At 59.6% G+C, this 113,404-nt stretch carries 102 protein-coding genes, 2 tRNA genes, 1 other RNA gene and 1 riboswitch (1 of these 106 running past the window's edge); of the genes, 53 read left to right on the top strand and 52 right to left on the bottom strand.

Going from position 1 to position 113,404, the window contains the following annotated elements; translation table 11 throughout:
* Positions 1-46: 46 nt before the first annotated feature.
* Positions 47-123 (top strand) — tRNA-Met (locus ACIK7D_RS07840).
* 203 nt (positions 124-326) lie between these two features.
* Positions 327-2,135 (top strand): DNA helicase RecQ, encoded by a 1,809-nt coding sequence (recQ, locus tag ACIK7D_RS07835; RefSeq protein ID WP_400155993.1) that lies wholly within the window; start codon positions 327-329, stop codon positions 2,133-2,135.
* Positions 2,136-2,191: 56 nt separating this feature from the next.
* On the opposite strand, the gene ACIK7D_RS07830 is transcribed toward recQ, so the two are convergent.
* On the bottom strand, positions 2,192-3,424 hold the full coding sequence (locus tag ACIK7D_RS07830; protein ID WP_127756627.1) for an ROK family transcriptional regulator: 1,233 nt from the start codon (positions 3,422-3,424) through the stop codon (positions 2,192-2,194).
* Positions 3,425-3,688: 264 nt separating this feature from the next.
* Between ACIK7D_RS07830 and ACIK7D_RS07825 the strand changes: the two genes are divergently transcribed.
* The 8 genes from ACIK7D_RS07825 to nrdF all read left to right on the top strand — a co-directional run bounded on the left by ACIK7D_RS07825 (position 3,689) and on the right by nrdF (position 11,851).
* Complete coding sequence (locus ACIK7D_RS07825) at positions 3,689-4,711, top strand: sugar ABC transporter substrate-binding protein (RefSeq protein WP_080818485.1); 1,023 nt, start codon at positions 3,689-3,691, stop codon at positions 4,709-4,711.
* 239 nt (positions 4,712-4,950) lie between these two features.
* Complete coding sequence (locus ACIK7D_RS07820; RefSeq protein WP_003524280.1) at positions 4,951-6,033, top strand: ABC transporter permease; 1,083 nt, start codon at positions 4,951-4,953, stop codon at positions 6,031-6,033.
* The gene (locus ACIK7D_RS07815; protein WP_003524281.1) at positions 6,033-6,815 is read left to right on the top strand and encodes an ATP-binding cassette domain-containing protein; all 783 of its coding nucleotides are present in this window, start codon (positions 6,033-6,035) and stop codon (positions 6,813-6,815) included. The genes ACIK7D_RS07820 and ACIK7D_RS07815 overlap by 1 nt, the downstream gene beginning before the upstream one ends.
* The gene (locus ACIK7D_RS07810) at positions 6,812-7,441 is read left to right on the top strand and encodes a nucleoside triphosphate hydrolase (protein WP_400155992.1); all 630 of its coding nucleotides are present in this window, start codon (positions 6,812-6,814) and stop codon (positions 7,439-7,441) included. Before ACIK7D_RS07815 ends, ACIK7D_RS07810 begins: the two co-directional genes overlap by 4 nt.
* 132 nt (positions 7,442-7,573) lie before the next feature.
* Positions 7,574-7,798, top strand: a riboswitch (cobalamin riboswitch).
* A 255-nt stretch (positions 7,799-8,053) separates the two neighbouring features.
* Entirely contained in the window at positions 8,054-8,275 is a 222-nt protein-coding gene (gene nrdH, locus ACIK7D_RS07805; RefSeq protein ID WP_003514250.1) for a glutaredoxin-like protein NrdH, read from the top strand.
* Between the two features lie 12 nt (positions 8,276-8,287).
* Positions 8,288-8,686 (top strand): class Ib ribonucleoside-diphosphate reductase assembly flavoprotein NrdI, encoded by a 399-nt coding sequence (nrdI, locus tag ACIK7D_RS07800; protein WP_020812691.1) that lies wholly within the window; start codon positions 8,288-8,290, stop codon positions 8,684-8,686.
* 11 nt (positions 8,687-8,697) lie between these two features.
* Positions 8,698-10,860: a class 1b ribonucleoside-diphosphate reductase subunit alpha gene (gene nrdE, locus ACIK7D_RS07795; RefSeq protein WP_400156023.1), complete on the top strand. Its 2,163-nt coding sequence runs from the start codon at positions 8,698-8,700 to the stop codon at positions 10,858-10,860.
* A gap of 16 nt (positions 10,861-10,876) precedes the next feature.
* Positions 10,877-11,851, top strand: coding sequence for a class 1b ribonucleoside-diphosphate reductase subunit beta (nrdF, locus tag ACIK7D_RS07790; protein ID WP_059758892.1), 975 nt, complete (start codon positions 10,877-10,879; stop codon positions 11,849-11,851).
* Positions 11,852-11,881: 30 nt separating this feature from the next.
* On the opposite strand, the gene ACIK7D_RS07785 is transcribed toward nrdF, so the two are convergent.
* Positions 11,882-12,985, bottom strand: coding sequence for an alpha/beta hydrolase (locus ACIK7D_RS07785; RefSeq protein WP_080818474.1), 1,104 nt, complete (start codon positions 12,983-12,985; stop codon positions 11,882-11,884).
* 153 nt (positions 12,986-13,138) lie between these two features.
* Between ACIK7D_RS07785 and recF the strand changes: the two genes are divergently transcribed.
* From recF to ACIK7D_RS07770, 3 genes are read left to right on the top strand one after another with little or no spacing between them, the layout of a single operon-like run.
* Positions 13,139-14,266, top strand: a complete 1,128-nt coding sequence (recF, locus tag ACIK7D_RS07780) for a DNA replication/repair protein RecF (protein ID WP_059758899.1) — start codon at positions 13,139-13,141, stop codon at positions 14,264-14,266.
* Between the two features lie 22 nt (positions 14,267-14,288).
* Complete coding sequence (locus tag ACIK7D_RS07775) at positions 14,289-15,056, top strand: molybdopterin-synthase adenylyltransferase MoeB (protein WP_400155991.1); 768 nt, start codon at positions 14,289-14,291, stop codon at positions 15,054-15,056.
* Positions 15,053-15,529, top strand: coding sequence for a GNAT family N-acetyltransferase (locus ACIK7D_RS07770; protein WP_400155990.1), 477 nt, complete (start codon positions 15,053-15,055; stop codon positions 15,527-15,529). Before ACIK7D_RS07775 ends, ACIK7D_RS07770 begins: the two co-directional genes overlap by 4 nt.
* A gap of 6 nt (positions 15,530-15,535) precedes the next feature.
* Here the strand turns inward: ACIK7D_RS07770 and ACIK7D_RS07765 are convergent, their stop codons facing one another.
* Entirely contained in the window at positions 15,536-16,540 is a 1,005-nt protein-coding gene (locus tag ACIK7D_RS07765; protein WP_080818465.1) for a D-glycerate dehydrogenase, read from the bottom strand.
* A gap of 180 nt (positions 16,541-16,720) precedes the next feature.
* On the opposite strand from ACIK7D_RS07765, the gene ACIK7D_RS07760 reads away from it, so the two are divergent.
* The gene (locus tag ACIK7D_RS07760) at positions 16,721-17,254 is read left to right on the top strand and encodes an SH3 domain-containing protein (protein ID WP_026363850.1); all 534 of its coding nucleotides are present in this window, start codon (positions 16,721-16,723) and stop codon (positions 17,252-17,254) included.
* Here the strand turns inward: ACIK7D_RS07760 and ACIK7D_RS07755 are convergent.
* Entirely contained in the window at positions 17,247-18,239 is a 993-nt protein-coding gene (locus tag ACIK7D_RS07755) for an adenosine kinase (protein WP_080818462.1), read from the bottom strand. The genes ACIK7D_RS07760 and ACIK7D_RS07755 overlap by 8 nt on opposite strands.
* A 478-nt stretch (positions 18,240-18,717) precedes the next feature.
* Here ACIK7D_RS07755 and ACIK7D_RS07750 point away from each other — a divergent pair, with 478 nt between their 5' ends.
* Entirely contained in the window at positions 18,718-19,662 is a 945-nt protein-coding gene (locus tag ACIK7D_RS07750; RefSeq protein ID WP_080818459.1) for an AEC family transporter, read from the top strand.
* A gap of 17 nt (positions 19,663-19,679) precedes the next feature.
* Here ACIK7D_RS07750 and ACIK7D_RS07745 read toward each other — a convergent pair whose 3' ends face one another.
* From ACIK7D_RS07745 to rimP, 9 genes are all read right to left on the bottom strand, one after another.
* Entirely contained in the window at positions 19,680-20,696 is a 1,017-nt protein-coding gene (locus ACIK7D_RS07745; protein ID WP_400155989.1) for a class I SAM-dependent methyltransferase, read from the bottom strand.
* A gap of 75 nt (positions 20,697-20,771) precedes the next feature.
* Positions 20,772-22,919: a polyribonucleotide nucleotidyltransferase gene (pnp, locus tag ACIK7D_RS07740; protein WP_065656375.1), complete on the bottom strand. Its 2,148-nt coding sequence runs from the start codon at positions 22,917-22,919 to the stop codon at positions 20,772-20,774.
* Between the two features lie 275 nt (positions 22,920-23,194).
* Positions 23,195-23,464, bottom strand: coding sequence for a 30S ribosomal protein S15 (gene rpsO / locus ACIK7D_RS07735; RefSeq protein ID WP_003492949.1), 270 nt, complete (start codon positions 23,462-23,464; stop codon positions 23,195-23,197).
* 163 nt (positions 23,465-23,627) lie between these two features.
* Entirely contained in the window at positions 23,628-24,575 is a 948-nt protein-coding gene (gene truB / locus ACIK7D_RS07730; protein WP_400155988.1) for a tRNA pseudouridine(55) synthase TruB, read from the bottom strand.
* A 3-nt stretch (positions 24,576-24,578) separates the two neighbouring features.
* Entirely contained in the window at positions 24,579-24,995 is a 417-nt protein-coding gene (rbfA, locus tag ACIK7D_RS07725) for a 30S ribosome-binding factor RbfA (protein WP_004439055.1), read from the bottom strand.
* Positions 24,996-25,128: 133 nt separating this feature from the next.
* The gene (infB, locus tag ACIK7D_RS07720; RefSeq protein WP_400155987.1) at positions 25,129-27,867 is read right to left on the bottom strand and encodes a translation initiation factor IF-2; all 2,739 of its coding nucleotides are present in this window, start codon (positions 27,865-27,867) and stop codon (positions 25,129-25,131) included.
* A gap of 102 nt (positions 27,868-27,969) precedes the next feature.
* Positions 27,970-28,671, bottom strand: a complete 702-nt coding sequence (locus tag ACIK7D_RS07715; protein WP_080818445.1) for an RNA-binding protein — start codon at positions 28,669-28,671, stop codon at positions 27,970-27,972.
* A complete protein-coding gene (nusA, locus tag ACIK7D_RS07710; protein ID WP_127756640.1) occupies positions 28,668-30,284 on the bottom strand; it encodes a transcription termination factor NusA in 1,617 nt (538 codons plus the stop codon). Before nusA ends, ACIK7D_RS07715 begins: the two co-directional genes overlap by 4 nt.
* Positions 30,285-30,348: 64 nt before the next feature.
* The gene (rimP, locus tag ACIK7D_RS07705; RefSeq protein ID WP_400155986.1) at positions 30,349-30,945 is read right to left on the bottom strand and encodes a ribosome maturation factor RimP; all 597 of its coding nucleotides are present in this window, start codon (positions 30,943-30,945) and stop codon (positions 30,349-30,351) included.
* Positions 30,946-31,231: 286 nt separating this feature from the next.
* Between rimP and ACIK7D_RS07700 the strand changes: the two genes are divergently transcribed.
* Positions 31,232-32,860, top strand: coding sequence for an MFS transporter (locus ACIK7D_RS07700; RefSeq protein WP_400155985.1), 1,629 nt, complete (start codon positions 31,232-31,234; stop codon positions 32,858-32,860).
* Between the two features lie 164 nt (positions 32,861-33,024).
* Here ACIK7D_RS07700 and ACIK7D_RS07695 read toward each other — a convergent pair whose 3' ends face one another.
* Both ACIK7D_RS07695 and recR read right to left on the bottom strand, forming a co-directional pair.
* A complete protein-coding gene (locus ACIK7D_RS07695) occupies positions 33,025-34,290 on the bottom strand; it encodes a lytic murein transglycosylase (protein ID WP_127756641.1) in 1,266 nt (421 codons plus the stop codon).
* Between the two features lie 37 nt (positions 34,291-34,327).
* Complete coding sequence (gene recR / locus ACIK7D_RS07690) at positions 34,328-34,933, bottom strand: recombination mediator RecR (RefSeq protein ID WP_003507177.1); 606 nt, start codon at positions 34,931-34,933, stop codon at positions 34,328-34,330.
* 37 nt (positions 34,934-34,970) lie between these two features.
* On the opposite strand from recR, the gene ACIK7D_RS07685 reads away from it, so the two are divergent.
* The gene (locus ACIK7D_RS07685; RefSeq protein ID WP_400155984.1) at positions 34,971-35,606 is read left to right on the top strand and encodes an MOSC domain-containing protein; all 636 of its coding nucleotides are present in this window, start codon (positions 34,971-34,973) and stop codon (positions 35,604-35,606) included.
* 57 nt (positions 35,607-35,663) lie between these two features.
* Here ACIK7D_RS07685 and ACIK7D_RS07680 read toward each other — a convergent pair whose 3' ends face one another.
* The 3 genes from ACIK7D_RS07680 to ffs all read right to left on the bottom strand — a co-directional run bounded on the left by ACIK7D_RS07680 (position 35,664) and on the right by ffs (position 38,063).
* Positions 35,664-35,987, bottom strand: a complete 324-nt coding sequence (locus ACIK7D_RS07680) for a YbaB/EbfC family nucleoid-associated protein (RefSeq protein ID WP_003507179.1) — start codon at positions 35,985-35,987, stop codon at positions 35,664-35,666.
* 24 nt (positions 35,988-36,011) lie between these two features.
* Positions 36,012-37,886: a DNA polymerase III subunit gamma/tau gene (locus tag ACIK7D_RS07675; protein ID WP_400155983.1), complete on the bottom strand. Its 1,875-nt coding sequence runs from the start codon at positions 37,884-37,886 to the stop codon at positions 36,012-36,014.
* Positions 37,887-37,966: 80 nt separating this feature from the next.
* An RNA gene (gene ffs / locus ACIK7D_RS07670) (signal recognition particle sRNA small type) lies at positions 37,967-38,063 on the bottom strand.
* A 65-nt stretch (positions 38,064-38,128) separates the two neighbouring features.
* Between ffs and ACIK7D_RS07665 the strand changes: the two genes are divergently transcribed.
* Positions 38,129-38,557: an HIT domain-containing protein gene (locus tag ACIK7D_RS07665; RefSeq protein WP_059758936.1), complete on the top strand. Its 429-nt coding sequence runs from the start codon at positions 38,129-38,131 to the stop codon at positions 38,555-38,557.
* On the top strand, positions 38,557-39,519 hold the full coding sequence (gene nudC / locus ACIK7D_RS07660) for an NAD(+) diphosphatase (protein WP_080818435.1): 963 nt from the start codon (positions 38,557-38,559) through the stop codon (positions 39,517-39,519). The genes ACIK7D_RS07665 and nudC overlap by 1 nt, the downstream gene beginning before the upstream one ends.
* 15 nt (positions 39,520-39,534) lie before the next feature.
* Here nudC and ACIK7D_RS07655 read toward each other — a convergent pair whose 3' ends face one another.
* Positions 39,535-40,398 (bottom strand): prephenate dehydratase, encoded by an 864-nt coding sequence (locus ACIK7D_RS07655; protein ID WP_400155982.1) that lies wholly within the window; start codon positions 40,396-40,398, stop codon positions 39,535-39,537.
* A gap of 11 nt (positions 40,399-40,409) precedes the next feature.
* Positions 40,410-41,165, bottom strand: coding sequence for a 3-deoxy-manno-octulosonate cytidylyltransferase (locus ACIK7D_RS07650; protein WP_059758939.1), 756 nt, complete (start codon positions 41,163-41,165; stop codon positions 40,410-40,412).
* 149 nt (positions 41,166-41,314) lie between these two features.
* Here ACIK7D_RS07650 and ACIK7D_RS07645 point away from each other — a divergent pair, with 149 nt between their 5' ends.
* Positions 41,315-41,890: a cytochrome c family protein gene (locus ACIK7D_RS07645; protein WP_080818431.1), complete on the top strand. Its 576-nt coding sequence runs from the start codon at positions 41,315-41,317 to the stop codon at positions 41,888-41,890.
* A 96-nt stretch (positions 41,891-41,986) separates the two neighbouring features.
* Here ACIK7D_RS07645 and ACIK7D_RS07640 read toward each other — a convergent pair whose 3' ends face one another.
* From ACIK7D_RS07640 to ACIK7D_RS07630, 3 genes are all read right to left on the bottom strand, one after another.
* Positions 41,987-42,715 carry a sugar transferase gene (locus tag ACIK7D_RS07640; protein ID WP_269314161.1) on the bottom strand — a complete coding sequence of 243 codons (729 nt, stop codon included), beginning with the start codon at positions 42,713-42,715 and terminating at the stop codon, positions 41,987-41,989.
* A 290-nt stretch (positions 42,716-43,005) separates the two neighbouring features.
* Positions 43,006-45,300 (bottom strand): transglycosylase domain-containing protein, encoded by a 2,295-nt coding sequence (locus ACIK7D_RS07635; RefSeq protein WP_400155981.1) that lies wholly within the window; start codon positions 45,298-45,300, stop codon positions 43,006-43,008.
* Between the two features lie 147 nt (positions 45,301-45,447).
* Positions 45,448-45,906 (bottom strand): YbaK/EbsC family protein, encoded by a 459-nt coding sequence (locus ACIK7D_RS07630; protein WP_400155980.1) that lies wholly within the window; start codon positions 45,904-45,906, stop codon positions 45,448-45,450.
* 470 nt (positions 45,907-46,376) lie between these two features.
* On the opposite strand from ACIK7D_RS07630, the gene ACIK7D_RS07625 reads away from it, so the two are divergent.
* Positions 46,377-46,586, top strand: a complete 210-nt coding sequence (locus ACIK7D_RS07625; RefSeq protein WP_003492998.1) for a cold-shock protein — start codon at positions 46,377-46,379, stop codon at positions 46,584-46,586.
* A 402-nt stretch (positions 46,587-46,988) separates the two neighbouring features.
* Here ACIK7D_RS07625 and ACIK7D_RS07620 read toward each other — a convergent pair whose 3' ends face one another.
* Together ACIK7D_RS07620 and ACIK7D_RS07615 are read right to left on the bottom strand one after the other, a co-directional pair.
* On the bottom strand, positions 46,989-48,380 hold the full coding sequence (locus ACIK7D_RS07620) for a dipeptidase (RefSeq protein ID WP_400155979.1): 1,392 nt from the start codon (positions 48,378-48,380) through the stop codon (positions 46,989-46,991).
* 166 nt (positions 48,381-48,546) lie between these two features.
* Positions 48,547-48,981: a MarR family winged helix-turn-helix transcriptional regulator gene (locus tag ACIK7D_RS07615; RefSeq protein ID WP_035259662.1), complete on the bottom strand. Its 435-nt coding sequence runs from the start codon at positions 48,979-48,981 to the stop codon at positions 48,547-48,549.
* Between the two features lie 415 nt (positions 48,982-49,396).
* On the opposite strand from ACIK7D_RS07615, the gene polA reads away from it, so the two are divergent.
* From polA to ACIK7D_RS07570, 9 genes are all read left to right on the top strand, one after another.
* Positions 49,397-52,396: a DNA polymerase I gene (polA, locus tag ACIK7D_RS07610; RefSeq protein WP_400155978.1), complete on the top strand. Its 3,000-nt coding sequence runs from the start codon at positions 49,397-49,399 to the stop codon at positions 52,394-52,396.
* 266 nt (positions 52,397-52,662) lie between these two features.
* Entirely contained in the window at positions 52,663-52,848 is a 186-nt protein-coding gene (rpmF, locus tag ACIK7D_RS07605) for a 50S ribosomal protein L32 (protein ID WP_003507205.1), read from the top strand.
* Positions 52,849-53,035: 187 nt separating this feature from the next.
* Complete coding sequence (locus ACIK7D_RS07600; RefSeq protein ID WP_400155977.1) at positions 53,036-54,838, top strand: ATP-binding protein; 1,803 nt, start codon at positions 53,036-53,038, stop codon at positions 54,836-54,838.
* On the top strand, positions 54,835-56,181 hold the full coding sequence (locus tag ACIK7D_RS07595; RefSeq protein ID WP_059758958.1) for a sigma-54 dependent transcriptional regulator: 1,347 nt from the start codon (positions 54,835-54,837) through the stop codon (positions 56,179-56,181). Before ACIK7D_RS07600 ends, ACIK7D_RS07595 begins: the two co-directional genes overlap by 4 nt.
* Positions 56,182-56,379: 198 nt before the next feature.
* Positions 56,380-57,363, top strand: coding sequence for a tripartite tricarboxylate transporter substrate-binding protein (locus tag ACIK7D_RS07590; RefSeq protein ID WP_003524332.1), 984 nt, complete (start codon positions 56,380-56,382; stop codon positions 57,361-57,363).
* A 201-nt stretch (positions 57,364-57,564) separates the two neighbouring features.
* The gene (locus ACIK7D_RS07585; protein ID WP_400155976.1) at positions 57,565-58,026 is read left to right on the top strand and encodes a tripartite tricarboxylate transporter TctB family protein; all 462 of its coding nucleotides are present in this window, start codon (positions 57,565-57,567) and stop codon (positions 58,024-58,026) included.
* Positions 58,027-58,035: 9 nt separating this feature from the next.
* Positions 58,036-59,541 carry a tripartite tricarboxylate transporter permease gene (locus tag ACIK7D_RS07580; RefSeq protein WP_059758961.1) on the top strand — a complete coding sequence of 502 codons (1,506 nt, stop codon included), beginning with the start codon at positions 58,036-58,038 and terminating at the stop codon, positions 59,539-59,541.
* Between the two features lie 148 nt (positions 59,542-59,689).
* A complete protein-coding gene (locus tag ACIK7D_RS07575; RefSeq protein ID WP_059759493.1) occupies positions 59,690-59,902 on the top strand; it encodes a SlyX family protein in 213 nt (70 codons plus the stop codon).
* A gap of 13 nt (positions 59,903-59,915) precedes the next feature.
* Entirely contained in the window at positions 59,916-60,467 is a 552-nt protein-coding gene (locus ACIK7D_RS07570) for a DUF924 family protein (RefSeq protein ID WP_400155975.1), read from the top strand.
* Between the two features lie 68 nt (positions 60,468-60,535).
* Here the strand turns inward: ACIK7D_RS07570 and dnaJ are convergent, their stop codons facing one another.
* The 3 genes from dnaJ to ACIK7D_RS07555 all read right to left on the bottom strand — a co-directional run bounded on the left by dnaJ (position 60,536) and on the right by ACIK7D_RS07555 (position 64,063).
* Positions 60,536-61,672: a molecular chaperone DnaJ gene (gene dnaJ / locus ACIK7D_RS07565; protein WP_004439156.1), complete on the bottom strand. Its 1,137-nt coding sequence runs from the start codon at positions 61,670-61,672 to the stop codon at positions 60,536-60,538.
* Between the two features lie 90 nt (positions 61,673-61,762).
* Positions 61,763-63,664 (bottom strand): molecular chaperone DnaK, encoded by a 1,902-nt coding sequence (gene dnaK, locus ACIK7D_RS07560; protein ID WP_003524342.1) that lies wholly within the window; start codon positions 63,662-63,664, stop codon positions 61,763-61,765.
* A gap of 309 nt (positions 63,665-63,973) precedes the next feature.
* Positions 63,974-64,063 (bottom strand) — tRNA-Ser (locus tag ACIK7D_RS07555).
* 220 nt (positions 64,064-64,283) lie between these two features.
* On the opposite strand from ACIK7D_RS07555, the gene ACIK7D_RS07550 reads away from it, so the two are divergent.
* The 10 genes from ACIK7D_RS07550 to deoA all read left to right on the top strand — a co-directional run bounded on the left by ACIK7D_RS07550 (position 64,284) and on the right by deoA (position 73,508).
* The gene (locus ACIK7D_RS07550) at positions 64,284-64,601 is read left to right on the top strand and encodes a hypothetical protein (RefSeq protein WP_059758969.1); all 318 of its coding nucleotides are present in this window, start codon (positions 64,284-64,286) and stop codon (positions 64,599-64,601) included.
* A gap of 74 nt (positions 64,602-64,675) precedes the next feature.
* Positions 64,676-65,326: a peptide-methionine (S)-S-oxide reductase MsrA gene (gene msrA / locus ACIK7D_RS07545; protein WP_020812546.1), complete on the top strand. Its 651-nt coding sequence runs from the start codon at positions 64,676-64,678 to the stop codon at positions 65,324-65,326.
* Positions 65,327-65,540: 214 nt separating this feature from the next.
* Positions 65,541-66,533: a BMP family protein gene (locus ACIK7D_RS07540; RefSeq protein WP_003524348.1), complete on the top strand. Its 993-nt coding sequence runs from the start codon at positions 65,541-65,543 to the stop codon at positions 66,531-66,533.
* Between the two features lie 82 nt (positions 66,534-66,615).
* Positions 66,616-68,121 carry an ABC transporter ATP-binding protein gene (locus ACIK7D_RS07535; RefSeq protein WP_137004407.1) on the top strand — a complete coding sequence of 502 codons (1,506 nt, stop codon included), beginning with the start codon at positions 66,616-66,618 and terminating at the stop codon, positions 68,119-68,121.
* A 7-nt stretch (positions 68,122-68,128) separates the two neighbouring features.
* A complete protein-coding gene (locus ACIK7D_RS07530) occupies positions 68,129-69,232 on the top strand; it encodes an ABC transporter permease (RefSeq protein ID WP_127756657.1) in 1,104 nt (367 codons plus the stop codon).
* Positions 69,233-69,238: 6 nt separating this feature from the next.
* On the top strand, positions 69,239-70,210 hold the full coding sequence (locus ACIK7D_RS07525; protein WP_080818395.1) for an ABC transporter permease: 972 nt from the start codon (positions 69,239-69,241) through the stop codon (positions 70,208-70,210).
* A gap of 19 nt (positions 70,211-70,229) precedes the next feature.
* Positions 70,230-70,619 carry a cytidine deaminase gene (locus tag ACIK7D_RS07520; protein ID WP_162936796.1) on the top strand — a complete coding sequence of 130 codons (390 nt, stop codon included), beginning with the start codon at positions 70,230-70,232 and terminating at the stop codon, positions 70,617-70,619.
* Positions 70,619-71,419 (top strand): purine-nucleoside phosphorylase, encoded by an 801-nt coding sequence (locus tag ACIK7D_RS07515; protein WP_127756659.1) that lies wholly within the window; start codon positions 70,619-70,621, stop codon positions 71,417-71,419. The genes ACIK7D_RS07520 and ACIK7D_RS07515 overlap by 1 nt, the downstream gene beginning before the upstream one ends.
* Positions 71,420-71,421: 2 nt before the next feature.
* Positions 71,422-72,195, top strand: coding sequence for a deoxyribose-phosphate aldolase (deoC, locus tag ACIK7D_RS07510; protein ID WP_003524355.1), 774 nt, complete (start codon positions 71,422-71,424; stop codon positions 72,193-72,195).
* A complete protein-coding gene (gene deoA / locus ACIK7D_RS07505; RefSeq protein WP_400155974.1) occupies positions 72,192-73,508 on the top strand; it encodes a thymidine phosphorylase in 1,317 nt (438 codons plus the stop codon). The genes deoC and deoA overlap by 4 nt, the downstream gene beginning before the upstream one ends.
* Here deoA and ACIK7D_RS07500 read toward each other — a convergent pair.
* The 9 genes from ACIK7D_RS07500 to cyoA form a co-directional block, all read right to left on the bottom strand.
* Positions 73,501-74,022, bottom strand: a complete 522-nt coding sequence (locus ACIK7D_RS07500) for a TIGR02281 family clan AA aspartic protease (RefSeq protein ID WP_137452527.1) — start codon at positions 74,020-74,022, stop codon at positions 73,501-73,503. The two genes, deoA and ACIK7D_RS07500, sit on opposite strands and share 8 nt — an antisense overlap.
* Before the next feature lie 134 nt (positions 74,023-74,156).
* Positions 74,157-74,786 carry a uracil phosphoribosyltransferase gene (gene upp / locus ACIK7D_RS07495; RefSeq protein ID WP_003524359.1) on the bottom strand — a complete coding sequence of 210 codons (630 nt, stop codon included), beginning with the start codon at positions 74,784-74,786 and terminating at the stop codon, positions 74,157-74,159.
* A 95-nt stretch (positions 74,787-74,881) separates the two neighbouring features.
* Positions 74,882-75,859 (bottom strand): adenosine deaminase, encoded by a 978-nt coding sequence (locus ACIK7D_RS07490; RefSeq protein ID WP_400155973.1) that lies wholly within the window; start codon positions 75,857-75,859, stop codon positions 74,882-74,884.
* Positions 75,856-77,076, bottom strand: a complete 1,221-nt coding sequence (locus tag ACIK7D_RS07485; RefSeq protein ID WP_400155972.1) for a phosphopentomutase — start codon at positions 77,074-77,076, stop codon at positions 75,856-75,858. Before ACIK7D_RS07485 ends, ACIK7D_RS07490 begins: the two co-directional genes overlap by 4 nt.
* A gap of 113 nt (positions 77,077-77,189) precedes the next feature.
* On the bottom strand, positions 77,190-77,951 hold the full coding sequence (locus ACIK7D_RS07480) for an SURF1 family protein (RefSeq protein ID WP_400155971.1): 762 nt from the start codon (positions 77,949-77,951) through the stop codon (positions 77,190-77,192).
* 278 nt (positions 77,952-78,229) lie between these two features.
* The gene (gene cyoD / locus ACIK7D_RS07475; protein ID WP_003514416.1) at positions 78,230-78,625 is read right to left on the bottom strand and encodes a cytochrome o ubiquinol oxidase subunit IV; all 396 of its coding nucleotides are present in this window, start codon (positions 78,623-78,625) and stop codon (positions 78,230-78,232) included.
* A complete protein-coding gene (gene cyoC / locus ACIK7D_RS07470; protein WP_135398050.1) occupies positions 78,625-79,248 on the bottom strand; it encodes a cytochrome o ubiquinol oxidase subunit III in 624 nt (207 codons plus the stop codon). Before cyoC ends, cyoD begins: the two co-directional genes overlap by 1 nt.
* Positions 79,249-79,253: 5 nt before the next feature.
* Positions 79,254-81,257 carry a cytochrome o ubiquinol oxidase subunit I gene (gene cyoB, locus ACIK7D_RS07465; protein ID WP_400155970.1) on the bottom strand — a complete coding sequence of 668 codons (2,004 nt, stop codon included), beginning with the start codon at positions 81,255-81,257 and terminating at the stop codon, positions 79,254-79,256.
* A gap of 76 nt (positions 81,258-81,333) precedes the next feature.
* Positions 81,334-82,407: a ubiquinol oxidase subunit II gene (gene cyoA / locus ACIK7D_RS07460; RefSeq protein WP_080818860.1), complete on the bottom strand. Its 1,074-nt coding sequence runs from the start codon at positions 82,405-82,407 to the stop codon at positions 81,334-81,336.
* A gap of 305 nt (positions 82,408-82,712) precedes the next feature.
* Here cyoA and ACIK7D_RS07455 point away from each other — a divergent pair, with 305 nt between their 5' ends.
* The 3 genes from ACIK7D_RS07455 (at position 82,713) to ACIK7D_RS07445 (ending at position 91,715) form a co-directional block, all read left to right on the top strand.
* Positions 82,713-84,041: an MFS transporter gene (locus tag ACIK7D_RS07455; RefSeq protein WP_080818377.1), complete on the top strand. Its 1,329-nt coding sequence runs from the start codon at positions 82,713-82,715 to the stop codon at positions 84,039-84,041.
* A gap of 406 nt (positions 84,042-84,447) precedes the next feature.
* Positions 84,448-89,949 (top strand): glutamate synthase-related protein, encoded by a 5,502-nt coding sequence (locus tag ACIK7D_RS07450; protein WP_400155969.1) that lies wholly within the window; start codon positions 84,448-84,450, stop codon positions 89,947-89,949.
* The gene (locus tag ACIK7D_RS07445) at positions 89,946-91,715 is read left to right on the top strand and encodes a sulfite reductase subunit alpha (RefSeq protein WP_400155968.1); all 1,770 of its coding nucleotides are present in this window, start codon (positions 89,946-89,948) and stop codon (positions 91,713-91,715) included. Before ACIK7D_RS07450 ends, ACIK7D_RS07445 begins: the two co-directional genes overlap by 4 nt.
* Before the next feature lie 40 nt (positions 91,716-91,755).
* On the opposite strand, the gene ACIK7D_RS07440 is transcribed toward ACIK7D_RS07445, so the two are convergent.
* The 5 genes from ACIK7D_RS07440 to fabA all read right to left on the bottom strand — a co-directional run bounded on the left by ACIK7D_RS07440 (position 91,756) and on the right by fabA (position 95,760).
* The gene (locus ACIK7D_RS07440) at positions 91,756-92,349 is read right to left on the bottom strand and encodes a TadE/TadG family type IV pilus assembly protein (RefSeq protein ID WP_127756670.1); all 594 of its coding nucleotides are present in this window, start codon (positions 92,347-92,349) and stop codon (positions 91,756-91,758) included.
* Positions 92,346-92,942 (bottom strand): TadE/TadG family type IV pilus assembly protein, encoded by a 597-nt coding sequence (locus ACIK7D_RS07435; RefSeq protein ID WP_003524373.1) that lies wholly within the window; start codon positions 92,940-92,942, stop codon positions 92,346-92,348. Before ACIK7D_RS07435 ends, ACIK7D_RS07440 begins: the two co-directional genes overlap by 4 nt.
* Positions 92,943-93,132: 190 nt before the next feature.
* Positions 93,133-93,939, bottom strand: coding sequence for an enoyl-ACP reductase FabI (gene fabI / locus ACIK7D_RS07430; RefSeq protein WP_003524375.1), 807 nt, complete (start codon positions 93,937-93,939; stop codon positions 93,133-93,135).
* Between the two features lie 6 nt (positions 93,940-93,945).
* Entirely contained in the window at positions 93,946-95,169 is a 1,224-nt protein-coding gene (fabB, locus tag ACIK7D_RS07425) for a beta-ketoacyl-ACP synthase I (protein WP_400155967.1), read from the bottom strand.
* Positions 95,170-95,244: 75 nt separating this feature from the next.
* The gene (gene fabA, locus ACIK7D_RS07420) at positions 95,245-95,760 is read right to left on the bottom strand and encodes a 3-hydroxyacyl-[acyl-carrier-protein] dehydratase FabA (protein WP_003507274.1); all 516 of its coding nucleotides are present in this window, start codon (positions 95,758-95,760) and stop codon (positions 95,245-95,247) included.
* A 317-nt stretch (positions 95,761-96,077) separates the two neighbouring features.
* On the opposite strand from fabA, the gene irrA reads away from it, so the two are divergent.
* The gene (irrA, locus tag ACIK7D_RS07415; protein ID WP_003507276.1) at positions 96,078-96,497 is read left to right on the top strand and encodes an iron response transcriptional regulator IrrA; all 420 of its coding nucleotides are present in this window, start codon (positions 96,078-96,080) and stop codon (positions 96,495-96,497) included.
* 75 nt (positions 96,498-96,572) lie between these two features.
* Here irrA and ACIK7D_RS07410 read toward each other — a convergent pair whose 3' ends face one another.
* A complete protein-coding gene (locus ACIK7D_RS07410; protein ID WP_080818366.1) occupies positions 96,573-97,211 on the bottom strand; it encodes a trimeric intracellular cation channel family protein in 639 nt (212 codons plus the stop codon).
* A gap of 78 nt (positions 97,212-97,289) precedes the next feature.
* Between ACIK7D_RS07410 and ACIK7D_RS07405 the strand changes: the two genes are divergently transcribed.
* Positions 97,290-97,808, top strand: coding sequence for a hypothetical protein (locus ACIK7D_RS07405; RefSeq protein ID WP_003524381.1), 519 nt, complete (start codon positions 97,290-97,292; stop codon positions 97,806-97,808).
* 12 nt (positions 97,809-97,820) lie between these two features.
* Here the strand turns inward: ACIK7D_RS07405 and ACIK7D_RS07400 are convergent, their stop codons facing one another.
* Complete coding sequence (locus ACIK7D_RS07400) at positions 97,821-98,531, bottom strand: YoaK family protein (RefSeq protein ID WP_003524382.1); 711 nt, start codon at positions 98,529-98,531, stop codon at positions 97,821-97,823.
* Positions 98,532-98,738: 207 nt separating this feature from the next.
* Here ACIK7D_RS07400 and ACIK7D_RS07395 point away from each other — a divergent pair, with 207 nt between their 5' ends.
* From ACIK7D_RS07395 to ACIK7D_RS07360, 8 genes are all read left to right on the top strand, one after another.
* Positions 98,739-99,680, top strand: a complete 942-nt coding sequence (locus ACIK7D_RS07395) for an ABC transporter substrate-binding protein (protein WP_400155966.1) — start codon at positions 98,739-98,741, stop codon at positions 99,678-99,680.
* Positions 99,681-99,817: 137 nt separating this feature from the next.
* The gene (locus ACIK7D_RS07390) at positions 99,818-100,591 is read left to right on the top strand and encodes an ABC transporter permease (protein ID WP_020809179.1); all 774 of its coding nucleotides are present in this window, start codon (positions 99,818-99,820) and stop codon (positions 100,589-100,591) included.
* Complete coding sequence (locus ACIK7D_RS07385; RefSeq protein WP_003524386.1) at positions 100,591-101,376, top strand: ABC transporter ATP-binding protein; 786 nt, start codon at positions 100,591-100,593, stop codon at positions 101,374-101,376. Before ACIK7D_RS07390 ends, ACIK7D_RS07385 begins: the two co-directional genes overlap by 1 nt.
* Positions 101,377-101,410: 34 nt before the next feature.
* On the top strand, positions 101,411-102,148 hold the full coding sequence (gene hutC / locus ACIK7D_RS07380) for a histidine utilization repressor (protein WP_127756673.1): 738 nt from the start codon (positions 101,411-101,413) through the stop codon (positions 102,146-102,148).
* 193 nt (positions 102,149-102,341) lie between these two features.
* Positions 102,342-103,550, top strand: a complete 1,209-nt coding sequence (exbB, locus tag ACIK7D_RS07375; RefSeq protein WP_400155965.1) for a tonB-system energizer ExbB — start codon at positions 102,342-102,344, stop codon at positions 103,548-103,550.
* Between the two features lie 6 nt (positions 103,551-103,556).
* Positions 103,557-104,033: a TonB system transport protein ExbD gene (gene exbD / locus ACIK7D_RS07370; protein WP_080818355.1), complete on the top strand. Its 477-nt coding sequence runs from the start codon at positions 103,557-103,559 to the stop codon at positions 104,031-104,033.
* Entirely contained in the window at positions 104,030-104,959 is a 930-nt protein-coding gene (locus ACIK7D_RS07365) for an energy transducer TonB (protein WP_127756674.1), read from the top strand. Before exbD ends, ACIK7D_RS07365 begins: the two co-directional genes overlap by 4 nt.
* Before the next feature lie 150 nt (positions 104,960-105,109).
* Positions 105,110-106,099 carry an Ldh family oxidoreductase gene (locus ACIK7D_RS07360; RefSeq protein ID WP_400155964.1) on the top strand — a complete coding sequence of 330 codons (990 nt, stop codon included), beginning with the start codon at positions 105,110-105,112 and terminating at the stop codon, positions 106,097-106,099.
* Positions 106,100-106,320: 221 nt separating this feature from the next.
* Here the strand turns inward: ACIK7D_RS07360 and ACIK7D_RS07355 are convergent, their stop codons facing one another.
* The 8 genes from ACIK7D_RS07355 to phnD all read right to left on the bottom strand — a co-directional run.
* Positions 106,321-106,566 (bottom strand): LuxR C-terminal-related transcriptional regulator, encoded by a 246-nt coding sequence (locus tag ACIK7D_RS07355; protein ID WP_137004198.1) that lies wholly within the window; start codon positions 106,564-106,566, stop codon positions 106,321-106,323.
* Between the two features lie 464 nt (positions 106,567-107,030).
* A complete protein-coding gene (locus tag ACIK7D_RS07350) occupies positions 107,031-108,071 on the bottom strand; it encodes an AraC family transcriptional regulator (RefSeq protein ID WP_003524402.1) in 1,041 nt (346 codons plus the stop codon).
* Positions 108,072-108,158: 87 nt separating this feature from the next.
* Positions 108,159-108,758 carry a phosphonate metabolism protein/1,5-bisphosphokinase (PRPP-forming) PhnN gene (gene phnN / locus ACIK7D_RS07345; protein ID WP_170985795.1) on the bottom strand — a complete coding sequence of 200 codons (600 nt, stop codon included), beginning with the start codon at positions 108,756-108,758 and terminating at the stop codon, positions 108,159-108,161.
* On the bottom strand, positions 108,755-109,891 hold the full coding sequence (locus ACIK7D_RS07340) for an alpha-D-ribose 1-methylphosphonate 5-triphosphate diphosphatase (protein ID WP_400155963.1): 1,137 nt from the start codon (positions 109,889-109,891) through the stop codon (positions 108,755-108,757). The genes phnN and ACIK7D_RS07340 overlap by 4 nt, the downstream gene beginning before the upstream one ends.
* Positions 109,888-110,586 carry a DUF1045 domain-containing protein gene (locus ACIK7D_RS07335; protein ID WP_400155962.1) on the bottom strand — a complete coding sequence of 233 codons (699 nt, stop codon included), beginning with the start codon at positions 110,584-110,586 and terminating at the stop codon, positions 109,888-109,890. Before ACIK7D_RS07335 ends, ACIK7D_RS07340 begins: the two co-directional genes overlap by 4 nt.
* 271 nt (positions 110,587-110,857) lie before the next feature.
* On the bottom strand, positions 110,858-112,207 hold the full coding sequence (gene phnE, locus ACIK7D_RS07330) for a phosphonate ABC transporter, permease protein PhnE (RefSeq protein WP_080818344.1): 1,350 nt from the start codon (positions 112,205-112,207) through the stop codon (positions 110,858-110,860).
* Complete coding sequence (phnE, locus tag ACIK7D_RS07325) at positions 112,207-113,193, bottom strand: phosphonate ABC transporter, permease protein PhnE (RefSeq protein ID WP_400155961.1); 987 nt, start codon at positions 113,191-113,193, stop codon at positions 112,207-112,209. Before phnE (ACIK7D_RS07325) ends, phnE (ACIK7D_RS07330) begins: the two co-directional genes overlap by 1 nt.
* A 70-nt stretch (positions 113,194-113,263) precedes the next feature.
* Positions 113,264-113,404, bottom strand: the 3' end of a protein-coding gene (gene phnD / locus ACIK7D_RS07320; protein WP_065114564.1) for a phosphonate ABC transporter substrate-binding protein. The gene runs 765 nt beyond the window's last position; the window shows 141 of its 906 coding nt (coding positions 766-906); its start codon lies beyond the right edge, outside the window — the gene reads right to left on this strand; it ends in the stop codon at positions 113,264-113,266.

Below are 113,404 nucleotides of genomic sequence, written 5' to 3'. Positions count from 1 at the left end.
AAAAGGCCGCATCAAGCGGCCTTTATGCTATAATAAAACCAGTCAACGCGGGGTGGAGCAGCCCGGTAGCTCGTCAGGCTCATAACCTGAAGGCCGCAGGTTCAAATCCTGCCCCCGCAACCAAATCTCAAAACCCCGTCGCACTAGCGACGGGGTTTTTGTGTTTCTGGACTTATGAAATCCGGACCGCCGTCAGGGAGAAACCAGGCCGCTGATCACAAAATCAATCGCGCAATTTACTTCCATGAACAAAGCCATCTTCGGCATTGCCATCGATCAGAAAACGGTGATGATGCGCCATCATTCCTGTTCGGATAAAAGCTGCCGTGACCGCTGATCCCTTGCATATCCTCAAGACCGTCTATGGCTACGATGCGTTTCGCGGAAGGCAGGCCGACATCATTCGGCATGTAATGGCGGGAAACAATGCCTTCGTTTTGATGCCGACGGGCGGTGGAAAGTCGCTTTGTTACCAGATTCCGGCGCTTGCGCGTGACGGCATGGGGTTGATCGTCTCGCCGCTCATCGCACTGATGGTCGATCAGGTCGCCGCCCTGCGTCAGGCCGGCGTGCGGGCCGAAGCTCTCAATTCCGATCTTTCCCCGGAAGAGCGACGCGTGCTTTGGCGGGATATGCGAGCCGGGAAAGTCGATATTCTTTACGCCGCGCCGGAAACCCTGCTCAAGCCCGATGTCCTCGATGCGTTGCAATCCATCGACCTGTCGCTGATCGCGGTCGATGAGGCCCATTGCCTGTCTCAATGGGGCCATGATTTCCGGCCGCCCTACCGCCAGCTAGACACGCTGATCGAGCGTTTTCCCGATACGCCGCGCATGGCGCTGACGGCGACGGCCGACGAGCCCACGCGCGCTGAAATTCTCGGTCATCTGGGGATTGAAGAGCACGATGCCTTCATTGCCGGGTTCGACCGGCCCAATATCCGCTATGCGATCATGGAAAAGGATAATCCGCGCGCGCAGCTGAAGCGCTTTCTGAAGGATCGCGACGGTGAGAGCGGTATCGTCTATTGCCTTTCCAAACGCAAGGTGGACGAAACGGCCGCATGGCTGCGGGAGGAGGGTCGCGATGCGCTGCCCTATCACGCCGGCATGGACAAGGCCGCCCGTGAGGAGAATCAGACCCGTTTCCAGCACGGCGAGGCGGTCATCATTGTCGCGACCGTCGCCTTCGGCATGGGGATAGACAAGCCGGATGTGCGCTTCGTGGTTCATATCGACCTGCCCGGCAGCATCGAGGCCTATTATCAGGAAACGGGCCGAGCCGGCCGCGATGGTCTGCCGTCGGACGTGCTCATGCTTTATGGCTATGAAGATATTGCCCTGCGCAATCGTTTCATCGAAGAATCTGATGCCGCGGACCAGCGTAAATATATGGAGCGCCAGAAACTCGATGCGCTGCTCGGTCTCGCAGAAACGGCCAGTTGCCGCCGACAGGTTCTGCTCTCCTATTTCGGCGACCGGTGTGAGCCCTGCGGCAATTGCGATACCTGCGCCGAGCCGCCGGACCTGTTTGATGGCGCCATCGCCGCGCAGAAACTTCTGTCCTGTATTTATCGCACGGGTGAACGTTTCGGCCAGGCCTATGTCATCCGCGTATTGCTGGGTGTCGAGGACGAGCGGATTTCCCGTTTCGGACATGACCGCATCACCACCTACGGGATAGGCAAGGAGCACGACAACCGCACATGGCGCGCCATCCTGCGTCAGCTGGTTGCGTTACGCATGATTGAGGTGGAACTGTCGGGACATGGCGGCCTGTCCATCTCCGAGGATGGACGGCGGTTCCTGCGCGAAAAACCGGCATTGATGCTGAGGATACCATCCGCTCCCCGTTCCGCACGGCAACAGACGTCCCGTAACACGGTATCGGCGGTCTTGCCGGAATCCGATCGCAGTCTTTTTGAGGCGCTGCGTGCGAAGCGTATGGAAATTGCCCGGGCACAGAATGTTCCGCCCTATGTGATTTTCCACGACAAGACCCTCATAGAACTTGCGACGGCAAAACCGGCCTCGGTAAAGGAAATGGCTGGGATTCCCGGCGTTGGAGATACCAAGCTCGAGCGCTATGGGCCTGCCTTTCTGGCGGCGATCATGCAGCACGCCGCTGGCGAATGACCGGCAGGTATTCAAATTAACAGCCGGGTAATAAAACCGCAGAGCGTTGCGAAGGCTCAGCCGGTCGTATCCTTGAACAGAACGTTCTGATCGATGAGATAGCGCGAAAACAGCGGCAAGCTCGCGCCGCCGATCGCCCGCGCCTGGCTGCCGACCGCGCCTTCGATGATGTCAGGCATCGTGACACCCTGAAGATCGTGGTGCTTAAGGGCCAGCCGGGTGGCGGCGACAATCCTTGTTCTGACCCAGTCGGGAAAACCGCCATCGATGATGACGCTCGAAAAATCGATGATGGAGGCGGCGGCAATGACGGCCTGCGCCAGCGCCGCTGCGGTTTTCCTGATCCAGCTTTCCAGCGGCTCGCCGAAATCGATCCACTCGTCGGGAGAAAACCACAGGGGGCGCGGATCGATACCCTTTTCGCGCAGCATGTTTTCCAGAACGAAGATCGATGCGATTTTCAGAAGCTGGACGGTATTGCCATCCTGCCCCTGCACCGGCAGGGGGCCGATGGCGCCGGCCGTTCCCGTCTTTCCGGAAAATAACGCTGAATTCAAAACGACGCCGCCGCCTATGAAGGAGCCGATGAAGACGTAAAGAAAATCCGGATGGTGCTGGCCTGCGCCAAAAACCAGTTCGGCGCCGCAGGCGCTGGTCGCGTCGTTCTGCAGAAAAACCGGATAGCTGACGTTTTCAGCAATTTCCGAGCGGATATCGACGCCCCGCCATCTCTCCATTTCAATCTGTGGAGCGCCCACTTCCTGCGCCCAGTTCCACAATTCAAATGGAGCGGCGATGCCGACGCCGGCAATTTTTTCCCGCTCGGCAGGGGAAAGCTTCGATTCGAGTTCCGTTATGCCGTCGATTACGAAGGGTAGTATCCATTCCGGAAGAGGGTAGGGGTAGGTTCTGCGCAGCTTGAGCCTGATCCGGCCGACAAAATCCATCAGCACGAGATCGACGCTGCGTCGGCCGATCTTCACACCGAAAGAAAAGACGGCGTCGGGATTAAGCCGCATCGGCGTCGATGGCTGGCCGACTTTGCCGCGCAGCCTTTCACCGCGAATGAGAAGCCCGTCCTTTTCAAGCGAGCGCATGATGACCGAGACGGTCTGTGCTGAAAGGCCGCAAAGTCTTGATATCTCGGCTTTTGACAGTCCGCCGTGACGGCGAACGAGAGACAGCACGAGCCGCTCATTATAAGCGCGCACTCCGATCTGGTTGGCGCCGCCGCTTATATCCATGGTGGTGGGCGGCGCCGGCGGCGCCGTCTCGACAGATTGTCTCATAGTGTCATCCTCCCGCCCGCCCTATCCGCCGCGACCGATACAGCAGGCTTTATGGCAATCTTGCTATCGCAACGTTAAACGACGTGGCGATATTCCTCCCTGCCGCATATTAGAATGCCATAGGGAATTAATAATTCAATCGGATTTATTTATTGACAGGCGTTTCCTTTGGTGGTTCCATCTGAGCCAACGGTCGTCGATCTCGGAGGAGACGGGATCGTCGGGCAACCGTCACGGTGCTCAAATATCCATTGGGAGGATCTCATGAAGACCACTGTTTCCGCTCTTCTGGGCGCGCTTGCGCTTGGCGTTTCTTTCGCTTCCGTTGCGTCTGCGGCCGATACCTCGGTTTGCCTCATCACCAAAACCGATACCAATCCCTTTTTCGTCAAGATGAAAGAAGGCGCGACCGCCAAGGCTAAAGAACTTGGTGTGACGCTGAAATCCTATGCCGGCAAGATCGACGGCGATTCCGAAAGCCAGGTAGCCGCCATCGAGACGTGCATTGCCGATGGCGCCAAGGGTATTCTGATCACCGCATCGGACACCAAGGGCATCGTTCCGGCCGTTCAGAAGGCGCGTGACGCCGGTCTTCTGGTCATCGCCCTCGACACACCGCTCGAGCCTGTCGATGCCGCTGATTCCACCTTCGCCACCGACAACCTTCTGGCTGGTGAGCTGATCGGCAAATGGGCCGCCGGCAGCCTCGGCGACAAGGCCAAGGATGCGAAGATCGCCTTCCTCAACCTCACCCCTTCCCAGCCGACGGTGGATGTGCTGCGCAACCAGGGCTTCATGAAGGGCTTTGGCATCGACGTGAAGGACATCAACAAGATCGGCGATGAAAACGATCCACGCATCGTTGGCCATGATATCACCAATGGTAACGAAGAAGGCGGTCGCGCGGCGATGGAAAATCTGCTGCAGAAAGACCCGACCATCAATGTCGTCCACACCATCAACGAGCCTGCGGCAGCCGGCGCTTATGAGGCGCTGAAGGCGGTTGGCCGTGAAAAGGATGTTCTGATCGTTTCCGTCGACGGCGGTTGCCCGGGCGTCAAGAACGTTGCGGAAGGCGTGATTGGCGCGACCTCGCAGCAATATCCGCTGCTGATGGCGGCTCTCGGCGTCGAAGCCGTCAAGAAGTTTGCCGACACGGGTGAAAAGCCGAAGCCGACCGAGGGCAAAAACTTCGTCGATACCGGCGTGACGCTGGTAACCGACAAGCCGGTCAAGGGCCTCGACTCCATCGATACGAAGGAAGGTCTCAACAAGTGCTGGGGCTGATGCCTCACCGTTGAAACCCGCGGGGGCATTCGTGCCCCCGCCCTTGGACCAGAATGAATATCAGGCACGATCCGGGGGATCGGACAAAGGAACAAACGAGCGCGTCACGCGTCCTGCGGGGATGATAGGCCGCTTCACAACACTTTGAAATCTACGCATCATTCTCTTCGGAAATAGACCCCGGTGTCCTAGACTCCGGTGTCAGGGCTGGTGCGATAGAGCGATCGGGAGGAAAATCCATGAGCGATCAGCCGGTGCGGGCTCAGCCGCATAATGAATTTGAAAAAGTGCTTTCGGGAAGTTCGACCCAGGTCGCTGCTTTCGATACGCACGACAAGAGTGTGCTGGAAAAACTGCAGCACTTTCTCCACTCCAGCCCGGCGGCCGTTCCGCTTATCGTTCTGGTGCTGTCGCTGATTGTTTTCGGCCTGCTTCTCGGCGGCAAGTTTTTCTCGGCCTTCACGCTGACCCTTATTTTGCAGCAGGTCGCCATCGTCGGTATTGTCGGCGCAGCGCAGTCGCTGGTCATCCTGACGGCGGGCATCGATCTTTCGGTTGGCGCGATCATGGTCCTGTCCTCCGTCATCATGGGACAGTTCACCTTCCGTTACGGCTTGCCGGCGGAACTCTCCATTCTCTGTGGCCTGGCCGTCGGCGCATTTTGCGGCTTCATCAACGGTATTCTGGTCTCGCGCATGCGCCTGCCGCCCTTCATCGTCACGCTCGGCATGTGGCAGATCGTACTGGCGACCAACTTCCTCTATTCCGCAAACGAGACGATCCGCGCCCAGGATATCGCCCAGCAGGCGCCGATCCTGCAATTCTTCGGCGCCAATATCCGTGTCGGCAGCGCGGTCTTCACCTATGGCGTCATCGCCATGGTCCTGCTCGTCGCCCTGCTCTGGTATGTGCTGAACCGCACCGCCTGGGGCCGCCATCTTTATGCGGTGGGTGACGATCCGGATGCCGCCGAACTTGCCGGTGTCAACGTCAAGCGCATGCTGACCACCGTTTACACGCTGTCCGGCCTCATCTGCGCCTTCGCCGGCTGGGCCTTGATCGGCCGCATCGGCTCGGTTTCGCCGACCGCCGGTCAATTCGCCAATATCGAATCCATCACGGCGGTGGTTATCGGCGGGCTGTCGCTGTTCGGCGGGCGCGGTTCCATCATGGGCATGATTTTCGGCGCCCTGATCGTCGGCGTCTTTTCGCTCGGCCTCCGGCTTATCGGAACAGACCCGCAATGGACCTATCTGTTGATCGGCGTCCTCATCATCATGGCTGTCGCAATCGACCAGTGGATCAGAAAGGTAGCAGGCTGATGGCAAAAGAACCCATTCTCACAGCACGCAATCTCGTCAAGCGCTATGGTCGCGTGACCGCCCTCGACCATGCCGATTTCGATCTCTATCCGGGCGAAATCCTGGCGGTGATCGGCGATAACGGCGCCGGTAAATCCTCTCTCATCAAGGCGATTTCCGGTGCGGTGACGCCCGATGAAGGGGAGATCCGGCTGGAAGGCCAGCCCGTCCAGTTCCGCTCGCCGATAGAGGCACGTAAGGCTGGCATCGAGACGGTCTATCAGAACCTGGCGCTCTCACCGGCACTTTCCATAGCCGACAATATGTTTCTCGGCCGCGAAATCCGTAAACCCGGTATTCAGGGTAGCCTGTTCCGGGCGCTGGACCGTCCGGCCATGGAAAAATTCGCCCGGGAGAAACTGTCGGAACTCGGCCTGATGACGATCCAGAACATCAATCAGGCAGTGGAAACCCTCTCCGGCGGTCAGCGTCAGGGCGTGGCGGTGGCGCGTGCAGCCGCCTTCGGCTCCAAGGTCGTCATTCTTGACGAGCCGACGGCAGCACTTGGTGTCAAGGAAAGCCGGCGTGTTTTGGAGCTTATTCTGGACGTGCGCTCGCGCGGCCTGCCGATCGTCCTCATCTCGCATAACATGCCGCATGTTTTCGAGGTTGCGGATCGCATCCATATCCACCGGCTCGGCAAGCGTCTGTGCGTTATCAATCCTAAGGACTACTCCATGTCCGATGCCGTCGCCTTCATGACCGGCGCCAAGGAAGCGCCGAAGGAAACGCTTGCCGCATGATGCTGAAGCTTGAAACGATCGCCGAGGATGTTCTTCGGCGGGCAGAAGGTAAATCCCGTTTTATCGTCGCTATTGCCGGTCCCCCTGGGGCCGGCAAATCCACGCTGGCGGATGCCCTTTGCGACGCTCTGCTGGCGCGGGGCGAAACGGCCGCCGTGCTGCCGATGGATGGCTTCCATATGGACAACGGCATTCTTGCAGAGCGCGGGCTGCTGCCGCGAAAGGGCGCACCCGAAACCTTCGACGTGCGCGGTTTCCTCGATATCGTCTCCGCCGTCCGCAAGGGCGGGCAGGAGGTGCTTGTTCCGGTTTTCGACCGTTCCCGTGAAATCGCCATAGCGTCTGCTCGTGCGGTTGCGCCGGAAACACGCTTTGTCCTCGCTGAAGGCAATTATCTGCTGCTGGACGAGGCGCCGTGGACAACTCTTTCCAAAAGCTTCGACCTCACCATTTTTGTAGGGCCGTCCGTCGCGGTGCTGGAGGAGAGGCTGCGAAAACGGTGGCAGGGCTATGGTCTCCACGAGGCTGAGATCCACGCCAAACTTTTCGAAAACGATCTTCCGAACGGAAAAAGGGTGATCGAAAACGCCCGTCCCGCCGATATCCGCATCGATATCTGGGAATAGATTAACGCTTTTCTCTGTTTGAGCGACGGCGCGCTTGAGCCGTTAAGCCTTTGTTGACCATGTGTTGAATCTTTTTGATCCACAGGGTGGGGCTTTGTGTGTCTATTCATTGACGAGAAAATTTCCTCATATACTATATGTGGTGTTCGAGGTTCTTCCGATTCGCAAGGGTTGGGAGCTAAGACGGGAATTCGGTGCGTAACGCCATTATGGCGGAACAAGGCCGAAACTGCCCCCGCAACTGTAAGCGGTGAGCATCGTTCCGATTTGGGTCACTGGGGTTGAAAGCTCCGGGAAGGCCGGAATAGATGTTGTGACCCGCAAGTCAGGAGACCTGCCTTGAGCGCAAACGTCCACGGGCGGGGTGTCCGGAGGAAGGTGTATGACGCAAATGATTTGCGTGCGCCCTTTTCTGCCCCCTCCAGAACAAGCTTCGGGGTGAAGTCATGCCAGTGCATTTGTTTGAGTTGCTGCGCTCGTCGGCGTAGAGAGTGATTTTACGCGGCTAAAAGCCGCGCACGCCCACCCTAATGACAGATCCATCGCCGCCCGATTGCGATTGCAATCGGCAATGTTGAGCCGTGTCCGAAACCGGCTTCGAAAGAGGAAATCATGACCGTCACCGTTTACAGCAAGCCCGCCTGCGTCCAATGCACTGCCACCTATCGCGCACTCGACCGCATCGGCGTCAGCTATGAGATCGTCGATATTTCCGAAGATGCGGATGCGCTCGATCACGTCCGCGGCCTCGGTTACATGCAGGTTCCCGTGGTCGTTGCCGGCGAACGCCATTGGGCGGGTTTCCGGCCGGATATGATCGGCTCGATCAGCTGAGGCGGCAGGGCGATGGGCCTGATCGTCTATTATTCCAGCCGTTCTGAAAACACCCATCGTTTCCTTCTGAAACTGGGACGGCGTCTGTTTCGCCTGCCGCTTGGCGTTGAGGAAGATGTTCCCCATGTGTCCGAGCCCTATGTGCTCGTCACCCCCACCTATGGGGGCGGCGGCACCAAAGGGGCCGTGCCGAAACCGGTCATCCGGTTTTTGAACGAGCCCTCCAACCGAAATCTCATTCGCGGCGTCATCGCGGCGGGAAACACGAATTTTGGCGCAGCTTTCGCATCCGCCGGAGATATCGTCTCGCGCAAATGCGCGGTGCCGTTTCTCTATCGCTTCGAGCTTCTCGGCACGGAAGAAGATGTCGCCAACGTCAAACATGGATTGGAACGATTTTGGACACGCTGACCTCGAGCGCCATGCGCAAGGACGCCAAACAGCCGGCAGCCGCAACCCAGAAACCGCTCGATGCGGCTCTGGACTACCATGCGCTGAACGCGATGCTGAACCTTTACGACGAGAACGGGAAGATCCAGCTCGACAAGGATCGCCTGGCCGCCCGGCAATATTTCCTCCAGCACGTCAACCAGAATACCGTCTTTTTCCATAACCTCAGGGAAAAGCTCGATTATCTGGTGACGGAGGGATATTACGAGCAGGAGGTGCTGGACCAGTACTCCTTCAATTTCGTTCGCGATCTCTATGACGAGGCCTATGCCCGGAAATTCCGCTTCCCGACCTTTCTCGGCGCCTTCAAATATTACACCTCCTACACGCTGAAGACCTTCGACGGAAAACGTTATCTGGAGCGTTACGAGGATCGCGTCTGCATGGTGGCACTGGCTTTGGCGCGTGGCGATGAGCAGCTTGCCCGCAATCTGGTCGATGAAATTATTTCAGGCCGCTTCCAGCCGGCAACGCCGACCTTCCTCAACGCCGGCAAGAAGAGCCGCGGCGAGCTGGTCTCGTGTTTTCTGCTGCGTGTGGAAGACAATATGGAAAGCATCGGCCGCTCGATCAATTCGGCGCTACAGCTTTCCAAGCGCGGCGGCGGCGTGGCGCTCTCCTTGACCAATATTCGCGAGTTCGGAGCGCCGATCAAACAGATCGAAAACCAGTCGTCCGGCGTTATTCCCGTCATGAAGCTGCTGGAAGACAGCTTTTCTTACGCCAACCAGCTTGGCGCGCGCCAGGGTGCGGGCGCGGTCTATCTGCATGCCCACCACCCGGATATCATGCGCTTCCTAGATACCAAGCGCGAAAATGCCGACGAAAAAATCCGCATCAAGACCCTGTCGCTCGGCGTGGTGATCCCCGACATCACCTTCGAGCTCGCCCGCAACAACGAGGATATGTATCTGTTCTCGCCCTATGATGTGGAGCGGGTCTATGGCGTGCCGTTGACCGAAATTTCGGTCACCGAAAAATACCAGGAAATGGTTGCCGATAGCCGTATCCGCAAGAAGAAGATCAAGGCGCGCGAATTCTTCCAGGTGATCGCCGAAATCCAGTTCGAGAGCGGTTATCCCTATATCATGTTCGAGGATACGGTGAACCGCGCCAATCCGGTTGCCGGCCGTATCAGCATGAGCAATCTCTGCTCGGAAATCCTGCAGGTCAGCGAAGCGAGCGAGTTCAATGCCGATCTGTCCTATAGCCATATGGGCAAGGATATTTCCTGCAATCTCGGCTCGCTGAACATCGCCTCGGCGATGGATTCGGCCGATTTCGGCAAGACGATCGAGACCTCCATCCGGGCGCTGACGGCGGTATCGGACATGAGCCACATCTCCTCCGTTCCTTCGGTGGAAAAGGGCAATGATGCCAGCCACGCCATCGGGTTGGGCCAGATGAACCTGCACGGTTATCTGGCGCGCGAGCGCATCTTTTACGGTTCCGAAGAAGGCGTCGATTTCACCAATATCTATTTCTACACCGTGACCTATCATGCCATCCGCGCCAGCAACCGGCTGGCCGTGGAACGGGGCCAGAGCTTCAAGGGCTTTGAAAACTCCAAATACGCTTCCGGCGAATATTTCGACAAGTATACCGACCGGGAATGGCTGCCTGCGACCGAAAAGGTGAAGGCGCTGTTTGAAAAGGCCGGCATCGCCATTCCGACTCAGGAGGACTGGGCGGTTTTGAAGAAGGACGTCATGGCGTCTGGTCTCTATAATCAGAACCTTCAGGCCGTGCCGCCTACCGGTTCGATCTCCTATATCAACCACTCCACCTCCTCCATTCATCCGATCGTTTCGAAGATCGAAATCCGCAAAGAGGGCAAGATCGGCCGCGTTTATTACCCGGCTTCCTATCTCTCGAACGACAATCTCGAATATTATCAGGATGCCTACGAGATCGGCCCGGAAAAGATCATAGACACCTATGCGGCCGCGACCCAGCATGTCGACCAGGGCCTGTCGCTGACGCTGTTCTTCCGCGATACGGCAACGACGCGCGATATCAACCGGGCGCAGATCTACGCCTGGAAGAAGGGCATCAAGACCATCTATTACATCCGTTTGCGCCAGATGGCGCTGGAAGGCACGCAGGTTCAGGGCTGCGTTTCCTGCACGCTCTGAATTGAGGGACAAGACAATGAACATTGCCGTAAAACCCGCGTCCCGCATCCGCGCGGTCAACTGGAACCGCATCGAGGACGACAAGGACCTCGAAGTCTGGAACCGCCTGACCTCTAATTTCTGGCTGCCGGAAAAGGTGCCGCTCTCCAACGATATCCCCTCCTGGGGAACCCTGAAGCCGGAAGAACAGAAACTGACGATCCGTGTCTTCACCGGCCTGACATTGCTCGACACCATCCAGAACGGTGTCGGCGCCGTGCGGCTGATGGCGGATTCGGCCACCCCGCATGAGGAGGCGGTGCTTTCCAACATCTCCTTCATGGAGGCCGTGCACGCCCGCTCCTATTCATCGATTTTCTCGACGCTCTGCCTCACGCCTGACGTTGACGACGCCTATCGCTGGTCTGAGGAAAACGAATTTTTGCAGCGCAAATCCGCCCTCATCATGCGGGAGTATGACAGCGGTGATCCGCTGAAAAAGAAAATCGCCAGCGTGTTTCTGGAAAGCTTCCTGTTCTATTCCGGCTTCTACCTGCCGATGTTCTGGTCAAGCCGCGCCAAGCTCACCAACACGGCGGATTTGATCCGCCTCATCATCCGTGACGAGGCCGTGCATGGTTATTATATCGGCTACAAGTTCCAGCGGGCGCTGGAGCGTCTCGGTGAAACGCAGAGACAGGAGATCAAGGATTTCGCCTTCGATCTCCTGCTCGAACTTTATGACAACGAAGCGAAATATACTGAAGACCTCTATGACGGCGTGGGCCTGACCGAGGACGTCAAGCAGTTCCTGCATTACAACGCCAACAAGGCCCTGATGAATCTGGGTTATGAGGCGCTGTTTCCGGCCGAGGCCTGCCGGGTCAATCCGGCGATCCTCTCGGCGCTCTCGCCTAATGCCGACGAGAACCACGACTTCTTTTCCGGCTCCGGCTCCTCCTATGTCATCGGCAAGGCGGTTGCGACCGAGGATGAGGACTGGGATTTCTGAAACCGGTTTGTCGGCAGGAGCCCGCAAAAGCTATTGCGGGTTCACCACCTGGCTCGCAAGGCGGAAGGGGCTGGCGACGGTGGCGCCGATCGTATCGAAAACGAAGGCTCCGGCACTGTTGATGTCACCCCCGCGTCTGCTTGCCTCAAGTTGCGGCACCATGGAGGCAAGCGCCGCATAGCGGTCGTGGTTGAGCGGGTCCGACGCCTTCAGATTCGAGATGTCGACGAATTGCACGCCCTCCTTGAGGGCGGCTTCCTGCACTTGGCGGTCGGTCACATCCAGCGCACCGATACGGGTGACGTCGGCACCGAGGATGGAGGAGGCTTTGAGCGCACGGTCGTCCTTGGAAACGAGAACGGTGAGCGGAGGGCTGAGCCGGCCGACAACCTCGATCTGCTTGCGGAAGACATCGGCGTCGATATCGGGCGCAGCCAGCACCACCTGCAGCTTGGCGATGACATCGTTCCTGCCCTGGAAGCGCAATTGCCGCAGCGCCTCCATGACCAGCCAGCCACCCATGCTGTGCCCGAACACGACGACGCTTTTCTTCGGGGTCTGCCGGGTGAGATCGATCAACATCGCGGCGAGCGCATCGCGTGAAAAGGTCGCGGACTCCTTGTCGGCCACATAGCCGGCGACAGAGGCCTGCGACGGCCAGGAAAAGACCAGCGGCACGCCGTTCATATTGGCGTCCGCCGCCATCTGCGCCGCGCGGAACAGGGCTTCCTGATAGCTGTAATTATAGCCGTGTACAAAAAGTGCGATCTGCTTGCCGGAGCGGGCTATGTCGCCAAGATCGGCATTGAAGCGCGTCTTCGTCAGCATATCGGCCCTGGTGACGACGAAATCCGTTTTCGGGTCGGGCTTGCCGCTGGCCCATTCGATTTTCCCGCTTTTATGGGTGGGCGGAATGGAAATATCGAAACTGGCGTAGTTCGGCTCCATTGCCCGCTCCGTGCCGAAGCCCTTTTTCGCGTCCGTGTTTTTCTCCCGTGTGCTCGCCACGAAGGCGGTCACGATTTTGGTGTCTCGGGTCCTGGTGTTGACGGCCTCCAGCACATCCGCCCCCGGTCGGCCTGCGCAGGAGGAGAGAAGACCGAGAGTGAGAAAGAAAGAAAAGATCAGGCGCATGAATGGGCTACCGATGATGAGGACCGGTTCATAAATAACCGGCGTCTAAAAAAGTTGCTACTGAAGAATGAATTGCACTGTAGCGGCTGTCTTCCGGTGCGGACGGACGTTCCCCACCTTGCTATCCGTCGATCTTCGTTTTAGGCCGTACACATGACGAACAAGGTGTCGCTTTTACGGCTGAAACTCACGGACTTCCGCAATTATGCGGCGGCTGCGCTCACGCTCGATGACCGCCACGTGGTGCTGACGGGCGACAACGGTTCCGGCAAGACCAATCTCCTGGAGGCCGTCTCCTTTCTTTCACCCGGAAGGGGCCTGCGCCGCGCCACCCTGTCTGATGTGACGCGGGTAGGGGCCGAAGCCACCGGTTTCTCGATCTTCGCCGATGTCGAGGGCATGGACGGCGAAGTTGCCATCGGTACGGGAATTGAAGGCGATGGCGAGGTGGTGTCGCGTCGCTTGAGACTGAACGGGACGCCGGTGAAATCCGTCGATGAACTGACCGACCATCTGCGGGTATTGTGGCTGACGCCCGCGATGGACGGCCTCTTTACCGGTTCGTCCTCGGACCGCCGGCGTTTCCTCGACCGGCTGGTGCTGTCGCTCGATCCCGCTCACGGAAGGCGGGCGAGCGATTTCGAAAAGGCCATGCGCGGCCGTAACCGGCTACTTTCGGAAGGCCGCTTCGATCCGGTCTGGCTGGACGGCATCGAAAAGCAGATGGCCGAACTCGGCATCTCCATGGCGGTCGCCCGTTACGAGATGCTCGGCCTCTTGAAGAGCCTCATCGAGGGGCGGGCTGGCAATGCCGCTTTTCCCTCGGCGGCGCTTTCGCTCTCCGGTTTCATGGACGATGGGCTCAATCGTCCTGCCGTCGATCTGGAGGATGAATACAGGCTTATGTTGCGCGATGGCCGGTATCGTGACGCCGCTGCCGGCCGCACACTGGATGGGCCGCACCGCGTCGATCTCTTCGTGCGCCATGCGGAAAAAGACATGGAGGCCGAACGCTGTTCAACCGGGGAACAGAAGGCGCTGCTGGTGGGGCTGGTGCTTGCGCATGCGCAGCTGACCGCCAATATGACTGGCCATGCGCCGGTTCTGCTGCTGGACGAGATCGCCGCCCATCTGGATGAAGGCAGGCGGGCGGCTCTGTTCGATCTCATTCATGCGCTTGGCGGCCAGAGTTTTATGACCGGAACGGACACGGCGATGTTCTCCGCCCTTGGCGACAGGGCGCAATTCTTCAATGTTTCCCATGGGAGCATCACGGCATGACGGCTAAAAGATGGAGGGCGACATGGACCCGCTGAGCCCGGAAGAAATCGAACGCTACAAGCGCCATATCCTGTTGCCGGAAATCGGCGGCGTGGGCCAGCAGCGGCTGAAGGCGGCGCGTGTGCTGGTCATCGGGGCCGGCGGTCTCGGCGCTCCTGTCCTGCATTATCTTGCCGCCGCCGGTGTCGGCACGCTCGGCATGATCGATGACGATGTGGTTTCGCTGTCCAATCTGCAGCGACAGGTGATCCACGATACCGGTACGATTGGGGAGCTGAAGACGGAGAGCGCGCGCAAGGCCATCGCCCGGCTCAATCCGCATGTCCGCACGATTGTTTATGAAGAGCGCTTTTCGCAGGTCTGGGCGTATGACCATCTGCCATCCTTCGATCTCCTGATCGACGGCTCGGACAATTTCGATACGCGTTATACTGCCGCCAATGCGGCGGAGGCTGCGAAAAGACCGTTGGTAACGGGGGCTGTCGGCCGTTTCGATGGTTCGGTGACGGTGCTGAAACCCTATGAGACGAATGCCGAGGGTGCTCTCCTGCCCGGCTATCGCGACCTGTTTCCGGAACCGCCGCCGCAGGGCCTCATTCCCAATTGCGCGGAAACAGGCATTGTCGGCGCGCTGACGGGGGTTATCGGCACGCTTATGGCCATGGAGGCGATCAAGGTTATCACCGGTGCCGGCGAGCCGCTGATCGGCCGCCTGCTCCTCTATGACGCCCTGTCGGCCCGTTTCGAAACCGTGCGATACAAGCGGCGGGCAACTGGGAATAAACCATGATCGAGATCGCTAAGATCGGGGAAGAATTCAATCGCTGGCAGGAATTGCTGGCACTTATCATGTCCTCCTTCGCCTATATGGATGGCGTCATCGATCCGCCGTCGTCGGCTCATCGCCTGACGCTTGAAAATCTGGCGGAGAAGGCAAGGGTGGAGATCGCTTTCGTGGCGCTTGATGGCGATGAGATTGTCGGCTGCCTGTTTTGCCGGCCGGAGCCGCCGGCCTGTCTTTATGTAGGCAAACTCTGTGTTTCCCCGAAAGCGCAGGGAAAGGGCATCGGCAGGATGCTTCTGGAGCAGGCCGAAGCGCTGGCCCGTGAATTGGCGTTACCGGCGCTACGGCTGGAAACTCGTATCGAGCTTATCGCCAATCATGCCAAATTCGCCGCCTGGGGTTTCGTCAAGACCGCCGAAAACGCCCATGCCGGCTATAACCGCACGACCTCGATCGAAATGACCAAATTCCTCGGCTGAGCCGGCTCAGTTCCGCCCCGGCAGCACCCGGTTCGGCGGACGGTGGCCGTCGAACAGCGTGCGGATGTTGATGATGACCTTGTCGCCCATCTCGATACGGCCTTCGATCGTCGCAGAGCCCATATGCGGAAGCAGCACGACCTTGCCTTCCTTGGCGAGCTTGATGAGTTTGGGGTTTACGGCAGGCTCATTCTCATAGACATCGAGGCCGGCGCCGGCGATCTTGCCTTCGCGCAGGCACTGGATCATCGCCGCCTCATCGATAATATCGCCGCGTGCGGTATTCACGATGTAGCTGGTCGGCTGCATCAGTGCCAGCCGCCGCGCCGAAATCAGGTGATAGGTTGCGGGCGTCGAAGGGCAATTGACGGAGACGATATCCACCCGCGCCAGCATCTGGTCGAGGCTGTCCCAATAGGTCGCCTCAAGCTCCGCTTCCGTCGCCGGATTGACGCGTTTGCGGTTGTGATAATGAATGGAAAGGCCGAAGGCCTTGGCGCGCCGCGCCACCGCCGTTCCGATGCGGCCCATGCCGACAATGCCGATGCGCTTGCCGGAAATGCGCCGCCCGAGCATCCAGGTAGGCGACCAGCCGAGCCATTCGTCCGCGCCATTGGCGAGCACACGTGTGCCTTCGATCATGCGGCGCGGCACGGCGAGCACCAGCGCCATGGTGATATCGGCGCTGTCCTCGGTCAGCACATTTGGCGTGTTGGTGACGGTAATGCCCTTTCGGGCCGCGGCATCCACATCCACATGGTCGATACCGTTGGAGAAGCTGGCGATCAGCTTCAGTTGCGGCCCTGCCTGCTCGATCATCGCGGCGGTGATACGGTCGGTGACGGTGGGCACGAGCACGTCCACCCTTTGCATGGCGGCGACAAGCTCCGCCTCGCTGCGCGGCGTATCGTCGATATTCAGTTCGGCATCGAAGAGTTCGCGCATTCTGGTTTCGACGACGTCAGGCAATTTGCGGGTGATATAGACTGTCGGTCTCTTCTTGTGGGTCATCGTTTGCCGCTGCCTTGTTCAGAAGTCATTAACCAGAAAGAGCGATAATTTCTTTCAATCAGGGCGTTTCTACCAGACCCACCGGCGAAGACAAATAAAACTCGCTGAAGCTTGAGGCATGTGGAAGCGAGCCTCCTTAAATATCATCCGGTTTGCAGAAGGCGGGAAACGGAAATGGGCATGCGCAGTGTGGTTTCTATCGTTTGCATTGCATTGTCTTTGGGCCTCCTCGGTGCGGCAACCGACGCCATGGCGCAGGGTGCCGCCAAAGGCGCAAGCGGCCTGCCCCTGCCGCGTTTTGTCAGCCTGAAATCCAAGCGCGTCAACATGCGCATCGGACCGAGCACGGATTATGCCGTGTCATGGATGTATCTGAAATCGGGAATGCCGGTGGAAATCATTCAGGAATATGAAAACTGGCGGCGCATCCGCGATGCTGACGGGACGGAAGGCTGGGTCAACCAGGCTCTGCTTTCCGGTGAGCGCACGGCCGTTGCGGCTCCGTGGATGCGTGGCAAGGGCAAGGAAGTTTATGTGAACATGCGCCGCGAGGCGCAGTCGGGCGCTTCTGTCGTTGCGCGGCTTGAGCCGGGCGTCGTCTTCAGGATCGGCGAATGCAATGGCGACTGGTGCCGCGCCGAGGCCGGCCAGGCCTCGGGCTGGGTTTCGCAGGGCGAAATCTGGGGTGCTTACCCCGGCGAAGCCTTTAAATAAGGCCGTGCTTCTCGCCAAGTGCCTTGAGCGATGACATCGGGCGCGGCCCGACCTGCTGAATGACGGCGGCAGCCGCAAGGCAGCCGAGCTTGCCGCAATCTTCGAGCGACCGGTCCTGCGTATAACCGAACAGGAAGCCGGCGGCGAAAAGATCGCCGGCGCCCGTCGTGTCGACCACGTCATGCACCGGATAGGCTTCGACCTTCACACGTTCCGTGCCGCGCAGGATGACGGCGCCTTCCTCGCTCATCGTCACCGCTGCGATCTTGCAGTCGGCGGCGATTTTGGTCAGCGCAAGCTCGAAATCGTCGGTTTCGTAAAGCGAAAGCGCTTCCTGCTTGTTGGCGAAAACAATGTCCACAGTACCGGAACGCATCAGGTCGAGGAATTCGTCGCGATAGCGGCCGACGCAGAAGCTGTCGGAAAGCGTCATGGAGACTTCGCGGCCGTTTTCATGGGCAATGCGGGCGCATTCGCGAATGGCGTCCTTGGCGCGCGGCGGGTCCCAAAGGTAACCCTCGAAGTAGGTGACTTTCGTATCCGCAACCACGTCTTCTTCCACGTCTTCAGGACCGAGATCGACGCAGGCGCCGAGATAGGTGTTCATCGAACGCTCGCCATCTTCAGTTACGAAGATCATCGAACGCGCGGTCGGCGGGAACGTGCCTTCCGGCTTGGTTTCGAAATAGACGCCCTGCGCGCGAATATCGTGCTGGAAGATTTCGCCGAGCTGGTCTTCGGCCACCTTGCCGAAATAGGCGGCCTTGCCGCCGAAATTCGCCACACCCGCCGCCGTGTTGCCAGCGCTGCCGCCGGAGGCTTCGAGAGCCGGTCCCATCAGCGAGTAAAGCAACTCGGCCCGTTCCGCGTCGATGAGGTTCATCGCGCCTTTCGTAATGGCATTGTCGTTGAGAAAGCGATCATCGCAGCGGGAAATGATGTCGACGATGGCATTGCCGACAGTCAGTACGTCGAATTTCGTCATAGGCCCTATCCGTTTCGCACGGGGTGTGCGTATTTTTCGAAAGGTCTTAAACATTTCTGGCGGCAAGAAAAGCCCAAACAGAAAATATGCGGTTCTCCGCGAGGAGCGAAACGCGTCATCTGCCTGTAATGTGGTTAAGCTATTTCATTTGTCAGAGCAAAGGTGTGTGAATGCATACCCGAATGGAAGACATGATGGTCTTCTGGCTCAACCGTTATCTCCGCCACGGATGTACTGGCGGCATATAACGGACATAAAAGGCGGGGGAGACCCCGCTTTTTCTTTTTGGGTAACGTTCGGCCTTGCGGATTTTGCAGGCCAAGGCGAGTTTTCTACCCGAAGCGGCTCACTGGCTTTTTCCTTCTTGGACGCCCCATTTGGCGAAAACAAAGAGTGGGAGCGTTTTCGCGATTCCATTCCCGTGGAAAAGGCTCTAAAGCGGAGTATCTCCCGCAAAAGCCGCGAAAGCTTTCCCTCCATGTCTGCCGTTGCCGCGAATGTCGCCCCGATTTTCATTCTCATCCTGATCGGTTGGCTCACCGTCAAGGCCGGTCTGTTCAGGGCCGATGCCGGCGATATTCTCAGCGATTTTGTGTTCAAGATCGCCGTGCCGACCTTGATCTTCCGCACGCTTGCGGAAGCGAATTTTCACGGTGCGTCGCCGTTCCGTCTGTGGATCACCTATTTCGCCGGCGTGGCCGTCACCTGGACGGTCGGGCATATCGTCACCCGTCATGTTTTCAAGCAGGATGTCCGCATCGCCGTCATTGCCGGCATTTCCTCGGCATTTGCGAACAATATCTTCATCGGCCTGCCGCTGGTCGGGCGCTCTGTCGGGGATGAGGGGCTGGTGGCTCTTTCCATTCTGCTGGCCATCCACTTGCCGGTGATGATGATCGCCGGCACGATCCTGATGGAAAACGCCACGCACAAGGCGGTCGGCGGGGAAAAGCGAAGCATGGCTGCGGTGTTCAAGCAGGTGGGCCGCAATCTCATCACCAATCCGTTGGTGATCGGCCTTGTCATCGGGCTTTCGACCAATGTTTCCGGCGTAGCGCTGACGCCCATTCTGAAAACCGTGGTCGACCAGATCGCCTCCATGGCGGGGCCGGCGGCGCTTATTTCGCTCGGCATGGCGCTGACGAAATATACCATCCGGGGCAACATGGGCATTGCCGTCACCATGACGGTGTTCAAGCTGCTGCTGCTGCCCGCCTGTGTGTGGGCAATGGGTCACGCGCTCGGTCTAAGCCGGGAATGGACCGCAGCACTCGTGCTCACCTCCTCGGTGCCGACGGGGGTGAATGCATGGCTGATCGCCAACCGCTTCGGCATCGGCCACAGCGTTGCCGCTTCCACCATCAGCATTTCCACCGCGACCGGCGTTCTTTCCGTGTCGCTGTGGGCATGGCTGTTGAGCTGATTATTCTGCTGCGTTGATTATTTCTGGGCGCTCAGAATCTTGAAGCGGGCATTCCGGCACACCTCAGTGCTGGTGCGGAATTCCGCCGCGAGCACCGGCTCATAGGGCATGCCGCGATTGGCGACCATCAGCAGCTTGCCGCCGCTGCGCAGCGCGCCGGCGGCAGCCTTGATGAAGGCCTGACCGAGGGCAGGCTCTGCTGCCTGTCCCGCCGCATGGAAAGGCGGGTTCATGATGATGAGGTCGTATTTCTCCTTCGGCGGCTCGTTTGCCAGATCCTGCCAGAAGAAGCGCGCCGTCAATCGTGGATTGTTTTCGAGAAGATTGGTCTTGGCGAATTCCAGCGCATTCCAGTCCGCCTCGAACAGATCGATACGGGCCGTGCGCGGCGATTTCTCGGCCAGCATGACGGAGAGATAACCCCAACCGGCGCCGAAATCGGCGGCATTGCCGTCAAAATCTGTGGGCAGGCGCGATGCGAGCAGTTCTGATCCGTCATCCACGCGGTCATGGGAGAACATGCCGGGCAGGGCGGTGAAGCGGCCTTCGACCGTAACGGGCTTCTGGGCAAGTTTCGCCACGGCAGATGCAACATCGTCCGGCCGTTTGAACCAGAGAGCGACGCCGTGATACTTCGGCGTGGATTCCGCTTCGATGCCAAGCTTTGCCAGCGTCTTGCGCAGCGTCACGATGCCGTCTTCCTTCGATCCGGCCGCGACGATCAGGCCACCGGCCTTCACACGCGAAAGCGTTTCGGCGACACGGTTTTCATTCTCGCCGCGATGTTTGCCGCAGAGCAGCAGCGCGGCATCGTAATTCTCACCCGAAATATCCGGTGTCACCTCTGCGCTGTGAGCCTGCAGAGCACGATAAAGCGGCCTTAGATGCTGAACCGCGACGATCTCCGCGTCAAAACCATCCAGCCGGGGACCGGCTTCCGCTCCCAGAAACAGAACGCGTTCGCCCTCTTTCGGCATGGCAAGCATGTCAGAGGCAAAGGGATGGAAAAGGGTTTTCACGGCGTCACGGCTCATGGGAGCATCCTCAGGATGGAATAGAAAAAAGGCGCGGGCAAAACCCGCGCCTCGATAGGGTCTGGCAGCGCGGCCTTATTCGGCAGCGGCTTCGCCGTCTTCCTTCTTCTTGTCGGCAGCGACTTCCTTGCCGGTTGCCTGGTCGACAACCTTCATGGACAGGCGAACCTTGCCGCGCTCGTCGAAGCCCATCAGCTTCACCCAGACCTTGTCGCCTTCCTTGACGACGTCAGAGGTCTTGGCGACACGCTCGGAAGCGAGCTGCGAGATGTGGACGAGGCCGTCACGGGCGCCGAAGAAGTTGACGAAAGCGCCGAAGTCAGCGGTCTTCACAACCGTGCCTTCGTAAATCTGGCCGACTTCCGGTTCCGCAACGATGGAGTGGATCCACTTGCGGGCCGCTTCGATTTCCTTGCCGGAAGAAGAAGCGATCTTTACGGTGCCGTCGTCTTCGATGTTGATCTTCGCGCCGGTCTTTTCGACGATTTCGCGAATGACCTTGCCGCCGGAGCCGATGACTTCACGGATCTTGTCGACCGGAATGTTCATCACTTCGATGCGCGGCGCGAATTCGCCGAGCTGGCTGCGGCTCTCGGTGATGGCATTGGCCATTTCGCCGAGAATGTGCTTGCGGCCACCCTGTGCCTGCTCCAGAGCGATCTTCATGATCTCTTCGGTGATACCGGCGATCTTGATGTCCATCTGCAGCGAGGTGATGCCGTCGGCCGTACCCGCAACCTTGAAGTCCATGTCGCCGAGGTGGTCTTCGTCACCAAGAATATCGGAGAGAACCGCAAAGCGCTCGCCTTCGAGGATGAGGCCCATGGCGATACCGGCAACCGGCTTGGCCAGCGGAACGCCGGCATCCATCAGTGCGAGCGAGGTGCCGCAAACGGTTGCCATCGACGAGGAGCCGTTGGACTCGGTGATTTCGGAAACGACGCGCAGCGTGTAGGGGAACTGTTCCGCAGTCGGCAGCATCGGGCGAATAGCGCGCCATGCGAGCTTGCCGTGACCGATTTCGCGACGGCCCGGGGAACCCATGCGGCCTGTTTCACCGACCGAGTAGGGCGGGAAGTTGTAATGCAGCAGGAAGCGTTCCTTGTACATGCCGGTGAGGCTGTCGACATACTGCTCGTCTTCGCCGGTGCCGAGGGTCGCAACAACGATCGCCTGGGTTTCGCCGCGGGTGAACAGCGCCGAACCGTGGGTGCGCGGCAGCAGGCCGACTTCCGAGATGATCGGACGAACGGTCGACAGGTCGCGGCCATCGATACGGCTCTTGGTGTCGAGAACGTTCCAGCGAACGATTTTCGCCTGAAGGTGCTTGAAGACAGCGCCGATTTCTTCCGGCGTATACTTGGCTTCGCCTTCTTCCGGCAGGAAGTGCGCCTTGACCTTCGCCTTCACGGCGTCGACGGCAGCGTAGCGGGCTGCCTTTTCGGTGATCTTGTAGGCATCGCGCAGTTCCGCTTCGGCGAGCGCCAGCATTTCGTTTTCGAGAGCGGAGAAATCTTCCGGTTCGAATTCGCGCGGTTCCTTGGCGGCAACTTCGGCGAGCTTGATGATTGCGTCGATAACCGGCTGGAAGCCGCGGTGGCCGAACATGACGGCACCCAGCATGATTTCTTCGTTGAGTTCCTTGGCCTCGGACTCAACCATCAAAACAGCGTCCTGCGTACCGGCAACGACTAGGTCGAGAACAGACTCGTCCATTTCGTCCAGATGCGGGTTAAGAACATACTCACCGTTGATGTAGCCAACGCGCGCGCCGCCAACCGGGCCCATGAAGGGAACGCCAGAGAGCGTAAGCGCTGCGGAAGCCGCAACCATCGACAGGACGTCCGGGTTGTTTTCCAGATCGTGCTGGATGACGGTGACGACGACCTGCGTGTCGTTCTTGTAGCCTTCCGGGAAAAGCGGGCGGATCGGACGGTCGATCAGACGCGAAACCAGCGTTTCGTTTTCGCTCGGACGGCCTTCGCGCTTGAAGTAGCCGCCGGGAATCTTGCCGGCTGCGTAGGTCTTTTCCTGATAGTTGACGGTCAGCGGGAAGAAGTCCTGGCCCGGCTTCGGAGACTTTGCGGAAACCACGGTCGCGAGAACCATCGTCTCGCCGTAGGTTGCGATGACGGCGCCGTCAGCCTGACGGGCAACCTTGCCGGTCTCGAGCTTCAGCGGGCGGCCTGCCCATTCGATTTCCACGGAGTGTTGATTGAACATATCTTGTCCTTGGTTGTGGCTGCCCGCTCCGGCGTCGTACCGGCGGAAGCAGCGCTGTGACTCAATCACGGGCAAGACAGCGGGAAGCTTCCCAAAGAAGCATCCGGCAATCCTGCCCCATGACAGGTCTGCGGTTGAAAAAGGCGGCACCGGCCCATCCGGGTCACCCTTATCGTCCGGGCCACATCTGCGGCGAACGCCCGGAAATTTCTGTGGCCTCAAAGGCCGGATATAAAAACCGGCGGGCATCGTTGAGAAACCCGCCGGAGAAGTTATTAGCGGCGAATGCCGAGAGCACCGATCAGCTTGGAGTAACGGGCTTCGTCCTTCTTCTTCAGATAGTCGAGAAGCGAACGACGGCTCGAAACCAGCGTCAGAAGGCCACGACGGGAGTGGTTGTCCTTCTTGTGGTCCTTGAAGTGACCGGTCAGGTTGTTGATCCGCTCGGTCAGGATAGCAACCTGAACTTCCGGCGAACCGGTGTCGCCTTCCTTCGTGGCATATTCCTTGATGAGGGCGGCTTTGCGCTCTGCAGTAATCGACATCGGACGATCCTTTCTGTTTTAAGGAAAAATGGGACGCCTAAAGCCGGGATGTCGTCCAGCTCTGGCCATTCAGCAGCATAGGCAAAGCCCAAGCTGGCGCTGCCTATAAACTATTCCGGGTGCAATTGAAAGAGGCGATTGACAGCGCCTCTTGAGCCTTGACTTAGCCGAAAACACGCTTCGGCCGGAATTCGCCTTCGCCGATTTCGCCAATGGCGACGAGCTTGCCATGCGCGGTGGCATAGGCTTCCGGATGGTTGGCCGGTGCATCGCGCCCACGAAGCAGGATGGGGTTGCCCATCTTCAGCCTGTGCGCCTGATCGTCGTTGATGATGAGGCGGGGAAGGGCGGAGAGCGCCTCGGCGGTATCGATCAGGAAGGCGTCCAGCGCCTCCAGCCGTTCGTCGCGATCCTCCACGGCCTCCAGTGCCGTCAAGGTTTCGAGCGGCACCATCATGTCTTCGCCAAACGGGGCGACCATGGTGCGGCGCAGTTCCGAAATATGGCCGAAACAGCCGAGATCGCGGCCCATGTCGCGCGCCAGCGCCCGCACATAGGTGCCCTTGCCGCATTCCACCTCGAAATGGGCCGTATCGGCATCCGGGCAGGCCAGCAATGTCAGGCGATGAATTTCCACCTCGCGCGCGGGAATTTCCACCGTCTCGCCGTCACGCGCCAGATCATAGGCGCGTTCGCCGGCGATCTTGATGGCTGAGAATTGCGGCGGCGTCTGAAGGATCACACCAGTGTAGGCGGGCAGAAGATCGCGGATCGACTGCTCGTCCGGGCGTTGATCGGAGGACTCGACCACCTCACCCTCGAGATCGTCTGTCGTGCGCTGTTCGCCCCAGGTGACAGTGAATTCATAAATCTTCCGGCCGTCCATGACATAGGGCACGGTCTTGGTGGCATCGCCGAGCGCGATCGGCAGCATGCCGGAAGCGAGCGGATCGAGCGTGCCGGCATGGCCCGCCTTCTGGGCGTTGAACAGCCACTTGATCTTGGAAACGGCCTCGGTCGAGCCGAAATCCAGCGGCTTGTCGAGAATGAGCCAGCCGGAAATCGGGCGGCCTTTGGGTTTGCGGTTCTGCTGTTTGCGTGGTTTGGACATGCTTCAGTTCTGTTCGTCGTCTTTTTCGTTCGAAGGTCCAAGATCGCGCTGCACTTCGGGCGAGCGCAGAAGCGCGTCGATCTTCTGGTAGTTGTCGAAACTCGTATCGTCGCGGAAGCGCAGTTCCGGCATGTATTTCATCTGCCGAAGCTGGGGTCCGAGACGGCCGCGCATGAATTTGGCATGGCGGTTGAGCGCGGTGATGATGTCGGTGTGGTCGGCAACGCCAAGCGGCGTCACGTAAGCGGTAGCGATCTTGAGATCGGGCGACATGCGCACTTCCGAAATGGAAATGACGGTGCTTTCGATCAGGTCGTCGCGGACTTCACCGCGCTGGAGAATCTGGGTCAGTGCGGCGCGCACCTGTTCGCCAACACGCAGCATGCGTTGCGAAGGGGCCGATGATGTTGCTTTTGCCATGGGTTATGCCTCAAACGGAGCGAGCGCCGGTAAGCCGGCGCCCGACAGTAAAGTCCTGTTTTGCGGCGAGAACGCTCTTTGTTCTATCGCATTTCCGGACGGAAAACCGGGGTCCACTTTTCCTGGAAATGCTTTAGAGCGTTCTCGTGATGTGTTCGACGCGGAAGCACTCGATGGTGTCGCCGGCGCGGATGTCTTCGTAGTTCTCGAAGGCCATACCGCATTCCTGACCGACCGGCACTTCTGCCACTTCGTCCTTGAAGCGCTTGAGGGTCTTGAGCTTGCCTTCGTGGATGACGACGTTGTCGCGAACCAGACGCACGCCTGCACCACGTTCCACCTTGCCTTCGACGACGCGGCAACCCGCGACCTTGCCGACCTTGGTGATATTGAACACTTCGAGGATTTCCGCGTTGCCGAGGAAGGTCTCGCGACGCTCCGGCGAAAGCAGGCCCGACATCGCTGCCTTCACGTCATCCACCAGATCGTAGATGATGTTGTAGTAGCGGATCTCGATGCCGGCGCGTTCGGAAGCCGTACGTGCCTGTGCGTTGGCACGAACGTTGAAGCCGATGATCGCGGCGTTGGATGCCTCGGCAAGCGAGATATCCGATTCCGTGATGGCGCCAGCGCCCGAGTGAACGATACGAGCGCGGACTTCGTCGGTGCCGAGCTTGTCGAGCGAAGCGATGATGGCTTCGACCGAACCCTGCACGTCTGCCTTGATGACCAGCGGGAATTCCTTCATTCCCGAAGTCTGCAGCTGGCTCATCATCTGTTCCAGCGAACCGCGCTGGCCCGTCTGACGGGCGACAGCCTTGTCGCGTGCCAGGCGCTGGCGGTACTCGGAAATCTCGCGAGCACGGCTTTCGTTTTCGACAACCGCGAAACGGTCACCGGCAGATGGCGTGCCGGAAAGACCGAGAATCTCGACAGGCATGGCCGGACCGGCTTCCTTGACGTGTTCACCCTTGTCGTTGACGAGAGCGCGAACGCGGCCCCACTGGTCGCCAGCCACGATGATCTGACCAGGCTTCAGCGTACCCTTCTGCACGAGAACTGTAGCGACGGCACCGCGGCCGCGGTCGAGTTCCGCTTCGATGACGGTACCTTCTGCGGTCCGGTTCGGATCTGCCTTGAGGTCGAGAATTTCAGCCTGCAGCAGGATCGCTTCAAGCAGTTTGTCGAGGCCAAGCTGTTTCTTGGCGGAGACTTCCACGTCAAGAACTTCACCGCCCATCGATTCCACGAAGACTTCGTGCTGCAAGAGCTGCTGGCGAACCTTTTCAGGGTTTGCTTCGTGCTTGTCGATCTTGTTGATCGCAACGACGATCGGAACACCGGCTGCCTTGGCATGGTTGATGGACTCGATCGTCTGCGGCATCACGCTGTCGTCAGCGGCGACCACCAGAACGGCGATATCCGTCGCCTGCGCACCACGGGCACGCATGGCCGTGAAGGCGGCGTGGCCGGGGGTGTCGATGAAGGTGATCTTCTGGCCGTTCTTTTCGACCTGATAGGCACCGATATGCTGGGTGATGCCACCGGCTTCGCCTGCAACCACATTCGCCTGGCGAATGGCGTCGAGCAGCGAGGTCTTGCCGTGGTCGACGTGACCCATGATCGTGACAACCGGCGGACGCGGCAGCATTTCGCCTTCGTCATCCGCCTGGTTGAAGATGCCTTCTTCCACGTCGGATTCGGAAACGCGCTTGACGGTGTGGCCGAATTCGACCGCGATCAGTTCCGCCAGATCGGCGTCGATCACGTCGCCCGGCTTCATCATCTGGCCTTCCTTCATCAGGAACTTGATGACGTCGACGGCGCGTTCGGACATGCGCTGCGACAGTTCCTGAATGGTGATGGTTTCCGGCAGGATCACTTCGCGCATGACCTTTTCACGGGTCTCCTGCATCTGGCTGCGGCGGAATTTTTCCTGGCGGCGGCGCATGGATGCCATGGAGCGGCCACGCGGCGTGCCGTCTTCATCCAGGTTGGACGAGGTGACGGTCAGCTTGCCGCGACGGCGTTCTTCTTCCGTCTTCAGGCGGGCTGCGGGCTTCGCAGGCGCAGGCGCGGCTACCTTGCCACGAACCGGCAGGTTACCACGGCGTGCACCGCGATCGTCCTCATCGTCGCCATCGGTACGGCGTCCGCGCGGAGCAGCGGTTTCCGGGGCTGCGCGACCAGGCGCAGCAGCGGCGGGCTGAGGACGAGCCTCCGAGCGCGGCGCCGGCTGAGCGGCGACAGCCGGCTTTTCAGCGGCCTGTTCGGATTTCGCTTCCACGGCCGGCTGGCTTGCCGCCACCTTGGCGGCTGCGGCTTCCTCGGCGGCACGGCGTGCAGCCTCTTCCTTTTCGGCGGCGATGCGGAGTTCTTCCTCCACCTTGCGGCGCGCTTCATCTTCGGCACGCTGCTTGGCTTCGATCACGTCACGAGCCTGTGCTTCCATCAGCGCGCGGCGGCGGGCTTCCATCTCGCCTGCGGACAGATCGTGCAGGACGTTGCCGCGCGGACGCTCTGGCTGGCGCTGCTGCGGTGCGGACGAGCCGGGACGCTGCTGCGGCTGGGAGGAACCCGGACGCTGCTGCTGGCCGCTGGGCTGGTGGATGCGCTGCTGCGGCGCCTGCGGACGCGGTGCTGCCGCGGGGGCAGGGGCGGCCGGCTTCGGAGCGGGCGCTGCGGTCGAATGAACCTGCTTCTCGTCTTCCGGACGCAGGGGGCGGCGCTTGCGTGTTTCCACGACAACCGCGTTCGTGCGACCTCGACCCATATCCTGCCGCACGGTGCCCTGATTCATCCCGCCCGGCTTGAGGGTGAGAGTCTTCTTGGGCTGTGCGTTAAGTGTCTTGTCGTCGTTGTTGTCGGTCATTCCGTTCCCGTTCCTTCGGACGAGAACCGGATGACGTTCATCAGGTCTCGTCGTTCAATTGCTGCATCGGAACGCGGCGACCGTACATTTCAGTCGACCGCGTCATTGTTCTGTCCGGGCAGCGTCGCGTTCCGCCTGAGGTTGGCCGCCAAGGCGGTACCGCTCAAGCATCGTTGCGCGCTTCACTACACCCTCACCCGCCTGCCCTGCAAGCGCGCAGGCATGGATAAAAGCATTCTGGCCCATCAACTCGTCCATTTCGGCCCCACTGAAGAGCCGGAAGGACGGAATTTCATTGCCGGCATCGCTGCCGAGCGCCCAGGCCTTGCGGGCCTGGTCCAGTTTCCTCACGCCGTCTGCCGCAGCATCGGTTGCATGGAACACGGCAATCGCATTCCCGGACCGGACGGCGGCATCGACCTTCGTCGCGCCGCTGATGAACTGGCCCGCCTTGCGCGCCATGTTCATCATCCCTGCAAGCTGCTGCGCCATCAGCCGGTCGAGAAGAGCAAGAAGCTCCGGCCCGGCCTTGACGTCGCGTTTGAGTGCCCGCGCGAAGAGCTTCTTCGCGATGGCCTTCTCGATCAGGGCGCGCTCGGGTGTCACCCAGCAGCCGCGCCCCGGCAATTGGCGTTTCAGGTCCGGCACGACGTTGCCATCCGGTCCTGCGACGAAGCGGATCAGCTCATCGGGCGATCCACTCTGCCGTGTCACAATGCACATACGTCCATTGACGTCGCCCTTGATCCGCCCGTCGTCATCCGTCTCGGGCAGCTCATCCGGCTCATGCGCCTGCGATATCATTCCTGCTCGGCGGTATCCGCCTCCTCGGCAGCTTCCGCATCGGCTTCCTCTGCGGAAGCGAGCTCTTCGGCGGTGATCCAGCCTGCCAGAAGGCGAGCCTGCACCACCATGTTCTCGGCCTCGACGCGCGAAACGTCGAGCTTGGAGAAGATGCCTTCGAACTTCTTTGTCTCGCCGTCCTTGCGCTCGCTCCAGCCGACCAGATCGTCCGCCGCACAACCGGCAAAGTCCTCGATGGTCTTGATGCCGTCTTCGCCCAGCGCCACCATCATCTGCGAGGTCAGGCCGTCGATCTGGCGCAACTCGTCGGCAACGCCGAGTTCCTTGCGCTTGGCGTCCATTTCGGCTTCCAGGCGTTCCAGATATTCGCGGGCGCGGGTCTGGATTTCATCGGCGGTGTCTTCATCGAAACCATCGATCGAGGAAATTTCGTCGAGATCGACATAGGCCAATTCTTCGACCTGGGCGAAGCCTTCGGAGGCCAGAACCTGACCGACCATCTCGTCGACGTCGAGGGCTTCCATGAAGAGTGCCGTGCGCTCGTTGAATTCCTTCTGGCGACGCTCGGATTCCTCCTGCTCGGTCATGATGTCGATGTCCCAGCCGGTCAGCTGCGATGCCAGACGCACGTTCTGGCCGCGACGACCGATGGCGAGCGACAGCTGCTCGTCGGGAACAACAACTTCGATGCGCTCGGATTCTTCATCCAGAACGACCTTGGCGACTTCCGCCGGCTGCAGGGCGTTGACGATGAAGGAAGCCGGTTCCTGGCTCCACGGAATGATGTCGATCTTCTCGCCCTGAAGTTCGCCGACGACGGCCTGAACGCGAGAGCCGCGCATACCGACGCAGGCGCCGACCGGATCAATCGACGAGTCGTTCGAGATAACGGCGATCTTGGCGCGCGAACCGGGGTCACGGGCAACCGACTTGATCTGGATGATGCCGTCGTAAATCTCAGGTACTTCCATGGTGAAGAGCTTCACCATGAATTGCGGATGGGTACGCGACAGGAAAATCTGCGGGCCGCGCTGTTCGCGGCGAACGTCGTAGACGTAAGCACGCACACGGTCGCCGTAACGCATGTTTTCCCGCGGAATCATCTCGTCACGACGGATGATGCCTTCGCCACGGCCGAGATCGACAATGACATTGCCATATTCGACGCGCTTGACGGTGCCGTTGACGATTTCGCCGATGCGGTCCTTGAACTCGTCATACTGGCGGTCACGCTCGGCTTCGCGCACCTTCTGCACGATGACCTGCTTGGCGGACTGTGCGGCGATACGGCCGAAATCCATCGGCGGCAGCGGATCGGCGATGAAATCGCCGAGCTTGGCGTCCGGGTTGCGGTCGCGGGCCAGCTCAAGCGGGATCTGGGTCGAATAATCCTCGGCGGCCTCGACAACTTCCAGAAGACGCTGCAGGCGGATTTCGCCGGTCTTGGAGTTGATGTCGGCGCGGATGTTGGTTTCCGAACCATAGCGCGAGCGGGCGGCTTTCTGGATAGCGTCGGCCATTGCGGCAAGCACGATTTCGCGGTCGATGACCTTTTCGCGCGCCACAGCATCGGCGATCTGCAGAAGCTCAAGCCGGTTAGCACTCACTGCCATTTTTCTATCTCCGTAAGTCGCATGATTGCGGGGTTCGCCCTTGTTTCCGGGCTTTACGTTGGAATTAGTCTTCGTCTGCTTCGTTTTCGTCGTTCTGGTTTGCGGCGGCGGCCTTGGCCGCCTTGTCTGCCCGCAGCGCATCACGAATGAGATCGTCCGTCAGAATGAGCTTCGCATCCGAAAGCGCGCTGAACGGAATGATGACTGTCGGTTCCTCGCCATAGGCGATCTGGTCGCGTTCCAGCTTGAAGCCGTCCGCATCGACCTCGACGATCTTGCCGCGAAACCGCTTGCGGTTCTCGACCAGAATGGAGGTTTCGACCTTCACCAGATGACCCTGCCAGCGGGTGAAATCCGATTTGCGAACCATCGGCCGGTCGATGCCGGGCGAGGAAACTTCGAGATGATACGCTTTATCGACCGGATCTTCCACATCAAGAACCGGTGAAATCGCCATGGAGACGGCTTCGCAGTCCTCGACGGTCATGGTGCCGTCTTCGCGCTCGGCCATGATCTGAAGCGTCATGCCGTTCTGGTTGGAGAGCCGCACGCGCACCAGCAGATATCCCATGCCCGTCAAAACAGGCTCGATGATCTCGGCAATACGCTGGTCGATGCCCGTTTCAGTTATCAGTCGCGGTTCATGTGCGGTGTCTGCCATCTGGCCTTCCGGTCTTTGATGTTCACCGGGCCTTCTGCCCGTGGTTTCCGGTTCGCCTAACGAAAAAGAGCGGAGCCTTGCGGCCCCACTCTTCATCAAGCGATCAAGAATTTCAGGGGTCATATAGACCCATCGGGGCAGGATTGCAAGGTTTTCGCGGGCGTCTGCGTTTCAGTGACGGCTCGGCCACATTTTCACCCTTACCATGTCGGAAGGGCTGGCATGATTGCCGGCACTGTCTATAGTTGCCGTTTGACAAATCGCAGTTGCATCAAGTGGACAGAGCGTGCCTGACCGTAAATCGCCACTCGCGCCTTTAAGGCATTTGACTTACAGACGAATCTGGATCGCCAGCCTTGCCTCGAATTTCGGCGGACTGATCCAGGCGGTGGGCGCCGCGTGGATGATGACCTCGCTCTCGAGTTCGGAAAACATGATCGCGCTTGTACAGGCCTCCACCTCTTTGCCGATCATGCTGTTCTCGCTGATTTCAGGGGCGCTGGCCGATAGTTTCGACCGCCGCCGCATCATGATTTCGGCGCAGCTTCTGATGCTGACGGCCTCCGTGCTGCTGACGGTCTTTGCCTGGTCCGGCTGGCTCACGCCGTGGCTTCTGCTCTTCTTCACCTTCATGATCGGCTGCGGCACCGCGCTCAACAATCCGTCCTGGCAGGCCTCCGTCGGCGAAATGGTGCCGCGCGAGGATTTGCCGGCCGCCGTGACGTTGAACAGCGTCGGCTTTAACATCACCCGCAGCGTCGGCCCGGCCATCGGCGGTATCATCGTCGCCGCCGCCGGCGCCGCTGCCGCGTTTTTCGTGAATGCGCTGAGCTATTTCACGCTGATCTACGCCCTGTTTCGCTGGCAGCCGCCCCAATATGCCTCCACCCTGCCACGCGAGCAGCTTCTGGCCGCCATTTCGGCCGGCATGCGTTATGTGGCGATGTCGCCCAATATCGGCAAGGTGCTGGTGCGCGGCTTCCTTTTCGGCCTTTCCGCCAGCGCCATCCTCGCTTTGATGCCCATCGTCGCCCGCGATCTGGTGGAGGGCGGCCCTCTGACCTATGGCGTCATGCTGGGTGCCTTCGGCGTCGGCGCGATTGGCGGTGCGCTGATCAGCGCGAGATTGCGCGAGGTGCTGTCCAGCGAATGGATCGTGCGCGTCGCATTTCTAGGCTTCGCCTTCAGCGCTGGCGTAACGGCGGTGAGCACGAGTGCGATCATTACCTCGCTGGTTCTGACCGTTGCCGGCGCCTGCTGGGTTCTGGCGCTATCGCTCTTCAACACCATCGTCCAGCTCTCCACTCCGCGCTGGGTGGTTGGCCGGGCGCTCTCGCTTTACCAGACGCTCACCTTCGGCGGCATTGCGGTCGGCAGCTGGCTGTGGGGCGAGCTGGCGGAAGATTACGGCATTTCCTATTCGCTGCTCTGTTCGTGCGCGTTGATGCTGCTTGGCGTCGTCGTCGGTCTCAAGCTCGCCATGCCGGCTTTTGCTTCGCTCAATCTCGATCCGCTCAACCGTTTCGTGGAGCCGCCGCTGAGGCTGGATATCAAGCCGCGCAGCGGCCCTATCGCCATTCTGATCGACTATGAAATCCATGACGAGGATCTGGGCGAATTCCTGCCGCTGATGGCCGAGCGCCGCCGTATCCGCATCCGGGATGGAGCCCGCAACTGGAACCTGATGCGCGATCTGGAAAACCCCGACATCTGGACCGAAAGCTACCATGTGCCGACCTGGGTGGAATATGTCCGCCACAACCACCGCCGCACCCAGGCGGATGCGGAGGCCTGGGACCGGCTGCTCGAGCTTCACCGCGGCAAGACACGGCCGCGCGTGCACCGGATGATCGAGCGGCAGACCATTCCGCCGACCGACGATATCTTTCATAAGCCCCATACGGATCAGCATTGAGAGACGATGGTTAAGTGAGTGGCGATGCCCCTCCCACACACTCCCCCGTCATCCTCGGGCCTGTCCCGAGGATCCAAGCACCTATCGTTAAATCAATCGGTTGCAGATGCTCGGGACAGGCCCGAGCATGACGGAGGAGAGGTTTTCACACGTTGCCAGCAACGCTACTTCAGCTTCGTCTTCAGCGTGGCGTCTGGAAAACACGTTGGGGCCAAGCCGTTTTTAGCCTGCCAATCGCCGAGTGAGCGACGCGTCTTGAAACCCGCCAGCCCGTCCGCCTTGCCGACATCGTAACCCTTGGCCACCAGCGCCTTCTGCATGGTGAGAACATCCGAGCGCAGCATCGATCCGACATTGCCCCATTCACCCTTGAACGGGCCCGCCCCATGGGCGATGCGGTCGGCGAGATTGCCGATGAATAGCGCGTAGAGATCGGAATTATTATATTCCTTGATGACGTAAAAATTCGGCGTCACCACGAATTCCGGCCCGTGCCGCCCGGCCGGCACCAGCATCATGCCATCGGCGGATAGGTCATTGGACGGGAAGGCTTTTCCGGAAATGCGGGTGATGCCCATCTTCGCCCAGTCGGCCACCGGCCGGGCAAGGTCGGGGCCTTCCTGCGCGCAGGAAACATTGGCGGGGATCGACACTTCGAAACCCCAGTCGCGATTTCTCTGCCAGCCGCGCTGGGAAAGATAGTTCGCTATGGATGCCAGCGCGTCCGGCACGGAATTCCAGATATCGCGATGGCCGTCGCCATCGAAATCCACGGCATATTTGAGATAGCTCGATGGCATGAATTGCGGCTGGCCGAGCGCGCCGGCCCAGGAGCCCATCATGCGCGAGGCTGCGATATCACCGCTTTCTACGATCTTCAGCGCATCGATCAGCTCGGCGCGGAACATCTCCTTGCGGGTGGACATATAGGCTTTCGTGGCCAGTACATCGACCACGGAATGTGGCAGTTTTGCCCGGCCGAAACCGGATTCGCGGCCCCATATCGCAACGACGATATCACCGGGCACGCCGTATTTCGCCTCGATCCTGCGCAGCGTCGCCGCATGGGTGGCTGCAAGCGAACGGCCGGTGCCGGCAAGCCCCTGCAGCCGCTTTTCTGAGAAATAGGCGCCGGGCGAGGAAAATTCCGCCTGACTCTGGCTCTGCTCCTTTGGCGGCTTCTGGCCGGGAATGACGAGATCGGGCAGGTTCCAGCTGATGGAGAGACCACTGAGCGTAGCTTCAAGCGTCTTTTGCGAAATGCCGGCCTTGCGGGCTTCCGGCCAGATTTCCTTTTTCAGCCAGGCATTAAATTCAGCGTCATATCGGGCTGCCGCTGCTCCTGTCGGTGCCGACTGCGCCAGGGCCGTCGTTGCTGAAAAAACGGAAAGAAGTGCAGCCAGTGCCTTCGGGGCAAAATGGTTTCGCATTCGGTCTCCTCTTTGAATGACGGGAGGGAGGGTGACTTCAGATCGTCGTGCGCGCCCGAAGCGCCGCCGTCAATGTGCCTTCGTCGAGATAATCGAGCTCACCGCCCACCGGCACGCCATGTGCAAGCCGGGTGATCTTGATGTCCAGACCGGAAAGGCGGTCGGTAATGTAGTGGGCGGTTGCCTGCCCCTCCACCGTCGCATTGACGGCGATGATAAGCTCGCGAATGCCGCCGGCGCTGACACGGTCGATCAGGCCCTTGATATTCAAATCCTCCGGCCCGACGCCGTCGAGCGGCGAAAGCGTGCCGCCCAGAACGTGATAGGCGGTATTCATCGCACCCGTCCGCTCCAGCGCCCAGAGATCTGACACGTCCTCCACCACGATGATGACCGACTGGTCGCGCCGGTCGTCGGCGCAGACGGTGCAGGGGTCGATCGTATCGACATTGCCGCAGCAGGAGCAAATCTTCACCTTGTCATAGGCCTCGCCCATGGCATGGCCCAGCGGCCCGAGAAGCTGTTCCTTCTTCTTGATGAGATGCAACGCCGCCCGCCGCGCCGAGCGGGGGCCAAGCCCCGGCACTTTTGCCAGAAGCTGGATCAGTTTTTCAATTTCAGGACCGGTGACTCGTTTTGCCATGAGCGCTTTCTACTGCATAAATCGGGAAACGGGAATCATGAAGCGCAAAGGGCAGTCCATGAAAATCAGGGCGGTATGCCGGGGCGAGGCAAAAAGCCTGCCGGGAAAGACGGCGAAGACAGGCATCTTCAAACATGCCGTGAAGGGCCCGGTCATGGTGGATGCCGAAGGTATCGTCAGCGACGCTGTCTGCAATCGCAAACATCATGGCGGGCCGGATCAGGCGATTTACGTCATGGGGTCCGTCGATCTCGATTTCTGGTCGCGCTCTCTGGGTTTTTTAATCGAACCCGGATTTTTCGGAGAAAACCTCGTTCTGGAGGCTGTCGACAGCGCAAAACTCCATGTCGGCGATAGGTTCTCGGCCAGCGAAGTCTTGCTGGAGGTGACCGCCGCCCGCATTCCCTGCGCCACCCTGTCAGCCCGCATCGGCGATCCGGACTTCGCACCGCGCTTCCGGCAGGCGGGCCAACCGGGTTTTTATTGCCGGGTGCTGAAAGGTGGAATGCTCGCCGCCGGGGAGGATATTGCCTTCGCACCCTATCAGGGAACGAAACTGCCGATACCGACTATTCTCCAGCGCTTCCGCCCCATGCAGCTCGATATGACTGAACGCGCAGCCTATCTCGAAACGCCGCTTGCAAGCCGGTTCCGCGCGATGCTGGAAGCCTAGACCCTTTTCAGACGCGAGGACGGCGTGCATCACGCCATCCTCTTCGGTCGGATTATATCAGAATGGGAACTTCATGCCGGGCGGCAGCGGCAGACCCGCGGTCAGGCCAGCCATCTTTTCCTGCGCCTGCGCTTCGCCTTTTTCCTTGGCGTCCTTGTGAGCAGCCACGATCAGGTCCTCGAGGATTTCTACCTCATCTTCCTTGAACAGCGAAGGATCGATTTTCAGGCCGCGCATTTCGCCCTTGCCGTTGAGAATGACGGTCACGAGGCCGCCGCCGGCCCTGCCTTCGACTTCAAGGGCGGCGATTTCTTCCTGCACCTTCTCCATCTTGGATTGCATTTCCTTGACCTTGCCCATCATGCCCATGATGTCGCGCATGTGCCAATCTCCTGTTCTTTTTGTTTAAAACTCGATGTCGTCGCCGGGAAGGATGTCGCCTTCGCTCGATTCGGCAACCGATGGCGGCGCGATTTCTTCCGCCTCATCCTGTGCGGCGGCGCGGATGCGCACGTCGGTAATTTTTGCGCCGGGAAACTGCGCCAGAATGGCGGCCACGTCAGGATCCTGACGCGCATCGACAAGACGGGCGTCGCGGGCATTGCCTTCCGCTTCCACAAGGGTCGGCTCGCCCTGTTCCTTGCTGAGGCTGACGATCCAGTGGATACCGGTCCATTCCTTGAGCTTGACGCCAAGTTCGCCGGGAAGCGATCCGGGCGCGCCTTCGCCGAGGCGCATATCAAGCCGGCCGGGCTCCAGTCGCACCAGCCGCACAAAGTTGCGCACCTTGGCCCGCATGACGGGATCGCGGTTCTTCTGGCAGAGATCGGCAATATCCTGCACCGAAGTGACGGGAACCTTCGGCTCCGGCCGCTCTTCGGTTTTTGGTGCCACGACCTGCATCTCCTGCGGGCGGCTGTCTGGAACAGCGCGCAGCACGGCGGAGGTCTGTGGCGTCGCCTGGCGCTGGGCGGGAAGATCGAGAGGTCTTCCAGCGGTCACGGCCTGTCCCGACGAATAGGCGCGGGCACCGCCGCCATTGCCGCCGCCCGAAGGTCCACCATTGGTGTAACCGCCGTCACCGTTCGAAAGCTCCGCCAAGCGCCGTGCGGCATCTTCAGGTGCGGGCAGATTGGCGGCGTGCGAAAGCCGGATCAGCACCATTTCGGCCGCACCCGCCGGGCGCGAGGCGTTTTCCGTTTCCGGAATGCCTTTCAGCAGCATCTGCCAGATGCGCGACAGCGCGGTCACCGCAATCGTCTCGGCAAATTCCGCACCCCGCACGCGCTCGATCTCGGAAAGCGAGGGGTCTTCCGCCGCGTCAGGTACATATTTCATGCGGGTGACGAGATGGGTGAAATCGGCAAGGTCGTTGAGCACCACGACAGGATTTGCACCCGCCTCATATTGCCCGTTGAATTCCGAAAGGGCGGCCGCGACATCGCCTTTGACGACATGCTGGAAGAGATCGACGATACGTGCACGGTCGGCAAGGCCGAGCATACCGCGCACCGCTTCGGCTTCAACGCGGCCTCCACCATGGGCAATCGCCTGATCGAGAAGGGAAAGACCGTCACGGGCGGAACCTTCGGCAGCGCGGGCGATCATCGACAGCGCCTGCGGATCGGCTTCGAAACCTTCCTTGCCGGCAATTGCGGTGAACAGGCCGACCAGATCGGCGGCGCTGATGCGGCGCAGATCGAAGCGCTGGCAGCGCGACAGAACGGTGATCGGAACCTTGCGGATTTCGGTGGTCGCGAAGATGAATTTCACATGCTCCGGCGGCTCTTCCAAGGTCTTCAGAAGACCGTTGAAAGCCTGCGTCGACAGCATGTGCACTTCGTCGATGATATAGACCTTGTAGCGCGCCGATACCGGGCGATAACGCACCTGCTCGATGATCTCGCGAATATCGTCGATGCCGGTATGGGAGGCGGCGTCCATCTCGATCACGTCGACATGCCGGCCTTCCATGATCGCCTGGCAATGTTCACCGGGAATGCGCAGGTCGATGGTCGGCTTGTCGATGGTGTCGGTCTTGTAATTCAGCGCGCGGGCAAGAATGCGGGCCGTGGTCGTCTTGCCCACGCCGCGAACGCCGGTCAGCATATAGGCCTGCGCGATACGCCCCGTCTCAAACGCGTTGGTCAGCGTGCGGACCATCGGCTCCTGGCCGACCATCAGATCGGAAAAATCCTTGGGGCGATATTTGCGCGCCAGTACCCGGTAGCCGGTCCCGACCTGGGATTCGCTTGATGTGGTGGGTACAGTGTCGCTCATTGCCTCGCCAGTTTGTTTTGCCAGTTGTCTTGGGGCGCTGAACTGGCCCGGCGAAAGCTGAGCACGTCTTTTAAAAAAAGGTGGGAGGCTGGCACGGCGACCCGTGCCGGGCTCGTTAGGGCTGCTTCCTTCCGGACCTGACCCGGTTGGCGAGTGGCTCGTCCACCACCAACCTCCCGGGGCCACATATCGGCAATATCGAAAGCAAATGCAAGCCAAGCCTTCAAAAAACTGCTATCACGATGAAAACAAACATGGAGGACACCTTGGAGACATTCCGGCTGGACGACAGACTGGCGCGCGACAGTGTGCTTGTGACGCGTTTGGGACTATGTGAACTGCGTTTGCAAAACGACAACCGCTGGCCCTGGCTGGTGCTGGTGCCGCAGCGAGATGGCGTCAGTGAATTGTTCGATCTCACCCCGCTTGATCAGGCCGTGCTGACATTCGAGACCAATCTCGTCGCGTCTGCCTTGAAAGAAATCACCGGAGCCACCAAGATCAATGTCGGTGCTTTGGGCAATATCGTCCGGCAGCTTCATGTCCATATTATCGCCCGCAATGAAGGAGACACCTGCTGGCCGGGTCCCATCTGGGGTCACGGAACGCCTGTGCCTTATGCCGTGGGCGAAAAGGAAACTTTGATGAAAAAAATCTCCGGCGCGCTCTGATGATTTCCATGAAAATTTTTGAAACCACTGCCCCCCATCCCGAAGCAAGCCTGCTGACGGCCTTTTCCAAAAACGCCCTCGACCGTTTCGCTGAAAAGCGAACGGAGGAGTGCGTTGCCGATGCACTGAAAATAGACGGCACCCATATTTTTGCCTTTTCCGGCAACCGGCTTGTCCTGAAGCATGACGAGCAGGTCATCGACCCCCTGTTTTCCGCCTATGAGCTGGCCGAACTGCAGCCGGATTTCGACAATGCCGTGCTGCTCGGATATCGCGAAACCGGCGAGCCGAGAATCGCGGTGCCGGTGGCTGTCGCCGAGGATCAGCTCGCGAGCCACTATAAACTCGCCGATGCCCGTACCCTTTATCGCGACCATCTTCTCGATGAGGAATTGTTGAGCGAGGTTGCCCAGGCCGTCAGCCTCACCCACTGGAACGCCGACAATCGTTTTTGCGGTAAGTGCGGCGGCGCCATGGAGCTGCGTATCGGCGGCTACAAGCGTATCTGCGCCGCCTGCAACCACACGATTTTTCCCCGCACCGATCCCGTCGTCATCATGATGACGATCGATATCGAGCGTGATCTTTGCCTGCTTGGCCGCGGTGCGCATTTTGCACCGGGCATGTATTCGTGCCTTGCCGGTTTTGTGGAGCCGGGCGAAACCATCGAGCAGGCCGTCCGCCGCGAAACGCATGAGGAATCCGGCGTCGAAATCGGCCGCGTGCGTTATCACGCATCGCAGCCCTGGCCGATGCCGCATACGCTGATGATCGGCTGTTATGCCGAGGCATTGTCTTTCGATATTGCCCGCGATGAGATTGAACTTGAGGATTGCCGCTGGTTCACACGGGCGGAAGTCGCCAAGATGCTGGAAACGGCAACGGGTGAGGGCTTTTCCGCGCCTCCCGGCGGCGCCATCGCGCATCGGCTGATGCGCGATTGGGTGGAATGGACGAAATAATCGCGTTCGGCAGGCTCAACCCTGGTTGAGCTTGCCGCGCATCGCATGGCCCTTGTAGACGCCGAGAATGCGGACTTTTTCGGAGAAGAAGCGCAACTCGTCCAGCGCATGCCGCACCGGCTCGTCATCGGGATGGCCTTCAATATCGGCATAAAACTGCGTCGCCACGAATTTGCCGCCGAGCTGGTAGCTTTCGAGCTTCGTCATGTTGATGCCGTTAGTCGCGAAGCCGCCCATGGCCTTGTAGAGCGCGGCCGGAATATTACGGACGTTGAAGACAAAGGTGGTAACGACGATTTCGTCGCTCGATTGACGCTTGGCCCAGTTTTCATCGCGGGAAAGCACAACGAAACGCGTGACGTTGTTTTCCGAATCCTCGACGTTTTCAGCAAGAATATCGAGGCCGTAGAGGTTGGCGGCAAGGCGCGGCGCGAGAGCCGCCATGCTGCGGTCGCCCTTTTCTGAAACGAGCCTTGCGGAGCCTGCCGTATCGCCGGCAATGACCGGCTTCCAGCCGTTCGAACGGATGATTTTCCGGCACTGGCCTAGCGCGTGAATGTGGCTGTGGACGGTACGGATCTCGTCCTTCTTCACGCCCGGCATCACCATCAACTGGAAGCGGATCGGCATGAAATATTCGCCGATGATGTGCAGGCGCGATTCCGGCAGCAGGTGATGAATATCCGCAACGCGGCCGGCCAGCGTGTTTTCGATCGGGATCATGCCGAGATCGGCTTCACCGTTTTCAATGGCGTTAAAGGCATCCTCGAATGTCGGGCACGGCAAAGGCTCCATATCCGGGAACATGTCGCGGCAGGCCATATCGGAATTCGCGCCGAATTCGCCCTGGAAGGCAATGCGATTTGTGCTCAAGATCATGGGACTGTCCGTTAGAGGGTTCTGCTTGCGAGGATTTTGCGGGCTTTTTCCAGATCGTGCGGCGTGTCGACGCCGAGCGGCACGGAACTGACGATTTCGGCGTCGATGCGCATCCCCGCTTCCAGCGCGCGCAGCTGTTCCAGCCGCTCGCGTTTTTCCAGCGGCGAGGGCGGCAGGCTCACGAATGTTTCCAGCGCGGCGCGGCGATAGGTATAAAGTCCGATGTGATGATAAAGCGGGCCATCGCCATAAGGGGCGGTGGTGCGGGTAAAATAAAGCGCGCGCAATCGCGACTCGGAAAGCGGGCTGCCCACCACTTTCACCACGTTCGGATTGGTTTTTTCTTCCTCGTCGGTGATTTCGACCGTCAGTGTCGCAATATCGACGGCGGCATTTTCCAGCGGACGCAGCGAAGCGCGGATCGTCTCCGCTTCGATGGTGGGAAGATCGCCCTGGACATTGATGACATATTCCGCCTTGCCATAGGGATCGGCTTTCTGCAGCGCTTCGAAAATGCGGTCCGAGCCGGATTGATGGTCGTCGCGCGTCATCATTACGTCGAAACCGGCATTTTTGACAGCCGAAAACACCTGTTCGTCATCGACGGCTACAACGATTCGCTCCGCGCCGGCCTCGCGTGCGCGCAGCGCCACCTGCACGATCATCGGCTTGCCGCCAATGTCGGCGAGCGGCTTGCCCGGCAGGCGCGTGGATGCCATCCGCGCCGGTATGAGGACGACAGCTTTCTCGAAATCCCGATTCTTCATCCGACACCCTTCAAATCCCGCCCGAAAAGTGTCAAAACGTCACGGTGTGGGGAGCATTATTCAAGTTGCGCAGGCTGTGCAAAAGCCATAGCTTTCGAGCAATTTCAAGATGCCCGTTATATCAAGCGGATGCGAGGGAGCGCATATAGATGAATTCTTATGTAAATATGGGCGTTGGGGCGTTGCTTGGCACGGTTTTCGTCCTGATGTCGGTGTCGATTGCGTCTGAGGGCATTTTCCATGCGCCTGCGCCCGAAAAGGAAGGTTACGCCATTGCTGCGGCAGAGGGTGGCGGCGAAGCAGGTGGCGGAGAAACCGCTGCCGCGGCGACGCCGATCGCGCAATTGCTTGCGAGCGCCGATGCCGCCAAGGGCGAGACGGTCTTCAAGAAGTGTACGAGCTGTCATACCGGAGAGAGTGGTGGTGCAAACAAGGTCGGCCCCAATCTCTTCGATATCGTCAACCGGCCGATCGCCAGCCATGAAGGTTTCAGCTACTCCGCGGGCATGAAGGATTTCTCCAAGGGCGGTTCCGTGCATTGGGATTACGATCATCTCAGCTTCTTCCTCGAAGCTCCCAAGAAACACGTTCCCGGCACGGCCATGGGTTTTGCGGGCGTGAAGAAGGAGACGGAACGCGCCGATCTCATCGCTTATCTGCGGACGCTGTCGGCAAACCCGGCACCGCTTCCGGATCCCGCTGCGGCTCCCGCGCCGACAAACTGATTGTCATGATGATCTCATGATAAAAGCCCGGCAGCGATGCCGGGCTTTTTATTTTTGCAGCGGCGGATTGCGGCTGCGGCAATGGCGGCTGAAAAATCAGAACCCCTTGCCGCCGCGCAATTCGGAAATCACCGTTCCGACCATGATCTTGATATCCAGCCAGAGCGAAAAATTGTCGACGTAATAAAGATCGGAGACGATTCGGGCGCGCGCCTTGTCGCTGCGATCCGTCGGGCCGCGCAAGCCCCGCATCTGGGCAAGGCCGGTAATGCCCGGCCGCACCCGGTGCCGCATATGGTAGTGCGGCACCAGCTCCTCATAAAGACGGCCGGCCGCCAGCATGCCGATGGCATGGCAGCGGGGCCCGACCAGCGACATATCGCCTTTCAGCACATTCAGAAGCTGCGGCAGTTCATCGATATTCGTGCGGCGAAGAACCGCGCCGATCCGGGTTATTCTGGGGTCGTTCTTCACCGTTTGCGCCACACCGGTGGCGTCGCAAAGATCGGTCCTCATGGAGCGGAATTTATAGACACGGATTTTCCGCCCGTTCATGCCCCAGCGGACCTGTGAAAACAGGACCGGTCCCCTGCTGTCGAGTTTGACCATCACTGCCACGGTGAGCAACACCGGCGCGAGTGCGACAAGGGCGATGGACGCCCCTGCGATATCCATCGTTCTTTTGAGCGCGAACTGGCCGCGCAGGAATGCGGAGACGGTTTTTTCCGAAGAGGAAGGTTGCGTTTCCGGCGATTCGAAAGTGGAGGCTGCGGAATAGGAGGCACCGTAAAAAACGGCATGCGATGAGCCTTTAGTACCCAGCATAATATAAAGCCCTGAAAAGTTATTTTGATAGAAGAAAATTAATTTATATGAACGATTAATAATTCATTTACCGTAAAAAGTCATCCGAAATGTAACCGCCCCGGCGCAAATGGCAATCTACGGTTAATGAGGCTGCACGCGGATGTTGCAGGGTCGGCATCCTCTCCGCTCGTGGCTGCGGAGACGGCCGGTCCCATGGAACCAAAACCTGCAAAATCGGGAATTTTCGTGCAGCGCTGGCGAAATCGCCATCGGCCCTGAGACAAGCGCCTTTCGGCCATCCTAAGCCGTCAGTTTCCCATCAGAATATCGAGCAGGGTCGTCTGCTTCGGTCCGGATGGCGCCTGACCGCCGATATCGGCGGGTGGCACAGGCCCGTTGCCGGCTGAATAGCCGGGTTCGATATCGCGGGAAGGGATATTTGCCGGCGGCATCGGCACACCGGGCTGATTCGGATTCGGCGCAACGGGGGCTTCGGGATAGGCACGATTATCCGTCGTTCCGCCGCCGAGCGCATTGGAAATGATATCGCCGATGGAGGATGGCGCGCTTTCCGGCGCCGGCTGCTGCATTTCCCCAAGCGGCGGCACGCCGCCTGCGCCAAGCCCGAAGAGCGGCGAAGGCGAAAGGCCGGAATGGGCGGCGGTCATGAAATCTTTCCAGGCCTTTGCGGGAAGCCCGCCGCCGGTGACCTTCTTCATCGATGTGCCGTCGTCATTGCCGAACCACACGCCGGTGGTCAGGTTGCTTGTGTAGCCGACAAAAAGGGCGTCGCGGAAGGATTGCGTCGTGCCGGATTTTCCTGCCGCCTGCCAACCCTGCAGCCGTGCCGCCTTGCCGGTGCCTTCGGTGATAACGCGCGACAGCATGCTGTTCATGGTCGCGGCGATCTCTTCGCTCAGGACGCGCGGCGGGTTGTCGTATTTGTTTTCGTAAAGCACCTTGCCATCCGCATCGGTGATGCGTTTGACGATATGCGGCGTCGCCTTGTAGCCGCCATTCATGAAGGGGGCGTAGGAGGCCGTCAGCTCCATCAGCGACACTTCCGAGGTGCCGAGCGCGATGGAGGCGTTGTTCTGCAGCTCGGATTCGATGCCCATGCGATGCGCCACCTGGGTCACACGATCCGGACCCACTTCCATCACCAGCTGCGCGGCAATGGTGTTCAGCGAATTGGCGAGCGCGGTGGCGAGCGTCACTTCGCCTCGATATTTCTTCTCGTAATTTTCCGGGGTCCAGTTGCCGATACGAACGGGCGCGTCGTTACGAACGGTATAGGGAGTGAGCCCGGATTCGAGCGCGGCGACGTAAACGAAGGGCTTGAATGCGGAGCCGGGTTGCCGTTTTGCCTTGGCGGCGCGGTTGAACTGGCTTTCGGCATAATCCGCCCCGCCCACCACCGCCCGGATCGCGCCCGTGCCATCGATGGAAACCAGCGCCGCCTGCGAAGCGCCCTGCTTCTTGCCGTCACCCTGCAGCACGTGGGTCAGCGCCTTTTCGGCGTCGCGCTCGAGATTGGGATCGATGGTCGTGTCGACCACGATGTCCTGCTTGACCTCGCCGACGAGGTTGCGCACTTCCTCAAGCACCATATCGGCGGCGTAATGTTCGGCGCCAGACCAGAACCGTTTCGCCTTGGTCGGCGGCTGCGACATGGCCGTCTTGATTTCATCGTCGGTGATGAAGCCGACATCGCGCATGGATTGCAGCACGACCTGCGCCCGCTCTTCCGCCGCCTGCGGATCGCGCGCCGGCGAAAGGCGCGAGGGCGCTTTAAGAAGTCCGGCCAGCATGGCCGCCTCGCCCAGATTGACGTCGCGCGCGGATTTGTTGAAGTAGCGCCGCGAGGCAGCCTCGACGCCATAGGCGTTGGAGCCGAAATAGACGCGATTGAGATACATCGCGAGAATCTGGTCCTTGGTGAACTTATGCTCCAGCCAGAAGGACAGCAGCACTTCCTGAACCTTGCGTTCCAGCGTGCGATCCGGCGAGAGGAACAGGTTTTTCGCGAGCTGCTGCGTCAGCGTCGAGCCGCCCTGCACGGTTCGTCCCGTCAGCACATTCGTGACGATGGCGCGTCCGAGACCGAGCGGATCGACCCCGAAATGCGAATAAAACCGCCGGTCCTCAATCGCCATGACGGCCTGCGGAATATAGGGCGACATATCTTCCAGCGCGAGCGCCTCGCCGCCGGTGGTGCCGCGATTGGCCAGCACGCTGCCATTCACCGAAACGATCTTCACATTCGGCGGGCGTTCGGGAATGGACCAGCTGCTGGCGCTGGGCATGCGTGCGCCGTAATAGAGAACGAGACCGGCAACACCGATGCCGCCCCAGATGCCAAGTACGATGCACCAATAGACGAGGGAGCGAATGAAGCCCGTCGCGCCGCGCCCGGAACTGCGGGTGCGCTTTTCTTTTTTCCTGGATTTGGTGCGACCGGATGTCGGCTTCGGTTTTCTGGCTTGCTGCTTTGTGGTTCCGCTGATGCGCTCGCTGGCGTCGAGGCGCAGGTCATCACCGGAGTCGTGGAAATCCCCGAAGGAGGGTTCTACCCGTTCGCGTGATTTACCCTTGCCTGCCATCCAGCCGAAGTCGCTCCTATTCGCGAAACCGCGCGCATCCCGTTCGGGTTTTCAGGCTTCTATGCCTGCGCGATCCTTAATCCAGGATGAAGAGTTTAAATGCGGCGATTTAAGGCGGGGTTAAGTCCTGGCCGGATCAAATCGGCGTCATTGGCAGACGTCGACCCATTCCGCATCCGTCAATTCGGCCATCACCTCCGGCGAAATCTTCAGCGCCGCATTGGTGGCGCCGGCCGCGGGAACCACCTCATGATAGTTTTTCAGCGATATGTCGCAAAACACCGGAAGCGGGGAGGGCAGGCCGAAAGGGCACACGCCGCCGATGGGATGGCTGGTCACCGCAACCACCTCTTCCGGTCCGAGCATGCGCGGCTTTGCGCCGAAATGATCGCGGAATTTGCGGTTGTCGAGCCGCTTCGTGCCGGCGGCGACGACGAGAAGAATGGTTTCACCCGCCTTCAGGCAGATGGTTTTCGCAATCTGGTCGGGGTCGACGCCATGCGCTTCGGCGGCCAGCGCAACCGTCGCCGAACTGGTTTCCGTTTCGATCACGGCAACCTCGGGCGACTTTTCGGTGAAAAAGGCTCTGACGGATTCGATAGACATGCGTATTTATTAGGCGTTACGCGGAGAAGCTTCAAGTCACCTCGAAACAGCTATGCATTTTGCGCAATGCTGCGCTGCGATGAAACGTCTGTTTTTTAAGCGGCGATCCTGTATCTTTAAATCATCGAAGCGACGCACTCCTCCTCCCAGCGTCGCCCGATTGGACTGACAATACTCCTCCTCCCAATTGTCAGTCAGTTTCAAGAACCCGGCGCACCTCCTCCCGCGCCGGGTTTTTGCTTTCTGGCGTTCCTGTTGTCTGGCTCCCCGCTGAACCATGACCAGATGGTCGTGTTCAAAGAAACTTGACTTTCAGCCCCTTCCAACCTAGGTACTTCGCCATCGATATTTGTTTGACGACCAGAGCTTCGGCGTCTTTTTAGACGCTCACGACGATCTTTTCCTTCAAATTCGACCCAAGTCCGCACTGCTCGCAGTGCAAATACAATTGCCAACGGAAGGAAATCGTTATGGCGACTGGTACAGTAAAGTGGTTCAACGCAACCAAGGGCTACGGCTTCATTCAGCCTGACGACGGTTCGCAGGACGTATTCGTTCACATCTCCGCTGTTGAGCGCGCTGGTCTGACCGCCCTCAACGACGGCCAGAAGCTCTCCTACGAGCTGATGCAGGATCGTCGCTCGGGCAAGATGTCCGCAGGCAACCTCGTTGCTGCCTGATAAGCGCTTTGGCCCGAAAGGGTCATTCGTATGAATGGAAAGGCCGGATTTTTCCGGCCTTTTTCTTTTGCAGGAAGGGGCTGGACGGTTGCCCTTGAAAAAGCCGGGTCACATACCAATATAGGGTTCAACAGTGCTCCGGACCGGAACTGCCGGGAATGGCGCTTTTTAAAAGTGCCCCTGCTGTTGTGTTAACCAAAGATTAACCAAAGCAGCCGATCCTGAGCCGGAAAGCAGCGTCGATATCTTTGACGCGCTCTGGAGCATCAGGCCGTTTAAACGCTTTGACCACGGATGTACTGGCATTGACGGAAAACGGATGGAAAGGTCGGGCTTGCCCGGCCTTTTTGTTTTATGTGCCGAGGAGGTGCCGAATGTTCGGCGCCTCCTCCTTTTTCTGGATTATTTCGCCGCGAGCGCGTCGAGAATGCGGACCCAGGAGCGGATGCCCTTGTGGAAGGACTGCAGGTCGTATTTTTCATTCGGCGAATGAATACGGTCATCGGTAAGTCCGAAGCCGACGAGCAGCGAATCCATTCCCAGCATCTTCTGGAAATCGCCGACGATAGGGATCGAGCCACCCATGCCGATGACGACGGCTGGTTTCGGCCACTCTTCCGAAAGCGCGTTTTTGGCTTTGGTCAGCACGGGCGAGTCGTAAGAAAGCTGGATGGCGGGTGAGCCGCCATGTTCGTGGAACTCTACGGAGCAATCGGCGGGAATCTTCGAGCGCACATAGGCCCGGAAGCTTTCACGAATGGCCACAGGGTCCTGCTCGCCGACAAGGCGGAAAGACACCTTGGCAGAGGCCTTGGCGGCGATCACGGTCTTGAAACCATCGCCGGTATAGCCGCCGATAATGCCGTTGACTTCCGCCGTCGGCCGCGCCCAGGTCTGCTCCAGCACGGAGCGGCCCTTTTCACCCGAGGGAACCGAAAGGCCGACTTCGCCGAGGAAGGCTTCGGCCGTGCGGCCCAGCGTTTCCCAGGAGGCCTTGATGTTGGCCGGGGTTTCTTCCACGCCGTCATAAAAGTCTGCAAGCGTCACCCGGCCGGTCTCGTCGTGCAGGCCGGCGAGAATATCGGTGAGGATGTGGATGGGGTTTGCCGCCGCCCCACCGAACAGACCGGAATGCAGATCGCGGTCGGCTGCCGTGATGACGACTTCTTCGCCGACCAGGCCGCGAAGGGCTGCGGCAATGGCGGGTGTATCCCGGTCCCACATGCCGGTATCGCAGACCAGCGCATAATCGGCCTTCAGTTCTTCCGCATTGGCTTCGAGGAAAGGCTTCAGCGACGGCGAGCCGGATTCTTCTTCGCCTTCAAAGAGAATGGTGACGCGCACCGGCAGGCCGCCATTGACAGCCTTGTACGCCCGGCAGGCCTCTACGAAGGTCATCAGCTGGCCCTTGTCGTCCGCCGTGCCGCGTCCGGTAATCACCTGTCGGCCTGCGCCGATATCCTTGACCGCGGGTTCGAACGGATCGTTTTCCCACAGCTCGAGCGGATCGACCGGCTGTACGTCATAATGGCCGTAGAAAAGCACATGCGGCGCGTCCTTGGTGGCCGCATCGTGATGCGCCACGACCATGGGGTGGCCGGCGGTATCGCGCACGGAGGCCGTAAAGCCGAGCGCCGAAAGTGTTCTGACCAGCCATTCCGCCGCCTTGCGGCATTCCGCCTTGTAAGCGGGGTCCGTCGAAATCGACGGAATACGTACGAGCTCGAACAGTCGCTCAAGGCTGGAGGTGAGATTGTCGTCGGCGGTGGAAAGAATGGGGGAAACGTCTGTCATCGCTGATCCTGTCATGTCTGTCGTGACCCGGCGATAAGACGAAACATCCGGGCATCGCGCATCGCGGGAAACAAGGGGGCCGGCGCGTCGTGAATCGGCAAACGTGCGGCCGCCGGAACGATAGAGCAGTTCAGGGAAAGTGCGAAGCGGTTTCGGGCTGTAATTGCTATTTCGCTTTTTTGGCGCTTTCGATCGCCCGGCGCATATATTCCAGCAGAAGCTGTCTCTCGAAACGCCGGAAATCCTTGAGCAGCGCGTCTTCGGTGGCTTCGGAGGCGGCAATGGCGTTGGCTTCCAGATCCCTGCCGCGCTGGGTCAGCTCGATGATCTGGGCACGGCGGTCGCTTGGATGGGATTTGCGGACGATCAGCCCGTCACGTTCCATGCGCGAGAGCGTATTGGCGAGCGTCGCCTGTTCGACATCGATTCTATCGAGCAATTGCCGCTGGGTCAGGCCGTCCTCATGCCAGAGTTCGATGAGGATGGGGAATTGTCCGGGCGAGAAACCCAGGGCGGCGGCTCTTTTCTGCAGCGCCATGGTGAATTCCCGCGCCATTTTCGAAGCGAGATAGATTGCCGATTCGTCCCGGGAAAAACCCATTTTTCCGCCCATAAAGCATCACGGCCGGCTCAGCCCGGCAATTCGATAGCGCGATATATATCGCATGATATGTTTAAGCCAGCCCGAAACGGCGCATAAAATAAAACCGCCATGGCCGGGAGGGGTCGGCCATGGCGGTCATATTGGAGGACAAAGGCCCGGAGAGGGGGAAAGGCCTTTGTCCGGTCTGACGCGGCGGGGGACGAGCCAGCTATCAGACTACGGCGTGATCAGGCGCCGTCCCTTATGAAATGTGTCTGCAAATGCGGCTTTTCAAGGGAAGGGCGGATTACAAATCGGTAACGTTCAGGTGAATTTTGCAGGCCTGCGCTACCGCTTCATTCCCCGCTCTTTACGGTGCGTTGTGCGAAGTTTCGGTAGACGTCAAAACGGCCCCGCGCTATCCATGCTACCCATGAAAAAAGGCGATCATCTCTTCCTCGTTGACGGTTCCGGTTTCATTTTCCGGGCCTTCCATGCAATCCCGCCGCTGAACCGCAAGTCGGACGGGCTGCCGGTCAACGCCGTCTCCGGTTTCTGCAACATGTTGTGGAAGCTGCTGAAGGATGCGCGCAATACCGATGTCGGGGTGACGCCGACCCATTTTGCGGTGATTTTCGACTATTCGTCGAAGACCTTCCGCAACGAACTTTATGATCTCTACAAGGCCAACCGCACCGCGCCGCCGGAAGATCTAGTTCCGCAATTCGGCCTGATCCGTGAGGCGACGCGCGCCTTCAACCTTCCCTGCATCGAGACGGAAGGCTTCGAGGCGGACGATATCATCGCTACCTATGCCCGGCAGGCCGAGGCGATCGGCGCCGATGTCACGATCATCTCCTCCGACAAGGATCTGATGCAGCTCGTTACGGCCAATGTACACATGTACGACGCCATGAAGGACAAGCAGATCGGCATTCCGGACGTTGTCGAAAAGTGGGGCGTAGGCCCCGAAAAGATGATCGACCTGCAGGCGATGACCGGCGATTCCACCGATAATGTTCCGGGCATTCCCGGCATCGGGCCGAAGACGGCGGCGCAATTGCTGGAGGAATATGGCGATCTCGATACGCTGCTGGCGCGAGCGGGCGAAATCAAGCAGCAGAAGCGCCGGGAAAATATCATCGCCAATGCGGAGCTTGCCCGCCTTTCCAGACAGCTCGTGGCGCTCAGAACCGATGTGCCGCTGGATCAGTCTCTCGAAGCGCTGGTGCTCGAAGCGCAGAACGGCCCAAAACTGATCGCCTTCCTGAAGGCAATGGAATTCACGACGTTGACACGCCGGGTTGCCGAGGCGACCGAAACCGACGCTTCCGCCATCGACCCTGCCAATGTGCCGGTACAATGGGGTGCCGATGCCCATGGTCCCGATCTCGATGCGCCGGCCGCCGCCGTTAAGGTTGGCGAAGTGGCCACTAACGCCGCTGGCGCTTCGGCTTCGCCTGCCGCTCCGGCAAGGAAAGTAACGGGGGAGGGCAGCGCGCCCGCCGATCTCGCCACAGCGCGACAGACGCTTTTTTCCGCCGCCAAGATCGATACGACCGCCTATCTGACGATCAGGGACCTTGCGACGCTCGACCGCTGGATCGCGGCGGCCCGGGAGACGGGCGTCGTCGCCTTCGATACGGAGACGACCTCGCTCGACCCGATGCAGGCGGAGCTTGTCGGTTTTTCTCTGGCCATTGCCGATAACGGCAAGGATGCCACGGGCACCGATATCCGCGCCGCTTACGTTCCTTTGACGCACAAGACCGGTTCGGGCGGCGATCTCTTCAGCGACGGCATCAGAATGGCGGAGGGGCAGGTACCTTTTGCCGAGGCGCTGGAGCGCCTGAAGGACCTGCTCGAGGACGAAGCCGTTCTGAAGGTCGCGCAGAACCTGAAATATGACTATCTGCTGATGAAACGCCACGGCGTCGTCATGCAGAGCTTCGACGACACGATGCTGATTTCTTATGTCCTCGAGGCCGGCAAGGCCACGCATGGCATGGATTCGCTGTCCGAACGCTGGCTCGGCCACACGCCGATCGCCTATAAGGACGTGGCGGGATCGGGCAAGTCGAGCGTCACCTTCGATTTTGTCGATATCGACAAGGCAACCGCTTATGCTGCGGAAGATGCCGATGTGACCCTGCGGCTCTGGATGGCGCTGAAGCCGAGGCTTGTCTCGGAACGACTGACCAAGGTTTATGAGCGGCTGGAGCGCCCCCTTGTGCCGGTTCTGGCGCATATGGAAGAGCGCGGCATCGCCGTCGACCGGCAGATTCTCTCGCGTCTTTCCGGCGAACTCGCCCAGAAGGCCGCGTCCTTCGAAGAGGAAATCTACGAGCTGGCGGGCGAGCGTTTCAACATCGGATCACCAAAGCAGCTCGGCGATATTCTGTTTGGCAAGATGGGGCTGCCGGGCGGTTCCAAGACCAAGACCGGCCAATGGTCCACATCGGCGCAGGTTCTCGAAGATCTTGCGGCGGAAGGTATCGAACTGCCGCGCAAGATCGTCGACTGGCGGCAGCTGACGAAGCTGAAATCGACCTATACGGATGCGCTGCCCGGATATATCCATCCCGAGACGAAACGGGTGCATACGTCCTATGCGCTCGCCTCCACCACCACCGGACGCCTGTCCTCCTCGGAGCCGAACCTTCAGAATATCCCGGTTCGCACGGCGGAAGGGCGCAAGATCCGCACGGCCTTCATCACCACGCCAGGACATAAGCTTCTGTCGGCCGATTACAGCCAGATCGAGCTGCGCGTGCTGGCCCATGTCGCCGATATTCCGCAGCTGCGCAATGCCTTTGAAAACGGTATCGACATTCATGCGATGACCGCGTCGGAAATGTTCGGCGTGCCTGTCGAGGGCATGCCATCGGAAGTCCGCCGCCGCGCCAAGGCCATCAACTTCGGCATCATCTACGGCATTTCCGCCTTTGGTCTTGCCAATCAGCTCGGCATCGCCCGCTCCGAAGCCGGCGACTATATCAAGAAATATTTCGAGCGTTTTCCCGGCATTCGCGACTATATGGAGGCGACCAAAGCCTTCGCCCGTGAAAACGGCTATGTCGAAACGATTTTCGGCCGCCGCGCGCATTATCCGGAAATTCGCTCTTCCAACCCTTCGGTGAAAGCCTTCAACGAGCGCGCGGCGATCAACGCGCCGATCCAGGGCTCCGCCGCCGATATCATCCGCCGCGCCATGGTCCGTATCGAGCCTGCGCTGGAGGCGGAAAAGCTTTCCGCCCGCATGCTTTTGCAGGTGCACGACGAACTCATCTTCGAGGTCGAGGAAGCGGAAATCGAAAAGACCCTGCCGGTCGTCGTCTCCGTGATGGAAAACGCGGCCATGCCGGCGATTTCCATGAAGGTGCCGCTCAAGGTGGATGCACGTGCGGCTGACAATTGGGATGAGGCGCACTGACCGGCGAAGCGGCTTTCTGTGAATTCCGGGACATGAACCACTTCAAGGAGCGTATCGTTTTCGATAAGACGTGAGCCGTGATTTGTGATGCCTGAGGGTGGCTTGCCACGCTCATTCCGTTGAATCGGAAAAAATGTGCGTCAGGGCTGGTCAAAGCCCGTTTGGGCATGTATAAGCGCGCCAAATTTCCGATATCGAGACATCCGACATTCGGCCTTTGGTTCTGGCCGGTTCCGTTGTTTCGCCGCTTAAGTGGAGTAACAAAAATGGCTGTACCAAAAAGAAAAACAAGCCCGTCCAAGCGCGGTATGCGCCGCTCGGCTGACGGTCTCAAGTCTGCGACCTACGTTGAAGACAAGAACTCCGGCGAACTGCGCCGTCCGCACCATATCGATCTGAAGACCGGTATGTATCGCGGCCGTCAGGTTCTGACGCCGAAGGAAAGCGCATAAGCTTTTCTGAAATCATCTTTGCAAAAAACCGGTCCTTGTGGCCGGTTTTTTGTTTTCGGGACCGTCCACCTGCCTTTTCCGCTCACTTGGAAAATTCGGTCACTCCTCCTACACTCTTTCAGGGAGAGCAGGTTTCGATGCCTGCAACAGGAGGGGAGCTTCGGTGAAATATCGCTGGATTTTATTGATGCTTCTCAGCCTCGGCCTCGGTTACGGTGCCGTGACCAGAGGTGGCGGCATCATAGCGGAAAGCTATTTCGGCGAAATGTCCGAGCAGGGCCGCACGACGCTGCGGCTGGCCGTCTCTGCGCTCGGTGGACTTTTGAACCGTTACGAGCCTCTGCCGGCCCTGATTGCCGATCACGACGACATTGAGGAGCTGGTCGCACATCCCAAGGATGCCGAACTGCGCCAGCGCGCCAATGTCTACCTCAAATCCATCAACACCCTGCTGGAATCCTCCGATATCTACATCATCACGCTGGACGGGGAGACCATCGCCGCCAGCAACTATGATGGTCCCACAAGTTTCGTCGGTGAGAATTTCAGCTACCGTCCTTATTTTCAGGATGCCGCCAAAGGCTTCCAGTCACGCTTCTTCGCGCTTGGCACCACCTCCCACAAGCGTGGCTATTATTTTTCAGCGCCCATTCTCTTCAACGAGGAGATCAAGGGCGTCATCGTCTTCAAGGTCGATATTGAAGGCATAGAAGCGTCATTCGGCGATGGCGAGAACCGAATTCTGGTATCGGACCCGGAAGGCATCATCTTCATGACCGGAACGCCGCAATGGCTATATTCCGGCCTGATGCCGCTGACGCCCGAAAGGCTGGCGCGAACGGAGACTTCCCGCCGCTACGCCAATGCCACCCTTAAGGAATTGCCCCTGAAAAACGGCAACTTCGGTTCGCATCAGCTGATGACGATCAGCCAGGATGACGGTGAAAGGGAATATATGGTCCTGTCGCAGCCGATGCCGGACGCGGGCTGGACAGTCAGCGTGCTGATGGACACGGGTTCGCTCCGAACGCAGGTGAAGACGGCGATGATAGCCATCATCCTCTGCCTGTGTCTTGCTGCCGCCCTCATCGCCGCCATGCTGCAAAGGCGGCGGCGTCTGCGGGAGCGCCTGACCCATCAGGCGGAGGCGCAGGCGGAGCTGGAACGCCGGGTGGAGGAGCGCACGGCCGATCTGGCGCGGGTCAATCAGGAGATCGAACACGAAATCGCCGAGCGCCGCCAGACGGAAAAACAGTTGCGCAAGATGCAGAACGATCTGGTGCAGGCGGGTAAGCTCGCAGCGCTCGGGCAGATGTCGGCGGCGTTGTCGCATGAGTTCAACCAGCCGCTCGCAGCCGCCAAGAACTACGCCGAAAACGCCTCGCTTCTCGTGGAGCGGGGACGGCTGGAGGAGGTGACGGAAAACCTCAGGCGCATTTCGGGCCTTATCGACCGTATGGCCTCCATCAGCAAGCATCTCCGGAATTTCGCCCGCAAGCCCAATGAAAAAATGGCCGCGGTAAGTCTGGAAACCGTCCTTCGCGATACGCTCGAAATCGTCGGTGCGCGGCTGAAGGCCGCGGATGCGGTGCTGGATGTGGATCTCGGTCGGGTGCCGCTTGCCGTGAAGGCCGGCCCGGTGCGCCTGCAGCAGGTGCTTGTCAACATCATCTCCAATGCTGCCGATGCGGTGGAGGGGCGCGAGGATCGCCGCATTGCGCTGCGGGCCGTGCAGCATGGCCAGTCGGTGTCGATTTTCATTCGTGATCGCGGTCCGGGCGTGCCGGCGGCAATTTCAGAACGCATTTTCGATCCCTTCTTCACCACCAAGGGCGTGGGGCGCGGCCTCGGTCTTGGCCTGTCCATTTCCTATAATATCATCAAGGATTTTGGCGGCCAGCTCCGCGTCAGGAACCAGGAAGAGGGCGGGGCTGAGTTCGAGATCGAATTGCCAGCCGCCGCCTGGCGCGTGGAGGCGGCTGCGGAATGACCATGTCACGGGTTCTGTTGATCGATGACGAGGAAGAACTGCGCTTTTCCACCGCGCAGGCGCTGGAGCTTTCCGGCTTTGCCGTCACCATGCTGGCAAGCGCAGAACATGCGCTCGAACTCATCGGCTACAGCTTCGACGGTGTCGTGGTCAGCGATATCAGGATGCCCGGCATGGATGGCATGACGCTGCTGCAGAAGGTGCGGGAGCTCGATCCTGAAATACCCGTCATCCTGATGACCGGGCATGGCGATGTGCAGCTCGCGGTCAACGCCATGCGCAATGGCGCCTATGATTTCATCGAGAAGCCGTTTACGCCGCAATATCTCGCCGGCATCATCAAAAGAGCGAATGACCGGCGGGCTCTGGTGCTGGAAAACCGCCGCCTCAAGGCGGTAGCGGGCAAGCATGACGATCTCGAAACGCGTCTGCCCGGCAGAACCCAGATCATGGTCGATCTGCGGTATCGTATCCGCGCCATCGGTGCGACGGACGCCGATACGCTGATCGTCGGGGACACGGGCGCGGGCAAGGAGGTGGTGGCGCGGGCGCTGCACGATATCAGCGCCAGAGCCAACCGGCCCTTCGTTGCGATCAATTGCGCCGCCCTTCCGCAGACACTGATTGAAAGTGAACTATTCGGCCATGAGGCCGGTGCGTTTCCCGGAGCGCTGCGCCCGCGCTACGGCAAGTTCGAACATGCTCGCGGCGGCACCATTTTGCTGGATGAGATCGGCTCCATGCCCTTCGAATTGCAGGGCCGATTCCTGCGTGTCTTGCAGGAACGGGTGATTACCCGTCTCGGCTCGAATGAAACGGTCGAACTCGATGTCCGTTTCATCGCCACCAGCAAGGTCGATCTGGAACAGGAGGTCGCAGCTGGCCGGTTCCGTGCCGATCTTCTTTATCGGCTCAACGTGGCGACACTTCTCGTGCCATCGCTCTCGCAGCGCAGCGCAGATATACCGCTACTTTTCCTGCATCTCGTGCGGGAAGCCGCTGCCCGTTACGGGCGGGAAGACATGGAGGTGCCGCAAAGTCTGCTTTCGGCCGTCTCCCTGCGCGAGTGGCCAGGCAATGTGCGTGAATTGCGCAATGCCGCGGACCGCTTCGTTCTCGGTCTGGAAAGTGATGTTTCCGAAGCCTCGCTGCCGTTTCAGGATGACGGAAAAGCGGCCCTTTCCGCACGGGTCGCGGCTTATGAAAAAAGCCTGATCGCACATGCAATCGCCGCACACGGCGGAAATCTGAAATCCGTCTATGAGAATCTCGGCATTTCGCGCAAAACGCTCTACGAAAAAATGCAGAAATACGGGCTGCACCGGCACATGACCGAGGTCTGATGGGTGGATTCCCACCCATGGATGAGCCCCTATGGGTAGAAATCCACCCATTGCTGTTCAGGATAGCAATAAAAGCGCACCTCACAACGAGACCGCCATTGCTGAACGGCGATCCCGGATCGCAAATATCTCACCCCGGTCGCCATGGAGGAGCATGCGCGGCTGAAGTGGCGAAACATTTTCATCCGGGAGGAATCGATGAAAATACTGAAGACAGTCACCGGCCTTGCTGCCGCCGCTGCCGTTTCCCTTTTTGCGCTGTCCGCATCCGCTCAGAACTATCCCGAGCGCAACATCACCATGGTCGTGCCCTTTGCCGCTGGCGGCCCGACGGATACGGTCGCGCGTCTTGTCGCTGAATCCATGTCGAAGGATCTCGGCCAGCAGATCATCGTCGAAAATGTCGGCGGCGCAGGCGGCACGCTGGGTGCCGGTCGTGTGGCATCGTCCGATCCGGACGGCTACACCGTTCTTCTTCACCATATCGGCATGGCGACAAGCGCCACGCTTTACCGCAAGCTTGCCTATGACACGCTGAACGCCTTCGAATATGTCGGTCTGGTCACCGAAGTGCCGATGACCATCCTGTCGCGCAAGAACCTCGAGACGACGGATCTGAAAGGTCTGATCGAATACGCCAAGGCGAACAAGGACAAGGTCACCGTCGCTAATGCCGGCATCGGCGCTGCCTCGCATCTTTGCGGCATGCTGTTCATGAGCGCCATCGAAACCCCGCTCGTCACCGTTCCCTATAAGGGCACCGGTCCGGCCATGACCGATCTGCTTGGCGGCCAGGTTGACATCATGTGCGACCAGACCACCAACACCACCAAACAGATTCAGGGCGGAACAGTGAAAGCCTATGCCGTGACCACGGCCAAGCGGCTGGACGTGCTGCCGGATGTGCCGACGGTTGTCGAAGCGGGCCTGCCGAAGCTCGAAGTGGGTATCTGGCACGGCATCTATACGCCGAAGGGCACGCCTGCGGAAATCAACGAAAAGCTCTCCAAGTCGCTGCAGGTCGCGCTGAAGGACAAGAATGTCGCGGCTCGTTTTGCCGAACTCGGCACCACGCCCTCGTCGGAAAGCGATGCCACGCCTGCGGCGCTGAAGGCCAAGCTGGAAAGCGAAATCGCGCGCTGGAAGCCGGTGATCGAGGCTGCCGGCCAATATGCCGACTGATGGTCAAAACAATTGCCGGCGGCACTCTGTCGCCGGCTTTTTGCCATGGATTTACCGCATCGGCGCAAAACTCGATCCCGATTTTTGCAGGCACGATGCGCTGTCTTAGGAGGCTAGAGCGTCCTTGGTGCGTTCGGAAGAATGCACGGCGCTCTGAATGCGGAGCGGCATGTTGCCGGCCGCAGTGGAGGGGCATCTTTCATGAAGTCGTTTTTCATTGATCCTGCCGAAGCAATCTGCGGGACAATTTTTATCGGGCTTGGCGCGTTTTTTGCGCTGCAGTCCTTTGGGCTGGAGATCGGGACCGCCTTTCGGATGGGGCCGGGCTATTTCCCGCTCGTTTTGGCGATCATTCTGGTTCTGCTCGGTGGGGTGATATTCCTGCGGTCCACGCGCGTAGAGGGTGAGGCTGTCGGGGCCATTGCCTGGCGGGGGATATTTTTCATTCTGCCCGCGCCGATCTTCTTCGGCCTCACTGTCCGGGGCCTCGGTTTCGTGCCGGCGCTTTTTTTCAGCGCCCTCATCGCAGCCTTTGCCTCGCACAAGATGAACCCGTTCATGGCAGTCATTCTTTCTGCGGCCATCACGGTCTTTTCCGTCGCTGTTTTCAACTACGGTCTCGGCCTGCCGTTCCAGCGCTTCGGCCCCTGGCTTAAATTTTGAGGTGCCGTGATGGATTTGCTTGATAATCTCGCTCTCGGTTTCGTCACGGCATCTTCGCTGGCAAACCTGTTCTTCTGCCTGATCGGCGTGCTGCTCGGCACCCTGATCGGTGTGCTGCCCGGCATCGGCGCGACGGCGACCATCGCCATGCTGCTGCCGATTACCTTCCAGCTCGAGCCCGTCTCGTCGCTGATCATGCTCGCCGGCATTTATTATGGCGCGCAATATGGCGGTTCGACCACCGCCATCCTGATCAACATGCCCGGCGAATCGTCCTCTGCCGTCACGGCTATCGATGGTTACCAGATGGCGCGCAAGGGCAAGGCGGGCGCTGCACTCGCCATCGCCGCCATCGGCTCGTTCTTTGCCGGCACGGTTTCCACGTTCCTCGTGGCAATCTTCGCTCCGCCTCTGACCGCAATTGCGCTGGAATTCGGCGCGGCAGAATATTTCTCGCTGATGGTCGTCGGCCTCGTTTCATCCATTGCGCTTGCCCATGGCTCCATCGTCAAGGCGCTGGCCATGGTCGTGCTGGGCCTGCTGCTGGGTTTGGTCGGCACCGATATCTATAGCGGTACGCCACGTTTTACCCTCGGCATTCGCGAATATGCCGATGGTCTGAACTTCGTGGCCGTGGCCGTCGGCGTCTTCGGTATTGCCGAAATTCTGCGCAACCTCGAAAACGAGCGCACCCGTTCGGTGCTGATCGCCAAGGTCAGCGGGCTGATGCCGACACGGGAGGATTTCAGGAAAATGATCGCGCCGGTGCTGCGCGGCACGGTCATTGGTTCCGCTCTCGGCATTCTTCCGGGCGGCGGCGCGATCCTTGCGGCCTTCGCGTCCTATACGGTGGAAAAACGCGTCTCCAAGAACCCGGAAGAATTCGGGCATGGCGCGGTTGCCGGCGTGGCCGGTCCGGAATCCGCCAACAATGCAGGCGCCCAGACCTCCTTCATCCCGTTGCTCACGCTCGGCATTCCCGCCAATCCGGTGATGGCGCTGATGATCGGTGCGATGATCATTCAGGGTATCGTGCCGGGTCCGAACGTCGCGACCGAACAGCCGGCGCTGTTCTGGGGCATCATCGCCTCCATGTGGATCGGCAACCTGATGCTCGTCATCCTGAACCTGCCGCTGATCGGTCTGTGGGTGAAGCTGCTGACGGTGCCCTATTATGTGCTGTTCCCCATCATCATGGCCTTCTGCGCCATCGGGGTCTACAGCGTCAATTCCAACGTCTTCGATCTCTATGCCGTCGCCTTCTTCGGCTTCATCGGTTACGTGCTGGTGAAACTGCGCTGCGAGCCGGCGCCGCTGCTCCTGGGCTTTGTGCTTGGGCCGCTGCTGGAGGAGAACCTGCGCCGCGCCATGATCCTGTCGCGCGGCGATCCGACCACTTTCGTCACCCGGCCGATCAGCGCCACCCTGCTATTCATTGCTCTGGCCGTGCTGATCGTCGTCTTCCTGCCCAGCGTGAAGAAGAAGCGTGAAGAGGTTTTCGTAGAAGAAGACTGAGGAATGCCAAAGACTCGGATGCCGGCGATGGAAACATCGCCGGCGTTTTCCGTTTCTGGATCGCCATGACGAATTCGCTTCACCAAAGCGACATATGGTTGACTCGGGAGCTTTTAGGCCCAAGGAAGGGCTGGAAAGAGAGGTCGATATGACGTCGGAAACCGAAAAACGGATCATCGCGCTCGAGGAGACGGCCGCGCATCAGGCCAAGGTGATAGAGGAGCTGTCCGATCAGCTGGCGGAACAGTGGAAGGTGGTGGAGCAGACCCGCGCCAAGCTCGACCGCCTGACGGAGAGGTTCCTGAGCCTGGAGGAGCAATCGCTGGACGCGCCCGCGATTACTCGACCGCCGCATTATTGACAGGGAAGAGCCAATGAAAAACGACACCGCCGCGCTGGCCGCCGATATCGTCGATTTCTGGAAGAAGGCCGGACCGGACAAATGGTTCGACAAGGATGCCGCCTTCGACAACCACTTTCACGACCGTTTCCGCGATGCCCATTTTGCAGCCGCAAGACGCGAATTGGACAAGTGGCTGGAGGGCGCGGAAAGCAGTCTCGCGCTGATGCTTCTGCTGGATCAGTTTCCGCGCAACTGCTTTCGTGGCACCGCTCACATGTATGCAACCGATCCATTGGCGCGGCTGTTTGCCGACGAGGCCATCCGCCGTGGCCACGATCAGGCGGTGGGCGAGGATTTGCGCGTTTTCTTCTATCTGCCCTTTTCCCATGCGGAGGATATCAAGGCCCAGCAGCGCGCCTGCGTCTTGAACCAGCCGCTTGGTGGGCTTTATCTTCACCACGCCGAAGAACATCGCGATATCGTCGAGCGTTTCGGCCGCTTTCCGCATCGTAACGACATATTGCTGCGGGAAACGACACCAGAGGAACGGCACTATCTGGAGGAAGGCGGCTTTTCCGGTTGAGCCAAAAACGAAAACGCCGCCAGTCCCGAAGGGCGGCGGCGTTCTAAAAGCATGGGAGCGGCGACAAATCAGCCGTCGAAAAATTCCTTCATCCGGGCGAAGAAGCCCGTTGATTCCGGATTGTTCTCCTTGGAGGAGAGTTGCTCGAACTCCTGCAACAGCTCGCGCTGACGCTTGCTGAGTTTCTGCGGCGTTTCGATCTGGATCTGGATATAGAGGTCGCCCGTCTGCGCCGAACGCAGAACCGGCATGCCCTTACCCTTCAGACGGAACTGCTTGCCCGGTTGGGTGCCTTCCGGAACCGTAACGCGCGATTTGGTGCCGTCGAGCGTGGTAACATCGAAAGTGCCGCCAAGTGCCGCCGTCGTCATGGAGATCGGCACGGTGCAATAAAGGTCGGCGCCGTCGCGCTGGAAGAATTCATGCGGACGCACGGACAGGAAGATATAGAGATCGCCCGCCGGACCGCCACGCATGCCGGCCTCGCCTTCGCCCTGCAGGCGAATGCGGGTGCCGTCCTCGATGCCCGAGGGAATGTTGACGGAAAGCGAACGCTCTTCGGTTACACGGCCCTGACCGTGGCACTTGCCGCAGGGATCGGAGATCGTCTGCCCGCGACCATGGCAGGTGGGGCACGTGCGTTCCACCGAGAAGAAGCCCTGTGCCGCGCGCACGCGGCCGGAACCCTGACAGGTGGCGCAGGTCTTCGGCTGCGTGCCGGGCTTTGCACCCGAGCCGGAACAGACATCGCAGGTGATCGAGGTGGGAACCCTGATCTGCGCCGTCTTGCCGGTGAAGGCCTCTTCCAGCGTGATTTCCATATTGTAGCGAAGGTCGGCCCCGCGCTCGCGTCCGCCGGAAGAGCGGCGCGCACGGCCGCCGCCCATCATCTCGCCGAAGATGTCTTCGAAAATATCCGAGAAGCCGCCATTGGCGAAACCGCCGCCGCCAAAGCCGCCACCGCCGCCCATGCCGCCATTTTCAAAGGCCGCATGGCCGAAACGGTCATAGGCCGCGCGCTTCTGCGGATCCTTCAGCGTTTCATAGGCTTCGTTGATTTCCTTGAACTTCCGTTCGGAATCGGCATCGTCCGGGTTCTTGTCCGGATGGTATTTCATCGCGAGTTTGCGGAAGGCGCTTTTCAGCTCTTTTTCGTCCGCGGTCTTGCTGACGCCAAGTGTTTCGTAAAAGTCTGCTTTCGCCATTAAGTTAACAAGCCCCGCAAATGGATTTCCGGCTGCACGTCGGCAGCCGGATGTCTTGCATATGTTTTCAGGAGACGGGAAGTCACGCGATTAAGCGGACTTCTTGTCGTCCTTGATTTCCTCATAGTCGGCGTCGACGACGTCGTCCTTGCCTTCTGCGGAAGCATCGCCGGCCTCGGCCTGCTGCGCTTCGTAGATGGCCTGACCGAGCTTCATGGAAACTTCCATGAGGGTCTGGGTCTTGGCCTGAATGTCGTCTGCATCCGGCTCAGCGGCTTCGACGGCGGTCTTCAGGCTGGCAATGGCGTCTTCGATAGCCTTGCGGTCGGTCTCGGAAACCTTGTCGCCATATTCCTTCACCGACTTCTCGGTGGAGTGGATGAGGCTTTCGGCCTGGTTCTTGGCTTCCACACCCGCACGACGCTTCTTGTCGGCCTCGGCATTGGCTTCGGCGTCCTTCACCATCTTCTCGATGTCGGCGTCGGAGAGACCGCCGGAAGCCTGGATTCGGATCTGCTGTTCCTTGCCGGTGCCCTTGTCTTTCGCCGAAACCTGCACGATGCCGTTGGCGTCGATATCGAAGGTCACTTCGATCTGCGGAACGCCACGCGGTGCCGGCGGCAGGCCGACGAGGTCGAACTGGCCAAGCAGCTTGTTGTCCTGCGCCATTTCGCGCTCACCCTGCGAGACGCGGATGGTCACGGCCGACTGGTTGTCTTCGGCGGTCGAGAAGGTCTGGCTCTTCTTGGTCGGGATCGTCGTGTTGCGATCGATCAGACGGGTGAAGACGCCACCCAGCGTTTCGATGCCGAGCGACAGCGGGGTCACGTCGAGCAGCAGAACGTCCTTGACGTCGCCCTGCAGAACGCCGGCCTGGATGGCGGCGCCCATGGCGACCACTTCATCCGGGTTCACGCCCTTGTGCGGCTCCTTGCCGAACAGCTGCTTGACGACTTCCTGCACCTTCGGCATGCGGCTCATGCCACCGACGAGAACGACTTCATCGATCTCGGAAGCGGAAACGCCGGCATCCTTCAGCGCTGCCTTGCACGGTGCGACGGTGCGCTGCACCAGATCGTCCACCAGGCTTTCGAACTTGGCGCGGGTCAGCTTCAGCGTCAGGTGCTTCGGACCGGAAGCATCGGCCGTGATGAACGGCAGGTTGATTTCGGTCTGCTGCGAGGACGAAAGTTCGATCTTCGCCTTTTCGGCAGCTTCCTTGAGGCGCTGCAGGGCGAGCTTGTCGTTCTTAAGGTCGATGCCCTGATCCTTCTTGAACTCGCCGGCCAGATATTCGACCAGACGCATGTCGAAGTCTTCACCACCAAGGAAGGTGTCGCCATTGGTTGACTTCACTTCGAAGACGCCGTCGCCGATTTCCAGAACGGAAATATCGAAGGTGCCGCCGCCAAGGTCGTAAACGGCGATGGTCTTGCCGTCCTTCTTGTCGAGGCCATAAGCGAGCGCTGCCGCAGTCGGCTCGTTGATGATGCGCAGGACGTCCAGACCGGCGATGCGGCCGGCATCCTTGGTTGCCTGACGCTGGGCGTCGTTGAAGTAGGCAGGAACCGTGATAACGGCCTTCTCGACCTTTTCGCCGAGATAGGATTCAGCCGTTTCCTTCATCTTCTGAAGGATCATCGCGGAAATCTGCGAAGGGGAATAAGGCTTGTCCTGCGCCTTCACCCATGCGTCGCCATTGTCACCCTTGACGATTTCGAAGGGAACGAGGGCCTTGTCCTTTTCGACGGTCGGGTCTTCATAACGGCGGCCGATAAGACGCTTGACCGCAAACAGGGTGTTGGTCGGGTTGGTGACCGCCTGGCGCTTTGCCGGCTGGCCGACAAGGCGTTCGCCATCGTCGGAAAATGCCACCATGGACGGCGTGGTGCGCGCGCCTTCCGCATTTTCAATTACTTTCGTGTCCTTGCCGTCCATCACTGCAACGCAGGAATTGGTCGTGCCAAGGTCGATACCGATTACTTTTGCCATGCTCTTCTCTCCTTGAAGCGAGCTGTCGGAACCCCGTGAGGCATTCTTGTGGCAGCTCCTTGACTTGGATTTGCAGTATTTGCTGCAGTTCTGCGGCGTATATAAGGAGCGATTTTTCCTGCTGCAAGGCGCAAGAGAGGGGGAAGCGCAGCAAAAAAGCGCAAGAAACCCCTGTCTGTGCAGAAGCATAGCCATCACGGCTTGCGGAAGCGGGAAAACGCGGCTTGTGTGCTGCACGGCGCCGCCGTTCGACATCGCGGCGGGCGAACCGGTGAGGCTTGCTTTTAACGGCATCGGGGTGGGGTGAAATGGCGGACAGGGTGGGATTCGAACCCACGGTACGCTTTCACGCACACACGCGTTCCAGGCGTGCGCCTTAAACCACTCGGCCACCTGTCCTTTTTCAAATCTGCATGTTTTGAAGAATGCAAATCACTGGAACGGCGCGATATATACCGATGAATTCGCAGGGATCAACACGAATCTGACAGTTTTTTGAAATGTCGGCAATTTCCTGTGTTCCGATGCGATTGCAAACCGGTTTTCCCGCCTTTATCGATGCATTATAGATTTCAAAATATGGCTGTCTGACCGGCAGATCGTAAGCGAGGTGTCCCCGATGAAAGCTTTTTTGCGGTTTTTGAGCTTTCTTTTCCTCGTTGCGGCGGTTTTTCTGGGTGTGCTCGATTCGATCCGCTCGGTTTCCACATCCTCGGTCAACATCACCGGCATCCTGTCCGTCTGGAACTATCTTCTTCCTGCTTCCCGTACCATGGTGGAAGCGGCCATGGCTCACTATATTCACCCTGAAGCGTGGCGCTTCATTGAAAATGCCCTGTCGGCGGTGCCCGCATTTGCCGTTTCCCTGGCGCTTTCCCTGCTCTGCTGGATGGCGGGTTACAGGAAACACAAGGCGATGAGGCGTTTATCGGCCTGACTTGTATCTGTCGAATTGGGCGCCCGCAGACGTGAACCATGAGAAGCGGCGGAACTGGCCGCATGGAGGACCGAATGTTCCTGTTCGATACGCTTTCAAAAAAAACGACGATGCCGACCGAAGAAACCGCCTTGCCCGGCCGTGAAGAGGCGCTTGCGGTACCGGAAGCCCATTTCGTCAATGGCCGGCCCTTGAAGGGGCCTTATCCTGACGGACTTGAAACCATCTATCTGGGCATGGGCTGCTTCTGGGGTGCGGAACGCTTGTTCTGGAAAACGCCGGGCGTCTGGGTGACGGCGGTGGGTTATGCCGGCGGCTTCACCCGCAACCCCACCTATCAGGAGACGACGACGGGCCAGACGGGCCACGCCGAAGTGGTCAAGGTTGTTTACGATCCGGCCGTGATCTCGCTCTCGGGTCTGCTGAAGATATTCTTCGAGGAGCACGATCCGACTCAAGGGATGCGGCAAGGCAACGATGTCGGCACGACCTATCGTTCCGCCATTTACGCGACGACGGAAGGCCAGTTGCAACAGGCGCAGAAGGCGAGCGATGCTTTTCAACAGGCTTTGGACGAGGCTGGCCATGGCAGCGCCATCACCACCGAGATCGGGCCGCTTGAAAAGTTTTATTACGCTGAAGACTACCATCAGCAATATCTTGCCAAGAACCCGGGCGGCTACTGCGGCCTGAGGGGAACCGGCGTAAGCTGCAATATCGACTAGATTTTTTGCAGGTCGCCCCGGTGGAAAGACCAAAAAAGCGCCAGAATAAAGTTTTTCCACCGGGTCAAAAAAACCGGATGAATTTTTCATTGAGCCATGCAAGGATATGAGGCAAGCACAGCCGGGAAAACGGCTGGCGGTTCCGCAGACATTCCCGGTCAACGGGATTGCGGGAGGACCCTTATAATATCAATTGCAACAACAGGGCTGCACAATGAAAAAATCCCTTCTGACGCTTTTTGCGCTCGCCGCAATGTCGGCTTCCGCGCTCGCCGCCGATATCAAGCCGGCGCTGGTCTATGGCACGGGCGGCAAGTTCGACAAATCGTTCAACGAAGCCGCTGCGGCCGGCGCTGAAAAGTTCAAGGCAGAAACGGGCATCGAGTTCCGCGATTTCGAGCCGACCAGCGACACGCAGGGCGAACAGGCCATCCGCAACTTTGCGAGCAAGGGCTTCAACCCGGTCGTTGCCGTTTCCTTCGCCTGGACCTCGGCCATGGAAAAGGTCGCAGCCGAATTCCCCGACACCAAGTTCGTCATCGTCGATTCCGTCGTCGAACTGCCGAATGTCCGCTCCGTCGTCTACAAGGAGCACGAAGGCTCCTATCTCGTCGGTCTGCTGGCCGGCATGGCCTCCAAGACCGGCAAGGTCGGCTTCATCGGCGGCATGGATATTCCGCTGATCCGTAAGTTCGCCTGTGGTTATGCACAGGGCGCAAAGGCTGCCAACGACAAGATCGAAGTCTTCCAGAACATGACCGGCACCACCGGTGCGGCCTGGAACGATCCGGTGCGCGGCGGCGAACTCACCAAGAACCAGATCGACCAGGGTGCGGACGTGATTTACGCGGCAGCCGGCGCGACCGGTATCGGCGTGCTGCAGACTGCCGCCGACAACAAGAAGTTCTCGATCGGCGTCGATTCCAACCAGAACCACCTGCATCCGGGTTCGGTTCTGACCTCGATGGTCAAGCGCGTCGATCTGGCCGTCTACAATGCCTACAAGGATGCCAAGGACGACAAGTTCACCCCCGGCATCGTTGCGCTCGGCGTCAAGGAAGATGGCGTCGCCTACGCGGTCGACGACAACAACAAGGCCCTCATCACGCCGGAAATGACCGCCGCCGTGGACAAGGCGAAGGCCGATATCATCTCCGGCGCCGTCAAGGTTCATGACTATATGGCGGATAATTCCTGCCCGAAATGATATGATATGTAACGGGGGCGCATGATGTTTTTCATCTTGCGCCCTTTTCATATCCAGCCTTCGGAGAGGTTTCGGTTTGAGTATGGACCCTGCAATCGAACTGGTGGGCATCGACAAGAAATTCGGTGCCGTTCACGCCAACAAGAATATCAATCTGACTGTCGCCAAGGGCACCATCCACGGCATCATCGGGGAAAACGGTGCCGGGAAATCGACCCTGATGTCGATCCTCTACGGCTTTTACCAGGCGGACGCCGGTGAAATCCGGGTGAATGGCACGCCCGTCGCGATCCGTGACAGCCAGACGGCCATCAATGCCGGCATCGGCATGGTGCATCAGCACTTCATGCTGGTGGAAAATTTCACCGTGCTGGAAAACGTCATGCTCGGCGCGGAAGGCGGCGCATCGCTCGCCAAGGGCCGGGCGGCGGCCCGCAAGGAGTTGCAGCGCCTCGAGGACGATTACGGTCTGGAAGTCGATCCGGATGCGGTGATCGAAGAACTGCCTGTCGGTCTGCAGCAGCGCGTCGAAATCCTCAAAGCCATGTATCGTGGTGCCGAAATCCTGATCCTCGATGAGCCGACCGGCGTTCTGACGCCGGCCGAGGCCGATCACCTTTTCAAGATACTCGGCGTCCTGCGCGAGCAGGGCAAGACCGTTATCCTCATCACCCATAAGCTGCGCGAAATCATGGCGATCACGGATTCCGTCTCCGTCATGCGCCGCGGTGAAATGGTCGCCACCCGCAAGACCTCCGAAACCAGCGTCGAGGAACTGGCCGAACTGATGGTTGGCCGCCGCGTGCTGCTCAGGGTGGAAAAGGGCGAGACGACGCCCGGCGATGTTCTGCTCTCCATCCGCAATCTGACTGTCAAGGACAGTCGCGGCGTCACCATGGTGGATGATGTCTCGCTCGATGTCCGTGCCGGTGAAATCGTCGGCATTGCCGGCGTGGCGGGCAATGGCCAGTCGGAGCTGCTCGAAGCCATCGCTGGCATCCGCAAGCCCTATTCGGGCGAGATATGGGTGGATGGCCAGAAGGTGGACCGCCCCGATCCGGCCATTCTGCGCAGGCTCGGCCTCGCGCATATTCCGGAAGACCGTCACCATATGGGGCTGGTCTTGAAATTCGAGGAATATGAAAACTCCATCCTCGGTTATCACCATGATGAGCGATACGGCAAAGGACCGTTCCTCAACCCCGAGGCCATCCGCAGGGATGCGGTCGAAAAGATCGAGAAATATGATATCCGCCCGCCAAACCCGCAGCTGAAGACCGCCAATTTTTCCGGCGGCAATCAGCAGAAGATCGTCGTTGCGCGCGAAATCGAACGTGACCCGAAGATGCTGATCATCGGCCAGCCGACCCGCGGCGTGGATATCGGCGCCATCGAATTCATCCATCGCCGCATCATCGAAATGCGCGACGCCGGAAAGGCGATTTTGCTGGTTTCGGTCGAACTCGATGAAATCCGTTCCCTTTCGGATCGGATCATGGTCATGTTCGCCGGCCGTGTCGTTGGAGAAAAAACGGCGGAAGCCGAAGAACAGACGCTGGGCCTGATGATGGCCGGCATCGCCGCATGAGGCATGAATGAGCACCGCTTCCGTACCCCTGCCAAACTGGATCACTTACGGCCTGCTGCCGTTGCTGAACGTCGTTACCGCCTTTCTGATTTCCGGCCTCGTTGTCTGGTCGATCGGTGAAAGCCCGCTGGCGGCGCTGCGCCTGCTCATCGAAGGCGCACTCGGCCGTGGCGACGCCATCGGCTTCACGCTATTCTACACGACGAGCTTCATCTTCACCGGCCTCTCCGTCGCCGTGGCCTTCCATGCCGGCCTGTTCAATATCGGTTCCGAAGGTCAGGCCTATATTGGCGGGCTGGGTGCTGCGCTGGTGGCGCTGGCGCTTGATCGCTACGTGCCGTGGTATGTGACGATGCCCTTCGCCGTCATCGGCGCTGCGGTGTTCGGCGCGGCCTGGGCTTTCATTCCGGCATGGTTGCAGGCGAAACGCGGCAGCCACGTCGTCATCACCACCATCATGTTCAACTTCATCGCGGCTGCGCTGATGGTCTATCTGCTGGTGAATGTGCTGATCGTGCCGGGCAAGATGGCGCCGGAAACACGCACCTTTCTGCCGGGCGGGCAATTGCCGAAGCTCGACTGGTTGATGGCGCTGTTCGGCCTCAAGCTCGGGCCGGCGCCGTTCAACGTCTCCTTCATCATCGCGCTGGTCATGTGTTTCCTCGTCTGGGTGCTCATCTGGCGCACCAAGCTGGGTTATGAGATGCGCACGCTCGGCATCAGCCCGTCGGCCGCCATCTATGCCGGCATTCCCTATGCGAGAACGGTCATCATCGCCATGCTCATTTCCGGCGGTCTGGCGGGCATGATGGCGCTGAACCCGGTCATGGGCGCTTCCGCCCGCCTGCAGGTGGAATTCGTCGGCGGTGCGGGTTTCGTCGGCATTGCCGTGTCGCTGATGGGGCGAAGCCATCCGCTCGGCATCATCTTCGCGGCATTGCTGTTCGGCATTCTTTATCAGGGCGGTGCGGATCTTTCCTTCGAGATGCCGAACATTACCCGCGAGATGATTGTGGTCATTCAGGGTCTGGTGATCCTCTTCGCCGGTGCGCTGGAATATATGTACCGGCCGGCGGTCGTCCGCATCTACCAGCGTTTGGCAAAGGGGTGAGCTGATATGGATTTCTTCGATATGCTGGTCAGCATCCTCGGCTCGACCGTCCGCCTCACCATCCCGCTGCTCTTCACCGCACTTGCCGGGCTTTTTTCCGAGCGCGCCGGCGTGTTCGATATCGGGCTTGAAGGCAAGATGCTGGCGGCGGCCTTCGCCTCCGCCTGTGTGGCCTATATCACGGCCAATCCATGGGCCGGTCTGCTTGCGGGCATTGCTGTCTCGATCCTCTTCTCACTCACCCATGGTTTTGCCGTCATCACCAATCGCGGCAATCAGATCGTGTCGGGCGTGGCGCTGAACTTCATCGCCGCCGGCCTGACGGTGGTTCTGGGGCAGGCCTGGTTCGGGCAGGGCGGCCGCACGCCGCAATTGCCGGCAGAGGGCCGTTTTGCGCCGATCATCCTGCCCGGTGCGGATGCGATGCGTGAGGTGCCCTTCATCGGCCCGCTCTATGCCAATGTCATTTCCGGCAACAATATCCTCACCTATCTCGCCTTTCTGGCGGTGCCGCTGTCCTGGTGGGTGCTTTATCGTACCCGTTTCGGCCTGCGTCTGCGCGCCGTCGGTGAAAACCCGGGTGCGGTGGATACGGCCGGCATTTCGGTGACATGGATGCGCTTCCGCGCGGTCATCGTCGCCGGTTTCCTCTGCGGTTTTTCGGGCGCCTATCTCGCCGTTGCGCAGTCGGCGGCCTTCATCGCCAACATGTCGGCCGGTAAGGGCTATATCGCGCTTGCGGCGCTGATCTTTGCGAAATGGAAGCCGGTGCCGGTCATGTTCGCCTGCCTGCTCTTCGGTTTTCTGGATGCCTTCGCCAACTTCATGCAGGGTAAATCCGTGCCGGGTATCGGCGAGGTGCCGGTGCAGATTTTCCAGGCCATGCCCTATATTCTGACCTGCATCCTGCTTGCCGGTTTCATCGGCGTCGCCAAGCCCCCCAAGGCGGGTGGCGTTGCCTATGCGAAGGAGCGCTAAATCCATGTCCCGAGACCCGATGTCCCATGCCCTGTTCGAGGCAGCGGTGGAGGCCATGGCCTTTGCCCATGCGCCCTATTCGAAATTTCCGGTCGGTGCGGCGATCCGCGCCGAAGACGGCAAGATTTACAAGGGCGCCAATATCGAGAATCTTTCCTTCCCGCAGGGCTGGTGCGCTGAACCTTCCGCCATCAGCGCCATGATCATGGGTGGGGCGAAGAAGATCAGCGAAATCGCCGTTATCGCCGAAAAACTTGCTCTCTGCCCACCCTGCGGCGGCTGCCGGCAGAAGATCGCCGAATTCGCCACGCCGGAGACGAAAGTCTATCTTTGCGACGAAACCGGCGTGCAGAAGGTCATGACCATGGAAGAGCTTTTGCCCTTCAGCTTCAAGACAGAGCTGCCCTGATGCCGGATACGCTGATCGATATTCTGGTGGAGCGCCTGAACGGCCTGATGCCGCGCGTTGCCATCGTCCTAGGTTCGGGCCTCGGTTCGCTGGTGGAAGACGTCAGCGATCCGATCCGGGTGCCCTATGCCGAACTTCCCGGTTTTCCTGCGAGCGGCGTTTCCGGCCATGCGGGCGAGCTGGTGGCGGGCTATCTTGGCGGTGAGCCGGTCATGATGCTCTCCGGCCGGGTGCATTATTACGAAAAGGGCGATCCGTCCGCGATGCGCGCGATCATCGGGGCGCTGGCCGGTCTCGGCGTGCAGTCGCTCATCCTCACCAATTCGGCAGGTTCGGTCAGGCAGGATATGCCGCCCGGCTCGGTCATGCAGATCACCGATCACATCAACTATTCCGGCATGAACCCGCTGATCGGCGAGGAAAGCGACCGCCGCTTCGTCGGCATGACCACCGCTTACGATCCCGATCTGATGCTTGCCATGCGCAACGCGGCCATCCGCGCCACAGTGCCTTTGTTCGGCGGCGTCTATATGTGGTTTTCCGGCCCGAGCTTCGAAACGCCGGCGGAAATCCGCATGGCGCGGCTGCTGGGGGCGGATGCCGTTGGCATGTCCACCGTGCCGGAAGTCATCCTTGCGCGCTTTTTCGGGATGCGCGTTGCCGCCGCATCGGTTATTACCAATTACGGTGCCGGCATGACCGGCGCAGAACTGAGCCATGAAGAAACCAAGGATATGGCTCCCGTGGGTGGCAAGAGGCTTGCCGCCATTCTGAAGGAAATGATCGCAGGAGGAGCGTGACCATGGAACTCCAGCGTCCGCGCGAAGCGGCTGCCCTCACCCTGTCCTTGCTGGACCTGACCAATCTCAAGGAAGACTGCACGCCCGAGCAGATCGCCGCTCTGTGCCAGCGGGCGCATACGGAATACGGCAATACGGCCGCAATCTGCATCTGGCCGCGCTTCGTGGCGCAGGCTCGTGCCGCTTTCGGAAAAGACCATGCTATCCGCATCGCCACGGTCGTCAATTTTCCTTCGGGCGATCTCGACATCGCGACCGTGGTTGCGGAAACCGAGGCGGCGATCCGCGACGGCGCTGACGAAATCGATCTCGTCATTCCCTATCGCAAATTCATAGCCGGCGATGAAACGGCGGTGTCCACCATGGTGGCGGCCGTTCGCAAGGCCTGCGTTGCACCCGTGCTGCTCAAGGTCATTCTTGAAACCGGCGAGTTGAAGGACAAGGCGCTGATCCGTCGCGCATCCGAACTCGCCATTGCCGAAGGGGCCGATTTCATCAAGACCTCGACCGGCAAGGTTGCCATCAATGCCACGCTGGAGGCAGCCGACATCATGTTGCAGGCGATCCGCGACAGCCGGCAGAAGGTGGGTTTCAAGCCCGCCGGCGGCATCGGCACGGTGGAGGACGCCACGCTTTATCTCAGGCTTGCGGAAACCATCATGGCGCCCAACTGGGCCATGCCGTCCACCTTCCGTTTCGGCGCTTCGGGTGTTCTCGACGATGTGCTGAACGTGCTGGCCGGCGGCGAGCCCGCCAAGGCCGCCAGCGGGTATTGAGCTTGATCCCGCAGGAAATCATCCGCCGCAAACGCGATGGCCTGACACTTGAGTCTCGGGAGATTGCCGCTTTCATAGAGGCGCTTTCGAAAGACGGCATCTCGGAAGGGCAGGCGGCTGCCTTTGCCATGGCGGTGTTCTTTCGCGGCATGAACCGGGATGAAATGGTGGCGCTGACGCTGGCGATGCGCGACAGCGGTGAGGTCCTGTCCTGGAGCGATCTCGGAAGACCGGTGGCGGACAAGCATTCCACCGGCGGCGTCGGCGATAATGTCTCCCTGATGCTCGCCCCCATTGTTGCCGCCTGCGGTCTCGCCGTGCCGATGATTTCCGGCAGGGGCCTTGGCCATACCGGCGGCACGCTGGACAAGCTGGAAGCGATCCCCGGTTACAACGTCATGCCGGACGAGGCGTTGTTTCGCCGGACGGTAAAGACGGTCGGCTGCGCCATCATCGGCCAGACGGGCGATCTCGCCCCCGCCGATAAACGCCTCTATGCCATTCGCGATGTGACCGCGACGGTGGATTCCATACCGCTGATCACGGCCTCCATCCTGTCGAAAAAGCTTGCGGCCGGTCTGCAGACGCTGGTTCTGGATGTGAAGGTCGGCAGCGGTGCTTTCATGCAGAGCGTCGAGGATGCCCGCAATCTGGCCCGCGCGCTGGTCGATGTGGCGAACGGTGCAGGCCTGCCGACAACGGCGTTGATAACCGACATGAACCAGCCGCTTGGCGATGCTGCCGGCAATGCGGTCGAAATCGTCAATTGTCTGGATTTTCTGGCCGGTCGCAAGGCTGGTACCCGTCTTGAAAAGGTGGTCCTGTCCTTTGCGTCGGAAATGCTGGTGCAGGCGCAAAAGGCGGCCACACTGACGGAAGGAGAGGCGCTGGCGTCGGCTGCGCTCTCCTCCGGCCGGGCGCTGGAAATCTTTGCGGGGATGGTTTCGGCACTCGGCGGTCCATCGGATTTCGTTGAGCGCCCGTCCCGCTATCTGCAATCCGCACCGGTCATTCTCCCGGTTCTGGCGGAGCGTAGCGGTTTGCTCGCCTCCTGCGCCACGCGCGATCTTGGCATGGTTGTCGTCGAACTCGGCGGCGGCAGAAGAAAGCCATTGGACACGATTGATCCTTCCGTCGGTATTTCGGATATCCTGCCGCTCGGTACGAAAGTGGAAAAAGGCGAGCCAATCGCCATTGTCCACGCCGCTTCCAGTGGCGAAGCGGAACGTGCCGTGAAAAGGATAGCGGCCTGTTATGGAATTGCTGACAGCGCGCCGGAGATCGGTATGCCCGTTCTTGAGCGGATCACCTGACCAGCCGCATCTCGCCGCCCGATACCTTGAAAGACGATAGTTGTTTCAGGAAGCTCATGCCGATCAGCATGTTGCCGAGCGCATTGTCTTTCAGCACCATGGCGTCGACATTCTGAACCCGGATAGCGCCGATCTCCACCCGGTCGAGTTTCACATAGGCGGCCATGGTCTGGCCATTGGCCGTTGAAATCGCATACTTAAAATCGAGGCTGTTGACGCCGTAACCGAGCCGGCGCGCAATCGTCTCGTTGATGGCGACCATGGAAGCACCGGTATCGACAAGGCCGTCGAAGGATTTGCCGTTGATGCGGAAGGTGGCATTGAAGTGGCCGCGAGCATCGGCTTTCAGATTGACGCCGCCAAGGGAGACGGCCTCCGGTTTGGCTGCTTCAGGTCTGGCTTCCGCTTTCTCGATGCTTGTTTCCGGGCGCGGCTGAAATTTTTCCACCAGCGCCGGAATTTGCGTTGCGCCGAGGGAAAGGCCAACAAGCAGAAAAATCGCGCGCGCCAGCAAGTCGTTGCTCCTTAAAGGGCAGGGTTATTCTTGCCGAGAATAGACGCAAAACATGCTGAAATCTTAAAAGAAAAAGCCATCCGCCGCTTATCGGGCGGCGAATGGCTCAAACGGTTAAGCGATGATGAACGGCGTTATTTGGTGCCGTACATGCGGTCGCCGGCATCGCCGAGACCGGGAACGATATAGCCCTTCTCGTTCAGATGGCTGTCGATGGCGGCGGTGTAGATATGCACATCGGGATGCGCTTCACGGAAGTTCTTGATGCCTTCGGGCGCCGCCAGCAGACACAGGAAGCGGATGTTCTTCGCACCGCGCTCCTTCAGCTTCTCAACGGCGGCGATGGAGGAATTGCCGGTTGCCAGCATCGGATCGACAACGATGATAAGGCGCGCATCGAGGCTTTCCGGAGCCTTGAAGTAATATTCGACAGCTTCCAGCGTGTCATGATCGCGATAAACGCCGATATGGGAAACACGCGCCGAAGGCACGAGCTCGAGCATGCCTTCCAGGAGGCCGTTGCCGGCGCGCAGGATGGAGGCGAAAACCAGCTTCTTGCCTTCGAGCACGGGGGCCTCGATGGTTTCGAGCGGTGTATCGATGGTTTCCATCGTCATTTCAAGGTCGCGCGTCACTTCATAGCAGAGCAGCGTCGAAATTTCCCTGAGCAGGCGGCGGAAGCCGGCCGTGGAAGTTTCCTTCTTGCGCATGATGGTAAGTTTGTGCCGCACCAGCGGATGTTCGATGACTGTGACGCCGTCCATGAAACTGGCCTTCCTTTTTATCTTATGCCTTGTAATTCACCGAAAGTGCGTTTTTCGCAAGCCTTCTTCGCGGTTTTACCCCGCGAACCGCAGCGTCAGGCGCCATCGAGTTTCGCAAGCAGTCGTGCGCGTGTTGCCTCGTCCACGAAGGCGCATTCCAGTGCGGTCCGCGTCATGCGGTCGATCTCGGCATCGCTGAAGCCGAACTCGTCCGCAGCCAGCGCATATTCCCGTGCAAGCGAGGTAAAGAAGAATGGCGGGTCGTCGGAACTGATGCAGACGCGCACCCCGGCGTCGCTGAGAGCTTTCAGCGGGTGGCTGGCAAAATCGGGATAGACGTTGAGCGCGATATTCGAACCGGGGCAGACCTCCAGAACCGTTCCCGTCTCGGCCAGCCGGGCGATAAGACCGGCATCTTCGATGGCGCGCACGCCATGCCCGATGCGGGACGGTTTGACGAGGTCGAGCGCATCGGCAACGCTTTCCGGTCCGCAAACCTCGCCGGCATGAATTGTCAGTCCAAGGCCGGCATCGCGGGCGATGTCGAAGGCGCGCGCATAATCGGCGACGCGGCCCATACGCTCCTCGCCGGCCATGTTGAAGCCCGTCACCAGCGGATGTTGCGCGCGTGCCGCATATTCGGCTGCGGCGATCACCCGTTCCGGGCCGAAGTGGCGCTCACCGGTGACGATGATGCGGGTTTCGATCCCCGTCTTTTCCCTTGCGATGCGAATGCCTTCGGCAATGCCGGCCAGATAGGCGTCGGCGCCAAGCCCGATGCGGTCGCCGTGATCGGGCGAAATGATCAGTTCGCTATAGATCGTATTGGCTTGCGCAAGTTCGGTCAGATAGGTCTCAGTCAGGATGGCATAGTCCTCATCCGTCTTGAACACCTGCGCCACCGCATCGTAACAACGGATGAATTCGGCGAAATCCGACCAGACATATTTGCCGTCCCGCAGAAAACCGCTGGTGTCGATGCCGTATTTCTCGGCCTGTTTCGCGACGAGGGCAGGGGGTGCCGCACCTTCGATGTGGCAGTGAATTTCCGCTTTCAGCAAATGCGATGTCAAATGAAGCTCCTGCCGTGAGAACCGGCCTCGATGCCAAGATGGTGGGCGATGCTTTCGCCGATATCGGCGTAGCTTGAACGGATGCCGACATCGCGCGATCGAATTCCCGGTCCGAATGCCATGATCGGCACCCTTTCCCGTGTATGGTCCGTGCCCCGCCAGGTGGGGTCGCAACCGTGATCGGCGGTCAGAAGGGCGATGTCACCCGGCGCCATCTTGCGATGGATTTCGGGGATTCGCGCATCGAAGGCCTCAAGGGCGGCGGCGTAACCGGCAACGTCGCGGCGATGGCCGTAAAGCATGTCGAAATCGACGAAATTGGTGAAGACGAGATCGCCGTTTTCAGCCTCGTCGATGGCCTGCAACGTCGCATCCATCAGGGCGCTGTTGCCATTTGCCTTGATGACGCGCGTCACACCCTGATGAGCGTAGATATCGCCGATCTTGCCGATGGCGTGCACTTTTCGGCCGGCCTCCACAAGTCTGTCGAGCAGGGTCGGCTCCGGCGGCAGAACGGAGAAATCGCGGCGGTTGCCGGTGCGTTCGAAGGTCGCGACCGTCTCGCCGATGAAGGGGCGGGCGATGACGCGGCCGATGTTCAGCGGATCGAGCAGCTTGCGCACCGCCTCGCAGAGCGAGATGAGCCGCTTCAGACCGAAATGCGTTTCATGCGCGGCGATCTGGAAAACGGAATCGGATGAGGTGTAGCAGATCGGTTTACCGGTTCTGATATGCTCTTCGCCGAGCGCAGCGATGATCTCGGTGCCGGAAGCATGGCGATTGCCGAGAATGCCCGGAATATCGGCTTGCCTGCAGATCGCTTCCACCAGTTCCGGCGAAAACGCATCGCCTTCCGTCGGGAAATATCCCCAGTCGAAGGTGACAGGCGTACCGGCGATCTCCCAGTGACCGGAAGGTGTGTCCTTGCCCTTGGAGATTTCGCTGGCGGAACCGTGCAGGCCGAAAATGCGCTCGGGCGGTTCCATGCCGGCGGGAATGTCGCCGCTTGCCTGCCGCGCGATCTCCAGCAGGCCGAGCGAACACATGTTCGGCAGTTTCAGCGGACCGGAGCGAAGCCCCGCTTTGTCGGCAGCGCCTGCTGCACAGAATTCCGCGATATGGCCGAGCGTGTTTGCGCCAAGATCGCCATAGCGCCCCGCATCGGGTGCGCCGCCGACGCCGAAGGAATCCAGAACGAGAAGAAATGCTCTTGCCATAACTCACCGAAACAAAATGCGCCGACGGGCAATGTCAGGCCGAACTGTCGTTATAGATCAGCAAAACGTGAAGAAGGAAGTGCTTTTATGAACCATCCGGTAAAACCGGCTGCTTAGTCCTTGTCCCGTTTCGGTTTGGGGGCGTTGAGGTTGCGCAGGACATACCACCCCGCAGCCACCACCATCGCCGCCAGAATATACCACGTAACGGCATAGGAGAGGTGGTTATTGGGAAAGGTGAGCATGGTCTTGCCGCCGACCGGCAGGCCGCCCGGATTGGGTGTCGCATCGGCGTCGACATAGAACCGCGCGACATCGGAAAGGCCGGATGCCTGCGAGATTTGCGGAATGTTGCGGGAATACCAGCGGCCATTTGCCGGATCGTTGGTGCGCAGGAAAAGCCCGCCGGTTTCGGGCGCGCGCATCAGTCCGACGATCTCGACGTTTCCGGCCGGTTCGCTTTCCCGGCGGGAGGATGGGTCGCGCCTGTCGGACGGCACGAAGCCGCGATTGACGATGATGCTGGAGCCATCGTCGCGCTTGAGCGGCGTCATCACCCAGTAACCGGGGCCGAGATCCGTGACCGTATAGACCTGAACCTCCCTGTCATTGAGGAAGGTGCCGGACAGTTTCACACGGCGATATTCGTATTCCGCCGGATCGCCGAGCGCCGGCCATTCTTTGGCGGCAGGGGCGTCGACGGGATCGGCATGGGCGCGGGCTTCGACCCGCTCGATAAGATCGAGCTTCCAAGAAAGGCGCTTGACCTGCCATGTACCGAGCGCAAGCAGCAGACCCGTCAGAACAACGGTCAGGAACAGGACGACGATGGCCGCCGGGCGGATGCGCCGGTTATGAAGTGTGGTTTCGCTCATATCACGGTCCTTGCGAAGCGCGCCCGGCAGAAACCGGTCTGCTTTGGCGGGTTTCCTAGAGCATTTCCAGGAAAAGTGGAACCCGGTTTTCTGTCCGGAAATGCGCCAAAACAAAGAGTTAGAGTGTTTTCGCGATTCGAAGAAAAGCGAAAAAACTCTAGCACCCGCATGCGCTTCTTCCAGCAAATAACCCCATAAATCGCACCACGATTCATGGGGTTATGTGTTGGCGCGAAGGCGGCCTGCCGGAAGCCCGGCAGGCCGTAGGTCTCTGCTGCTCAGGGCAGGTTTTTCACATCCTCGATGTGCAGCGGCATCATGTTCTTGTTCATGTTGTACATGACCCAGAGCGAGCCGGAGAGCGTGATCAGGAGCACCACGACGGTGAAGATCAGCGCCATGAAGGTCCAGCCGCCCTCGGACTTGGTGTCCATGTGCAGGAAGTAGATCATGTGCACGAAGATCTGGATGACGCCGAGACCCATGATGGCGATGACCAGTAGCGTCTTGTTTTCCAGAACGTCGCCCATGACCAGCCAGAAGGGGATCGCCGTCAGGATAACCGACAGGACGAAGCCGATCATGTAGCTCTTGAAGGTGCCATGGCTCGCGCCATCATGGTGATGATGGTCGTCGCCATGCGCGTCGTGGTGTGCGTGTGCTTCGGAACTCATCAAAGAACTCCCATGAGATAAACGAAGGAGAAGACGCCGATCCAAATGACGTCAAGGAAGTGCCAGAACATCGACAGGCACATCAGGCGACGCTTGTTGGCGGCGATCAGGCCGTGCTTGGCGACCTGGAACATCAACGTGACGAGCCAGATGATGCCGAAGGTGACGTGCAGACCGTGCGTACCGACCAGCGCGAAGAAGGCCGACAGGAACGCCGAACGCTGCGGACCCGCGCCTTCCGCGATCAGGTGATGGAACTCGTAAAGTTCCACGGCGAGGAAGGCGAGGCCGAAGAGGCCGGTCACACCCAGCCAGACCAGCGTGGCCTTTACCTTCTGCTTTTCCATTTCCAGCATGGCGAAGCCATAGGTGATGGAGGAGAAAAGCAGGAACCCGGTATTGATCGCCACCAGCTTCAGGTCGAACAGGTCCGCACCCGAAGGGCCGGCCGCATAGTTGCGGCCGACAACGGCATAGGTGGCAAACAGGGTCGCGAAGATGAGGCAGTCGCTCATCAGGTAGAGCCAGAAGCCCAGCGAGGTGCCGTTCTCCGGGTGGTGGTCTTCCTTCAGGTAAAAGACCGGTTCAGCGCCGTCGACGCTTTGTGCAGGTGTATGAGCCATATTCGTCACGCCTGTTCCGCGAGCAGCTTCGTACGTTCCGCCTCGACCGTCGAAACGTCGGAAGCCGGAATGTAATAATCGCGATTGTAGTTGAAGGTATGGGCGATGGAGACCGCGATGATGGCCAGCATCGACAGAGCCGCAAGCCACCAGATGTGCCATACCAGGGCGAAGCCGAGAACCACGCTGATGGCGCTGATGATCACGCCCGCACCGGTGTTCTTCGGCATATGGATCGGAATGAAGCCCTCCCTGGGACGGTTGTAACCGCGCTTCTTCATATCCGCCCAGGCGTCGACATCATGGATGACGGGCGTGAAGGCGAAGTTGTAGGCGGGCGGCGGCGAAGACGTCGACCATTCCAGCGTACGACCGTTATAGGGGTCGCCGGTCACGTCACGCAGCTGGTCGCGCTTCAGGAAGCTGACAATGAGCTGGATGACGAAGGAGGCGATGCCGAGCGCGATCAGGAAGGCGCCGAAGGCGGCGATCAGGAACCAGATCTGCAGGGAATTGTCCTCGAACTGGCTGATACGGCGGGTAATGCCCATCAGGCCGAGAATATAAAGCGGCATGAAGGCGAAATAGAAGCCGATGAACCAGAACCAGAAGGACAGCTTGCCCCAGAACGGATCGAGACGGTAACCGAATGCCTTCGGGAACCAGTAGACGATACCCGCAAGCACACCGAACACGACGCCACCGATGATGGTGTTGTGGAAGTGGGCGATCAGGAACAGCGAGTTGTGAAGCACGAAGTCCGCCGGCGGAACGGCAAGAAGAACGCCGGTCATGCCGCCGATGACGAAGGTGATCATGAACCCGATCGTCCAGAGCATCGGAACGTCGAAATTGATGCGGCCCTTATACATGGTGAAGAGCCAGTTGAAGATTTTCGCGCCCGTCGGGATCGAGATGATCATCGTGGTGATGCCGAAGAAGGCATTCACGCTTGCACCGGAACCCATGGTGAAGAAGTGGTGCAGCCACACGATGTAGGCAAGGATGGTGATGACGCCGGTGGCGTAGACCATCGAGGCATAACCGAAGAGGCGCTTGCGGGAGAACGTTGCAACGATTTCCGAGAAGACGCCGAATGCCGGCAGCACCAGAATGTAAACTTCGGGGTGGCCCCAGATCCAGATGAGGTTGACATACATCATCGGGTTGCCGCCGAGATCGTTGGTGAAGAAGTTGGTGCCAACGTAACGGTCGAGGGTGAGAAGCGCGAGCGTGCCGGTCAGGATCGGGAAAGAGGCCACGATCAGGATGTTCGAACACAGCGATGTCCAGACGAAGATCGGCAGGCGCATCATGGTCATGCCAGGCGCGCGCATCTTGATGATTGTCACGATCAGGTTGATGCCTGATAGCGTCGTTCCCACACCGGCGATCTGCAGACCCCAGATATAATAATCGACCCCGACCCCCGGGCTTCCATCGATGCCGGAAAGCGGCGGATAGGCGAGCCAGCCGGTCTGCGCATATTCACCGATGAACAGCGAGATCATGGTGATGACGGCGCCGGCCGTGGTCATCCAGAAGGAGAAATTGTTGAGGAAGGGGAACGAAACGTCGCGGGCGCCGATCTGCAGCGGCACGACGAAGTTCATCAGACCCGTGATCATCGGCATGGCCATGAAGAAGATCATGATGACGCCGTGGGCCGTGAAGATCTGGTCGTAATGGTGCGGCGGAAGATAGCCCTCCGATCCGCCCGACGCGATCGCCTGCTGGACGCGCATCATGATGGCGTCGGCGAAACCGCGCAAAAGCATGACCAGAGCCAGGATGATGTACATGATACCGATCTTCTTGTGATCGATGCTCGTGAACCATTCATTCCAGAGATAGCCCCAGAGGCGGAAATAGGTGAGGGCGCCGACGACGGCGATACCGCCCAGAGCCACCGCCGCGAAGGTCGCGACAAGGATTGGCTCGTGAAGCGGGATGGACTCCCATGTCAGCTTCCCGAACAGGAACGACGTTTGATCGGAATTGACGATCATTTTTAGCCTCTTGCGATTCTAAGACATAAGATCGGCGCAGCCATTGGCCGCGCCGCATAATGCCGGGACGTATCCGTCAGCCAGCGACTTGTTTCGTTTCCGGCAGCGCCGCAGGCTCGAAAGTCTGTCCTTCGAGCGCAGCCGGAGTGGATTGGGGACCGCTGGCGACGCCAAAGGGCGCAAGCGGCGTGCAGACGACGGAATTCAGCGCCTTGGCGATATCGATGCCTTCCTTGCCGCCGCCGCCATTGGCGTCGATATGCATCATGTCACGCATGCAGAGCTTGTTCGGCTCGACGCAGCGGTTGAGGATGGCGCTGTAGAGTTCGGGATCGACCGAGGCGAAATATTGTACCGGTTCGCGCTCGGAGGGCTTGGCGAATTCCAGATATTCCTGGCGGCCAAAACCCTTGCCGCCTTCCTTCGCCTTCGCCACCCACTGGTCGAAGCCCTGCTGGCTGAGACCATGGAACTTGAAGCGCATGTGGGAGAAGCCGGGGCCGGAGAAGTTGGCCGAGAAGCCGTCATAAACGCCTTCCTTGTTGATGACCGCGTGCAGCTTGGTCTGCATGCCGCCCATGGCGTAAATCTGGCCGGCGAGCGCGGGAACGAAGAAGGAATTCATCGCCGTTGTGCCGGTGATCTTGAAATTGATCGGCACATCGACCGGAGCGGCGAATTCATTGACGCTGCCAATGCCGAGTTCGGGATAGAAGAACAGCCACTTCCAGTCCATGGCGACGACTTCCACCGTGAGCGGCTTGATATCGGCGGTCACCTGGCGGCTCTCGTCGATACGCTCCAGCGGGCGATAGGGGTCGAGACGGTGGGTGGAAATCCAGGTCACCGTGCCGAGCATCAGGATGATGGCGACCGGAGCCGACCAGATCACCATTTCAAGGCGCGTGGAGTGGTGCCACTCGGGATCGTAATCCTCCGCTTTGGCCGATTCACGATATTTCCATGCGAAGAAAAGCGTGAGGACGATGACCGGAACGATGATCAGCAGCATCAGAACCGTGGACGTGATGATGAGATCGCGCTGCTGGATGGCGACGTCGCCCGAGGGATTCATGACCACGAGGTTACAGCCGCTGAGCAGCAGCAGTACCGGAATAGCCAGAAGGGCGGATGGGATTTTTTTGATCATGCGCACGTTCTCTGAACTTGTACAGTTTGGATTATGCCGCGAATAATTGCCGAACATCATTTTTCAAATGAGGTATATTGTCGCGGTGCAGCGAAACCTTCGCGATGCACCATGTGCCGGGCAGAGCTGCGTTTGAAGGCGGAGCGCGTGCATTATCGCATGGTCGACCGACTGGGCAACCCTTTATTGTCAAACTTCAATTGACGTTACGTAGGGTGCGTGTGACAATCCGCCGCATCGTAACGCAACGGAAGAGGAGCCGGCGCGTTACAGGAATGGTTCGTCCATGACGCAGGAGGGATATTATGAGTTATACGAATGCTGCTCCATCCTTTGGGCAGGCGCCGGAGGCGAACGGAAATGGGGCCGGTCCCGTCAAGGTCGATCCGGATCGCATCACGATTGCGGTCATTCTTGCGAGAATGACGGAATTCTTTGACTTTTTCATCTATGCCATCGCCTCCGCGCTCGTTTTCCCACACGTCTTCTTTTCGTTCGTCGATCCGCTGACGGCGACGCTCTATTCCTTCGCGGTTTTCTCACTGGCCTTTATCGCAAGGCCGATCGGCTCGCTGATCTTCCTCCAGATCGACCGCAAATTCGGGCGCGCCGTGAAGCTGATGGCCGCCCTCTTCACCCTCTGTGGTTCCACAATGGCGATCAGCTTTCTTCCGTCCTATGCGGAGGCGGGCATGCTTGCCCCCTGTCTTCTGGCGGTATTCCGCATCGGCCAGGGCCTTGGGCTCGGCGGCGCATGGGACGGCCTGGTTTCGCTGCTCGCCATGAATGCACCGCAGAAACAGCGCGGCTGGTACGCCATGATGCCGCAGATCGGTGCGGCCATGGGCTTCGGTCTCGCCAGCGCCTTTTTCATCGTCTTCGTGACGCAGCTTTCCAATGCGGAATTCCTCGCCTGGGGCTGGCGTTTCCCGTTCTTCGTGGCGCTTGCGCTGAATGTTCTCGCGCTCTTCGCCCGCCTGCGCATGATCGTGACGCCGGAATTCCAGGCCATGCTGGAACAGCACGAGCTGGAACCGCGTCCCATGTTCAAGATGCTGCGGTCGCAGTTTCCCGTCGTCGTGACCGGTGCCTTCGTGCCGCTTGCGAGCTTCGCTCTCTTCCATCTCGTCACGGTCTTTCCGCTGAGCTGGGTGTCCCTCAACACCAGCCAGCGCGTCTCGGACTTCCTGTTCGTGCAATTCGTGAGCGCCATCATCGCTGGCGGCATGATCGTGGTTTCAGGCATTCTGGCCGACAGGATCGGCCGGCGGAAGCTTCTGGCTGTCGCTGCGGTGTTGATCGGCCTCTTCAGCCTCGTTGCGCCGGTTCTCCTGAGTTCGGGCGATATCGGCCGCTATCTGTTCGTGCTGATCGGCTTCTCGCTGCTGGGTCTGTCCTTCGGTCAGGCCGGCGGTGCGCTCGCCTCCCGCTTCAGCCGCGAATACCGCTATACCGGCGCATCGCTCACCTCGGATATTTCGTGGCTGATCGGTGCTGGATTCGCGCCGCTCGTCGCGCTCGGATTTTCGTCCAAATTCGGCCTTTTCGCGGTCGGCATTTACCTAATGTCGGGTGCGCTCTGCACGCTGATTGCCCTCTGGTTCAGCCGCACGCTGGACATGCCTTCGGAGTGATCCGGGCAATTTAAAAATCCCTGCAGCCATCGCGCCGCGGAATCCTGTCGGATTTCGCGGCGTTTTTGTTTTTTTATTGCGCCGGGTCGATTTTAATCTTGACTCGGTAGATCATGAAATATTATGTAAGTAATACTGACGTAATTCAGTGTGTCTCACCGCCAGAAAGCCGGCCTTCAGGGAACGCGATGCGAACGACGACGATCATTATTTGCGAAAAAGCGGCCATCGCCGCCAAGCCGTTTGACGGCCGCAAAACGACCGTTCGCGCCATTAAACGCCGATAAGCAGAATGAAGAGGAGCAGCCAGGTCGCCTGCGGCTCCGCCCGCAGAGTGCCGGCTGACGCGCCGGGTTTCGGGAAAGAGGGCGATGCCGCGCGAAATGCGCAACGAGAGGAGAGTGCCTTGAGTGTGACGGAGCAAAAATTCGGCCTTTACGATGCGGCATTTGAAAAAAGCAGCTGTGGCGTCGGTTTCATCACCCGCAAGGACGGCGTGCAGACGCATGATGTGCTGAAGCGCGGCCACGAGGCTCTCTGTGCCGTGCCGCATCGCGGCGGCATGTCGGCGGAAGGTGTCGGCGATGGTGCCGGCGTGTCGCTGGATTTGTCGCTCTCCTTCTTTCGGGAATTGACCGGTGAGGACGGCTTGCAGGCCGGTCGGTTCGGCGTCGGCAATTTTTTCCTGCCGCAAAATCCGGCTTTCCACGGCGAAGCGGTCGGTATCATCGCAAACGCTCTCAAAGAGCAGGGCTTTGCAATCCTGCTCGTGCGCGATGTGCCGGTGAGTGACGCGGCCATCCGTCCCGCCGCCATCCCTTACCAGTTGCCGATCCGCCAATGGGTCTTTTCTGCTCCGGCCGAATGCGCAACCCTCGCCGAATTTGACTGGCGCATCCACAAGGCGCTGCTCGCCATCGAGGCGCTGGCCTATACGGTGCCGGAACTCGCCGGCTTTTATCCGCTGTCGCTCAGCGCCCGCACGCAGGTTCTGAAAGGGCGTCTGAACTCTCATGAGGTCATGCCCTATTTCTGCGACCTCACCGATCCGCGCCATGAAGTGCATACGATGTATTTCCACACGCGGTTCTCCACCAATACCGATCCGCACCCTTCCATGGCGCAGCCCTTCCGCCTGATGGCGCATAATGGCGAACTCAATACCGACAAGAAGAACCGGCTGTCGGAAGCGGCCGTGGCGCTGGCGAAGAATGCCAGCATCATCCGCCCGAAGGGCCAGTCGGATAGCTGCCGTCTGGACCAGACCCTGCAGGCGCGGGTGATGGAAGACGGTCTCGACCTCGTCACCGCCGTGGTCTCGATGATGCCGCCGGCCTGGGAAAACGACGATACCCTGTCATCCGACGTCAAGGCGATGCTGGAATATTTCTCGCTCTATGAAGAGAAGAATGACGGCCCGGCCGCGCTGATCTTCGGCGAAGGCACCATCATCGGCGCGCGGCTCGATCGCCTCGGCCTGCGCCCGTTGCGCACCGTCGAGACGGAAGATTATCTCTGCGTCATGTCGGAAGCCGGGCAGATCGCGTTTCCGGCGGAAAGCGTCATCCGCCGCGGTCGCATCGAGGCGGGCGGCATGCTTTATTACGACCATGCAGAACGCCGCGCCTTTTCCACCGTCGAGGCGCTGGAGCTTCTCGCCTCACGCCGCGATTATTCATCCCTGCTGCGCGAAGCCCGTGTCATGCTGGAGGATCTGCCGGAAGTGCCGGCGGAAAAGCAGGGCTCGCCGCTGCGTTACAATGGCGATCTGGAACGGCACCAGCGTTACGTCGCCTATTCGCATAATCAGGAAAGCTTCAAGTTCCTGATGGACCCCATGCTGGCCTCCGGCGCTGAAAAGATTTCGGCGATGGGATATGGCAATGCCATCAACGCGCTTTCCGATCAGGAAGGCGGGGTCGCGAAATATTTCTCACAGCGCTTCGCGCAGGTCACCAATCCGCCGCTCGACAGTATTCGTGAGGCAGACGGCATGACGTTGCGTGTCGCCCTCGGTGCGAAGCCGAACAGCGGTGCGAAGAAGGCCCGCCAGATCGTCGTGCGCTCTCCGATCCTGACCCATCTCGATATGTTGCGCATCCGTGAACAGTCGGAGACTCCCCTTCGCCGTTTCGAAATGCTCTATTCGCCGGTCTTCGATGTTGCGGAGGCCAACGAAACCGCGCTGCGGCAGGCAATCGATGGTCTCTGCGATGAAGTTGTGGCTTTTGCGGCTGAGGAAGGCGGCATCGCCATCATCACCGACCGGCACGTTTCGGCAAACCGTGCGGCCTTGCCGATGATCATGGTCGTCTCCGCCATCAATCAGCGGCTGATCGAGGAAGGTTTGCGGCTGCGCGTGTCGCTGATCGTTGAAAGCGGGCAATTCTCCTCTTCGCATCACATAGCAGCAAGCCTCGGCTTCGGCGCTTCGGCCGCCTATCCGCTCGGCGTGCAGTTTCGCGCCGAGGAGAAATTCGGTGCCGATGCCGACAAGGCCTTCAAGCGTTTTGCCAAGGCGGCTGAAAAGTCGCTGATGAAGACGATGGGCAAGGTGGGCCTGTGTACGGCGGAAAGCTACATCGGCGGCGAGTTCTTCGAACCGAATTTCCTCGATACAGACGATGCGGTGCTGAAGCGCTATTTCCCCAACGTGAAGACCCCGGTCGGCGGCGTCAACTTCGCCGTCATCGCGCAGGCCGTGGCGGACTGGCACCGCAAGGCGCTGTCCGTGAAGGGCGAAAACGACATACCCCTGCTCGGTCTCTTCAAGGAGCGTGCGGAAGGCGCCGGCCATTCCTATGGCACGACGGCGGTACGCGGTTTCGTGGATATGACGGAGGAAAAGATCGGTTTCGACAAGGGAACCGAAAACGAGGAGGCGCTACGCCTGCTGCCGCTTAACCGGCTGGAGGATGCCTTCGGTCTCAACGATGCGGCCTATTACCACAACAGTTTCGACCGGCTGACGCTTGACGCTATCGACAGATTCGAGGTAACGCCCGGTTACCGCGCCTTCGCACGCATGATGGCGGAAGAAAGGGCGCGCCGCCCGGCCGCCCTGCGCGATGTTCTGGAATTGCCGGCCGACGTGACTTTCGCCGGTTCCGCAGAAGAATTCCGCCGGGAAATGGGCCGGTTTTCCCGGCAGGGCAATAATAACTTCATGGTGCGCGGGTTGCTCTGCGAAGAGGCGGGCGAAGGCGCCTTCCGGCTGCAGTTGACCGGCCCGCACGGTCATGAGCTTGCCCGGCTTGCCGCACTCGGCCAATCACTGCTCGACCGTTTCGGCGCGGATATTCCCGGCCATTGGCTGGAAGGCGGCGCGCTCATGGTTCAGGCGAAGGGCGAAGCCTCCGCCTATCTCTCGCTTATCCGCACTGCACCGGAAAGCATTCCGCTCGACGCCGTGCAGAAGGCGAGCGAGATCACCAAAACCCTCGCATCGGGCGCCATGAGCCATGGCGCGCTCGTCGCCGCCGCCCATGAGGCGGTTGCCCATGGCACCAATATGGTCGGCGGCATGTCGAATTCGGGTGAAGGCGGCGAGCATATTTCCCGTTATGGCACTATCCGCGCCTCGCGCATCAAGCAGTTCGCCTCCGGCCGCTTCGGCGTCTGGGCCGGTTATCTTGCCGATCCGATGCTGGAGGAAATCGAGATCAAGATCGGCCAGGGTGCAAAGCCGGGAGAGGGCGGGCAGTTGCCGTCTCCCAAGGTGACGGTGGAAATCGCCGCCGCACGCGGCGGCACGCCGGGCGTCGAGCTTGTCTCACCGCCGCCGCATCACGATACCTATTCAATCGAGGATCTGGCCCAGCTCATCCATGACGCCAAGGCGGCGCGCGTGCGCGTCATCGTCAAGCTGGTCTCGTCGGAAGGCATTGGCACGATTGCGGTCGGCGTCGCCAAGGCGGGGGCGGATGTCATCAATGTCGCCGGCAATACCGGCGGCACGGGTGCGGCGGCCGTCACCAGCCTCAAATATACCGGCCGCGCGGCGGAAATCGGTATCGCGGAAGTGCATCAGGCGCTCTGCGCCACCGGCCTGCGCGCCAAGGTGCTGCTGCGCTGCTCCGGCGCGCACCAGACGGCGAGCGACGTGGTGAAATCGGCGCTGCTCGGCGGCGACAGTTTCGAATTCGGCACGACGGCGCTCATGATGCTGAAATGCGTCATGGCGAAGAACTGCAACATCAAGTGCCCTGCTGGGCTCACCACCAATCAGGAAGCCTTTAACGGCGATCCCCGCGCGCTGGCGCAATATCTCATGAACATCGCCCATGAAACGCGCGAGATTCTGGCCGCACTCGGGCTGCGCTCGCTGCGGGAAGCACGCGGCCGTTCCGATCTTCTTCACCTCCTCGATCATCCGGCAAGCGTCGGACAGCTTGACCTCCGGGCAATGCTTGCCGTGGTCGAAGAGGTGAAGATCGATAGCCCCGTCTATATGGAAAAGGATTTTGCGCTGGACGACGCCTTCATTGAACTCGTGCGCTCTGCTTTGATCGACAGCAAGCGGGAAAACATCGAGCTTGGCGGCAATCGTTTCCTCAACAATTGCAACAAGAGCGTTGGCGGCCAGCTCGCCGTCGATATCGAACGCATGCTGAACCATGAACTTTCCGATGAAGAGGCGGATGCGCTGCCAGCGGTGAAGCGGGACAGCCGTGGCCGCCGCTTCCTGGAGGCGGGTTCGGTGCGCATCGATACGTCAGGTTCCGCCGGGCAGTCTTTCGGCGCTTTCTGCAATGACGGCATGGTCATGGTCCATACCGGCACCTGCAATGACGGCGTCGGCAAAAGCGCCTGCGGCGGCACCATCGTCGTGCGCTCCCCCGGCGGCGGCTCGGAAGAGGCGGGCGGCAATGTGCTCGTTGGCAACTTTGCACTGTTCGGCGCCACCGGCGGTCGGACCTTCGTGGAAGGGCAGGCGGGTGACCGTTTCGCGGTGCGTAACTCCGGCGCCACCGCCGTGGTCGAAGGCGTGGGGGATTTCGCCTGCGAATATATGACCAACGGCGCGGTGCTGAACCTTGGCAGCTTCGGCAAGGGTTTCGGCAACGGCATGAGCGGCGGCTTCGTCTACCAGTATGATCCATACGGCGATCTGTCGAAGAAAGTCAGCCATGATTCCATCCTGCTCGGTTCAGTCACCGGTGAGGATGAACAGGCCGCCATTCATAATCAGGCCATCCACCAGCTTCTGACCTGGCATGTCGCAGAGACCGGCTCGGCCAAGGCGGCATGGCTTCTGGAAAACTGGGAAAGTGAACAGCACAACTTCGTTTACGGCATGCCACGCGCCCTGCTGCTTTATCAGGATAGCGATGAGATTCTGAAGGCGAAGCCCCGCAAGGAACTGCTGGAGGAACTGGCATCCGCGCTTGCCGCTCATCAACTGCGCAAGTTCAAGCTCGCTTATCGTGACCGCAAGGCCGTCCTGAACGGAACGGTGCCGGGTTATGGCGAGACGGATACGGAGGAAATGTATGCGCTGCTCAACAATTATACCGTGTTGAGCATGGCGCAGGCCATCGCCATGCAGCGGGTGCCGATGGCGTCAGGTCCTTCCGACCCGGCCATTGAAAAAGCCGTGCGCAATCTCATCCTCACGGAAGAATATGCGCTGATGCAGCGGCTGCTGAAATATGCCCGCGAGGCGCTTTCAGACCATGGCGATGAACAGCTTGCGGTGATGATCGCCGCCAAGCGTCTCGACGATTACAAGCAGGCGCTGGCGCGCAGGAACATCTGGTCGGTGGACAGCCCCGGCACCTATGGCTGGATCATCCAGCAGAACCGGAAAAACATCGAGAAGATCGGCCGCCTGCCGGGCTTCGAGGAGCTTTTCGCGGCCCGCGCCATTCCCGACCTCGCCACCGCATCCAGCCACAGGGCAGCATGATGAAGATACCTTATATTCCTGAAGACGCGCCCTTCAACGGTGATCAGCGCGCATGGCTTTCCGGTTTTCTGGCAGGGCTCCATTCCCGTGCTGCCATCGGCCTGGAGACATCGGTTGCCGCCGCTGCTCCCAGGGCGGCGGCCAGTGTGCTGAACATTCTCTTCGGCACCCAGACCGGCAATGCCGAGGCGCTGGCGATGGATATCGCCGCCGCTGCCCGCGCGCAGGGCATGCAGCCGGTGGTGACGGCACTGGACGATGTCTCGATGGATGGTCTCGGCGCCATGAAACGGGTCATCGTTGTCACCTCGACCTATGGCGAAGGTGAAATGCCCGACAATGCCCAACTTTTCTGGGAAGCACTCGCCGCGGACAGCGCGCCGCGTCTGGACGAGATGAATTTTGCCGTGCTCGCGCTCGGCGATACCGGCTATGACGGCTTCTGCCAGGCGGGCAAGCTTATCGATACGCGGTTCGAACAACTCGGCGGCAAGCGCATGAAGACGCGTATCGACTGCGATATCGACTTCGAGGACGTCGCCGCCGCATGGATCGGCGAGACCCTGCCGCTCGCGCTTGCTGTCGATGGCGGCAGCGCGGCATCTGTCACCATGTCCGACATTGCCGAGCCGCCCGTGCGGGCAAAGCAGGGCTGGAGCCGCAAAAATCCCTATTCGGCTGAGGTAAGCGTCAATCGTCGCCTTTCCGGTCCAGGCTCGTCCAAGGAAATTCGTCACTACGAATTCGATCTCGGCGAAAGTGGCCTCGACTATGAGGCGGGTGACGCTCTTGGCGTCGTGCCCCTGAACGATCCGAAACTGGTCGGCGCGCTGCTGGAACACTTCGGAGCAGCTGCGGACAGCCAAATCGCCGGGCTGGACCGGCCGGTCGGCGATGCGCTTCACAACATGTTCGAGATATCGACGCCTTCGCGCGAACTCGTCGCCGAAATCGGCAAGCGGGCGGGGCATGACGAACTCAGCCACATTCTCGCAAACGGAGACAGGGAGCAGCTGGCCGCCTTTCTCTGGAGCAAGGATATTCTCGACCTCATCAATCTCGGCGGAAAGCCGCTATTCGATATTGCTGAATTCGTGACATTCTTGAAGCCGCTGCAACATCGCGCCTATTCCATCTCCTCCAGCCCGCTGGTTGCGAAAAACAGCGTGCATCTGACCATCGCCAGCGTGCGTTATCGCGCCGAGGGCCGTGAGCGTGGCGGCGTATGCTCCACCTATCTCGCCGACCGGGTGGAGGCGGGCTCGAACGCCGGAATTTTCGTCTCGCCGAACAAGGCGTTTCGTGTGCCGCAGGACAATGATGCGCCTGTTATCATGGTGGGACCGGGCACTGGCATCGCGCCCTTCCGGGCATTTTTGCAGGAACGGCAAGCACGAGGCGCAAAGGGCAAAAACTGGCTGTTTTTCGGCGACCAGCACCGGCAGTCGGATTTCATCTATGAAAACGAGCTTGGCGACATGAGCCGCGATGGCGTGTTGACCCGCCTCGACCTCGCTTTCTCGCGGGATCAGGCGGAGAAGATTTATGTCCAGACCCGCATGCGGCAGAACGGCAAGGCGCTCTATCAATGGCTTGAAGAGGGCGGATATTTCTACGTCTGCGGCGACGCGACCCGCATGGCGAAGGATGTCGATGATGCCCTGCACGGTATCGTCAGCGATGAGGCCGGCATCTCCGCCGAAGCGGCGAGCGAGTACGTGAACCGGCTGAAGCGCGAAAAACGTTATCTGCGTGACGTCTATTAAACGCAACCGATAAAGGGACCGCCGCCGTTGTACCGATTGTTCAGCAATTGGTGCAGGCGGTCTCGGCGTCGCGTTGCTTGAAGAAATACTCCCGGCCGATCGTGATCGACTTCACCCCGGACGAGGCAATGTCGGGCATGAACATCAGCAATTCATGCGGGATGGAAAGTTCGACGTGGATGAGAAAGCTGTTTTCCACGAGCAGGCGCGTCGGAACGGCGACCGGTGCCCCCACCGCATAAGGTCTGAGATTCTTCTCATCCCAGGACCAGGTGATTTTCGCCTGTTTTTGCGCATCGATCTTGATGCCGCTGATCTTCAGCTGCAGACCCTTGGTGCTGTAGGGCGCAAACACGGCGGCTGCGACATCCTGCATGCCGGCGAGATAGGTTTTATCGACGGAACCTGTTTTCGATATCAGATCATTGATGGAGGCTGCGGCGGTGCTTGCCCGCTTGTAGGTGTTGTACCCGATCGTCAATTCGAAAGAGGTCAGATAAAGCGCAAGCAATATCGGAAAGAGGATCGCGAACTCCACCGCGCCCACGCCACGGCGATCTTTGGCAAAGCGTGAAACGAGCGCCATCAGGCGTCGTTTGCCGTTTGCCGCAACGGACACCAGCCCTGCCATCATGAGCCCCCGCCTGTGATGTATTTCTCGTTCATGAACGCATTTGTCGCGACGATGAGGAAATGTGAGGGCATCGATCCATCGGCCGGACGTATTTTGGTCAGGTATGGCCGGATGATATCGGCAACCACACGCCAGCGATAATAGACACGCAACATGTTGATGGTTTCCGGCCCGCCCGGTTTGAAGCCGAATTGAGCCGTATCGAGATCGTAATATTCGCCATAGGCCTTCAGCGGAATCGTAGTCGGAATATCCTTGAAGGCGGTAAAGGAACGAAGGTCGATATAGAGCTTCTGTTCTTTTTGGATTTCATCCGCTGAGCAGGTGATCATCACCGAAACTTCATTGCAGAAGCTCTTGCGGAAATCCTCTTTCGAAATCGAGCTGCTGATCTGGCCGGTGCGCAGACGCCGCGCCATGTTCTCGGTGGCATTGGCGACGACCTGTTCCGCCATCAGGGCGATGAAGGTCTCGATGATCGCAAAGACCACGAGGAAATAGGGGATCGCGAGTATCGCGAATTCGATAGCTGCTGTCCCGTCGCGCGAGACTCCGAATTTTTCCAGCAATGGCTTCAGTCTGGCCAGTCGCATGAGGTGGTGTCTATCTCTAAGAATATGCGGCAAGCGCAACCGTTGAATTTGTTGCGGACCATAACCACCCCGATGTTTAGATTCTATTACTTCGATAAATTATACTTTAGTGATTTCCGAATTTGGTACGTGCCAAAATAAAAAGCCCGGCTCAGGGCCGGGCTTTCTTGAAAGCGGATGAGGCGGAGGCTTAATCAGCATCGGCCCTGGCGAGGACCTCCAGCGTGGGCGTGGAGGTGATGTTATAACCGCAGTCCACATAATGGCATTCGCCGGTCACGCCGCGCGACAGATTGGACAGCAGGTAAAGCGCGGATCCGCCGATATCGTCGATATCCGCGGTCCGCCGAAGCGGTGCGTTTTTCTGGTTCCATGCGTAGATCGCCCGCGCATCCGAGATGCCGGCGCCCGCCAGCGTGCGGACCGGGCCGGCCGAAATGGCGTTGACGCGAATATCGCGCGGGCCGTAATCGGCCGCGAGATAGCGTACGGACGCCTCGAGGGCCGCCTTGGCGACGCCCATGACGTTGTAGTTCGGAATGACGCGCTGCGAACCATTATAGGTCAGCGTCAGCATGGAGCCGCCATTGGTCATCAGTTCTGCGGCGCGCTTGGCGATTTCCGTGAAGGAGAAACAGGAAATGACCATGGTGCGGCTGAAATTCTCGCGCGTCGTGTCGGCGTAGAGACCTTTCAGCTCGTTCTTGTCGGAAAAGCCGATGGCGTGAACGATGAAATCCAGCGAGCCCCATTTTTCGCGGATCGTCGCGAACAGGGCGTCGACCGAGGCGATATCCTCGACATCGCATGGTACGATGAAATCGGATCCGAGTTCGGCGGCGAGCGGTTTCACACGCTTGCCGAGCGCTTCACCCTGATAGGTGAAGGCCAGTTCCGCGCCCTGTGCCGCGAGCGCCTTGGAGATACCCCAGGCGATGGAATGATTGTTTGCGACGCCCATGATGAGGCCGCGTTTACCCTGCATGATGCCGTTCATGGGCAATTATCCGTTATGACGCTGGAAGACGAGCGTGGCGTTGGTGCCGCCGAAGCCGAAGGAGTTGGAAAGGATGGTGTCGATCCTGGCGTTGTCGATGCGGCTGCGAACGATCGGAACGCCCGCAAATTCGGGATCGAGCTCGGAAATATGCGCGCTTTCGCCGATGAAGCGTTCCTGCATCATCAACAGGCCGTAGATCGATTCCTGCACGCCGGCCGCACCCAGAGAATGGCCGGTGAGCGACTTGGTCGACTGGATATGCGGGATCTTGTCGCCGAAGACTTCCCGGATCGCGCCGATTTCCTTGCTGTCGCCAACCGGCGTCGAGGTGCCGTGGGTATTGATGTAGTCGATATCGCCCTTTACGGTGGAAAGCGCCTGCCGCATGCAGCGGATCGCGCCTTCGCCCGATGGAGCCACCATGTCGTAACCGTCCGAGGTCGCGCCGTAACCGACGATCTCGGCGTAAATCTTGGCGCCGCGCGCCTTTGCATGTTCCAGCTCTTCGAGAACCAGCACGCCCGCACCGCCGGCAATCACGAAACCGTCGCGGTTGACGTCATAGGCGCGCGAGGCGACGCTCGGCGTCTCGTTATATTTGGACGACATGGCGCCCATGGCGTCGAAGAGGTTGGACATGGACCAGTCGAGATCCTCATGGCCGCCCGCGAACATCACGTCCTGCTTGCCCCACTGGATCATTTCGGCGGCGTTGCCGATACAATGCGCCGAGGTGGAGCAGGCCGACGAGATGGAATAGTTGACGCCATGGATCTTGAACCAGGTGGCAAGCGTCGCGGAGGCGGTGGAGGACATGGCCTTCGGCACGGCAAAGGGGCCGATGCGCTTCGGGCTGTTGTTCTTCAGCGTAATATCGGCTGCCTCGACGATGGTGCGGGTGGAAGGACCGCCCGAACCCATGATGATGCCGGTGCGCTCATTGCCGCTGATATCGCTCTCTTCGAGACCGGAATCGGCGATCGCCTGCTTCATGGCGACATGGTTCCACGCGCCGCCCTGCGACAGGAAGCGCATGGCGCGGCGGTCGACCAGATCGGTCGGGTCGAGAGACGGTTTGCCCCAGACCTGGCATTTGAAACCGTGTTCGGCAAAATCCGGCGAAAATGAAATGCCGGATTTGGCATTGCGCAGCGATGCGGCGACTTCAGCGGCATCACCGCCGATGGAAGAAACAATACCGAGGCCGGTGACAACAACTCGTCTCATGAAAGGGACCTTTTCTTAAGATTTCGGCTGGACGACCGAAGTCGCCCGGCGTTTGTCAGGACTATTCCGTCTGCCTCAGGCAGCCTTTTCCTTCGACAGGCCTACGCGCAGGTCCGTCGCCTGATAAATGGTTTCGCCGTCCGCCTTGAGCCAGCCGTCGGCGGTTCCAAGCACCAGACGGCCGCGCATCACGCGCTTGAAATCAATACCATATTGAAGGAGCTTCGTGTGAGGGCGAACCATGCCCTTGAACTTCACTTCGCCGGTGGAAAGCGCCATGCCGCGACCTTCTTCGCCCAGCCAGCCGAGGAAGAAACCCGTCAGCTGCCACATGCCGTCAAGGCCGAGGCACCCCGGCATGATCGGGTTGCCCTGGAAGTGGCAGGGGAAATACCAGTCGTCGGGGCTGACATCGTATTCGGCGCGGATGAAACCCTTGTCGAAGGCGCCGCCGGTTTCGGAAATTTCGGTAATGCGATGGACCATGAGCATGGGGGGCAATGGGAGCTGTGCATTTCCCGGGCCGAACAATTCGCCGCGACCGCAGGACAGGATCTCCTCGTAATTGTAACTTGATTGCCTCGTTGCCATACCGCTTTCACTTCCCCAGTTACTGGTGTTGATCGACTTCACTAGAGCAAGTTAGGTTCAAAATGAAGCGCTGCAAGGGCAGAAGCCGCTCCGCCCCCATTCTTTGTCTTCGAACCTTCTTCCCAGAAGTCATTACCTCAATATGCCGTCCGCATACAGGAACCGTACGGCTGGAACCAGAGGAAATTTGCAGGAATGGCCGGTTTGCCGCCATTTGCCGCGCCTAAGCCACGCCGAAACTATTGAAAGCACTCGCCGCAAAAGATATATGCTAATGCAATTGGTAAGTTTCATACCTCTGTTTGGAATGGGATTGCATGGCATTTGACGCCACATTGGATATCGGGACGAGGTTGCGGCGCTCGGGGTTGCGCCCCACGCGACAGCGTGTGGCTTTGGGCGATCTGCTTTTCGCAAAGGGCGATCGCCATCTGACGGTCGAGGAACTGCACGATGAGGCGGTCACCGCTGGCGTGCCCGTTTCTCTCGCCACGGTCTACAATACGCTGCACCAGTTCACCGAAGCCGGCCTCATCCGCGTTCTCGCCGTGGAAGGCGCCCGCACCTATTTCGACACCAACGTCTCGGATCACCACCACTTCTTCGTGGAGGGCGAGAACGAGGTTCTCGATATTCCCGTCAACAACCTCCAGATCGACAATTTGCCGGAAGCGCCCGAGGGCATGGAAATCGCCCATGTGGACGTGGTCATCCGCCTTCGCCGCAAGCGCGGATGAGGCTTCAGTCCGACAACAGACATGAAAATGGCGCCCACGGGCGCCATTTCTGTTTTCGGCGGTCATTTCCATATGTCACTTCATGACATCTTCCGGCCGTCTGCCGGGCTTTGCCTTGTAGGGCGGAAAAGTCCAGCCGAAGACCAGAGCACCGGATCGGACGGCAAAGGCCGTCAGGACACCTGCGGCTGATGCGGCATAAAGCGGTGCGCCGAGGAAATAGACGACAATGAAGGTGGAGGAGCCCAAAAGCGCGCAGGTGATGTAGATTTCCGGCCGCAGCAGCACGGAAGGTTCGCCGGCGAGAATATCGCGCAGCACGCCACCGAATGTCGCCGTCAAAACGCCGGTGACGATGGCGACGGTTGCGGAGCCGCTTGCGGCAAGCCCCTTGGCTGCTCCCATGACGCAATAAGCGGAGAGGCCGAGTGCATCGAGCCAGATCAGTACGCGGTAACGGGATTCGAACAGATGCGCGGTGAAGAACAGCAGCACCGCGACCGAGACGCAGACGAGGATATAGGTCGGGTTCACCACCCAGAATACCGGCGTCCTGCCAAGCACCAGATCGCGCACCGTGCCGCCGCCAATGCCGGTTGCGGCCGCGAAAAACAGGAAGCCGATCAGGTCGAGCTGCTTGCGTGAGGCGGCGAGCGCGCCGGTTGCGGCAAAGATGGCGACCCCGGCATAATCGAGAAAACCCAGAAGCGTCATGAAAAGGTTCCCCCCGGAAACACGGGCTGCGAACACGTCAGTGTCGCGCAAGCACTAAACTCTAGGCTGGCCGCCCGGATGATCGCAACATCCATAACCGAAACGGATGCAAAGGAAAATGCCGTGCGAATCGCTCTCGTTGCCGCTCTTCAGGCGCTGGTTCTCTTGATGTTTCCGGTGGCGCTCTCGGCGCAGCAGCAGCTGGTGAATGATCCCGAGATCTACGAGAAGGACCATTTCCGCAACGAGTGCAAGGTGGCGGCCTTCGGCGACGATTTCGTCACGCGGCTGGATATCAACAATGACGGGCTGATGGACGCCGTCGTCAATCACGGCGTTCTTGATTGTGATGGCGAAAAGGGCCGCAGCTGTGATGACGAGGGATGCCCCTATAATTTCTATGTCCAGGTGAAGGAGGGCGGTTATCTGATGATCGCGACGGCTCGGATTTACGACTATGATTTCATCAAGCGCTTCGGCAACATGGTTTTCGTGCTGAAGATGCATCCGCGTTATTGCGAGCGTACCGACAAGGAACCCTGCCTGATGACGGTGCGGGTGCGCGGCACGAAATTCGTCACCATCTCGCGAAAGTGACGGCGACGATTTTCAGGGCGTAATCCGCCGGATTTTGACCCTTTGATTATAGCGCTGGCGAAGCGAGCGCGGAATGATGAAGGTGGCGATGGCGACGGCGAAAACCGTGGCCGCAACCACCCAAAGGGCATTCGATTGCAGCGTGGCGGCGAGAACGGCGCCGCAGATCGCGCCGCATATCATGCCCAGCCAGGGCACGATCTGAATGCCCCAGTCGAGGCTTCGTTCGCCGAGAAGAAAACGACCGATGCCGCGGCCGAAGCGGGAAAGCGCGCCGGTCACATAGGTAAGCCCGATTGGCAGTCCCTCTATGTGCTCAACGGCGGCGTTGACCATGCCCATGGCGAAAACGACGAGATAAAATTGCGCAAGAGCGGAAGTCTCGCCGCCGAGCAGCGCGGCAATTGTTACCAGCAATCCCACCGCCATCAGAACGGCGAAGATGCGCCGGTCGAACTTATGCGCCACCACGATGCCGCCTGCATTGCCCGCCACGAAGGCAACGATTGCGAAAAGCAGTTTCGCGGCGTGGGAATAGAGGCCAGCCTCCATCGAGACTGCGGCGCGCGTGGTGTTGCCGGTCATGAAGGACACGAAGTCGCCTGAAATATGCAGGCCCACCGCATCCGTCATGCCCGCGATGAAGGAAATGGCGGCAACCAGCGCAATTCCGGTTCCGGTTCGCCTTGCCCTGATGATACTGCGGCGTCTTTGTCTGGTCATGGAAAAGCTCGACATGGAAAAACGACGGGCCTGTGCGCGGGGCCGTGTTATCCTATGTCTAGAATGCCGGGCGGTGTATTTGCAATCTTTCTGGAGGCCTTTGGAAGCTTCTATTTTGTCTAGACAAATATAAATTCCCTGCCTACCATGCCTCAAATAAAGCGATAAACAACATCGCACAAAAATAAATCAAAAGGGGTTCAGATCATGAAGAAAACATGGGTTCTCACCACAGTCGCCGCGCTGTTGTCATCCGCTTCCGCTTATGCCGAGACGTCGGTGACGATTGGCATGTCCGGCTGGACCGGTTTTGCACCGCTGACGCTCGCCAAACAGGCTGGCATTTTCGAAAAGAACGGCCTGAAGGTCGATATCAAGAAAATACCGCAGGCGAGCCGCCATCTGGCCCTTGCTTCCGGTGACATCCAGTGCGCCGCCACCACGGTGGAAACATGGATCGCGTGGAATGCCAATGGCGTGAAATCCACCCAGATTTTCCAGATGGACAAGTCGCATGGCGCTGATGGCATTGCGGTGCGCAGTGATGTCGCCAAGGTCGCGGACCTGAAAGGCAAGACGGTTGCCGCTTCCGCGCCGGGCACCTCCCCTTATTTCTTCCTTGCCTGGATCCTCAAGGAAAACGGCCTCACTCTGAAGGACGTCAAGGTCGTCAACCTCGAGCCGGGACCGGCCGCTCAGGCATTCGTTGCCGGTCAAAATGATGCCGCCATGACCTATGAGCCCTATCTGTCCACCGTCCGCGCCGCCCCCGACAAGGGCAAAATCCTCGCCACGACGCTGGATTATCCCGCCGTCATGGATACGTTCGGTTGCACCCCGGATTTCCTGAAGGCCAATCCGCAGGCGGCGAAAGCCCTGGCGGACAGCTATTTTCAGGCCCTCGAGCTCATCAAGGCCGATCCCGAAAAGTCCTATGCGACGATGGGGGCGGATGTGAAGCAGACCGGCGAGGCCTTTGCCGCTTCGGCAAAGTTCCTCGAATGGCAGGACAAGGCCGCCAACCAGAAGTTCTTCGAGGGTGAATTCAAGACATTCTCGGAAAAATCTGCGGACCTGCTGCTGGAAATCGGCGTGATAAAGTCGAAACCCGATCTTTCGACCCTCGCGGATACGTCCTTCATCAAGTAACAGAAAAGGCGGCCGCATTCCCTGCAGGGAATATTGCAGCCAAAACAGGTGAGTGCGTCGATTGTGCGTCACGAAACGCGCACGGCGTTCTGATGGCGCGGCGAAGGTGCCGCGCCGGTTTTCCGGACAGGCGACAGATGCAACCTCTTCAACCCATAAGGAACAGCACGAGAATTGCTCTCGGCATCCTGTTCTTCGTGCTGTTTTTTTCTGCCTGGGGCTTTGCCACGCTGGGCGGTTTCGTCTCGCCGACCTTTCTGGCCGACCCCATCACCATGCTGAAGGACGGCATCTATCTGCTGACCGATCAGGGTTTTGCCAGCGATATCGGCATGACGATCTGGCGCGTGGTGGGCGGTTTCGTGCTGGCATCGCTCGTTGCCGTGCCGGTCGGCATCGCCATGGGGGCCTATAAGCCCATCGAGGCGCTGCTGGAGCCCTTCGTCTCCTTCGCGCGCTATCTGCCGGCTTCCGCCTTCGTGCCGCTCCTCATTCTCTGGGCCGGCATCGGCGAGATGCAGAAGCTGCTGGTGATCTTCATCGGCGCGGTGTTCCAGATCATCCTGATGGTGGCCGTGGCTGTCGCCGGCACAAGACGGGATCTGGTGGAGGCCGCCTACACGCTTGGTGCGAAGGACCGGGGCGTCGTGCGCCGGGTTCTCATTCCCGCCAATGCGCCGGATATTGCGGAAATCCTCCGTCTCGTTCTCGGTTGGGCCTGGACCTATGTCATTGTCGCGGAACTGATCGGCGCCTCCTCGGGCATCGGCTATATGATCATCAACAGCCAGGCGCTTATGGCGACCGGGCAGATCATCTTCGGCATCATCGTCATCGGCATTATCGGTCTTATTTCGGACTTCGCGTTCAAGTCGCTGAACCGGAAGCTTTTCGCCTGGAGGCTTGCCTGATGAGCGAACTCGTTATCAAGGGCGTCAGCCGCACTTTTCCGGGTGTGCAGGGCGGGCAGCCGACGCTGGCCTTGCAGCCCACCGATCTGGAAATCCCCCGCAATGATTTCGTCACCATCCTCGGCCCGTCGGGATGCGGAAAATCGACCTTGCTGCGCATCATCGCCGGTCTCGACCGCCCAACGACGGGCGAAGTGCTGCTGTCCGGCAAGGCGGTGACGGGGCCGGGGGCGGATCGCGGCATGGTGTTCCAGTCCTATACCCTGTTTCCCTGGCTGACGATCCGCGAAAACGTCGCCTTCGGCCTGCGCGAACGCGGGGTGGCCGAGAAGGAAAAATGGGAGATCGTCGACAGCTATATCGACAAGGTCGGCCTGCGCGGTTTCGAGAACCATTGGCCGAAACAACTGTCCGGCGGCATGCAGCAGAGAACGGCCATTGCCCGCGCCCTGGCGAACGGCCCGAAAATCCTGCTGCTCGACGAACCTTTCGGCGCTCTCGATAACCAGACGCGCGGGTTGATGCAGGAACTGCTGCTCGGTATCTGGGAGCGCGAGCAGAAGACGGTCATTTTCGTCACCCATGACATCGAGGAGGCGGTCTTCATGGCGTCGCGCGTGGTGACCATGTCGGCAAGGCCGGGTCGCATCAAGTCGATCACGCCGGTCGACCTGCCGCATCCGCGTCACTATACCGTCAAGGCCAGCCCGGAATTTTCCGAACTGCGCGCCAAGCTTACGGAGGAAATCCGCAGCGAGGCGATTGCTGCCGCTGCCCATGGATAGTTGATCCGGCAAAGGGGAGGATAAAAGTATCGGGATGAGGAGCACAGGCGCCGATCTTCAGGAAAAATCGCTGCACGAGCGCATCCGCAATGATGTCGAGCGCCACATCATGTCGGGCGAATGGCCGCCGGGTTATCGTATTCCCTTCGAACACGAGATGACCCGGCAATATGCCTGTTCGCGCATGACGGTGAACAAGGCTCTCAGCGAACTGGTGCAGCGCGGACTTATCGAAAGACGCCGCCGTCTCGGCACCTTCGTTCGCCAGCCCCATGCGCAATCCGCCGTTCTGGAAATCCACGATATCGAGCGGGAGGTGCAGGCGCTGGGTCTGGTCTATGGTTACCGTCTCGACAAACGACGGCTGCGCCCTGCGGGGGAAGAAGACGGCGCGGCCATGGCGCTTGCCGCCGACGCCCCGGTGCTGGAACTCACCTGCACGCACTTCGCCGGCGGCGTTCCCTTTTGCCTTGAGGAGCGCATCATCAATGTCACCGCCGTTCCGGAGGCGGAGGCCGCGGATTTTTCACAGATCGGGCCGGGGACATGGCTGCTGAAAATGGTGCCCTGGAGCGCTGCCGAACATCGCATCAGCGCCGTTTCCGCCGACCGTAAAAATGCGGCGGCGCTCGGTATTGCTTCCGGTGCTGCCTGTCTGGTCATCGATCGGCGGACCTGGCATGGGGCGGATTATATCACCCGTGTCCGTGTCACCTATCCCGGTGACCGTCATGCCCTCGTTGCGCAGTTTTCGCCCTCGCAGAGCAGCTGAAGGCCTTTGATCGGTCAATTTTTTGTAAAGAAGAGTTTACGGGTCGTCTTTTGACAATATAATAGTTGTCAAAAGAACTCAGGTTTATTATCGGAACGTCAAGCTTTCACGACGGTATCCGTTCATGACCCCGGTTTTCAGGAACCGGTCAATCTGCGGATGAGTTCATCGACGGAAATCCGGGATAAAAATTATGTCAGCTGAGACCTCAACTTCTTCCGTATCCTTCAACAAGGCAAACACGACAAGGCATCTCTCCCTTGCCATGACTGTCACCTTGCTGGCCGGCCTGAGTGCTGGCTTGAGTGCCGGCGCGGTTTTCGCTCAGACGGCATCGGAAACCCAGATACAGCCCGCACCGCAAACGGAAGCGGTTCAGCCGGTCGCTCCTGCGACACCGAGCGCTCCGGCGGCCGCGCCGGTCCAGCCTTCCGCGACTGCACCGGAACAACCGGCCGCCACCGCACCCTCGCAGCCTCAGTCAACTCAGCCCGCACCGGTCCAGCCTGCGCCCGCTCAGCCCGCGACGGATACCGCACCGGGCGCCGAAGGCCTGGCGCCGCGGCCGACGCAGGCCGAGCAACCCGCACAGACGGGCCAGACGACCGCGCCGAACGAAGCCGCGACCCCGATAGAGCCTGTCAGCACCGAGCCCGCGAGTGCTGAACATCGTGCGGATATCCCGCACAACCTTTCTCCCTGGGGCATGTTCATGGCGGCCGACTGGGTCGTAAAGGGTGTCATGATCGGCCTTGCCTTCGCATCTCTGGTCACGTGGACGGTCTGGGTTGCGAAGTCTATCGAGCTTGCAGGTGCGCGGGTGCGCGCCGGCGCGACGCTCAAGGTCATTCGCAGGGCAAAAACCCTGACCGAGGCTACCGAGGCCGTCGAAAAGAAGGGCGGGCCGGCAGCACTGATGCTGCGCATGGCAACCCACGAAATGCAGCTTTCCGATGCGGTGGTCGAACACACGGATGGCGGCGGTATCAAGGAGCGTGTCTCTTCGGCGCTGTCGCGTATCGAAACCCATGCGGGTCGCCGCATGTCGCGCGGGACCGGTGTTCTTGCGACCATCGGTTCCACCGCTCCCTTCGTCGGTCTGTTCGGCACCGTCTGGGGCATCATGAACTCCTTCATCAGCATTTCGGAATCGCAGACGACCAACCTTGCCGTCGTCGCGCCGGGCATTGCCGAAGCGCTGCTCGCCACCGCCATCGGCCTTGTCGCCGCCATTCCGGCCGTGGTGATCTACAACGTCTTTGCCCGCTCCATCACCGGTTACCGCCATCTGCTGGCGGATGCCGCAGCCGGTGTGGAACGCCTCGTCAGCCGCGATCTCGATTTCCGCCGTATTCCGCCGGGCAGCACCAGTAAGCCCGCAGTATCGCTGGTTGGACGGTGATCGGCCATGGCTGGCGGTATTCGCGAAAATAGCGGAGACGATCTCTCCGAAAACCACGAGATCAATGTTACGCCCTTCATCGACGTGATGCTGGTTCTGCTCATCATCTTCATGGTGGCGGCACCGCTCGCCACCGTCGACGTGAATGTCGATCTGCCCGCATCCACCGCAAAGCCGGCGGAACGCCCGGAGGAGCCGCTTTATCTGACGGTCAAGGACGATCTCTCGCTCAATCTCGGTAATGATGCGGTTGCCCGCGAAGCATTGGCGGCCGCCATCGACCGGCAGACGGGCGGCAAGAAGGATACGCGCATCTTCCTGCGGGCCGACAAGGCGGTCGATTACGGCCACTTCATGGAAATCATGAACCTGCTGAGAGATGCCGGTTATCTGAAGATCGCCCTTGTAGGATTGGAAAACGCGGCTGCCGCATCGCAGCCCGCTGCCGCTGGCCAACCCGCAGCGCCGGGAACCGCGCCATGACTGAAAACGGCTACCCGCAGGCCCGGCATTCCCGTATCGGGGAAGTGACGCTGTGGTCCGCCGCGGCGCTGCTCATGCTGGGCGTTCACGCCGGTTTTGCCTATTATCTCATGCAGGAGCCCGAGGAGCTGGATGCCGGCGGGCCGCCGCCTGCCGCTATCATGATCGAAATGGCGGCAATCCCGGAAGCCGTCAAGACCGAAGAAACGACCCCGGCGCAGGATGTCGAAGACGCCGAAGAGGTGAAGAGCGACAGCAGCGAACCGGTGGAGGAAGCCGCCCCGGAAGAGCCGCCGCCACCGGAGCCGGTTGCGGAAACGCCGCCGCCGCCGCCAGAGCCGGTGCAGCCGCCCGAACCGCCGGTCGAGGAGATCGTCGAACCGCAGGAAATTCCCGAACCCGTGGAGCCGGTCGATCCCGTTCAGGAGCAGATGATGGCGGAACTCGAAAATGTCGAGGTTCCTCTGCCCGTCATGCGTCCTCCGCCGCCGCCCGTCGAAAAGAAGGTGGAAAAGAAAGAGCCGGAAGAGAAAAAGAAGGTCGAGCGCCAGCGTCCCAAACCGCAGCAGGCATCGGAACTGCGCGAAACGGCGAAGGCTGAAGCCCAGCAGTCCGACCGGACCGCGGCATCGCGCAGCAATGCCGGCTCCTTCTCATCCTCGTCCATGTCAAATGCCGATTGGGGTGCGAAAGTGCGCTCGGCGATGCAGCGGCGACTGGTGCGTTCGGCTGGAAAATCGGGAATGACCATTACGGTTTCATTCAAGATAGACAGCGGCGGTTCCGTCGGCGGTGCGAGGATTATTTCATCCACCGGTGACTCGGCGATGGATCAGAAGCTTCTGGCCGTCATACAAAGAGCGTCCGTCTCGCCGCCGCCGCCAGGCGCAAATACGAGTTTTACGCTGCCGATTCTTTTCAAGTAGGGTGAAGCAGCCCGACCGCATAGGGCCATCCCGACTCTGGAGAGGATGGGATGCCCGATTTATTTTCCATGTTGATTTGCAGCGACCGTATACCGCAAAGTAGGACCGATCCGTCCCATCGCATGCAAGCCAACAGGAATCACGAAAATCATGAAATTCTCAATCGCAGAGGCGGAGGATCTCGTATCCTCTATCTTTGAGCGCAACGGCGTTCTGCCGCAAAACGCCCGTTCGGTGGCAAAGGCGCTCGTCGCCTCCGAGGCGGCCGGCCAAGGTGGTCACGGCTTTCGCCGCATCCCCGTTTATGTCCGGCAGGCGCGGGTTGGAAAGGTCGATGGCAAGGCGCGTCCGGTGACGACCCGCGTGAAGCCGGGCGTGCTCTCGGTCGACGCCAATCACGGCTATGCCTATCCGGCGATTGATCGCGCCCTTGAGGAATTGCCGGACATGGTCCGGCAGCAGGGCATTGCGCTTGCAGCGATCCATCGCTCCCATCATGCGGGTGTCATGGCGCTAACCGTCGAGCGCCTCGCCGAAATGGGTTTTGTCGCGCTCATGTTCGCCAACGCCCCGGCATCCATGGCCCCCTGGGGCGGCAGCAAACCGCTTTATGGAACCAATCCAATCGCTTTCGCTACCCCCGTCAGCGGCGCCGATCCGCTGGTCATCGATCTCGCGCTCTCCAAGGTCGCGCGCGGAAAGATCATGGCGGCCCGCCAGAAGGGTGAAACCATCCCCGGCGACTGGGCGCTCGACCGAAACGGCCGGCCGACAACCGATCCCGAAGAGGCCATAGAGGGAACCATGGTGCCCGCAGGTGAGGCCAAGGGCGCTGCGCTGGCTTTGATGGTGGAGATCATGGCCGCTGCGATTACCGGCGGAAACTTCGCATTCGAGGCATCTTCCCTTCTCGACGACAAGGGGGCGCCACCGTCTCTCGGCCACACGATCATCGCCATAGACCCCGTATCCTCGGGTGGCGCGACCTTTACCGAGCGGCTGGCGCTCATCGCCGGCGAGATAGAAAAGCAGGAAAATGTGCGTCTGCCCGGCCGCCGCAGCCAGGGGATTCGCAGGCAGGCGCTGGAAAGCGGCATCGTGATCGAAAGCGATATTCTGGCCGAAATTCAATCGCTCTGATGCGACAATAAAAACCCGGCGGGTCGATTATGACCCGCCGGGCAAACCGTAAAGCGCTGCTTTGCATTTGCGTCGATAGGGCCGGACATCATGTCCAGCCCGCTTTTTGGTCCGCCATCCCGCCATTGATATGGAAGGATTTTGACGCAGAAAGTCGCTCATTCGGTTTTCAGCTTACGGCAGGGGACGTCTCTCGTAAGCTTGGATGGATCAGGTGGCGATTATGCGTCCTGCTCAATCAGGCCGCGCAGCAGGGCGATGCTGACGGCATTCAGCAGATTGGCCGCACCCAGCCTGTGGCGCACCCTTTCCAGGGTTTCCTTCACGTCCGCTTCGTCCGCGCCGGTTATCAAGGCGACGTGGGACGGATGCTTGCCCCGCGCGACCAGCCCCAGATAATGCCGCTCACGCTCCGAAAGGATAATTTCACGCGTCTGGCGATGTTCATGCGGCGTATTTGAAGACATTTTCTTTCAGCCTTAAAAGAGATTGGCCTTCCCGGGGCGCGATCAGTCAATGATTCATTCCCAGAAACCAGCTCGTTTACCGCTCTGTCTATACGCGAACAGAAACGCTAATTTCGCCAATAGGTTTCATCTGGCATTGGTAATTATGCAATAAAGGGCCGCTTTCGCAGCCAGCCGATCCGGCGCGGACGCTCTGTTCTGTGCATTGAAAGGAACTGCAACATCGATATTGCCAGAGACCCACAATCGGTCTGGCGTGAAATGCAGCTTCAAAGCTCTGGAATGTTTTCGTCACACCCGAAGGATATGCGGCGCTCTAATAGGCGATGTGCTTCACCGATAGAATAACATCGCGCGCCAAGTTTTTCGTTTTATTGTTATGTTTCGGCACATATTGCGATGAGCGCCGACATATTTCTCAAATCTAATGGGTCATTTCGAAATATTGATGCCGTCAACATGTATCATCCGGCGGAATGATGCGCGTGTTTCTTGCGAATGTCGGTCGGTGTCGCCCCGAACCAGCGGGAGACGGAACGCGAAAACGCACCGGGTGTCGAATAGCCAAGCCTGTAACTGATGTCGGATACCGGAAGATCGCTTTCCACGAGGAGTTTGAAACCGGCATTTTTGCGAATGGCATCCTTTATCTCGTTGAGATTGGTGCCGAGCTCTGCGAGCCGCCGTTGAAAACTCCGCTCCGACAGGTTGAAATAGGGAGCGATCTCGCCGAGCGAAAGCTCGGCATCCGACAGCCGCATCTGCATGTACCGCTTCACCTGGTCAATGAAATGGGTCGCGTCCGCCGATGTTTCCGGTCGCAACATGCGGCATTGCAGGTTCATCAGCTCGAACAGCCGCTCATCCGCATTCGGATTGACCACATCGAGAAGCGATACCGGAAGACGCATGGTATGGATGGGCTGGGAAAAACTGACGCGCCTGGTCATTCTTTCTTTAAATAGCTGAATATTATTCGGTTTCGGCCGCTCCAGACCGATCTCGATCTGGTTGATGCGATCTCCGAGAATATCACGGAGACGCTGTACCAGGACGGCGAGCGACAAATCCACATATTGATCGCGTTTGGCGATAACCGGCGCGAAGGACCATGACAGGGTTACCTGCGTGGCATCCGTTACCATGGTGAAATTGCTGTTATTGGTCGCGTAATAAACATGGTCCTGAAGAAAACGCAGGAATGCCCTTACCGTCGGTGCGCTGATCAGCCCATATCCGAACGCGCCGGATGCACCCGCTGGAAAGGTGGAGGCGCATTGCAGACCGAAGGCGTCGTCGCCGGAAATCAGTGCGCAGGTTTCGAGCAGGCGGGAAAATCTATCGAGGCTGATGCGTTCCGTCAGGCTGCTGAATGTGGCTGGATCAATGTCCAGAGCCTTGCAGATCGGCGCGATATCGATGCCCCGTGACCGGGCATAATTGCTGACGCCGGCAGCCAGACCGGCCACCACACTTATCTCGTCACTGACCCTCTTCTCGGGCATCCCTCGCCTTGGCGTACCATGTTTGGAAATTGTCGCCTGATGGTAAGCCTTGAAAGAGCGTTTGTCGAGCAGCCGGGCTCCGGGATTTTAAGTGCGGTCGGTATCTGCGCTTTGCTCCAGCACCTGCATGATGGCTTGGCCGGCATCTTCGATAGCGCCGCTATTATCGACGGTCGTGACGTCGAAATTTCCAGCGACCGTCAGCGAACTGCGTTCCAGCCGCCGAAGAATATCGTCCCGGCTTTCCCGCCCGCGCTGCTCCAGCCGCCTTGCCAGCACCTCCGGCCGCGCAACGATGTTCAAGACCTTAAGACGGGAAAAGGCGGTGCCGAAATGCGGTAGGGCGGAACGCGAACCGTTGGCGATGACCACGTCTCCCGCATTGAGATGACGATAGACAGCGGCCGGGATGCCATATTTCAGTCCATGCGCCTGCCAGGACACCGCGAAGGCGCCCTCATCTTCCAGCCGGTTGAACTCGTGCATCGAAACGGCATCGTGGTTTTCACCCCCCGCATCGCCGCTGCGGGTAATGACGCGGCGGGTGAAGTGAAAGCCCGGCCGTCCGCACAGTCGCGCTGCGGCATAGTCCATCAGCGTGTCCTTGCCGGCCCCGCTCGGGCCGACAATCACGATCATCGTGCCGGGCGATGCCGCGCGCCGGCTATCCTGCCCATCGTGGGTCATGCCACGCGCTTGCCCTGACGCCAGACGGAGCGGGCGACCGGCACACCATCTTCGCGGTGAACCCGGACCAGATCGGCCCGCAATCCCGTCGCGATACGACCGCGATCAAGAAGGCCCACGGTGCGCGCCGGCGTGGCGGTGACCATGCGCAGCGCTTCCGGCAGGCTGATGGCTTCTACCTGATCGGCGAGCAGGAATGGCGCGAAGAGCAGGCTGAAGGGCACATAGTCGGAAGAAAGAACATCCAGCACGCCGATCTCGGCAAGATCGCGGGCGGCAATGTTGCCGGAGTGGGACTTGCCGCGAACGATGTTCGGCGCGCCCATCAGCACGCTCATGCCGGCGCTGTGCGAGGCTTTTGCAGCCTCGACGCTGGTGGGGAATTCCGCCAGTTTCACGCCGTGGCCGATAGCCTCGCCGACATGCGCTTCGGTGGCGTCGTCATGGCTTGCGACGGTAATGCCGCGCTCGGCGCAGCGGGCGGCCAGATAATCGCGGTGCCTGGCGGAATATTCCGCCGAGGCTGTCTGCCGACGCCGCACGAACTCGGCGAAAGCCTCGTCGCTCAGCCCACGCTTTTTCTGGTAATAGAAGATATATTGATCCATCGACTGGAACTGGCGCTGCCCCGGGGAGTGGTCCATCAGAGAAATCAGCCGCACGCGCGGATCGGTTTCGAAGTCTTCGAAATGTTCCAGCACATCCGAGGAGGCGACTTCGCAGCGCAGATGCAGCAGGTGATCCGAACGAAGGCGGTTCTGATCCGCCGCGGCCTCGATGGCGTCAGCCATTTCGCGCATTTCACCCTTCTTGAAGCCGCCGTCTTCATCCGAACCGAGCCGGAGGCAGTCAAATACGGTGGTGATGCCGGAGGCGGCCACCTGGGCGTCATGGGCCTGAATGGCGGCGATCTTGTCCCAGATCACGCCGGGGCGCGGTGAATAATGCTGCTCAAGATGGTCGGTATGCAGTTCCACCAGACCCGGGATCAAATAATCACCTTCCAGGTCTTCGCCGGTTTTGGAAGCACCTTCGCTGATATCGGCGATCTTGCCGTCACGGATCAGGACGGAGCCCAGAATAATATCGTCTTCCAGAACGATACGGGCATTGGAAAGGGCGTGCTCGGTCATGGGTTCGCATCTTTCTTTGGTTGCTGGCCAAGGGGGTGCCAGCTGTGAACGGTAAAGGGCGCGCCGCGCTTTTCTTCAATGAACAAGGCGAGGCCGGAAATGCTGAGAGGTCGATCGGTGAATTCGGAAAACCGCGCCGAAAGCACCTCGTGCATGGCGGGCTGTTCGGTTTCATCGATGCGGCCGGTCAGCGTCATGTGAAAACGGAAATCATCCATGACATGCGGATAACCCCAGAGTGACAGATTTTGCCGCTGGCTCTCCGTCAGCATCTGTGGCCGCCGACGGGCAATATCGGTCTCGGACAGGGGCGCTCGAAACCGGTCGAAATGATCGACGATCTCGGCGGCAAAATCCTGCAGCGGCTGATAGGTGCGGTCCGGGACCAGTGCAAAAAAGGGCCCGAGCGCACCGACGACGACACGCGGAATTTCGAAGGTGGACTGGCTGGCCGCGAAATCTTCGAAGGCCGTGAGCAGCTCCGCCTCGCTGTATTTTTCGGCAAGCTCGAAAGGAGCCTTCAGGGTCGCGTGGAAACCGTAACGGCGTGGCTCCTCCGTCATGTCGGCATAGTCGTCGTGGTCGTCATGCAGCGTGCCGGAAAATGCATTGCGGCCCAGCCAGCGTGACGCAGCCTCAGTCAGCGGGTGATCTTTAGCCGGAGAAAAATAGATGGCATAGCGCACGGCAAGCACTCTTCAGTGTCATGGGAGACCAGGGATGAGAAGCTATTTGGCGTGACTCGCCGGCTTCCCGCAAGGTCAGGAGTGCGAGGTAATTGGTTTCCGTGACAGAATGATGATGCCGAAGGAAAAAAGCGCATTGGAAATGCGGTAACCCTTCCGAATATGCTGAAGGCGCAGACGGATATGATGAGGCGATGCGGCTGGCAGAATAAGGGCTGCATGAGCCTCCTGATGGGATGACGAAACTCTTTACGATTTTCGTCATCCATCCCCTTAATGCTCAGTGCTGTGTCTTGCCAATCAGGCGTGAACGCAGCGAATTGGAGATATGGTCGAACAGGAAAACGACGAAGAGGATGAGCAGGACCATATAGGCGACCTTGTCCCAGTCGGCATTGGTGCCCATCGCTTCCAGTAGTTTCAGACCGATGCCGCCGGCGCCCACCGCGCCGATGATGGTGGCGGAGCGGGTGTTGCTTTCCCAGAAATAGAGTGACTGCGAAATGAAGACCGGCAGGACCTGCGGCAGCACACCGAAACGGTTGACCGCAATCGGCGACGCGCCGACCGATTTGACACCCTCGCGCTGCTTGTCGTCGACATTTTCCAGCGCCTCGGCATAAACCTTGCCGAGCGCGCCGGTATCGGTGAAGAAGATCGCGGCAATGCCGGGGATTGGTCCGGGCCCGAAGCTGCGGGTGAAGAACAGCGCCCAGATCAGCATGTCGATGGAGCGCAGGAAGTCGAACAGCCGCTTCATGCCCCAGTTCGCAGCCTTGTTGGCGGTGATGTTGCGCGCCGCGATGAAGGCGAGCGGCAGGGCGACGAGCGTGCCGAACAGCGTGCCTACGAAAGCCATGACCAATGTCTGCATCAGCTTGGAAAGAATATCGGCATGCTGCCAGACGCTGTTGTCGAGGAAATCATCGACCATGTGGCCGATATTGGAGCGCTCGGGATCGAGCCTTTCTCCCCACAGAGCCAGCGCAGCGAGTTCGCCATAGCCCTTGCCCCAGAATTCCGATTTGGTGTCGAACAGGAAATTCGCCCATCCGAGGAACCGGCGCTGCACATAGACCTGACTGGTGCGGATCTCCGCCTGACCGGCAAAACCGTAATGCACGAGCACTTTCTTGCCATCCTGCTGGATTTCGTCGGGCAAGCCCTGCGGCGCGACCGCCGCATCGTCGTTGATGATGACAGGGTAGTTCTTGCCGTCGACATAAACATCCACCCGGGTCGGGGTCACGTCGAGTCGGTTTTCCATGCTTCCATAAATGACGCTATAGCCGCCGCCCGGCAGGGGCTGCAGCCAGTCGATCTTTGCATCGACCGGATATTGGCCGCGGCTCGACCATTGCGGCTCAACCTTGCCGTCTTCGAAGCGCAGGCGCGGCTGGGCACGCCAGGAATACCAGTCCTGAATATAGCTCGAGGCGCGATCCCAACGGCCCTGCATGAAGGCTGGACCGACATTGAAGAAGAAAAAGCAGCCGATAAGATAGACGGTGACGGCGAGAAGGCCGACGAGCAGACCATATCGCTGCATGAAACTGCGGTTGAATACTTGCGGATGTGCGGCCGTCAGCCTCTCGCGGTCGGCGGTGTTGAGAATGAAGCTGGACGACATCAGGCCGCTCCCCGTCCGAATTCGAAGGATTGATGGCCGATCAGCCTGCGGCGCAGCCAGCCGGAAAACTGGTCGACGGCGATGATGGTGATCAGCAGAAGGATGATGATGGCATAGGTCTTCGATGCATGATCGTTACCGATCGACAGCCGGAACACCTCGCCGATGCCGCCGCCGCCGACCGCACCGATGATGGTGGAGGCGCGCACGTTGATTTCGGCGCGCAGCAGCGCATAGGACACGAAATTGGGCAGAACCTGCGGCACGATGGCGAAGCGCACCCGTTCCAGCCAGTTGGCGCCGGCGGCGCGCAAGCCTTCATCCGGCTTCATGTCGGCATTTTCCACCACTTCGAAGAACAGCTTGCCCAAAGCGCCGATCGTGTGGACAGAAATCGCGATGATCGCGGCGATAGGACCGATCGACAGGATGGCGGTGAGCAACCCGGCGACGACGATTTCCGGAAAGGCGCGCAGGACTTCCATTACCCGGCGCACCACCCAGCGCACGAGGCCGGCGCCGACGAGATTGGTGGAGGCGAAGAAGCAGAGCACGAAGGCGAAGCCGGTGCCGATGATTGTCGAGACCAGCGCAATATTCAGTGTGATGATCAACTGATAGATGAAGTGCGGAATATAAAAGCTGTCGGTGATGTAAACGCGATCCGCGACATAATTATATTTCAGCGAACCGTCCGCATAGGGCGACGGCAGGTCGAACATTGCCCGAAAGATTTCCAGCGGGCTGTCCGGCACGAAAGTCTTCATGAAATCGAAGAAATAGGGCAGGCGCTCGAAGAACTTGCCCGAATTGGCCGCATTGGCGAAATTCAGGGAGGCGGCGAGGATGACGAGGAAGATCACGAGCGAAATGACGGTGTAAATCCGCCGTGTCGCAAGCTGCCGTCGATAATGGCGCATGACCGTCTGGGACGATGCGCTCAATCCCTCGGGCGAGAGGGTGCCGGGGTGCAGTGTGGTCGCCATGCCGCTTTTCCTTTATTGGCAAAAGCGGCGGCGCCGCGAGGCACCGCCGCTTCCAGATATCATCTGAGGATCAGCCGCCGATAACGGACTTACGGGCGTCGATGATCGTCTGGTAGAAGGACGGATCGACCTTGATGTAGGCGGTGTTCTTGCCCTGGGTGAAGCCCTGGAAGCAGGCCAGATCCTTCTTCGGCAGTTCCATGAAGAAGTC

The sequence above is a fragment of the Agrobacterium sp. P15N1-A genome, from assembly GCF_044626815.1.
GTDB classification, from domain to species: domain Bacteria; phylum Pseudomonadota; class Alphaproteobacteria; order Rhizobiales; family Rhizobiaceae; genus Agrobacterium; species Agrobacterium leguminum.
Note: the sequence above shows the minus strand (reverse complement) of the source record. Positions and strands in the feature narration are given on the sequence as shown.

What these genes read in the sequence shown, in the direction of transcription:
- ACIK7D_RS07480 (WP_400155971.1), bottom strand. Translation starts at nt 77,951, where the DNA reads ATGAGCGAAACCACACTTCATAACCGGCGCATCCGCCCGGCGGCCATC.
- phnE (WP_080818344.1), bottom strand. Translation starts at nt 112,207, where the DNA reads ATGTCGTCCAGCTTCATTCTCAACACCGCCGACCGCGAGAGGCTGACG.
- ACIK7D_RS07815 (WP_003524281.1), top strand. Translation starts at nt 6,033, where the DNA reads ATGGCAAAAGAACCCATTCTCACAGCACGCAATCTCGTCAAGCGCTAT.
- exbB (WP_400155965.1), top strand. Translation starts at nt 102,342, where the DNA reads ATGTCAGCTGAGACCTCAACTTCTTCCGTATCCTTCAACAAGGCAAAC.
- ACIK7D_RS07645 (WP_080818431.1), top strand. Translation starts at nt 41,315, where the DNA reads ATGAATTCTTATGTAAATATGGGCGTTGGGGCGTTGCTTGGCACGGTT.
- ACIK7D_RS07455 (WP_080818377.1), top strand. Translation starts at nt 82,713, where the DNA reads ATGAGTTATACGAATGCTGCTCCATCCTTTGGGCAGGCGCCGGAGGCG.
- nusA (WP_127756640.1), bottom strand. Translation starts at nt 30,284, where the DNA reads ATGGCAGTGAGTGCTAACCGGCTTGAGCTTCTGCAGATCGCCGATGCT.
- ACIK7D_RS07440 (WP_127756670.1), bottom strand. Translation starts at nt 92,349, where the DNA reads ATGATGGCAGGGCTGGTGTCCGTTGCGGCAAACGGCAAACGACGCCTG.
- nrdF (WP_059758892.1), top strand. Translation starts at nt 10,877, where the DNA reads ATGAACATTGCCGTAAAACCCGCGTCCCGCATCCGCGCGGTCAACTGG.
- ACIK7D_RS07755 (WP_080818462.1), bottom strand. Translation starts at nt 18,239, where the DNA reads ATGACGAAATTCGACGTACTGACTGTCGGCAATGCCATCGTCGACATC.
- polA (WP_400155978.1), top strand. Translation starts at nt 49,397, where the DNA reads ATGAAAAAAGGCGATCATCTCTTCCTCGTTGACGGTTCCGGTTTCATT.
- ACIK7D_RS07820 (WP_003524280.1), top strand. Translation starts at nt 4,951, where the DNA reads ATGAGCGATCAGCCGGTGCGGGCTCAGCCGCATAATGAATTTGAAAAA.
- nrdI (WP_020812691.1), top strand. Translation starts at nt 8,288, where the DNA reads ATGGGCCTGATCGTCTATTATTCCAGCCGTTCTGAAAACACCCATCGT.
- recR (WP_003507177.1), bottom strand. Translation starts at nt 34,933, where the DNA reads ATGGCAAAACGAGTCACCGGTCCTGAAATTGAAAAACTGATCCAGCTT.
- ACIK7D_RS07650 (WP_059758939.1), bottom strand. Translation starts at nt 41,165, where the DNA reads ATGAAGAATCGGGATTTCGAGAAAGCTGTCGTCCTCATACCGGCGCGG.
- ACIK7D_RS07360 (WP_400155964.1), top strand. Translation starts at nt 105,110, where the DNA reads ATGAAATTCTCAATCGCAGAGGCGGAGGATCTCGTATCCTCTATCTTT.
- ACIK7D_RS07365 (WP_127756674.1), top strand. Translation starts at nt 104,030, where the DNA reads ATGACTGAAAACGGCTACCCGCAGGCCCGGCATTCCCGTATCGGGGAA.
- pnp (WP_065656375.1), bottom strand. Translation starts at nt 22,919, where the DNA reads ATGTTCAATCAACACTCCGTGGAAATCGAATGGGCAGGCCGCCCGCTG.
- ACIK7D_RS07760 (WP_026363850.1), top strand. Translation starts at nt 16,721, where the DNA reads ATGCGCAGTGTGGTTTCTATCGTTTGCATTGCATTGTCTTTGGGCCTC.
- ACIK7D_RS07525 (WP_080818395.1), top strand. Translation starts at nt 69,239, where the DNA reads ATGGATTTCTTCGATATGCTGGTCAGCATCCTCGGCTCGACCGTCCGC.
- ACIK7D_RS07390 (WP_020809179.1), top strand. Translation starts at nt 99,818, where the DNA reads ATGCAACCTCTTCAACCCATAAGGAACAGCACGAGAATTGCTCTCGGC.
- dnaK (WP_003524342.1), bottom strand. Translation starts at nt 63,664, where the DNA reads ATGGCAAAAGTAATCGGTATCGACCTTGGCACGACCAATTCCTGCGTT.
- ACIK7D_RS07635 (WP_400155981.1), bottom strand. Translation starts at nt 45,300, where the DNA reads ATGGCAGGCAAGGGTAAATCACGCGAACGGGTAGAACCCTCCTTCGGG.
- ACIK7D_RS07600 (WP_400155977.1), top strand. Translation starts at nt 53,036, where the DNA reads ATGCTTCTCAGCCTCGGCCTCGGTTACGGTGCCGTGACCAGAGGTGGC.
- ACIK7D_RS07530 (WP_127756657.1), top strand. Translation starts at nt 68,129, where the DNA reads ATGAGCACCGCTTCCGTACCCCTGCCAAACTGGATCACTTACGGCCTG.
- rpmF (WP_003507205.1), top strand. Translation starts at nt 52,663, where the DNA reads ATGGCTGTACCAAAAAGAAAAACAAGCCCGTCCAAGCGCGGTATGCGC.
- ACIK7D_RS07745 (WP_400155989.1), bottom strand. Translation starts at nt 20,696, where the DNA reads ATGAGCCGTGACGCCGTGAAAACCCTTTTCCATCCCTTTGCCTCTGAC.
- ACIK7D_RS07770 (WP_400155990.1), top strand. Translation starts at nt 15,053, where the DNA reads ATGATCGAGATCGCTAAGATCGGGGAAGAATTCAATCGCTGGCAGGAA.
- rpsO (WP_003492949.1), bottom strand. Translation starts at nt 23,464, where the DNA reads ATGTCGATTACTGCAGAGCGCAAAGCCGCCCTCATCAAGGAATATGCC.
- ACIK7D_RS07630 (WP_400155980.1), bottom strand. Translation starts at nt 45,906, where the DNA reads ATGTCTATCGAATCCGTCAGAGCCTTTTTCACCGAAAAGTCGCCCGAG.
- ACIK7D_RS07350 (WP_003524402.1), bottom strand. Translation starts at nt 108,071, where the DNA reads ATGCCCGAGAAGAGGGTCAGTGACGAGATAAGTGTGGTGGCCGGTCTG.
- ACIK7D_RS07485 (WP_400155972.1), bottom strand. Translation starts at nt 77,076, where the DNA reads ATGGCAAGAGCATTTCTTCTCGTTCTGGATTCCTTCGGCGTCGGCGGC.
- exbD (WP_080818355.1), top strand. Translation starts at nt 103,557, where the DNA reads ATGGCTGGCGGTATTCGCGAAAATAGCGGAGACGATCTCTCCGAAAAC.
- fabB (WP_400155967.1), bottom strand. Translation starts at nt 95,169, where the DNA reads ATGAGACGAGTTGTTGTCACCGGCCTCGGTATTGTTTCTTCCATCGGC.
- ACIK7D_RS07685 (WP_400155984.1), top strand. Translation starts at nt 34,971, where the DNA reads ATGAAGCGCAAAGGGCAGTCCATGAAAATCAGGGCGGTATGCCGGGGC.
- msrA (WP_020812546.1), top strand. Translation starts at nt 64,676, where the DNA reads ATGTTCCTGTTCGATACGCTTTCAAAAAAAACGACGATGCCGACCGAA.
- ACIK7D_RS07665 (WP_059758936.1), top strand. Translation starts at nt 38,129, where the DNA reads ATGAAAACAAACATGGAGGACACCTTGGAGACATTCCGGCTGGACGAC.
- cyoA (WP_080818860.1), bottom strand. Translation starts at nt 82,407, where the DNA reads ATGATCAAAAAAATCCCATCCGCCCTTCTGGCTATTCCGGTACTGCTG.
- phnE (WP_400155961.1), bottom strand. Translation starts at nt 113,193, where the DNA reads ATGGCGACCACACTGCACCCCGGCACCCTCTCGCCCGAGGGATTGAGC.
- ACIK7D_RS07405 (WP_003524381.1), top strand. Translation starts at nt 97,290, where the DNA reads ATGATCGCAACATCCATAACCGAAACGGATGCAAAGGAAAATGCCGTG.
- irrA (WP_003507276.1), top strand. Translation starts at nt 96,078, where the DNA reads ATGGCATTTGACGCCACATTGGATATCGGGACGAGGTTGCGGCGCTCG.
- ACIK7D_RS07625 (WP_003492998.1), top strand. Translation starts at nt 46,377, where the DNA reads ATGGCGACTGGTACAGTAAAGTGGTTCAACGCAACCAAGGGCTACGGC.
- ACIK7D_RS07535 (WP_137004407.1), top strand. Translation starts at nt 66,616, where the DNA reads ATGGACCCTGCAATCGAACTGGTGGGCATCGACAAGAAATTCGGTGCC.
- deoC (WP_003524355.1), top strand. Translation starts at nt 71,422, where the DNA reads ATGGAACTCCAGCGTCCGCGCGAAGCGGCTGCCCTCACCCTGTCCTTG.
- recF (WP_059758899.1), top strand. Translation starts at nt 13,139, where the DNA reads ATGACGAACAAGGTGTCGCTTTTACGGCTGAAACTCACGGACTTCCGC.
- ACIK7D_RS07620 (WP_400155979.1), bottom strand. Translation starts at nt 48,380, where the DNA reads ATGACAGACGTTTCCCCCATTCTTTCCACCGCCGACGACAATCTCACC.
- ACIK7D_RS07385 (WP_003524386.1), top strand. Translation starts at nt 100,591, where the DNA reads ATGAGCGAACTCGTTATCAAGGGCGTCAGCCGCACTTTTCCGGGTGTG.
- upp (WP_003524359.1), bottom strand. Translation starts at nt 74,786, where the DNA reads ATGGACGGCGTCACAGTCATCGAACATCCGCTGGTGCGGCACAAACTT.
- nudC (WP_080818435.1), top strand. Translation starts at nt 38,557, where the DNA reads ATGATTTCCATGAAAATTTTTGAAACCACTGCCCCCCATCCCGAAGCA.
- infB (WP_400155987.1), bottom strand. Translation starts at nt 27,867, where the DNA reads ATGACCGACAACAACGACGACAAGACACTTAACGCACAGCCCAAGAAG.
- ACIK7D_RS07640 (WP_269314161.1), bottom strand. Translation starts at nt 42,715, where the DNA reads ATGCTGGGTACTAAAGGCTCATCGCATGCCGTTTTTTACGGTGCCTCC.
- ACIK7D_RS07550 (WP_059758969.1), top strand. Translation starts at nt 64,284, where the DNA reads ATGAAAGCTTTTTTGCGGTTTTTGAGCTTTCTTTTCCTCGTTGCGGCG.
- fabA (WP_003507274.1), bottom strand. Translation starts at nt 95,760, where the DNA reads ATGGCAACGAGGCAATCAAGTTACAATTACGAGGAGATCCTGTCCTGC.
- phnN (WP_170985795.1), bottom strand. Translation starts at nt 108,758, where the DNA reads ATGACCCACGATGGGCAGGATAGCCGGCGCGCGGCATCGCCCGGCACG.
- nrdE (WP_400156023.1), top strand. Translation starts at nt 8,698, where the DNA reads ATGCGCAAGGACGCCAAACAGCCGGCAGCCGCAACCCAGAAACCGCTC.
- ACIK7D_RS07595 (WP_059758958.1), top strand. Translation starts at nt 54,835, where the DNA reads ATGACCATGTCACGGGTTCTGTTGATCGATGACGAGGAAGAACTGCGC.
- ACIK7D_RS07410 (WP_080818366.1), bottom strand. Translation starts at nt 97,211, where the DNA reads ATGACGCTTCTGGGTTTTCTCGATTATGCCGGGGTCGCCATCTTTGCC.
- ACIK7D_RS07400 (WP_003524382.1), bottom strand. Translation starts at nt 98,531, where the DNA reads ATGACCAGACAAAGACGCCGCAGTATCATCAGGGCAAGGCGAACCGGA.
- ACIK7D_RS07590 (WP_003524332.1), top strand. Translation starts at nt 56,380, where the DNA reads ATGAAAATACTGAAGACAGTCACCGGCCTTGCTGCCGCCGCTGCCGTT.
- ACIK7D_RS07785 (WP_080818474.1), bottom strand. Translation starts at nt 12,985, where the DNA reads ATGCGCCTGATCTTTTCTTTCTTTCTCACTCTCGGTCTTCTCTCCTCC.
- ACIK7D_RS07615 (WP_035259662.1), bottom strand. Translation starts at nt 48,981, where the DNA reads ATGGGTTTTTCCCGGGACGAATCGGCAATCTATCTCGCTTCGAAAATG.
- cyoD (WP_003514416.1), bottom strand. Translation starts at nt 78,625, where the DNA reads ATGAGTTCCGAAGCACACGCACACCACGACGCGCATGGCGACGACCAT.
- hutC (WP_127756673.1), top strand. Translation starts at nt 101,411, where the DNA reads ATGAGGAGCACAGGCGCCGATCTTCAGGAAAAATCGCTGCACGAGCGC.
- ACIK7D_RS07575 (WP_059759493.1), top strand. Translation starts at nt 59,690, where the DNA reads ATGACGTCGGAAACCGAAAAACGGATCATCGCGCTCGAGGAGACGGCC.
- cyoC (WP_135398050.1), bottom strand. Translation starts at nt 79,248, where the DNA reads ATGGCTCATACACCTGCACAAAGCGTCGACGGCGCTGAACCGGTCTTT.
- ACIK7D_RS07515 (WP_127756659.1), top strand. Translation starts at nt 70,619, where the DNA reads ATGCCGGATACGCTGATCGATATTCTGGTGGAGCGCCTGAACGGCCTG.
- ACIK7D_RS07765 (WP_080818465.1), bottom strand. Translation starts at nt 16,540, where the DNA reads ATGACCCACAAGAAGAGACCGACAGTCTATATCACCCGCAAATTGCCT.
- truB (WP_400155988.1), bottom strand. Translation starts at nt 24,575, where the DNA reads ATGTCCAAACCACGCAAACAGCAGAACCGCAAACCCAAAGGCCGCCCG.
- ACIK7D_RS07520 (WP_162936796.1), top strand. Translation starts at nt 70,230, where the DNA reads ATGTCCCATGCCCTGTTCGAGGCAGCGGTGGAGGCCATGGCCTTTGCC.
- rimP (WP_400155986.1), bottom strand. Translation starts at nt 30,945, where the DNA reads ATGGCAGACACCGCACATGAACCGCGACTGATAACTGAAACGGGCATC.
- fabI (WP_003524375.1), bottom strand. Translation starts at nt 93,939, where the DNA reads ATGAACGGCATCATGCAGGGTAAACGCGGCCTCATCATGGGCGTCGCA.
- ACIK7D_RS07580 (WP_059758961.1), top strand. Translation starts at nt 58,036, where the DNA reads ATGGATTTGCTTGATAATCTCGCTCTCGGTTTCGTCACGGCATCTTCG.
- rbfA (WP_004439055.1), bottom strand. Translation starts at nt 24,995, where the DNA reads ATGGCAAAAGCAACATCATCGGCCCCTTCGCAACGCATGCTGCGTGTT.
- nrdH (WP_003514250.1), top strand. Translation starts at nt 8,054, where the DNA reads ATGACCGTCACCGTTTACAGCAAGCCCGCCTGCGTCCAATGCACTGCC.
- ACIK7D_RS07445 (WP_400155968.1), top strand. Translation starts at nt 89,946, where the DNA reads ATGATGAAGATACCTTATATTCCTGAAGACGCGCCCTTCAACGGTGAT.
- ACIK7D_RS07715 (WP_080818445.1), bottom strand. Translation starts at nt 28,671, where the DNA reads ATGATATCGCAGGCGCATGAGCCGGATGAGCTGCCCGAGACGGATGAC.
- ACIK7D_RS07540 (WP_003524348.1), top strand. Translation starts at nt 65,541, where the DNA reads ATGAAAAAATCCCTTCTGACGCTTTTTGCGCTCGCCGCAATGTCGGCT.
- ACIK7D_RS07775 (WP_400155991.1), top strand. Translation starts at nt 14,289, where the DNA reads ATGGACCCGCTGAGCCCGGAAGAAATCGAACGCTACAAGCGCCATATC.
- ACIK7D_RS07830 (WP_127756627.1), bottom strand. Translation starts at nt 3,424, where the DNA reads ATGAGACAATCTGTCGAGACGGCGCCGCCGGCGCCGCCCACCACCATG.
- ACIK7D_RS07655 (WP_400155982.1), bottom strand. Translation starts at nt 40,398, where the DNA reads ATGATCTTGAGCACAAATCGCATTGCCTTCCAGGGCGAATTCGGCGCG.
- dnaJ (WP_004439156.1), bottom strand. Translation starts at nt 61,672, where the DNA reads ATGGCGAAAGCAGACTTTTACGAAACACTTGGCGTCAGCAAGACCGCG.
- ACIK7D_RS07435 (WP_003524373.1), bottom strand. Translation starts at nt 92,942, where the DNA reads ATGCGACTGGCCAGACTGAAGCCATTGCTGGAAAAATTCGGAGTCTCG.
- ACIK7D_RS07340 (WP_400155963.1), bottom strand. Translation starts at nt 109,891, where the DNA reads ATGACCGAGCACGCCCTTTCCAATGCCCGTATCGTTCTGGAAGACGAT.
- ACIK7D_RS07825 (WP_080818485.1), top strand. Translation starts at nt 3,689, where the DNA reads ATGAAGACCACTGTTTCCGCTCTTCTGGGCGCGCTTGCGCTTGGCGTT.
- ACIK7D_RS07355 (WP_137004198.1), bottom strand. Translation starts at nt 106,566, where the DNA reads ATGTCTTCAAATACGCCGCATGAACATCGCCAGACGCGTGAAATTATC.
- ACIK7D_RS07750 (WP_080818459.1), top strand. Translation starts at nt 18,718, where the DNA reads ATGTCTGCCGTTGCCGCGAATGTCGCCCCGATTTTCATTCTCATCCTG.
- ACIK7D_RS07680 (WP_003507179.1), bottom strand. Translation starts at nt 35,987, where the DNA reads ATGCGCGACATCATGGGCATGATGGGCAAGGTCAAGGAAATGCAATCC.
- ACIK7D_RS07675 (WP_400155983.1), bottom strand. Translation starts at nt 37,886, where the DNA reads ATGAGCGACACTGTACCCACCACATCAAGCGAATCCCAGGTCGGGACC.
- ACIK7D_RS07570 (WP_400155975.1), top strand. Translation starts at nt 59,916, where the DNA reads ATGAAAAACGACACCGCCGCGCTGGCCGCCGATATCGTCGATTTCTGG.
- ACIK7D_RS07585 (WP_400155976.1), top strand. Translation starts at nt 57,565, where the DNA reads ATGAAGTCGTTTTTCATTGATCCTGCCGAAGCAATCTGCGGGACAATT.
- cyoB (WP_400155970.1), bottom strand. Translation starts at nt 81,257, where the DNA reads ATGATCGTCAATTCCGATCAAACGTCGTTCCTGTTCGGGAAGCTGACA.
- ACIK7D_RS07395 (WP_400155966.1), top strand. Translation starts at nt 98,739, where the DNA reads ATGAAGAAAACATGGGTTCTCACCACAGTCGCCGCGCTGTTGTCATCC.
- ACIK7D_RS07810 (WP_400155992.1), top strand. Translation starts at nt 6,812, where the DNA reads ATGATGCTGAAGCTTGAAACGATCGCCGAGGATGTTCTTCGGCGGGCA.
- ACIK7D_RS07695 (WP_127756641.1), bottom strand. Translation starts at nt 34,290, where the DNA reads ATGCGAAACCATTTTGCCCCGAAGGCACTGGCTGCACTTCTTTCCGTT.